This is a genomic window from Streptomyces sp. NPDC048411, from assembly GCF_040704695.1.
Lineage (GTDB): Bacteria > Actinomycetota > Actinomycetes > Streptomycetales > Streptomycetaceae > Streptomyces.
In genome coordinates, this window is the sequence record NZ_JBEZKL010000002.1 from 57,672 (window position 1) to 169,709 (window position 112,038).

Here is a 112,038-nt window from a genome sequence, read left to right on the forward strand (position 1 = left end):
TGCGCAGACGGGCGGGGGCATGCCGCTGACCGCCACCATCAGCTCGTACAACTGGGACGAGCCCTGCGGCCAGCACTACGTGCTGGACCAGAAGCCGGAGGACGTGCCTCCGCCGCCCGCACCGCAGGACACCCGTGGCTGGGCCAGGGCGCTCGGCGGGGTGGACGGCGGCAGCATGCTGCTCGAACTCACCGTGCAGGGGAAGTCGGGGCAGGCCGTCGTGCTGAACGGACTGCACGTGCGGACGCTGTCCCGGAAGGCGCCGCTGGAGTGGTCGGCGTACTCGATGGGGGAGGGCTGCGGGAGCGGCATCACGCCGCAGTCCTTCGACATCGACCTCGACGACAGCCGGCCGACCCTCACCCCGGTGGCGGGGCAGCAGAGGGACGAGCGGGTACCGCCGAAGAACTTCCCGTTCCGGGTGTCCTCCACCGATGTGGAGGTGTTCGACCTCGACGCCCATGTCGAAGGGCACGACGTCAGCTGGTACCTGGAGCTGGAGTGGAGCAGCGGCGGCCGGGAGGGGACGCTGCGCATCGACGACGGCGGGAAGCCGTTCCGTACCAGCAGCGTCAAGGTGCGGCCGAAGTACATGTACCGGTACGACACGGCCCAGTGGGTGACCAAGGAGTGGGAGTAGCGGTCACGGCCACCGGGCCGGTGCGTACGGGCGGACGTCCCGGTCAGAGGCGCTCGGGGGTCCGGATGCCGAGCAGCACCATGCCCCGGTGGAGGGTACGGGCGGTCAGGTCGCAGAGGAAGAGCCGGTTCTCGACCACCTCGGCGGGGTTGTCGTCGCTCAGCACGTGGCACTGGTCGTAGAACGTCGTGTAGAGCGAGGCCAGCTGGTAGAGGTACGCGGCCAGCTTGTGCGGCTCGTACGTCGACGCGACCTCGGCCAGGTTCTCGCCGAACTGGTCCAGGTGCAGCCCCAGCGCCCGCTCGGCCGGGGCCAGCTGCAGCTCCGGGTGCGCGACCGGCCGGGTCTCGCCCGCCTTGCGCAGGATGGACTTGATCCGGGCGTAGGCGTACTGGAGGTACACGGAGGTGTCGCCGTTCAGCGACACCATCTGGTCCAGGTCGAACTTGTAGTCCCGGACGGCGGACGTCGAGAGGTCGGCGTACTTCACCGCGCCGATACCGACGTACTCGCCGTTCTCGACGATCTCCTGCTCGGTCAGGCCGACCTTCTCGGCCTTCTCGCGCACGACGGCCGTCGCCCGCTCGATCGCCTCGTCGAGCAGGTCGACCAGCCGGACCGTCTCGCCCTCACGGGTCTTGAACGGCTTGCCGTCCTTGCCGAGGACCGTGCCGAACGCCAGCTGGTGCGCCTTCACGTCCTCGTTCAGCCAGCCTGCCCGGCGGGCCGTCTCGAAGACCATCTTGAAGTGGAGCGACTGCCGCGCGTCCACGACGTACAGCAGGGTGTTCGCCTTGAGGTTCTGGACCCGGTCACGGATCGCGGAGAGGTCGGTCGCCGCGTAGCCGTAGCCGCCGTTCGTCTTCTTGACGATCAGCGGGACCGGGTTGCCGTCCGGGCCCTTCACGTCGTCGAAGAACACGCACAGCGCACCTTCGGAGCGGACGGCGACGCCCGTCTCCTCCAGGATCCGGCAGGTCTCCTCGAGCATGTCGTTGTAGCCGGACTCACCGACGATGTCGGGGTCGCGGATCTCCATGTCGAGCTTGTTGAAGACCGAGTAGAAGTAGATCTTCGACTCGTCGACGAACCGCTGCCAGAGCGTGACCGTCTCCTCGTCACCGGCCTGGAGCGCCACCACCCGGTCCCGGGAGCGGGCCTTGAACTCCTCGTCGGAGTCGAAGAGCGCCCGCGACGCCTTGTAGAGCCGGTTGAGGGAGGACATGGCGGCCTCGCCGTCCGCCTCGTCGGCGCCCTTGTGGTCCAGCTCGTGCGGGTGCTCGATCAGGTACTGGATGAGCATGCCGAACTGGGTGCCCCAGTCGCCGATGTGGTGGCGCCGGACCACGCTCTCGCCCGTGAACTCCAGGACCTCCACCATCGAGGCACCGATCACCGCGGAGCGGAGGTGCCCGACGTGCATCTCCTTCGCCACGTTCGGCTGGGCGTAGTCGACGACCGTCGTGCCGGCGTTCTGCGCGTACGGCACACCGAGCCGGCCCTCGTCGTCCGCGGCGCGCGCGGCGAGGGTCTCGACGATGGCCTTGTCGCTGAGCGTGATGTTCAGGAAGCCGGGGCCGGAGACCTCGATCTCCTTGATCAGGTCGCCCGCCGGGATCGCGGCCGTCACCTGGGACGCCAGCTCGCGCGGGTTGCCCTTCAGCTTCTTGGCGAGGGCCAGGATCCCGTTGGCCTGGAAGTCGGCCCGGTCGCTTCGGCGCAGCAGCGGGTCCGCGGTGCCGGCATCCGGCAGTGCTGCCGTCAGGGCGTCCGCGAGCTGCTGCTGGAGCGTGGAAGCGAGGGAATTGACCGAGGCCATGGGATGGCTGCCGTTTCCGTAGGGGTACAAGGGATCACGCCCAGTATCCCACGCACTGTAAAGCCGTTTTCGCACTGCCGGGTGGACCTGGGAGAATGGGTAGTGCCCTTACGAGCCCTACCAGAGAGAAGGACGTGCCGACCGTGGCTCAGAGTCAGAGCAGCACCGAGGCCGACTGGGTCTCCCGCTTCGCGGACGATGTCATCGCCGAATCGGAGCGTCGTGCGCCTGGCAAACCGGTCGTCGTCGCGTCCGGTCTTTCCCCGTCGGGCCCGATCCACCTCGGCAACCTCCGCGAGGTCATGACCCCGCACCTGGTCGCGGACGAGATCCGCCGCCGCGGGTACCAGGTCCGCCACCTGATCTCGTGGGACGACTACGACCGGTACCGCAAGGTTCCGGCCGGCGTCCCCGGCGTGGACGAGTCGTGGGCCGAGCACATCGGCAAGCCGCTGACGTCCGTGCCCGCACCGGCCGGGTCCGCGTACCCGAACTGGGCGGAGCACTTCAAGGCCGCGATGACGGCCGCGTTGGACGAGCTGGGTGTCGAGTACGACGGCATCAGCCAGACGGAGCAGTACACGGCGGGGACGTACCGCGCGCAGATCCTGCACGCGATGAGGCACCGCGCCGACATCGACGCGGTCCTCGACCGGTACCGCACGAAGAAGGACCCGGCGGCAGGCGCCAAGGGCGGCAAGAAGCCGCAGCAGCAGAAGAAGGTCGACGAGGCCGAGCTGGAGGCCGAGGCGGGTTCCGGCGCGGCGAGCGAGGACGACGGCAGCGGCGGCTCGGCCGGCTACTTCCCGTACAAGCCCTACTGCGGCAACTGCGAGAAGGACCTGACCACGGTCACGTCGTACGACGACGACACGACCGAGATGAACTACACCTGCAACGCCTGCGGCTTCGCCGAGACCGTCCGGCTCAACGAGTTCAACCGCGGCAAGCTGGTCTGGAAGGTCGACTGGCCGATGCGCTGGGCCTACGAAGGAGTGATCTTCGAGCCCAGCGGCGTGGACCACTCCTCGCCCGGTTCGTCGTTCGTCGTCGGTGGCCAGATCGTTCGTGAGGTCTTCGACGGTGTGCAGCCGATCGGCCCGATGTACGCCTTCGTCGGCATCTCCGGCATGGCGAAGATGTCCTCCAGCAAGGGCGGCGTGCCGACCCCGGCCGACGCGCTGAAGATCATGGAGGCACCGCTGCTGCGCTGGCTGTACGCGCGCCGCAAGCCCAACCAGTCCTTCAAGATCGCCTTCGACCAGGAGATCCAGCGGCTGTACGACGAGTGGGACTCGCTGGCGCGCAAGGTCGCCGACCGCTCCGTGCTGCCCGCCGACGCCGCCGCGTACGCGCGTGCCATCGGCACGGCCGCCGGTGAGCTGCCGAGCACGCCGCGCCCGCTGCCGTACCGCACGCTCGCGTCCGTCGTCGACATCACCGCCGGCCACGACGAGCAGACGCTGCGCATCCTGAGCGAGCTGGACCCGGAGAACCCGATCGGCTCGCTCGACGAGGCGCGGCCGCGCCTCGACCGCGCGGAGAACTGGATCACCAACCAGGTCCCCGCCGACGCCCGCACCATCGTCCGCAGCGAGCCGGACAAGGAACTGCTCGGCTCGCTGGACGACCAGGGGCTCCGGTCGCTGCGGCTGCTCCTGGACGGGCTGGACACGCACTGGTCGCTGGACGGGCTCACGACGCTCGTCTACGGGGTGCCGAAGGTCCTCGCGGGACTGGAGCCGGACGCCAAGCCGACGCCCGAGCTGAAGGCCGCGCAGCGGTCGTTCTTCGTGCTGCTGTACCAGCTCCTGGTCGGCCGTGACACCGGTCCGCGACTGCCCACGCTGCTGCTGGCCGTCGGCGCGGACCGAGTGCGGAAGCTGCTGGGCGCGTAGGAGTCGGTCGTACGGAGGGCCGTCACCCGGTGATGCGGGTGACGGCCCTTTGTTCTGCCGGTCCCGGTCCGTTCTCGTGCGGCGGACGGACTCCGGGCGGTTACGCGATGTGGTCTTCCAGCAGCTCACTGTTGAGACGGGCGGTGAACTGGTCCATGTGCTGGTTCAGCTCGCGAGACTGGAGACGCAGCCCGTACGCGGCCTCGACGTTCGAGGCGAAGGCGCCGGGCGTGGGCATGCCCTCGCCGTCTATCGAGTACCGGAACACCTGGTACAGATCCTCGTCCGACGGCGCCTTCGGTGCGCGTTCGCCCAGCGGCCGCGTGCCGCCCGCGCCGTTCGGCACCTGGACGTGCGGCTCCGGTGCCTGCTCCTGGACCGGCTCAGGCACTGGCTCCGGAGCCGGCTTGGGCTCGGCCGCGCGGGGCTGCGGCACCGGGATCTGTTGGGGCTGTCCGTTGTAGAAGGACTGCAGCTCCTGCGGAGGCGTGTACGTGGGGGGCTCATAGTTCGGGTCGTAACTGCCCTGGTACTGCACGTTCTGGGGGGTGGCAAACCACTGGCTCGGCCCCACCTCGGCCGCCGTGGCGGGCGTCATCGCCTGGACAGCCCTGGGCTCCAGTTCCGGCGGTGCGGGCTGAGGCGGCAGCAGTTGTGGTTCGATGCCCGCTGCGGCCAGCCCGGCCGGGCCGGTGTCGGCCAGCGGGACACCGAACTTCGCCAGCCGCAGCGGCATCAGGGACTCGACCGGCGCCTTGCGGCGCCAGTTGCGGCCGAAGCGGGCCTGGAGGCGTGCCTGGTAGATCAGCCGGTCCTGTTCGAGCTTGATGACCTGCTCGTAGGAACGCAGCTCCCAGAGCTTCATCCGGCGCCACAGCTTGAACGTCGGGACCGGGGAGAGCAGCCAGCGGGTGAGGCGGACACCCTCCATGTGCTTGTCGGCCGTGAGGTCGGCGATCCGGCCGACCGCGTGCCGGGCGGCCTCGACGGCGACCACGAACAGCACCGGGATCACCGCGTGCATGCCGACGCCCAGCGGATCGGGCCAGGCCGCGGCGCCGTTGAAGGCGATCGTCGCGGCGGTCAGCAGCCAGGCCGTCTGGCGCAGCAGCGGGAACGGGATCCGCATCCAGGTCAGCAGCAGGTCCAGCGCCAGCAGTACGCAGATGCCCGCGTCGATGCCGATCGGGAAGACCAGGGCGAAGTTCCCGAAGCCCTTCTGTTCTGCGAGCGCGCGCACCGCGGCGTACGAGCCCGCGAAGCCGATCGCGGCGATGACTGCCGCGCCGGCGACGACGACCCCGATGAGTATCCGGTGCGTGCGTGTCAGCTGCATCGCGGCCACCCGCGATCCCCTCCCTGTGTTCCCGACTTCAACTTCTGGCGGGCACAGCCTGGCACATGCGCGTGGGGTGCGGTGCGCGGGGAGGGGCGAAGCCCGGCTCTCGGGGGAGGGCCGGGCTTCGTAAAACTGCTTCTGCGCAGGGTTGTTGGGGTATCTGCCGTGGGCCTCGCGGGAATGCCCGGCGGGCGGGTGGTGCGCTGCTACGACGTGTGCGCCGCGGACTTCGTCGACTTGGGGGACGTCTTGGACTTCGCGGACGCCGCGGACTTCGTCGCCGTCGGAGACTTCGTTGCTGCCGGGGACTTCGACGTGCTCGCGGACGGGCTCGACTTCTTTTCGTTGGCATGGGTGACTGCCGTGACGGACTCCTTGGCGGCCTTCTCGGCGCCCTTCAGGATGTCGTCGCCGGACGGCGTCTTCGCGCCTGCGTAACCCGCGCCGTTGTAGGTCAGGGTGATGACGACGTTCCCCGTACGGGCCACGACCGTCGCGTACTTGAAGTCCTCTTTTGTCTTGGTGAGGTCGTACGTGACCATGGTGGCCTGGTCGCCGATACCGCTGACGGGGGCTTCGACGACCTTCTTGGCGCCCTCGGCCGCCTTGGACTTGGCGACCTGGTTCGCGAGGTCCTCCTGGGCGCGCTTGGCGCCGCTGCCGAGCGCCTGGTCCGATTCGAAGCGGGTGAAGCCGACGTCGAGCCAGCGGTACTGCGAGCCCTTGACGCCGTTGTCGTCGAGGCCGTTCCAGGAACAGCCGGCGCGCGCCGACGTGTCGCTGGACCGGGCCGGCGAACCGGCCTTGCTCTTGGCCTTGGGCACCAGCGAGGTGATCGTCTTCGCGGAGATCGCGGCGCACGGGTCGGGCAGCTCGGCGAACTTCGCCGGCTCGACCGTCGCCTCCGTCTTCTGTGCGCTCGGATTCTGTGCGCTCGGAGTGGAGGACGAGGACGAGGACGAGCCCGACTTCTCCTTGCTGCCGGAGTCCGACGAGCAGCCGGCGACGACGAGCATCACCGGAACGGCGGCGCAGGCGAGTATGCGGGTGAGTCGCGGGGCTGATCGGTGCATGGTTCCTTCACTCGGGTGGCGCGTCGGGCGGGTGGCATGGTGTTCGGCAGGTGTTCCGGAGGGCCACGGTACGACGGACGGCGTCCGGATGCCGCCTCGGCCGGACGCTCCGCCGACCGGCGCGGTGCGGGTCGGGGGCGCCCGGAGGCGGGCTATTCGCTGAACTTGTCGACCAGCTTCCGGGCCAGTGCCTGGGCCTTCTCCTGCAGTTCCTTGCTGTCCGGGACCTGGCTCGCGAAGGCGGGCTGCTCGGTGTACCGGACGGTCACGATGACGTTCGATGTGCGGAATACCACGCTCACCGTGCGGTGTTGTGCACTGGATCCTGCCCGAGTGAGCAGATCGTCCAGAAATGCGGCATCTCCGAGGTCGTCGAGGGTGCGCGGACGGAGGTCCTCGGAGCCCGCGCCCGCGGCGCCGCCGGTGTCCTGCGCCGAGCCGGAGGGGGAGTCCGACGGTGAGGCCGTCTCCTTCTCCGCGTCGCCGGGGGCGAAGGTGCCGGACGGCAGGTGCGCCGCGGTCTCCTTCTTCCCGTACACCTCGCGGGCGCGATCCTCGTCGCTCACCGAGGTGTCGTACGAGACAACGCGCTCGAAGTCGAGCGCGACGGAACGGGACGACGCCGCGGCCTCCGACTTCCACTGGCAGCCGACCCGGCGGTCGGTGTCATAGGTGACGGCGGCCGTGCCCGCGAACGCCGTCTCCTGCTGGTTCTCCGGCAGTTCGGCGATGCCCGGAAGCAGGTCCTTCAGCGTGGATCGCGTGATGGAGCGACAGGGCTCCGGAAGCGTGCGGTACTTGCCCGCCGGAGCGGCGGCGATGCTCGGGCTGCCGGGTTTGCTGTCGGCGGCGGGGCCTTCGGTACCGGTGCCACCGGTGCAGCCGGCGGTCAGCACTCCGAGGAGTGCGACGCCGGGTACGTACGCCATTCGTCGCACGATCCGGGCTCCCTTCGAGCGAAAAGAAGTTGCCGCTCGATGGCGGCCGATGGACACAATGTGTATCGCACGCGCCGCTGTGATTGCCGGTCGGCCGACTCTTTTGCCGACCTTGGCACCGGTTTTGCGTTTTCAGACTTTTCGGGGGAATCGAGGAACTATGTCGTACGTAGAGGTACCGGGGGCGAAGGTTCCCATCCGCATGTGGGCCGACCCGGCTTCGGTCGAGGACGGTGCGATGCAGCAGTTGCGGAACGTTGCCACCCTGCCCTGGATCAAGGGGCTGGCCGTCATGCCCGACGTGCATTACGGCAAGGGGGCGACCGTCGGTTCGGTGATCGCGATGAGTGGTGCGGTCTGCCCGGCGGCGGTGGGAGTGGACATCGGGTGCGGCATGTCCGCGGTGAAGACCTCCCTGACGGCCAATGACCTTCCGGGCGACCTGTCGCGGCTTCGGTCGAAGATCGAGCAGGCCATTCCGGTGGGCCGGGGCATGCATGACGACGTCGTGGACCCCGGCCGGCTGCACGGCTTCCCGACCGCGGGCTGGGACGACTTCTGGGGGCGGTTCGACGGGATTGCGGATGCGGTCAAATTCCGTCATGAACGTGCCACCAAGCAGATGGGAACGCTTGGATCCGGAAACCACTTCATTGAGTTCTGCCTCGACGAGTCGGGTTCGGTGTGGCTGATGCTGCACTCCGGGTCCCGGAACATCGGCAAGGAGCTCGCCGAGTATCACATCGGGGTGGCACAGAAGCTGACGCACAACCAGGGCCTGATCGACCGTGACCTGGCGGTCTTCATCGCGGACACCCCGCAGATGGCGGCGTACCGGAACGACCTGTTCTGGGCCCAGGAGTACGCGAAGCACAACCGCGCGATCATGATGGGGCTCTTCCAGGACGTCGTCCGCAAGGAGTTCAAGAAGGCCCGGGTCACCTTCGATCCGGTCATCTCCTGCCACCACAACTATGTGTCGGAGGAGCGGTACGAGGGCATGGATCTGCTGGTCACCCGCAAGGGGGCGATCCGTGCCGGTTCGGGTGACTTCGGCATCATCCCGGGATCGATGGGCACCGGCTCGTACATCGTGAAGGGGCTCGGGAACGCGAAGTCGTTCAACTCGGCCTCGCACGGGGCCGGCCGGAAGATGAGCCGCAACGCGGCGAAGCGGCGCTTCTCGACGCGGGACCTGGAGGAGCAGACACGGGGCGTGGAGTGCCGCAAGGACTCCGGCGTCGTGGACGAGATCCCGGGTGCGTACAAGCCGATCGAGCAGGTCATCGAGCGGCAGCGGGACCTGGTGGAGGTCGTCGCGAAGCTGAAGCAGGTGGTGTGCGTGAAGGGCTGAGTGCCCTTGACGCCGCTATGAAGACGAGCCCCGGACCCTGTGGTGGTGGTCCGGGGCTCTTCCGTGCGGGCCGATGGCTTCAGCGCGTGCGGTGGACCTTGGTGTTGGACGCCTGGGCGCGGGGGCGGACCACCAGGAGGTCGATGTTGACGTGGCTGGGGCGGGTGACGGCCCAGGTGATCGTGTCGGCCACGTCGTCGGCGGTGAGGGGGGCGTCGACGCCGGCGTAGACCTTGGCGGCCTTCTCGGTGTCGCCGCGGAAGCGGGTGGTGGCGAACTCCTCCGTCTTGACCATGCCGGGGGCGACCTCGATGACGCGGACCGGGGTGCCGACGATCTCCAGGCGGAGGGTTTCGGCGAGGACGTGTTCGCCGTGCTTGGCGGCCACGTAGCCACCGCCGCCCTCGTACGTGGACAGGCCCGCCGTCGAGGAAAGGATCACGATCGTGCCGTCGCCGCTCGCAGTGAGGGCGGGGAGCAGGGCCTGGGTGACGTTGAGCGTGCCGATGACGTTCGTCTCGTACATCTGGCGCCAGTCGGCCGGGTCGCCGGTGGCGACCGGGTCCGCGCCGAGCGCGCCGCCCGCGTTGTTGACGAGGACGGCCAGAGAGCGGAAGGCGGTGGCGAAAGCGTCGACCGCCTCGCGGTCCGTGACGTCCAGGGCGTACGCCGTGGCCTCGTGCCCCGCCTCGTTGATCTCGGCGGCGAGCGCCTCGATGCGGTCCTTGCGGCGGGCGGTCAGGACGACGCGGTAGCCGGCGGCGGCGAGCTGCCGGGCGGTCGCGGCACCGATGCCGCTGCTCGCTCCGGTGATGACGGCGATGGGGGTGGCGGCCATGCGGACTCGACTCCTCGGACAGCTGATCGGTACGGGGTCAGGATAGGCAGGCGGCGCGAGGTTCCGTTCGGCGGCCGCGCTGTACGGGGCGTCCGGCGGCCGCGTTTCCCGAGGCGGCCGGGGCGATGGGGGGGCGCCGCCGGAGTCCGCCCGTTGTGGGCATGGTCGGCGGGCGGCGGTCGGCGTCCGATCGGTGGGGCTGTCGGTGTGGTCGGCCGCTGGTCGGTGGTGGGTGATATGGCCGGCGGGGAGGGGGCTTCTCAGTGGTTGCGGGGGGCGTACATGATCACGGCCATGCCGGCCAGGCAGATCAGCGCGCCGGTGACGTCCCAGCGGTCGGGGCGGTAGCCGTCGGCGACCATGCCCCAGGCGATCGAGCCCGCGACGAAGACACCGCCGTACGCGGCGAGGATGCGACCGAACTCACCGTCCGGCTGCAGCGTGGCGACGAAGCCGTACACACCCAGGGCGATGACTCCGGCGCCGATCCAGATCCAGCCCCGGTGTTCCCGCGCGCCCTGCCAGACGAGCCAGGCGCCGCCGATCTCGAAGAGCGCGGCAACGGCGAAGAGTGCGACAGAGCGGGCGACGGCCATGGGAGCAGCGTTTCATGCGGGCGGGTGGGTTCGGATGGGTGGGGCAAGCGGGTGGAGTGGAGCACAGAAAAGGTGTGTAAATACGGATAATTCGTGGTGATCGGTATCTTCGGGGCATGGTAGTCACGCGTAAGGCTCGGCTGGCGGTCTCCGCCGCGGCGGCGATGGCGGCAACGGTGTCGACGGCGGCATGGGGAGCGGGACAGGCGCTCGCGACGGGGCCCGTGCCCGCGCCGGTGGACCGGCGGGTGGCGCGGGAAGCGGACGTCTCGCACCACGGGCATGTCTCGCTGTGGGGCAGGGGGCTCGGGATCTGGCTGCACAGCGAGAACCACGGCCCGTCGAATCTGGCGAGCGTGACCGTACGGTTCCGCTTCTCGGTGCCGCTCAGTGGCCGGCAGGAGATGCCGGTCGAGTGTCTGCAGGCGAGTGCCCGATCCGTACTGTGCCGGACGGGCCCGCTGAGGGCGGACGGGTCGGCGGGCCGCCAGCTCGCGCTCGAGCTGCAGCTCGCGAGACGGCCGGACGAGGTGGTCGTACGGATCGACACCGTCTGGAACGGTGGTGCGACCGACCGGAACCCCGGCAACAACCGGCATGAGGTGCTGGCACCCGCCACCGATGACGAGTACGTCTTCTGACCACTGGTGGCGCGAGGGGCCGGCGCGGTGGACGCGTGACGTGCGCGGTGCGCGGGCCGGCCGGTGGTCATCGGGCGAGAGCGGTCTGCAGCGCCGCCGGGTCGGGCCGGTCACTCGCCCAGGCGACATAGCCGTCGGGGCGGACGAGCAGCGTGGTCGCACGGTCGCTCGTCCGGGGGGCGTGCACCAGCGGGGTCCGGGACGTCGGTGTGGGGGTGTCGGCGGGGGTGACGAGGACGAATGCGCCGTCGGGGGTGTCGGGGCCTGTGGGGATCACGCAGGGGCGGTGTCTGCTTCGTACACTCTCTGCATGCCGCAGAAGTCCCCGGTCCGGCGCAGTGCTCTGCTGGCCGAGCTGTCCACCGAGTCGCGCCGCTACCTGGCCGCGTACGCCCTCTTCAATCAGGCCGTCGCCGACCACCTACGGATCCACCCCACCGATCTGCAGTGCCTCAACCTGCTCGGCCTCGAAGCGGAACCCGTCACCATCGGACGTATCGCGGAGCTGACCGGGCTCACCACCGGGTCGGCGACCCGGCTCGTCGACCGGCTGGAACGGGCCGGCTATGTGACACGCGAGCGCGACACGGCGGACCGGCGGCGGGTGCTCGTCGCGACCGTGCCGGAGCGGATGGCGGAGTTCGGCGCGGTCTGGGAGAGGCTGAGTGGGGACTGGGCGGCGATGTTCGAGGCGTACGACGACGACGAGGTGGCACTCCTCATCGCTCATATGCGGCGGACGGTCGAGCTCGGTGCGGGCCAGATCGCGCGGCTGCGGAGCGGGGAGTTCGATGCGGCGCAAGGCGGGTCGTAGGGCGATTCGTCAGGTGTGTCGTGCGGATGGTGTCCGGCCGTGCCCCGCCGGACAGCCCTACCGGACCGGACCGGCCTGATCCGGGGCGCCGAACTCGAGCACCGCGTCGGCGACGATCGTCTCCAGGTGGGAGTGGTGCGCGCCGCGCCAGTACACCCGACCGCACTCCGCACACTGCGCGAAGACGTCGTACGACTGCTGTGTGCCGTGTTCCAGCTGCTCCCGGACGGATTCCTTGTCCGCGTCGGTCAGCGGCCCGTTGCAGGCCGTGCACCGGGTCCACGGGGCCAGCTCCGGTGCGAACCGCTCCAGCACGTCCCGCAGCTGGTCGTCCGGACGATCGCTGTAGATGTACGCCCCCGCCCAGATCTCCCGTCGCCGCAGCAGTCCCCGGTCCCGGGAGAGAAGTACCCGCTGCTCCTTCGCCGACAGGGCGGCCAGCGCCGGGTCGCCGAGGTCCTCGCTCTCGTACGCGGCGTCGACGCCCAGCAGCCGCAGCCGCCGGGCGAGCGTGCCGAGGTGGACATCGAGCAGGAAGCGCAGCGGCGCGCCCTCGACGCGCTGGGGGCGCGTCACCGCGCGCACCTCCACCAGTTCGCCCGCGCCCGGGATGTGCGAGACGGGGACGGGGCGGCCATCCACGAGCAGTTGACCGGCCTCGGTGAGCGGGACGCCGAGCGATTCCACGACATGGCCGAGCGTCGAGGCGCCGTCGGTGGTCACTGACGTGCGTCCGTTGCGGCGTTCATGGGCAACGAAGAGCCGCAGTTCAGGGTCGACTTCGAGGTGGATCTCCGGTCCGTTCACGTCGTCAGCATGCCACCGGGCGGTCTGCGGGAGCCAGGGAATTCATGGGCGAGGGGCAGCCGGAGGCGGGTGGGCCGGCTCAGGCGCGGAACGCGTCGGCGTGCTTCTCGGCCCAGGCGGCGAACGTACGGGCCGGGTGGCCGGTCAGCTTCTCGGTCTCGCCGGTCACCTCGGCCGGTGAACCGTCCGTGGAAGCCCAGTAATCGAGGAGTCCCTCGGCGACCTCCTCGGGGACGTACGGGACCACGGACTTCTTCCAGGCCGACCGGCTCACGGTGTTGACCGTGACGGGGCGCCCCGAAGCCGCCGCCAGCAGGCCGATCTGTTCGGCGGCTGTGAGCGATTCGGGGCCGGTCAGGTGGTACGCCGAGCCCTGCAGCCGCTGCTCGGTGAGGACCGCGAGGGCGGCCTCGGCGATGTCTGCCTCATGGATCGGGCTGGTGTGGCTGCACGGGTAGGGCAGGTCCACGACGCCGTGACTCCGCACGGCCGCGGACCACTGGTACGCGTTGGCCGCGAAGGCGCCCGGGCGCAGGAAGGTCGTGGTGAGCGGTGAGGCGGCGAGCGCCTGCTCGACCGCGTGGTGGGGGCGGGCGATCGGGTTCTCCCGTGCGTCCGGGCCGAGTACCGAGCTGGAGGAGAGCAGCACGATGTGCCGGACTCCGGCTGCCTCCGCTTGGGTGAGGAACGAGTCGATCCCGGCCGGTTCGGCGTACAGGAAGACGGAGCCGACGCCGTCCAGCGCGGGGGCGAAGGTGGCGGGATCGGTGAGATCGCATGCCACGGCCGGCACTCCGGCGGGCGGGTCGAGCCGGGCGGGGTCACGGGAGGCGGCGCGCACGGCGTGGCCGTCGCGGCGCAGGAGTGAAACGAGTGCGGAACCGACGCGGCCGCGGCTTCCGGTGACGAGAGTGAGCATGACGGGGTGAGCTCCTTCAGCCATTTTGTGCGTAACGCATAAGCTGCGTCGCGCAGATAAATATCCATGAGGAGGGCCCGCCCGTCAAACGTTTTGGGCGGGCCCGCGGGTCACACCGGGCTGAGGGCCGGCGGTGACGGCACGACGCGGTAGTGCGTGGTGATGAGGCCACCCGCGCCCGGGTCGCCCTCGTCCAGGACATGGCAGGCGACCCCGGGCGGCGCCTCCGGATCGATCAGCCCCTCGCCGGGGATCGTCGAGGCGCAGAGCGGCAGGGCGTAACCGGCCACGTGGTGCAGTCGGTTGATGGGTGCGGTGCCGTTTACAGTTCCCGTATGAAGATCACCGACCTCGAACCCGGCGACCCCCGACTGATCACGGACCTTCTTCCCGTGCTGCGCGAACTGCGTCCGCATCTGACGGAGGACCTCTTCCGAGAGGTGTACGACAAGGGGTACCCGCAGGGGCTCCGCTTCACCGCCGTCCACGACGGCGACGGCGCATGCGTGGGCGCGGCCGGATGGCGGATCGTCGACAACACCAGCCAGATCCGCAAGCTGTACGTCGACGATCTGGTCACCGCCGAGCACGCCCGGTCCACCGGTGTCGGCCACCGGCTCCTGGGGTATCTGGAGCAGCGTGCCCGGGAGGCCGGCTGCCTGGACCTGAGTCTGGACTCGGGCACGCATCGCACCGATGCCCACCGCTTCTATCTGCGGGAGCGGCTGGACATCGTCGCGTTCAGCTTCAACAAGTCTCTGGCCCGGAACTCGGACTGATCCCGGGGCCGGACCCGGAACCGAGCTCCGGAGTGAGGTCCAGACGCCAGTCGTTCGTCAGCAGCACATGGCCGGGCGGGTACTCGAAGTCGCACTCGCCGATCAGGATGAAACCCGCCCTGCGGCACACCGCGTTCGACGCGCCGTTGTCGACGGACGGGTAGGCGTGCAGATAGCGGTGCTTGTGCTCGGCCCGCGCCTGCTCGACGACGGCCCTGGTCGCGGCCGTGGCAATGCCCTGCCCCTGGTGGCCGGCGAGGACGGCCCACCCCGTCTCGTACACCTCCTGGCCCTGCCAGGTGCGCTCCCAGAAACCGATCGTCCCCACGGCCTCGCCCCCGCTTTCGTCGGCCAGGGTGATCCGGAACATCCTGCCCCGGCCCGTCCGGTCCGCGCTCAGCTCCACATAGCGTCCGTGGCGCACCATGAGCTGCTCCTCCGACTCGGGACCGCCCAGATGATCCATCAGTTCCGGTGCGTTGACCCGGCGCAGGAGCTCCAGGTCGCCGTCCGACCAGGGCTCGATCCGCACGGGAGACGCCGATGACGGGGGAGTGTGCTCCATACGGCAACAGTAGGACGCGGCACTGACGATCAGCGCCCGGTGAGTGCCGTCGGCGGCACTCCGAGCGTCGTCGTGAAGTCCCTGACCAGGTGCGCCTGGTCGCTGTAACCGAGTTCCGCCGCGAGCGTGGCCCAGTCCACCCCGGGGTCGGTCTCGGCGCGTTCCAGCGCCTCGTGGATGCGGTGGCGCAGGATGACCCACTTGGGGCCGACGCCCACATAGGTGGCGAAGAGCCGCTGCAGCGACCGCACCGACAGCCCTGCGGTGCGGGCGAGTTCGTCGACGCGGCGGATCGTGCGGTCGGTGCGGACACGCTCGACCAGCGCCATCACGCGCTCGCCCTGCGGGTCGGGTTCCGGGGCGAGCGCCAGCAGGTACGCGTCCAGCGCCGCGACCCGTGCGTCCTCATCGGCCGGGTCCAGCACGGCCGCCACGGGCGCGGGTACGGCGAGGACCTCGTCCGCCATGAGCCGTCGGCCCGACCAGCGCGACACCGGGTGGTCCGGTGCGAACGGCCGGAAGCCGCCCGGCCGGAACTTCACCCCGCAGACCCGTCCCCGACCCTCCAGCTTCTGGCTGAAGAGCTCGAGCCCGATGCCCGCGACCTCCGCGAAGGCGGGCTCGCCGGTGCTCTCGAAGTGCTGGAAGACCAGGTTCACCGAAGGGTGCGGCACCACGTGCGAGATGTACGGCTCCGGCAGGTCCCAGTCGATCAGCCAGTAGCTCGCCACCTGCGTCCGCAGCCCGGGGGCCGGCTCGCGCCGGCGGAAACGCACATGCGAGAGGAGTTCGCGGGCGTCGACGATGCCCCGGTAGTCGCGTCGAGGACCTGACATGGCGGCGATTCTATGCCGAACAAAAGTTCGAGTCATCCATGTCGCGTTTCTTCAAGACGCGGGCGATTACCGGATGCATGGTTGAAATATGAAGGAGATCAGTGAACTGCTGGACGTGGCCGCGCAGCGGGCGATTCCGGTGGTGCGCGGGATCGGCGATGCCCAACTGGGCGACCCCACCCCGTGCACGGAGTACGACGTGCGGGCCCTGGTCGACCATCTCTTCCAGGTGGTCGTCAACTTCCAGGCCCTGGCGGCCAGGGAGGAGCCGGACTTCGGCGCGAAGCCGACCGCGGTCACCGGCGACTGGCGCAGCCGCTTCGGCGAGGAGACGGCCAAGCTGGTGGCGGCGTGGGGCGCGCCCGGTGCGGACGAGGGAACCGCGGGTTCCATGGGGTTCCCCGCCAGAACCGTCGCGCAGATGGTGCTGGGCGATCTGACCGTGCACGCATGGGACCTGGCGCGCGCCACCGGGCAGGAATTCGTTCCGGACGAGGCCGTGGTGCGCGAACTGGGGCCCGGCGTCGCCGACATGGCGCCGAACGCGCGGAAGGCGAAGGTGTACGGCGAACCCTTCCCCGTACCGGACAGTGCTAGCCCTTTTGAGCGGATGCTGGGGACGACCGGCCGTGACCCGGGCTGGCAGCCGCCCCGGGCGTGACCCCGGGGACGCCCGGGGCGCTTGCGGCGCCGAGGGTTTCCGCCGGCGCCGCCCCCTGCGCGGCCGGTTCCGGTGCTCCCGCGGCGCCGTAGAGCGCACCGAGCGTCGCGTACGCCTCGTCGACGATCTCCCTCGCCGCCTCGGTCATCTCGCGCTCGGCGAGGCGGGCCGCCTGATGGGTGTATGGCGACGGCGGCGCCGGGTGCCGACGCCGCCACCAGCTCTCGCAGCCTGCGTAGATCCCGCCGGCGAAGACCAGCAGGGGGATGGACAGGGCCAGCAGCGTGTCACCCATGGCAGGCCTCCTCGATATCGATGCCCCGTATGCGCCCACGTGGGCTGTAGGGGCATCGGCATGCCCGACAGGCCGGCTGAAGATCATTCTTCGGCCAATGAATGGCCGGATGTGGGCGTCAACCGGACACCCTCCGGTTGTCCGGAGTCCACACGTGCAGGGCATACCCATTCCTGGACACCGTGTACCAGGTGCCGTCGCCGAGCGCCGCGGGCGCGCCGCAGACCGGCCCCGGCTCAGGGCCAGACCAGGCAGTACGCCTGATGCCCCGCGTCATGCAGACGATGGCTGAAATCCTGCCACTCGTGCAGCAGTTGGTAGACGTTGAACGCGTCGCGCGGGCCGCCGCGGTCCGGGACCGTGGACCAGATGAAGGCCGCGGCGCCGACCGACTCCTCGCCGACGCCGCGCAGCGGGTCGACGACCGTCATGGGGAGTTTGACCACGGCGTAGTCGGGGTGCAGGACGACCAGTTCCAGCGGGGGGACCCTGTGCAGGGGTATGCCCTGGATTCCGGTGAGGACCATGGCCGCCACCGTCTCCGGTTTGATCTTGGTGAACATGCCGCCCATGCCCAGCTCGTCGCCGCCGAGCTCCTCGGGACGCATGGAAATGGGCACCCGTGCGGCCGTGGCCCCGTCGGGGGCCCCGAAGTATTTGTACGTCACCCCCACCCGGCCACCACTCCCGCTTCCGGACTGCGCACTGCCGGCCTGTATGCCCTGCCGACGCTCGGCCTCACGCCGGTGCCGACCCCGGCGGGCAGGCTCGGGCCCCAGGTCGCCGGTCCCTTCGCCCACTTCGCCACCGCGATGCATATCTCATCCACCCGACTACTACTTAGGAGACACAGCCCCCGCCGCGCAACCCGATCATCGTGCCAGTGACCTCCCCCGCGGGCTTGGTGTGAAACACCTGTCCGCAAGATCGCCGAAGGCTCTGACACCATGGCTTGTGTGAGCTTTCCCTATGACGCCCCAGTTTCGCAGACGCTTTTCGACCGCGCGTCCCTCGTGACGCCCGGCGGCGTGAACTCTCCCGTACGCGCCTTCCGGGCCGTGGGCGGTACGCCCCGCTTCATGGTGTCCGGTACCGGTCCGTACCTCACCGATGCCGACGGCCGTGAGTACGTCGACCTCGTGTGCTCGTGGGGGCCGATGATCCTCGGCCACTCCCACCCCGAGGTCATCGCCGCAGTCCAGGAGGCTGTCGCCCGCGGCACCTCGTTCGGTACGCCCGGTGAGGGCGAGGTCGCGCTCGCCGAGGAGATCGTGGCCCGGATCGAGCCCGTGGAGCAGGTGCGGCTGGTGTCCTCCGGCACCGAGGCGACCATGTCCGCGATCCGGCTGGCCCGCGGGTTCACCGGCCGGGCGAAGGTCGTGAAGTTCGCCGGCTGCTACCACGGGCACGTCGACGCACTGCTTGCCGCCGCGGGGTCCGGGGTCGCGACCTTCGGTCTGCCGGACACCCCGGGCGTCACCGGCGCGCAGGCCGGCGACACGATCGTGCTGCCGTACAACGACCTGGAGGCCGTGCGGGCCGCGTTCGCCGCGCACCCCGGTGAGATCGCCTGTGTGATCACCGAGGCCTCGCCCGGCAACATGGGCGTGGTGCCCCCGCTGGACGGTTTCAACGCCGGGCTCAAGGAGCTCTGCGCCGAGGGCGGTGCGCTGTACATCTCCGACGAGGTCATGACCGGATTCCGTACCTCGAAGGCCGGCTGGTTCGGCGTCGACGGCGTGCGGCCCGACCTGATGACCTTCGGCAAGGTCATGGGCGGGGGCTTCCCGGCCGCGGCCTTCGGCGGGCGCGCCGACGTGATGGCGCACCTCGCCCCGGTCGGCCCCGTCTACCAGGCGGGCACCCTCTCCGGGAACCCGATCGCCACCGCCGCCGGTCTCGCCCAGCTGCAGCTGCTCGACGACGCGGCGTACGCGAAGGTCGACGCGGTCTCCGCGGAGATCCGGTCTCTGGTGAGCGAGGCGTTCACCAAGGAGGGCGTCGCGCACACGGTGTCCGCGGCGAGCAACATGTTCTCCGTGTTCTTCACGGAGCAGCCGGTGCGCAACTACGAGGACGCCAAGAAGCAGGAAGCTTTCCGCTTCACCGCCTTCTTCCACTCGATGCTGTCGCAGGGCGTCTATCTGCCGCCGTCCGCGTTCGAGTCCTGGTTCGTCTCCACCGCCCACGACACGCAGGCCGTCGAGCGGATCGCCGCCGCCCTGCCCGCCGCCGCCCGCGCCGCCTCGGAGGCCACCTCATGAGCGAGACCAGCAGTACCAGCCGTGCAGACAGCGCGCGTCAGGACATCACTGTCGTTCATCTGATGCGGCACGGAGAGGTGCACAACCCCGAGGGCGTGCTCTACGGACGCCGTCCCGGCTACCACCTCTCCGAGCTCGGCCGGCGGATGGCCGACCGGGTGGCCGAGCACCTGGAGAAGCGCGACATCACCCATGTCGTCGCCTCCCCGCTGGAGCGCGCCCAGGAGACGGCGACGCCGATCGCCAAGTCGCACGGCGTCGACCTGACCACCGACGAGCGGCTGATCGAGGCGGCCAATGTCTTCGAGGGCAAGACCTTCGGGGTCGGCGACGGTGCGCTGCGCAAGCCGGACAACTGGAAGCACCTCACCAACCCCTTCCGCCCGTCCTGGGGGGAGCCGTACATCGAGCAGGTCGTACGGATGATGGGCGCCCTCGACGCCGCACGCGACGCGGCCCGTGGGCACGAGGCGGTCTGCGTCAGCCACCAGCTGCCGATCTGGATCGTCCGGAGCTTCGTCGAGCGGCGACGGCTCTGGCACGACCCGCGCAAGCGGCAATGCACGCTGGCCTCGCTGACCAGCTTCACGTACCAGGGCGACAAGATCGTCTCGGTCGGTTACACCGAGCCGGCCCGCGATCTGGTCCCTGCGCACCTGCTGGCCGGTGCGAAGCCGGTGAAGGGGAAGTCCAAGGCGTTCGGCGCGTAGCCGGGACTTCTCGGCCCGCACGGGCCCCTGCCGATGTGTCGGCCGGGGCCCGTGGTGCGTTCGGGGCAGGAACAAGGCCACGTCAGGAGTGGAGTCCGGTCACGCACAGAATTGTGTGTTATTCAGCGGAACCCCCACGTCGTTTCGCGCATCTAAGCCTTCGTTAGTTTGTATGCAGTTGGGTCGGAACGACCGCAGATGGGGACGCCATGCGCGACATCAGCCGAAGGAGTCTGCTCGGAGCCGGACTGGGGGGCGCGGCTGCCATCGGGATGGCGGGCTGCGGTTCCCGGCACTCTTCCGAACGGGGCCGGCCGGGACCCGGCCCCGGGGAGCGGGCGGACGGCAAGGCCGAGGGGGACGGTGCCGGGGAAGAGGGCGTCCGCGAGATCGGGGACGGTTCCACCGCGGACACCGGGGAACAGCCGAACCAGCCTTCCGCGCCGGTCCCGCTGGAACCCGGCCAGACCCCGCCGCAGTTCGTGATCTTTTCCTGGGACGGGGCGGGTGAGGTCGGCACCGGGCTCTTCCCGCGTTTTCTCGAACTCGCCAAGGCGCACGACGCGGCGATGACCTTCTTCCTCTCCGGGATCTACCTGCTGCCCGAGTCGAAGAAGTCCCTGTACCGGCCGCCGAACAACCGCATCGGCGCCTCCGACATCGGCTATCTCACCGATGCCCACATCAAGGAGACGCTGGGCCACATTCGCAGGGCCTGGCTCGACGGCCATGAGGTCGGCACGCACTTCAACGGGCATTTCTGCGGCGGTTCCGGATCGGTCGCCCACTGGACGTCCGCCCAGTGGGAGAACGAGATCGATCAGGCGGTCTCCTTCGTCACCGAATGGCGCACCCATACCGGCTGGACCGATCTCGACCCGCTGCCCTTCGACTACCGCAAGGAACTCGTCGGCGGCCGCACCCCCTGTCTGCTCGGCCAGAACAATCTGCTGCCCACCGCGCGCCGACTGGGCTGGCGCTACGACGCGAGCTCGCCCGGCGGCACCCAGATCTGGCCCAGGAAGCGCCAGGGCATATGGGATCTTCCACTGCAGGGCATGCCGTTCCCCGGGCACACCTTCGAAGTGCTGTCGATGGACTACAACATCCTCGCGAACCAGTCACGGAACACCACCCGGGGAATGCCGTCGCGCTATCCGGAATGGCGCACCCAGGCCACTCGGTCGTACCTCGCCGCTTTCCACCGTGCGTACGGGTCGAATCGCGCACCCTTCTTCATCGGCAACCACTTCGAGGAGTGGAACGGCGGCATCTATATGGATGCGGTCGAAGAGACCCTCAAAAGGATCGCCGGAAAGCCGGATGTGCGGCTCGTCTCCTTCCGGCAGTTCGTCGACTGGCTCGACGTCCAGGATCCGGCCGTGCTCGCGAAGCTCCGCACGCTGGAGGTCGGCCAGTCGCCCGACGGTGGCTGGAACGCCTTCTTTAAACGGGCCTGACAACGGGCTTTACGGGCACCGAGGGGGGTGAGCAAGATCCCCGAAACAGCCATGCGAAACTTTTCACATGAGCTCTGGCCGCGCACCCCGACGCCGCTTTACCCTGCTCGCCGCCCCCGCAGCGGCCGCCGCACTGGCGCTGACTCTGACTGCCTGCGGCGGTGACGGCAACAAGGCCGGCGGTGGCGGCAATTCGCACTTCGTCACCGGTAGTGGCGGAATCTCCACCGTGGCCAAGGCGGACCGCCAGGACGCGCCGAAGCTCGACGGAACGACACTGGACGGCAAGCCCCTCGACGTCGCCGACTACAAGGGCAAGGTCGTCGTGCTGAACGTATGGGGCTCGTGGTGCGGCCCCTGCCGGCTGGAGGCCAAGCACTTCGCGAAGGTGTCGAAGGAGACCGCGAGCCAGGGCGTCCAGTTCATCGGGATCAACACCCGGGACGCCGAGAAGGGCCCGGCGGTGAACTTCGAGAAGGACAACGACATCACCTACCCGAGCTTCTTCGACCCGATCGGGAAGCTCATCCTGCGCTTCCCCAAGGGCACGCTGAACCCGCAGGCCATTCCGTCGACCGTGGTCATCGACCGGGACGGGAAGATCGCGGCCCGCACCCTGGTCGCCCTCGACGACGTCAAGCTCCACAAGATGATCGACCCGCTGATCGCGGAGAAGTGATTCCGTGCTCACCCTTGCCGCACTTCCGGGGCAGAACGAGACCGTGATGAACGGGGCGCTGATCGCAGCCCTGCCCATCGCCGTACTCGGCGGGCTCGTCTCGTTCTTCTCGCCGTGCGTCCTGCCTCTCGTGCCCGGCTATCTCTCGTACGTCACCGGCGTCAGCGGCACCGATCTGGCGCAGGCCAGGCGGGGGCGCATGGTCGCCGGAGCCTCGCTCTTCGTGCTCGGCTTCACCGCCGTGTTCGTCTCCGGCGGCGCGCTCTTCGGCTTCTTCGGCCAGACGCTCCAGGCTCACAGCACCACGCTCTCCAAGGTCCTCGGTGTGCTGATGATCCTGATGGGGATCTTCTTCATGGGCCTGATGCCGTGGATGACGCAGCGCGAATTCCGTATCCACAAGAGGCCGGTGACCGGGCTGGCGGGCGCACCGCTGCTGGGCGCCCTCTTCGGGATCGGCTGGACCCCGTGCCTCGGTCCGACGCTCAGCTCGGTGAGCATCCTCGCGATGGACCAGGGCACCGCCGGACGCGGGGCGATACTGACCATCGCCTACTGCCTCGGGCTCGGTGTGCCCTTCGTGCTCGCCGCGGTCGCCTTCCGCAAGGCGCTCGGCGCGTTCGGCTGGGTCAAGCGCCACTACGCATGGGTCATGCGGATCGGCGGCGTCATGATGATCGCGACCGGGCTGCTTCTGCTGACCGGTGTGTGGGGCAGCATGATGCAGGAATTGCAGGGCTGGTCCGACGGCTTCACGGTGGGGATCTGAGTTCCAATGAGCGACACCAAGACCAACGCGGCCGAAGAGCGCGCGAACGAGCGCGAGCGCGAGAGCCGGCAGGAGCGGGAGAACGCGGCCGAGCTCGGCGCGGCCGGCTCGCAGCTCTCCACCGCCCCGCGCGAGGAGGCCCTGGCCACGCTGCCCGCCATGGGCGTCATCGGCTGGGCGCGCTGGTTCTGGCGCCAGCTCACCTCGATGCGGGTCGCGCTGATCCTGCTCTTCCTGCTCTCGCTCGGCGCCATCCCCGGCTCGCTGATCCCGCAGAACAGCGTGGACGAGCTGAAGGTGCAGACCTTCAAGGAAGCCCACACCACCGTCACGCCGATCTACGAGAAGCTCCAGTTCTTCGACGTGTACAGCTCGGTGTGGTTCTCCGCGATCTACATCCTGCTGTTCATCTCTCTCATCGGCTGCATCGTGCCGCGCACCGGCCAGTTCATCGGCCAGCTGCGCAGCCGGCCGCCGGGCGCTCCCAAGCGGCTGACCCGGCTGCCCGCCTACACGACGTGGCGCACCGACGCCGACCCCGAGCAGGTCCGCGAGGCCGCGCTCGCGATGATGCGCAAGCGGCGCTTCAGGGCGCACGTCGACGGCGATGCGGTCGCTGCGGAGAAGGGCTATCTGCGCGAGGCCGGGAACCTGATGTTCCACATCGCGCTGATCGTCCTGCTGGTGGCCTTCGCCACCGGGCAGCTCTTCAAGTCCGAGGGCGGCAAGCTGATCGTCCAGGGCGACGGCTTCTCCAACACGCTGACGCAGTACGACGACTTCAAGTCCGGTTCGTTGTACGACACCGACTCGCTCGCCCCGTTCAGCTTCACCCTCGACAAGTTCGTCGGCACGTACGAGCGCAGCGGCCCGCAGATCGGCACGCCCCGCACGTACGAGGCGCACGTCACGTACTCCGAGGGTGCGTACGGCAAGCCGAAGAAGGCGGTCATCAAGGTCAACGAGCCGCTGGTGGTCGACGGTTCCAAGGTCTATCTGATCGGGCACGGCTACGCCCCGGTCGTCTCCGTCAAGGACGGCAGGGGCAAGGAGGTCTACAAGGCCGCCGTGCCGCTGCTGCCGATCGACTCGAATGTCACCTCGACCGGTGCGATCAAGGTGATGGACGGCTACAAGGACGGGACCGGCAAGAGGGACCAGCTGGGCTTCCAGGCGTTCTTCGTGCCGACGTTCGCGGGCAACGGCAAGGGGACGATGTTCTCCCAGTTCCCGGCCGCCGACTTCCCGGTACTGGCCCTCAACGGGTACCACGGCAGCCTCGGTGTCGACTCCGGACTGCCGCAGAACGTGTACCAGCTGAACACCTCGAAGATGAAGCCGTTCGAGGACAGCAAGGGCGACAAGCTGAAGCAGCGGCTGCTGCCCGGCCAGACGATGAAGCTGCCGGACGGCGCCGGATCGATCACCTTCGAAGGCGTCGAGCAGTGGGCCAGCTTCCAGATCTCGCAGCAGCCCGCCAGCGGCTGGGCGCTCACCGGAGCCATCGGGGCCATCGCCGGTCTGGCCGGGTCGCTGTTCATCCAGCGGCGCCGGGTCTGGGTCCGGGCCGTACGGGGAGCGGACGGCGTCACCGTCGTGGAGATGGCGGGGCTGGGCCGCAGCGAGTCCGCGAAGCTTCCCGAGGAGCTGGCCGATCTCGCGGTCACCCTCCATGACGTGGCGCCCACCGCGCCCCACGACGCATCTGCCGAAGCACTTTCCGAAGAACCTGCCGAAGGGGCTGAGAAGTGAATCTCGCCGCCGCAACCAACGAGAATCTGGCACACACCAGCAATGTGCTGATCTATTCGTCGATGGCCGTCTACACCCTGGCCTTCTTCGCGCACATCGCGGAGTGGGTGTTCGGCAGCCGCAGCAAGGTCGGCCGCACCGCCGCCGCGCTGACCGGGGAAGGGGCCGCCGCCTCCCCGGCGAAGATCCAGGTCCAGGTCGCGCAGAAGGGCGGCGCCACCGCCGTACTGGACCGGCCGAAGATCATCACGAGGTCCGCCGCCGGCTCGCGGGACGTCCCGGACGGCCCCGGCGCCGCCGGGGGCACGTTCAAGGGTGACCTGTACGGGCGGATCGCGGTCTCCCTGACCGTCGTCGCCTTCCTCGTCCAGGCCAGTGGTGTCATCGCCCGCGCGATGTCCGTGCAGCGTGCCCCCTGGGGCAACATGTACGAGTTCTCGATCACCTTCTCCACGGTGGCCGTCGCCGCGTACCTGATCCTGATGGCGCTGAAGAAGAACGTCCGCTGGATGGGCCTGCTGCTGGTCACCACCGTCCTGCTGGACCTCGGCATCGCGACCACCGTGCTGTACACCTCCAGCGACCAGCTGGTGCCCGCACTGCACTCGTACTGGCTGTGGATCCACGTCTCCACCGCCATCATCTGCGGCGCCGTCTTCTACATCGGCGCGGTCGCCACGCTGCTCTACCTGTTCCGCGACAGCTACGAGAGCAAGCTGGCGAACGGCACCGAGCCCGGCTCCTTCGCCCGGTCCGTGCTGTCCCGGCTGCCCGCCGCGGCGACCCTCGACAAGTTCTCGTACCGCATCAACGCCGCCGTCTTCCCGCTCTGGACGTTCACGATCATCGCGGGCGCGATCTGGGCGGGCGACGCCTGGGGCCGCTACTGGGGCTGGGACCCCAAGGAGGTCTGGTCCTTCATCACCTGGGTCGCGTACGCCTGCTACCTGCACGCCCGCGCCACCGCGGGCTGGAAGGGCCGCAAGGCCGCCTACCTGGCGCTGATCGCCTTCGGCTGCTGGCTCTTCAACTACTACGGCGTGAACATCTTCGTCACCGGCAAGCACTCCTACGCCGGCGTCTGACCGTTCCCGCGTACGGGTGCGGAACGCGCCCCACCGGGCCACGCTGGAACCATGACCGACGCACTCCCCGTGATCGAACGTGGTACCGCCGAGACCCACGGTGACCACCACCTCCTGCGGTTCGTGCTCCGGCTGCCCCACCCCGTCCCACGGGTGTGGGCAGCCGTTGCCAGTTCCGAGGGGCTGCGGGGCTGGCTCGCCGCCGCCGACCCGTTCGAGCCACGCATCGGCGGGGCGATCACACTGCGCTGGCTCAATACCGACCGGGACGGGAACGCCACGGTCGCCTCCGGCACCGTCACCGCCTGGGACGTCGAGCGCGTCGCCGAGTACACCCTCGGAGGGGTGCACGGCCGGATCCGCTTCCACCTGGAGCCGCCGCGCGGCGACCACGTGCTCCTGCGCTTCAGCAACGAGTTCCACGGCGACGACGCGCTGCGGCTGGACTGCCTCGCGGGCTGGCACAACCACTTCGAGTACCTGGTGGACGCCCTGGACGGGCACCCCGCCGACTGGTCACGGTGGACCCTGCTCCGATGGCGGGAGCTACGCGAGAGCTACGGTGCGGAGGACGGCGGCAAGCAGTTCTGAGCCGGGGGCTTCCCCTCCGGCCAGGCGATCGCCACGAACCGCTGGGAGACGGTCGCCTGCCCGGAGGGGACCAGTTCCACCACCGGCACCGCCTTGTTGTACGGGTTGCCGTGGTTGTCCAGGCAGATCCAGCCGCTGGCCCCCGACACCCGCAGCGACGCCTTCACCCGCGGCCACTGCTCACCCACGTCCGCCGGCTGCGGCAGCTCTTCGCTCTTCGGGGTGGCCTGCCGGATGGCGTGCACGGCCGTCGCCATCGCGTCGTGCGCGATGATCAGCTGGCCGTCGGTCAGATCGGCGTAACCGGTCGGGCCGATCGGACCCACCGGTTTCTTCCCCGCCACCTCCAGCAGATGCAGGAAGCTCCGGTAGTCCGCCGCGGAGCCGCCCGTCCTCACCGCCGCCCCGCCCTTCCCCGCCGCCCAGGCGTCCGGGTGCGCGAGCGACGCGTACCGCACCGTCACCTTGCGAAGCAGCGCACTCCGGTCGAGCTTCTTGTCGCCGCCGAGATACGAACCCTCGTCACCGGTGAGCACGGTGAACGCCCGGTTCTGGCAGCCGCGGTCCCCGAGCGCGTTGATGAACTGCCGCAGCTGGGTGTGGCGCCCGGCGAAGAACACCGTCTCCGCGTCCGTGTCGCAGATCAGATGCGTGATCTGCTGGAACGTGTTGGCCGTGGTCCCCTCGTCGGTCGGGTCCTTCGGCGAGCTGAACAACTGCGGCTCGTACCAGGTGCCCCTCACCAGGGTGGCGAATGCCGCCCTCAGCGTGTCGGTGTAGTTGTCGCCGGTACGGGTGTCCTGCACCAGCAGCGCCTTGTCGGCCTCCACCTTGCCGAACTGGGCCAGCGCGCGCGCCTCGTCCCGGTTGGTGGGGGAGACCCGGACGATGTGCGCCGCGGTCAGCTCCTTGACCGCCGACTTCACCTCCGTGCACCGCGGGCGCGGCCCGCACCCGGGCCGCGAACTGGGCGACGAGATCGGGCAGCGCACCGATGACGGGCGTCCAGGCGGGACCGGGATCCTCGGGCGGGGTGACGGCCTCGCAGTCGGCCAGGGCGACCGGGGTGATCCCCCGGTACACCTGCCGTAACTGCTTGAGCACCGCGGTCTTGCCCATGCCGCGCCCGCCGGTCAGCACGACGACGGGCGGATCGTCGCGGTGCTCGTACGCCGTCCTGGCGGAGCCGTAGGGGGTGAGACCTGTCAGACGCGCCGCAAGCCCGTCGTTGCCGAAGATCGCCTCGCGTCCGTACAGCTCTCTGTCCACAGCACCCCCAGTGCCGACGCCCGCCCGAACTGTCGCATCGTCAACACCAGGATATCGGCGGTGTGTTGGAGAGGGGTGAGGATTTTCGAACGCTATTCGGTACCGATGTCCTCGTTCCAGAGGTCGGGGTGGTCGCGGATGAACTCCCGCATCAGGGCGGTGCATTCGGGGTCGTCGAGCAGGACGACCTGGACACCGTGCTCGGCCAGCCAGTCGTGGCCGCCGTGGAAGGTGGCGGCCTCGCCGATGACCAGCCGGGAGATGCCGAACTGGCGGATCAGGCCGCTGCAGTACCAGCAGGGCGACAGCGTGGTGACCATGGTCGTGCCGCGGTACGAACGCTGCCGGCCGGCCGCGCGGAACGCGGCGGTCTCCGCGTGCGTGGACGGATCGCCGTCCTGGACCCGGCGGTTGTGGCCCCGGCCGAGGAGCGTGCCGTCCGCGGCGTAGAGGGCCGCGCCGATCGGGATGCCGCCCTCGGCGAGACCGGCGCGGGCCTCCGCGAGGGCGGTGGCGAGCATGGTCCTGTCGTTCATGCGCGTCTCTCCTGGTGGTCGGTGCGCGGCGGCGGCGCCCCGGGTGGCCGCTGCCCCCGGACCGCCGCTCAACGCGCGTGGTGTGCACGCGGCCCTCGAAGCGCCCCGCAGGAGCGGATACCGCGGCTGCCCCTGCTCGAACGGCCGGGGCAGCCGCGGTATCCGTGACCCTCCGCGCTACGAGGCGGGCGGAGCAGACCCCTCGGGACCGGCCCCGCTCTCCCGGCGCTTGAGCTCCTCCTCGCGGCGGCGCAGATCCGCCTCCCAGTCCTTGAGGAGCGACTCGTCCTTCTTGTTCTCTTCCTTCAGTGCCTTCAGGAATTCCGGATTGTCGTCCGGCGCCACCCACTCGTGGCGGTGATTGCGGTGCCATTCGGAGGGCGTACGGCCTCCGGCGGGCACCTGACGCAGCTTGCCGGCGGCCAGCCACACGATCGGGCCGACGATCCAGAAGAGCAGGATGATGAAGACCCAGGCGATCTTCGGCAGGTGCTTGGCCTCGTCCTCCGGGGTGTTCAGACAGTCGATGAACGCGTAGATCGTCAGCGCCAGAGGCAGGAGATAGATCAAGGCCCGGAACATGGTGGAAGGTTCCCCCCGCGGAGAGATGGCGGGGCACTGTCCCGCCCCGGTGACGGGCCCAGGGTAGCCGGTGGCCGATACTGGTCAGCATGGCTTACGACGATCTTCGTTCCCTCCTCCGGGCGCTGGAGCGCGAGGGCGAGCTCAAGCGCATCAAGGCCGAGGTCGACCCCTACCTGGAGGTCGGCGAGATCGTCGACCGCGTGAACAAGGCGGGCGGTCCCGCGCTGCTCTTCGAGAACGTCAAGGGCTCGTCGATGCCCCTGGCCATGAATGTCTTCGGGACCGACCGGCGGCTGCTGAAGGCGCTCGGGCTGAAGTCGTACGCCGATATCAGCGACAAGATCGGCGGCCTGCTGAAGCCGGAGCTGCCGCACGGCTTCGTCGGAGTGCGCGAGGCGTTCGGCAAGCTCGGCTCGATGGTGCACGTGCCGCCGAAGAAGGTGAAGTCGGACAGCGCCCCCGTGCAGGAGGTCGTTCTCACCGGCGACGACGTGGACCTGGACCGGCTGCCCGCACTCTTCACCTGGCCCGAGGACGGCGGTTCCTTCTTCAACCTGGGGCTCACCCACACCAAGCACCCGGAGACCGGCGTACGGAACCTGGGGCTCTACCGGCTCCAGCGCCACGACCGGCGCACCATCGGGATGCACTGGCAGATCCACAAGGACAGCCGCAACCACTACCAGGTCGCCGCCAAGCGAGGGGAGCGGCTGCCCGTCGCGATCGCGTTCGGGGCGCCGCCCGCGGTGACGTACGCGTCCACCGCCCCGCTGCCCGGGGACATCGACGAGTATCTGTTCGCCGGGTTCATCCAGGGCAAGCGGATCGAGATGGTCGACTGCAAGACCGTGCCGCTGCAGGTCCCGGCGCAGGCGGAGGTCGTCATCGAAGGGTGGCTGGAGCCCGGGAAGATGCTTCCCGAGGGGCCGTTCGGCGACCACACCGGGTTCTACACGCCGCAGGAACCGTTCCCCGCGCTGACCATCGACTGCGTGACCATGCGGAAGCGTCCGCTGCTCCAGTCGATCGTGGTGGGCCGGCCGCCGACCGAGGACGGGCCGCTGGGGCGGGCCACCGAGCGGTTCTTCCTGCCCCTGCTCAAGATCATCGTGCCGGACATCGTGGACTACCACCTTCCGGAGGCGGGCGGCTTCCACAACTGCGCGATCGTCTCGATCGACAAGAAGTACCCGAAGCACGCCCAGAAGGTGATGAGTGCCATCTGGGGCGCGCACATGATGTCGCTGACCAAACTGATCGTCGTCGTGGACTCCGACTGCGACGTCCACGATCTGCACGAGGTCGCCTGGCGGGCGCTCGGCAACACCGACTACGCCCGGGACCTCACTGTCACCGAAGGCCCGGTCGATCATCTCGACCACGCCTCCTACCAGCAGTTCTGGGGCGGCAAGGCGGGCATCGACGCGACGAAGAAGTGGCCCGAAGAGGGCTACACCCGGGACGGGGGCTGGCCGGACATGGTCGAGTCCGACCCGGAGACGGCGGCGAAGGTCGACCGCCGGTGGAAGGAGTACGGGCTGTGAGTGCGGCCGAAGCGACGCTGGGCCCCGGGCCCGCGCAACCGACCGGCAGGGTCAAGGCGTTCTTGCGGCTCGTGATGATCGAGCACTCGGTCTTCGCGCTGCCCTTCGCCTACATCGCCTCGCTGACCGCGATGTTCCACCTCGACGAGAACATCCACTGGGTGCGCCTGCTGCTCGTCACCATCGCGATGGTCGGGCTGCGCACGTTCGCCATGGCCGCGAACCGGATCATCGACCGCGAGATCGACGCCCGTAATCCGCGTACCGCCGGCCGTGAGCTGGTCACCGGTGCCGTCTCCGTGAGGTCGGCGTGGACGGGCGCGCTCGTCGCGGTCGTCGTCTTCCTCGGCGCCGCCGCGCTGCTGAACCCGCTGTGTCTGGCGCTCGCGCCGATCGCCGTCGTGCCGATGGTCGTCTATCCGTACGGCAAGCGGTTCACCCACTTCCCGCACGCCATCCTCGGCATCGCGCAGGCCATAGGGCCCATCGGTGCCTGGCTGGCGGTCACCGGCAGCTGGTCGTGGGACGCGGTCATACTCGGCCTCGCGGTCGGTGTCTGGATCGGCGGCTTCGACCTGATCTTCGCCTGCCAGGACGTCCAGGCAGACCGCGCGCACGGTGTGTTCTCGGTCCCGGCCCGCTTCGGGATCCCGGCCGCGCTGTGGGGGGCGCGGGTCTGCCATGTGGTGACGACCGGGCTGCTGGTCTGGTTCGGCCTGGCGACGGGTGCGGAGCTGCTCTACTGGATCGGGATGGTGATCGTCGCCGTGGCGTTCGTGTACGAGCACCGCGTGGTGCGGCCGCACGATCTGTCCCGGCTGAATCGGGCGTTCTTCTCCGTCAACGGATTCATCGGGATCGCACTGTTCGCATGTGCCTTGCTGGACCTGCTGGTGCGCGGCCTCACACCGTGAAGGCGGGCGGTACGGGGCGGGTGCTACGGCGCGGGCGGCGGAACGCGAACGCCGCGCCCACCCCTCCGATCAGCCCGAACAGATGCCCCTGCCAGCTGATCCCGGAGTCGGTCGGCAGGACCCCCCACAGCGGTGAGCCGTAGACCGCGGCGATCACGACGCCCACCACGACGTCGAGCGGCCTCCGGTCGACGAAGCCACGGACCAGCAGATAACCGAAGAGGCCGAAGACGACGCCGGACGCGCCGAGCGTGACGGTGTGCGGCGGCGCCGTCAGCCAGACGCCGAAGCCGCTGACGACGATGACGGTGAGGACGACGGCGGCGAACCGGCGTATCCCGCCGAGGGCGGCGATGAAGCCGAGGACCAGCAGCGGGACGGTGTTGGAGGCGACATGCTCCCACCCGCTGTGCAGGAACGCGGCGGGCACGATGTCGAGGAGTTCGGCGGGTTCGCGCGGGGTGATGCCGTAGGTGTCGAGTGCCTGGCCGGTCGCCGTGTCGATGCCTTCGAGCACCCACAGCAGTGCGATCCAGCCCAGCATCAGCGCGCCGGCGGTCATCGCCCGCGCGGAGGTGCCTGTACGGGTACCGGTCACTGCCGCCCCCTGTCCTTGGCCGTCGACGGCCTGTCCTTCATCTGTCGGAACGCGCGGAGCCCCTCGCTCGGTTCCGCAACTCCTGCGCCGGATAGGCTCGGGGGTGTGGAATCCGGGACTTCAGTGAGTCAGCAGCAGCGGCAGCCTTGGATTGTCGGGGTTTCGGGCGCCTCAGGTACACCATTCGCCGCCGCCGTGCTGCGTGGTCTGCTGGCCGCGGGCGAGAGCGTCGACCTGGTGGTGAGCCGGGCCTCGCGGCTGACGCTGCTGGACGAGACCGGGATCGCCTTCCGCGACGCACGCTGGCAGGAGGACCTGCGGAGCTGGCTGGCGCGCGGCGCGGACGGGAAGCCGGACACCTTCGAGGTGGGCGATGCGGAGCTCGACGGCGTACGGCACTGGGCGGCCGGTGATCTCGCGGCCGGGCCGTCCTCGGGGTCGTACCCGGCGAAGGGGATGCTGATCGTTCCCGCCTCGACGGCCTGTGTGGCCGGAGTGGCGCTCGGGCTCTCGAAGGATCTGCTGCAGCGGGCCGCGAGCGTGACGCTCAAGGAGCGGCGGAAGCTGGTCGTCGCGGTGCGCGAGACTCCGCTGAACGGTCAGACGTTGAAGCATCTGGTGGCCCTGGACGAGGCGGGCGCCGTGGTGCTGCCCGCCTCTCCGGCGTTCTATGCGGGCGCGACGCACATCCAGGATCTGGTGGACTTCGTCGCGGGGCGGGTGCTGGACGCGGCAGGGGTGCCGCACCAGCTGTACCGCCGGTGGGAGGGGAAGCTCGGTGGCTCCCGTGACTGAGGCCGGGTTCGTCCCGGCGGGACTCAGCGCTTCTTCGGGGCGCGCGGGGTGCGGGTCTTGTCGATCCGGTGCGCGGCGGCGGGCTGGTGGGCACGCGAGCGGTTGGCCAGGTCCTGCAGCTCGCGCATCCGGGCGTAGGCCATCTCGATCGTGTACACGGTGTTTTCACTCCTGAGGATTCGAAAGCACTTTTTGGAATATCTGGAAGATTTACAGGGCCTGGGCTCTGTATGCCTTAGATTCTACACGTAAACTCGCGGTACTGCTGAACAATGGAAGGTTTCAGTCATATGGACGCGGTGGACAGGCAGCTCATCCAGGCCCTGAGGGAGAACGGCAGGGCCTCGTACGCCGAGCTGGGACGGCTCGTCGGGCTCTCCGGGCCCAGCGTCACCGACCGCATCAACCGGCTGGAAACCGCCGGTGTCATCACCGGTTACCGCGCCACAGTCGACGCCGCCTCGCTCGGGCTCGGGGTCACGGCCCTGATCGGCATCTCGCTCTCCGACGCCGCCGACCACGAGGACGTCGCGCGCCGGCTCAAGGACCTCGCCGAGATCGAGGACTGCTGGTTCATCGCGGGCGACGACTCGTTCATGCTCAAGGTGCGGGTCGGTGACGTCGACGGCCTGGAGAAGACCATCCGCCGGCTCAGCGGCACGAAGGGCGTCTCCCGCACCCGTACGACGATCGTGCTCTCCACCAAGTGGGAGAACCGGGTCGGGGAACTCCCCGAGGAGTCGTAGGCGTAACGTGGTGGAGCCCCCGGGGGACCGGGGGTTTCTGCCGGTGTCACGGCGGAATCCGGTGGAACGCACAGCACGTCAGAGACATCTGGGAGGCAGCCGCATGGACGTTGGGCTCAAGCGCGAGCTGGAGGAGAAGGTCCGTGCGGGGGAGCGGCTGACCCGCGAGGACGGCATCGCCCTCTACGAGTCGGACGACCTGGCCTGGCTCGGCGGCCTCGCCCACGAGGTGCGCACGCGCAAGAACGGTGACGTCGTGCACTTCAACGTCAACCGGCACCTCAACATGACGAACGTGTGCACCGCCTCGTGCGCGTACTGCTCGTTCCAGCGCAAGCCGGGCGAGAAGGACGCGTACACGATGCGCATCGAGGAGGCCGTCCGCCTCGCGAAGGCGATGGAGGGCGAGAACCTCACCGAGCTGCACATCGTCAACGGGCTGCACCCCACCCTCCCGTGGCGCTACTACCCGCGCTCCCTCAGCGCGCTGAAGGAAGCCCTGCCGCAGGTCTCCCTCAAGGCGTTCACCGCCACCGAGATCCACCACTTCGAGACCATCTCCGGGCTCTCCGCCTCCGAGATCCTCGACGAGCTGATCGAGGCCGGCCTGGAGTCGCTGACCGGTGGCGGCGCGGAGATCTTCGACTGGGAGGTCCGCCAGCACATCGTGGACCACAACACCCACTGGGAAGACTGGTCGCGCATCCACCGCCTCGCGCACGAGAAGGGTCTGAAGACCCCGGCGACGATGCTGTACGGGCACATCGAGGAGCCGCGTCACCGCGTCGACCATGTGCTGCGACTGCGCGAGCTGCAGGACGAGACCGGCGGCTTCCAGGTCTTCATCCCGCTCCGCTACCAGCACGACTTCGTGGACATGAAGGACGGCAAGGTCCGCAACAAGCTCCAGGCGCGGACGACGATGGCGACCGGCGCCGAGGCGCTGAAGACCTTCGCGGTCTCGCGTCTGCTCTTCGACAACGTCCCGCACGTCAAGGTCTTCTGGGTGATGCACGGCGTGCAGACCGCCCAGCTCGCGCTGCAGCACGGCGCGGACGACATGGACGGCTCGGTCGTCGAGTACAAGATCACGCACGACGCGGACAACTACGGCACGCCGAACAAGCTCGGCCGCGACGACCTGCTGGACCTGATCCGGGACGCGGGCTTCCGCCCCGTCGAGCGCAACACCCGGTACGAGATCATCCGCGAGTACCCGGGGCCGGACGCGGACCGTCGCGAGGCGCCGCAGCCGATGCGCGTCTGACGTCCGGCACGTCCCTGTGTACCGCTCCGTGCGAAAGCCCCGGCCGCCGTCCCCGGCCGGGGCTTTCTCGCGTACCGGACGGTTCTTGAGCCACCCGTTCGGTAATAGGTAATCTGCCCTTATGGCACTTACTTTCGAGCTCGACCCCAAGTTCGACGGCACGCTGCGGGACGGCATCATCGCGCTCTGGGTCGATGTCTCCAACGCGGGTGGAGCCGTCGGCTTCATACCGCCCGTCACCACCGAGGAGATCCGGCCCGAACTGGTCAGGCATCTCGTCTCGATGGCCGAGGGGCACACCCGACTGCTGGTCGGGTACGACGACGAGGGCGCCGTCGCCGCCACCGCCTTCCTCACCCACAACACGCACCGGCTGATGACCCACTGGCTCTGGATCTACACGGTGATGGTCCATCCCCGACACCAGGGCAAGGGCTACGGCCGCGGCCTGATGTCCGCCGTGGCGGAAGCGGCCCGAGGGTTCGAGGGCATCGAGGCGATCCGGCTGACCTGCCGGGGCGGCACCGGCGCCGACCGTTTCTACACGTCGTGCGGTTACAAGGAGGTCGGGCGGGTGCCGGGCGCGATCCGGGTCGCCGACGGGGACGACCGCGACGACATCATCATGCTGCTCCCGCTGTGCTGACCGCAGGGGTCTTCGGGCTGAACCTGCCCGCCGAAGCGATCGATATCGGGGCATGCTTCACTGGTCGGGCAGGATTGTCGTACGTAGAGAGAAGGCCAGCCGTGTCCGCTGCCAAGCCGAGCGCAACGATCCGGTACACCCTGATGCGCCTCAGCATCTTCGTGGGCTGCCTCGTCGTCGTCGCCGTGGCTGTCACCTACGGTCTGCTGCCCTCCGGGCTCGGCGGGTCCAACGTCATGTGGATCGTCTTGCTGGCCCTGGTTCTCTCCGCGCCCCTCAGCTACGTCCTGCTGCGCAAGCAGCGCGACGAGATGTCCGCGCAGATCGCCCCCAGGATCGACCGCGCCAAGGCGCGACTGGCGGCGAACCAGGGCCAGGAGGACGACGTCGCGTAGCGAGCGCGCGGAGCCCATGAGGGCCGCGTGAGTGCGGGGTTTGGGGATACGTAAGGTTCCTCACACCCGCAGAGATCTTCTTGGGGACCCCAGTACCGAGCTTCCCGCTCATGTACTGGGGTTTCGTCATTTCCGGGGCCGGGCAGGTCATGGTTTCCCAAAGAAGATCTTTGAGGCTCTCAAAGTTCAAGTGTTAACGTGTTCGGCATGAAGACAGCTGTGCGCCCCCGCCGTTCGGCGAGCATTCCGCTCGTGGCGCGCCTGCATGTCGATCTCTGCCGCTGTATGTCCGCGGTCTGTTAGCCGCAACGTCGAACCGGCACCATGCAGCGGCGCCGCCCCCTGACGCGGGCGCCGCACCCCCGTCCCCCCCCGTCTCGTTCCCGTGCGCCCCGATGCGTCACATCAGGAGTGTGTCCGTGTCCGCGAATCCCGCGTCCGCCACCGCCGGCAAGCCGTCCGGCTCCGGTTTCCGTATACCCAAGGTCCCGTTCTGGGCCCAGATCGTCGCCGGTCTCGTCCTCGGCGTGCTGCTCGGGTGGCTCGCCCGCAGCCAGGACATCAGCTGGCTCTACACCACGCTCGACAAGGTCGGCCACATCTTCGTCCAGCTGCTGAAGCTGGCTGTCGCGCCCCTCGTCTTCTTCGCGATCCTGGTGTCGATCACCAACCTGCGCAAGGTCAACAACGCCGCCCGGCTGGCCACCCGCACGCTGCTCTGGTTCATGATCACCTCGCTGATCGCGGTCGCCATCGGCCTCGCGATCGGTCTGATCACCAACCCCGGCTCCGGAACCGGCCTCACGCCGAAGGACGGCAAGCTGCCGGAGCACGCCGGCTCCTGGCTCGACTTCCTCACCGGCATCATCCCGGACAACGTGATCACCCCGTTCACCGAGCTGAACGTTCTCCAGATCGTCTTCATGGCCGCCGTCGCCGGTATCGCCGCGCTTCAGCTCGGTGAGAAGGCCCAGCCGATCCTCACTCTCAGCGAGTCGATCCTGGAGCTTCTCCAGAAGGCCCTGTGGTGGGTCATCCGCCTGGCCCCCATCGGCACCGTCGGCCTCATCGGCTATGCGATCGCCGACTACGGCTGGGACCTGATCGGCAAGTACGCGACGTTCACCGCCGACGTCTACATCGGCTGCGCCCTGGTGCTGTTCGGTGTGTACCCGCTGCTGCTCGCCACCGTCGCCAAGCTCAGCCCGCTGCAGTTCTTCAAGGGCGCCTGGCCGGCGATCCAGCTGGCCTTCGTCTCCCGCTCCTCGGTCGGCACGATGCCGGTCACTCAGAAGGTCACCGAGCGTCTCGGCGTCCCGAAGGAGTACGCGAGCTTCAGCGTCCCGTTCGGGGCGACCACGAAGATGGACGGCTGCGCCGCGATCTACCCGGCGCTGGCGGCGATCTTCATCGCCCAGATCTTCGACGTGCAGCTGGGTGTCGGTGACTACATCCTGATCGCGTTCGTCTCGGTGATCGGCTCGGCGGCCACCGCCGGTCTCACCGGTGCGACGGTCATGCTGACCCTCACGCTGTCGACGCTGGGTCTGCCGCTGGAGGGTGTGGGTCTGCTGATGGCCATCGACCCGATCCTGGACATGATGCGCACGGCCACCAATGTTGCTGGGCAAGTTGTCACGCCGGTGATTGTGGCCTCCCGGGAGAAGATCCTCGACCGCGACCGGTACAACACGGCGACGTCGTCGCCCGTGGACGAGCCGCAGGCTGTGGTTGCCGCCGCCTGACGTCCCCTGGCTCGTCCGGAACGTGCCCTGCACCCTTGATTGGGTGTGGGGCACGTTCCGTTGACGGAGCTACTCAACTGGATGAGACGGTTCACCATGCGGTGGGGAGCCGGTGAACCTCCCCCGGAGTAACCGCGTCTGCTTGCCTGCCAGTGCCGCATCAGGCAACGTTCGCCCTGTTGTCGTCGGGCGGTGTCAGCTTGGGCTGAGTGGCTCGGTTTGCTCAGCGTCGAGCTGGTGATCGGCCCAGACGTAGCTTTCGGGAAGCAGGTCGATGATGGAAAGAGTCCGGAGGCGGTCGTCTGCACCGACGATGACCTTGAGGGCCGGGAAGTAGTCGAGCAGGACCTGTCGGCACCGGCCGCAGGGGGGAACGACGCCCCGGTCACGGTCGCCCACGGCGACGATCGTGTTCAGCTCGTAGGCGCCTTGGGCGGCTGCCGCGCCGATGAGGACCAGCTCAGCACAGGGGCCTCCCGTGAAGTGGTAGGCGTTCACCGCGGTGATGATCCGGCCGTCCTGGGCGCGGGCCGCGGCCGCCATGGTGTGGTTGTCGCCCCGGCAGCGAGTGCGCGCGACGTGGGCCGCGGCCTGGATGAGTTCGTGGTCGACGTGGTGGGTTTGCGTGGTCATCGTCTCTGCCTTCGTAAGGTGTCAGGCGACGTTGACCCGAGTGACGATGGTGCGCAAGCGAATATCGGCGGTGTGTTTGTTTCGCCAGACGATGTAGCGGCGGATCATGCTGCCCTGTTCCTTAACCGTTGGTTTCCGCCCAAGGATTACGACGCCCGTGTCAGCACCATCATCGACGGCTAACTTGCTGATCGTGCTACGTCGGTCAGTCGTCCAAAGAACTCTCATCAGTTGCGCCGGCCGGCGTGACCTCAATTGACGTGATCTCGGGAGGCTTGCGTTGCCCGCGACCCACGCTGAACACGGCAACATGGTCGATCACCGTCGCCACTATGGCCCGACGGCGCTCCAGATTCTCGATGCTGTCGTCCTTCCAGACCGCCAGCGCATCGGATTCGACGCGGGAGCGACGGATGACCGTCGTGGCCTCACGCGTGCGGAGTGTCTGGAGTTCCTCACGTAGGTGGGCCAAGGAGTCGAAGTAGTCCTCATCTTCTATCTGCCCTTCTTTCCAACGGCTCCGAAGCGCATGGATGCGGGCCTCCAGCACGTTGATCCGACCTGTGAGGTTCTCGTCCGGCGCTTCCTCCTGCTGCGGCATGCGTGACGTCAGGGCTGCCTCGACCACCTCGTTGAGCCGCTCCTCGATCCACTCGTACTTGCGGCTGACCTTCCCGCAGCCAAGGCGCCCGTCCCTGCCGCGCTGGCCGGAGTGACATAACGTACGCCGGAACGTCCGGCCCTGAATGGTCGCCCACTGAACGCGCATGACCGCTCCGCAGGCCCCACACCGCAGGAAACCGGAGTACACGTGCTTCCGCTTACCGGAACCTTGGGCTGCCGGTGTGGCTCGGCCGTCGAGCAGGCTCTGGACGTTCTCCCACTGCTCCCGAGTCAGCGGAGCACCGTAGATGCTGTCTCCGATGTCCTGCCCCTTGTAGGTGACGATGCCGCCGGTCCGTTCGGAGCGGTACGCCCGCTTCACGGACTGGATCGTCCAGGCGCCACCATGCGGGGTCGTTGAGCCTTCGGAGTTCCAGTAGCGCGCCACATCACCAGGAGTCTTCGGGTTTCTGTCCATCAGCATCCGATAGCCACCGCGGATGAGCTCGGTCTCCGCCTCGTCCAGCTCCTGAAAGTGCGACCCCTCCTTGAAGCCGAACTGCCGCTTCCCGCCTGCGTGCGGCTTGCCCTGTTCCCTGCGCTGTAGAAGTGAGTTGTTGACCCGCTCCGACATGCGCTCGGTCTCCTGCTGAGCCACGGCACCTTTGATCGTGAGGATCATGCGCCCGTTCGCGGTCGACGTGTCCTCGCCCTCTGTTGTGGCGAACGCGAAGCCATGTTCCTTCTGCTCCTCCAGGAAGCTGGTCAGCTCGCTGATCCGGCGCGTGAGGCGGTCGATGGAGTAGACGACGATGCCGTCGATGAGGCCGTCGCGGGCGTCGCGGAGCATCTCCGTGAACTTGGGGCGGCGACGCTTGCTCGTGGTCGATGCCGAGACGTCGTTCTCCGGGTAGACCTTGAGGACACCCCACCCCATGCGCTCGCACAGCTCCCGGCACGCCTTCTCCTGGCGCTGGATGCCGAGTTCCTGGCCCTTGCGATCCTTGCTGATCCGTACGTAGATCCCTACACGCTTCGGCTTGACTGCCATGTCCCACCCCTGGTCACGGACGACGTACCTGCGCTCTGACCAACGTGCATACACGCAATACGGTTACGAACGTGGCCAGCCAGGCACTGGTCCCGGTGATCGTCTCGGCCCGCGAGAAATTCCTCGCGTAGCACTCGGCCTCGTCCTCCCCGATCGACGACGTCGAGGTGCGCGACGCGGAGCAGCAGGTGAGCGTGTCGGTCGCCGCGTCACGACCACGGCTTCCGCCCAGCGGGCTCGGGCCGGCACCTCAGGGAGCGGTGCCCGCGGCGACGAAGAGGGGGAGGGCGAGGAACAGCCGCCCGGTTCGGGCGCGTGCGCGCTGGTCCGCGGTCCAGGCCGAGGCCTCCGCGACGGTGAGGGCGCCCGTGTCCCTGGCCGCCTGTGCCAGTCCGGTGAGCATCGGCAGCGCTGCGGCGTCGGTGAGGACTGCCGTACGCACCTCCGCCACGACGTCCTCGAAGCCTGCGTCCAGCAGCAGATTCCGGTGGCGGCGGGCGGTCCGGGGGCTCGGCACGGTGTCGGCCCGCGCGTGCACGACGGTGCGGGTGAGTGCGGGGTCGTCGGAGTCGATGACGAAGGTGTCCCAGTCCTGTCCGATGAGGACGGCCCGTCCGCCGGGGATCAGTACGCGCCGCGCCTCGCGCAGTGCGGCAGCGGGGTCGGCGAGGGCGTGGAGCACCTTGTCGGCGCGGTAGCCGTGCAGGGAGTGGTCGGGGAAGGGGAGGGCGTACGCGTCCGCCCTCCGGATGTCCGCGCCGGGGAGCCGCTCCCGGGCGACGGCGACCATCCGCGCGTCGAGGTCCGCGCCGATGACCCGGGCACCGCGCGCGGACAGCTCGGCGACCGCGGTTCCGGTCACGCAGCCGATGTCGACGACGGTGGTGTCCGCTCCTGCCCGGAGCAGTTCGCAGCTGTGGCGCCGGAGCGCGGCGGCGCCCGGGATCCGCTCAGCCGCATCGAGGAGCGCGGCGAAAGGCGTGGCGGATGCGGTGGTGGGAGGCGTGGCCAGGGGCGCGGGCATGGGTGTGGTCCGGGACTTGTCCATGGCCGCCAGGCTGCGACTTAATGTCGGCATGAAGTCAAGCGAGGCGGGGACTCTGCTGAGCATCGGGGACGCGGCGGCGCGATTCGGGCTGCCCACGCATGTGCTGCGGCACTGGGAAGCGGTGGGGCTCGTGACGCCCGCCCGGGACGGTACGGGAAGACGGCGTTACGGTACGGACGACCTCACCCGGGTCGCGGTCGTCGTCCGGGCCAAGCGGGCGGGTCTCGGCCTGGATGCGATCCGGGTTCTGGTCTCCGCCGCGGACCCCGCCGAGCGTCGGGCGGTGCTCGTCGGCGAGGCGGCGAGGCTGCGCACCCGTATCGCCGCCGTGCAGGCCTCGCTGGACCTGGTCGAGTGCGCGCTGGACTGCGAGCACGACGACTTCACCCGATGCCCCCACTACCGCACGCACGTGGCACTCGGGCTCTGACGGCCCCCCGCGGTAGGGGAGGCCGTGAGCGCCACGTGCGTCTGCGACGCGACGTGCCCCATCCCGTCCGGGGCGGGTCAGGGCTGCTGGAACCCGACCTCGGGGTTGTCCGGTGTCGGGCCGTCCAGGAGTGGTTGTGGTGTGCCCCGCAGATGGAGATCGAAGAAGGCCGCGACATAGTCCCGGGTGATCCGCATCGAACGTTCGCCGGAGAGCGGCGCCTCGGGGTCGACCATGCCCAACTGGCCTGCCAGCGCGGGGACATCGGTGAAAGTGAAGTGGCCGGAGTCGGTGACGGTCAGCCAGCGCTTCCAGCCGTCCAGCCGCGCCCAGCCCTCGTCCCAGCTCTCGTCCTCGCCGCCGGGATGGTGGTAGGAGGCGGTGCCGAGCATCAGGAACGGCCTGCCGTCGAGACCGCCGGCGGGGACCGGGTCGAAGAAGGTGCCGTCCATGTCGACCCCCGCGCGCACGCGGTGGTCGGCGGCCATGGTCGAGGCGGTGGCGTTGCCGCCGATGGAATGGCCGGCCATGCCGATCCGGTGCGGGTCGATCATGTGGGCGTGACGCCAGGCCGGGTGACGGCCGGTCAGCCGGTCCAGCACGAAGGAGAGGTCCTTGGCCCGCCCCGTGGCCACGGCTGCCAGGCCCGTCGACGCGGTCTGTTCGCAGGCGGCGCAGGTGAGCAGGCGGCCGCCGGGGAAGGTGGTGCCGGTGGACTCGTAGGCGTGGTCGACCGTCGCGACGACGTATCCGCGGCTGGCCAGGTCCTCGGCCAGGCCGGTGAGCGTTGTCCGCGGAGCGCCGAAGCCGGGGGAGAGCACCACGAGCGGGAACCGGCCATGTGCCGGGCGGGCGGCCAGGCGGGCGTGGGTGAGGGTGGCGCTGACCGTGGTCGCGGGGATCACGTCCTCCAGACCCCGGGACGCCAGCATCAGCCGGGCTTCGTCCGTGGTCATGTACGGCGCGGTCGCCGTGCCGCCGCCGGGACGGGCCGGGTAGTGGACCGACACCATCAACTGCCGGGCGCCCGCGGTCGGGACCCAGGGGTCTGGGCGGCTCCAGTCGGTCAGATGCAGGGTGTCCCGGCCTGTCGCGTAGGGTCCCGTCGGCCGGGGAACCTCCAGCGACGATCCGGTGGCGGCGTGTGCCGCAGGGGTCGCATCGGGTCGGGTTCCGGGACCCGGGGCGGCTAAGGCGGTCGAGGGTGCGGTGAGCAGGACGGCCAGGGCGATCGCCGTGGCCGTGGCCCGGCTGCGAAGACTGATCATGATGAAGACGTTACGGTTCCGGCCGTGCGGGAACATCGCGCGCAGGGGGGAACCGCTCTCCCACCACAGAGTGATTCCGGGCTCCGGAAGACCTGACTTTCGTCGGGCGTACAACCGGCCAGTCGGAGCCTCGGAAGGGGCTGTGCCGCCTGCCGTTGGAGCGGCAGTGGTTGTGCGGTCGACTCCGCGATCGCGCGCTGCACCGAACGCAGGCCGCCGCGCACACCCGTTCGCGACTTTGGGCCCTACGCATACGTCCTCTGGGCCCGGTGGGTCTATGGAGACGGCTGAAACTCCGGCACTCTTGAGCCCGTTCAACCCGGATTGATGCTCCGCACCGCACTCCACGCCCGGATTTCGACTCGGAGGACGTATGCGATCCCTACGTATCGCCCTGCTGGCCCTCGTGGCTCTGCTCGCAGGACTGCTCACCGCAACTCCCGCCGCGGCGGCGCCGAACTTCAAGGCACCGTTCCCCTGCGGCCAGACCTGGACCTACAGCCACCATTCGGCGGAGGTCAGATCGGCGCTCGACTTCGTTCGCACGGACGGCGGGGCCACCGCCGGGACCCCGGTCCTCGCCTCGTCCGGCGGGACCGCACACCGCTACTCCCAGCCCAGCGGCGCGGGCAACTACATCGTGATCGACCACGGCGGCGGCTGGCAGACCTACTACTTCCACCTCGCCTCCTACTTTGTCGCCGACGGTGCCTCGGTCAACCAGGGCCAGCAGATCGGCGTGACGGGCACGACCGGCAACAGCTCCGGCGCCCACATCCACTACGAGCAGCTGTACAACGGTGTCGGCCAGACCATCGCGATCAACGGCCAGTCGCTGGCCCCGTACCCCGGCTCGTACTACAGCAAGTACCTGACCAGCGACACCGGTTGTGGTGGCGGAAAGTACTGGGTGGACACGTTCGCCAATGCGACGGGTTACGCCGCAGCCAACACCGCTGACGCACAGGGCGTACTGAACGCGGGCACGAACTACGTGTACTGCAAGGTGTGGGGCGCCCAGGTCGGCTCGGGCAGCGCCTACAACCACTGGTGGCTGAAGACCGACCTGGACACGGTCTACGCGGGCAAGAACGGCCGCGGCGCGTACGTCTCCGCGTACTACCTCTCGCGCTGGGGCAACGACGAGGCGCGCGACAACAACGGCGCGGTCATTCCGAACTGCTGACGGCCCGGTGGACGGTCCCGTCCGTTCCCCAGGAGGGGGCGGGCGGGACCGCCGGAGTCAGAGCACGCAGAACTCGTTGCCTTCCGGGTCGGCCATCTCCACGTGATCGGGCCTGCCGTCCATGTCGTGCTCGCGCACCACCGTCGCACCCGCTGAGGTCAGGCGCCCGACCGCCTCGACGACGCGCGGCCACCGCTCCTCCCACGGCGTGCCCCGGCCGCCGCCGGCCTGTACGTCCAGATGAACCCGGTTCTTCGCCACCTTCGGCTCCGGCACCTTGAGGAAGGACAGCGTCGGCCCCACGCCGTCCGGGTCGCACAGGTACGCGCCGTCGTCCCACTCCTCCTCCGGGACGCCGTGGTGGGCGAACCACTCCTTCCAGCTGCTGAAACCGGCTGGCGGAGGCTTCGGTACATAGCCGAGGGCGAGGGCCCAGAACTCCGAGAGCCTAGTCGGCTGCGCGCAGTCGAGCGTCACGGTCCATCTGGTCGACATGGCTCCTCCTCGGTCCGGGGCGAGTGGTGGGGACCGTACCGCGCACCTCTGACACTCACGGACCGCGGTCCGGCGGCCGGTCGGGGTGAGGGATCCGCCGTTCTTCACCCCGTCTCTTGTCTGATGCAGCGTCAGGTACGACGATGGCAACCGCCTCGAAAATGACGACGCGTCAGATCCGGATCCGGTCGGGGCGGAAGCCCAGGAAGGGAGGCGACCCGGTGCCGATACTGCCCGCCGGGCGGCTGTCGTACGGGATGCAGCTCCCGGTCCAGTCGCAGAGCACCATCTACACGGAAGCGTGGGAGGCCTCGGCCGGGCCGGGCGATCTCGCCGAGATCGCCCGCACCGCCGACCGCACCGGCTTCGCCTATCTGGCGAGCTGCGACCACGTCGCGATTCCGCGGCGGCTCGCCGATGTCATGAGCACCGTCTGGTACGACCCGGTGGCCACCCTCGGCTTTCTCGCCGGGATCACCGAGCGCGTCCTGCTGATGAGTCATGTCGCCGTCGTCGGGCTGCGTCATCCGCTCGCCACCGCCAAGCAGTACGCCACGCTCGACCATCTGTCCGGCGGCCGGCTGATCCTCGGGGTCGGGGCCGGGCACGTGCGGGAGGAGTTCGAGGCGCTCGGGGCGGACTTCGACGGGCGCGGCGCCGTGCTCGACGAGACCATCGACGCGCTGAAGGCGGCGCTCGGGCCGGAGGAGTATCCGGAGTTCGCCGGGGAGCGGTTCTCGTTCAGCGGGCTCGGGCAGCGGCCGCGGCCCGCGCAGGAGCGGGTTCCGGTCTGGGTGGGCGGTTCCTCGCCCGCCGCGGTGCGCCGGGCCGCGCTGCGGGGTGACGGGTGGCTGCCGCAGGGGGATCCCAGGGACCGGTTGCCGCAGCAGATCGCCAGGGTGCGGGCGTTGCGGGAGGAGGCCGGTATCGAGGCGCCGTTGGTCGTCGGTGCCATCACCGAGCCGCTGTACGTCGGGGAGCCGGGCTGGGCCGTGGGGCGGCGCACGCTCAGTGGGAAGCCCGAGGCGCTCGCCGAGTCCTTGCGTGCGTATGGGGCGATGGGGGTGCATCAGGTCCAGGTGCGGTTCCGCACCCGGAGCCGCAGCGAACTGACCGATCAGATGGCGGCGTTCGCCGCCGATGTCGCTCCCTACCTCGACCAGCAGTGAGGAGTACGGACATGGGCAAACTGGAAGGGCGTGTCGTCCTCATCAGCGGCGCCGCGCGCGGGCAGGGCGAGCAGGAGGCGCGGCTCTTCGTCGCGGAGGGCGCCCGGGTGGTGATCGCCGATGTGCTCGACGACCAGGGGGAGGCGCTGGCGAAGGAGCTGGGGGAGAGGGTCGCCCGGTTCGTGCATCTCGATGTGAGCCGGGAGGAGGAGTGGCAGGGCGCCGTCGCCGCCGCCAGGGACGCCTTCGGGAAGATCGATGGGCTGGTCAACAACGCGGGGATTCTCCGGTTCAACGAGCTGGTGACCACCCCTCTGGAGGAGTTCCAGCAGGTGGTGCAGGTCAATCAGGTGGGCGCCTTCCTGGGGATCAAGAACGTCGCGCCGGAGATCGAGGCCGCGGGCGGCGGGACGATCGTCAACACCGCCTCGTACACCGGGCTCACCGGCATGGCCTTCGTCGGCGCGTACGCCGCGACGAAGCATGCCGTGCTCGGGCTGACCAGGGTCGCGGCGGTGGAGCTCGCGGGCAGGGGGATACGGGTCAACGCGGTGTGCCCGGGGGCCGTGGACACGGCGATGACGAACCCGGTCGCACTCGATCCGGCCGCGGACCCGGAGGAGTCCCGGGCGGCGGTGGCGGAGCTCTACCGGAAGCTCGTGCCGCTGGGGCGGATCGGGCAGCCGGAGGAGGTCGCGGCCCTGGCGCTCTTTCTGACCTCGGAGGACTCCTCGTACATCACCGGGCAGCCGTTCGTCATCGACGGCGGCTGGCTGGCCGGGGTCAGTCTGTTCTGAGGACGCCATGAGCTGACGATGTGTCAGGTATTGACGGGTCCGGCGGCCGGTGGAACAGTCGGTCGCATCACAATCTGATGGTGTGTCAGAAATGATTGAGGACGGTGAACCTCCTTGGAATTCGGGCTGTTTGTACAGGGTTATGTGCCCGCCGCGCGCGCCGAGGTCGACCCCGAGGCAGAGCACAAGGCGCTGATCGAGGAGACCGAGTACGTCATCCAGGCGGACAGGTCCGGTTTCAAGTACGCCTGGGCCTCCGAGCACCACTTCCTGGAGGAGTACTCGCATCTCTCGGCCAACGACGTGTACCTGGGGTACCTCGCGCACGCCACGGAACGGATCCACCTCGGATCCGGCATCTTCAACCCCCTCGCCCCCGTCAACCACCCCGTGAAGGTGGCCGAGAAGGTTGCCATGCTCGACCATCTGTCGGAAGGCCGCTTCGAGTTCGGCTCGGGGCGCGGGGCCGGCAGCCACGAGATCCTCGGGTTCATGCCGGGCATCACCGACATGAACCACACCAAGGAACTCTGGGAAGAGACCATCGCAGAGTTCCCCAAGATGTGGCTGCAGGACGAGTACGTCGGCTTCCAGGGCAAGCACTGGTCGCTGCCGCCCCGCAAGATCCTGCCGAAGCCGTACGGGACGTCCCACCCGGCGATGTGGTACGCGGCGGGGTCGCCGTCCTCGTATGCCATGGCGGGCCGGAAGGGCCTCGGCGTGCTGGGCTTCAGCGTGCAGAAGGTCTCCGACATGGAGTGGGTCGTCGAGTCGTACAAGACGGCCGTCAAGGACGCGGAGCCGGTCGGTGGCTTCGTCAACGACAACGTGATGGTGACGTCCACGGCCATCTGTGCCGAGACGCACGCCAAAGCGGTCGAGATCGCGGTCGGCGGCGGGCTGAACTACCTTCAGTCGCTGCTGTTCCGCTACCACGACACGTTCCCGCGGCCCGAGGGCATTCCGGAGTGGCCGGAACTGCTGCCCGAGTACAGCGAGGAGATCATCGAGCTGCTGATCGCCGAGGAGCTGATGATCTGCGGGGATCCTGACGAGGTGCTGCGGCAGTGCAAGCGGTGGGAGCAGGCGGGGGCGGATCAGCTGAGCTTCGGGCTGCCGATCGGAATCAGCCCCGAGGACACGATGAACTCGATCCGGCTGATCGGTGAGCACGTGATCCCGAAGATCGACACGGATCCGGTGCACCGCACGACGCGGTTCCGCGAGGCGGCGTAGCCGGGGGCGCCCGGCACGGGCCCGTTCGCCCACCCGTCCCTTGCCGGAGCCGGGCCTCCTCCCCCGGTTGCGGGAAGGGGCAGGCGGGGGGGCAGCCCCGCAGGATCACCCCTGCCCCCACACGAGCGGCGTCTTCCCGGACCGTCGCTCCGCGAGCCGGGGTGCGTACCGCGGTCGTACGCACCCCGGCTGCACACCCACCGCAGAAGGGAACCCGTCATGCTCGACCACCTCATCCGCGGAGCGACCGTCGTGGACGGCACCGGCGCTCCCCCATACACCGCCGACCTCGGCATCCGCGACGGCCGCATCGCCGTCATCGCCGAGCCCGGGACCCTCACCGAGGAGGCCGTGACCTCGGAGGACGCCACCGGACTCGTGCTCGTCCCCGGCTTCGTCGACCCCCACACCCACTACGACGCCCAGCTCTTCTGGGACCCGTACGCCACCCCGTCCATGAACCACGGCGTCACCACCGTCGTCGGCGGCAACTGCGGCTTCACCCTCGCCCCGCTCCACCCCGACCGGCCCGAGGACGCCGACTACACGCGCCGCATGATGTCCAAGGTCGAGGGCATGGCGCTCAAAGCGCTGGAGGAAGGCGTCGACTGGTCCTGGTCCAGCTTCCGCGAGTACCTCGACGCCCTCGAAGGACGCATAGCGGTCAACGCCGGGTTCATGGTGGGTCACTGCGCCCTGCGACGGCACGTCATGGGTGCCGACGCGGTCGGCGGACAGCCCACCCCCGCCCAGCTCGACGCGATGTTGCGCCTCTTCCACGACGCCATGGACGCCGGGGCGTGGGGGCTCTCCACCACCCGGTCCGCCACCCACTCCGACGGCGACGGCAGGCCCGTCGCCTCCCGGCACGCCCTCCCCGAGGAACTCCTCGCGCTCTCCCGCGCCGTCGGCGAACACGAAGGCACCCAGCTCGAAGCGATCGTCGCGGGCTGCCTCGATCAGTTCTCCGACGACGAGATCGACCTCCTCGTCGACATGACCGCGACCGCCGGACGCCCCCTGAACTGGAACGTCCTCACCATCGATGCCGCCGTCCCCGAACGGGTACCGCGCCAGCTCGCTCCCAGCGAACGGGCCCGCCGCGCGGGTGGCCGGATCGTCGCCCTCACCATGCCGATCCTCACCCCCATGAACATGTCGCTCGGCACTTTCTGCGCCCTCAACCTCATCCCCGGCTGGGGTGAGATCCTCTCCCTCCCGGTCCCCGAACGGATCGAAAAGCTCCGCGACGCCGGCACCCGCGCCGAGATGCTCCGCCGCGCGGACAGCAAGGAGGCAGGGGTCTTCCGCCGCCTCGCCGACTTCGGCCGGTACGTCATCGGCGACACCTACAGCGCGGCGAACGAGGGGCTCAGCGGGCGCGTCGTCCGCGACATCGCCGCCGAGCGCGGCCAGGACCCCTTCCACTGCCTCGTCGAGATCTGCGCCGCCGACGAGCTCCGTACGATGCTGTGGCCCATGCCCACCGACAACGATCCGGACTCCTGGGCGCTGCGGCAGCGGACCTGGGAACACGAGGACGTCATGCTCGGCGGCTCCGACGCGGGCGCCCATCTGGACCGGATGTGCGGAGCCCCGTACACCACCCGTTTTCTCGGAGACTGTCTGCGCGGCCGGAAACTCGTCTCCCTGCCCGCCGCCGTCAACATGCTCACCGACGACCCCGCCCGGCTCTTCGGGCTGCGCGACCGCGGCCGGATCCAGGAGGGTTTCCACGCCGACCTCGTCCTCTTCGACCCCGAGCGCATCGACGCCGGGCCCGCCACCCTCGTCCACGATCTGCCCGGCGACAGCCCGCGCCTCGACTCCAAGGCCATCGGCATCGTGTCGGTCCGCGTCAACGGTGTGGAGACGCTGCGCGACGACAAGGTGACCGGCGCGGTCCCCGGCACGGTGCTCCGCTCCGGCCGCGACACCCGGACGGTGAGCACCCAGTGACCACACCCCAGCGCCTCTTCATCGGCGGCGAGTGGACCGAACCCGACGACGGTCACTACGAGGTGATCAACCCGGCCACGGAGGACGTCGTCGGTCTCGCGCCCGAGGCGAGCCGCGCACAGGTGTACGCGGCGGCCGCCGCGGCCCGCGAAGCCTTCCCCGCCTGGTCCCGCACCCGCCCCGAGGAGCGCGCGGCGATCCTCGACCGCGCCGCCGATCTGATCCAGCGCGACTTCGCCGCCCACGCCGCGCTCGCCCGGGCGGAGAGCGGCGCGACGACGGGAACGGCCCGGTCCATGCAGGTCGCGGTCGGTGCGGCCCGCTTCCGGCGGTACGCGAGGGGCGCCCTGGAGCCGGTCGAGGAGGCGATCCCCCCGCAGATCAACGAGGCCGGACCGATGGGCAGGGCAGGTGTCTTCGGCGCACTCGCCGTACGCCAGCCGGTCGGCGTCGTCACCTGCATCACCTCGTACAACAACCCCTGGGCCAACCCGGCCGGCAAAGTCGCCCCCGCGCTCGCCATGGGCAACACGGTCGTCGTGAAGCCCGCCCCGCAGGACCCGCTCTCCGTCTACCGGATGGCCGAGGCGCTCGCGGAGGCGGGCGCACCGGCGGGCGTCGTCAACGTCGTCACCGGTTCGGGCCCCGCGGCGGGCGAGGCGGCCGTCGACTCCCCGGACGTCGACATGGTCAGCTTCACCGGCTCCACGGCCGTCGGGCAGCGCATCGCCGAGGTGTGCGGGCGCGGGATGAAGCGGCAGCTGATGGAGCTGGGCGGCAAGGGTGCCGCGGTGGTCCTCGACGACGCCGACCTGGACGCGGCGGTGGCGGGCATCGGTACGACGTTCTCCTTCTACAGCGGCCAGATCTGTACGGCTCCGACGCGCGTCCTCGTTCAGCGGGGCGTCCACGACGCGCTGATCGAGAGGCTCACCGCGTACGCGGGCCATCTGCCGGTCGGCGACCCGGCGGCGAAAGGGACGGTCGTCGGACCGGTCATCTCCGCGGCCCACCGCGACCGCATCGAGTCGTACGTCGAACTGGGCCGGAAGGAGGGCGCCCGGGTCGTCACGGGCGGCGAGCGGCCGGCAGGACACGACCGCGGCTTCTATGTCGCACCGACGCTCCTCGCCGACTGCACCAACGACATGCGGGTCGTCCGGGAGGAGATCTTCGGACCGGTCGTCGTGGTCGTCCCCTTCGACGACGAGGAGGAGGGCATCGCACGCGCCAACGACAGCGACTACGGACTGATCGACTACGTCTGGTCCGCAGACGTGGCGCGGGCCTTCCGGGTGGCGCGGCGGCTGCGCGCGGGCGGGGTCGGGGTGAACACGATCGGCCGGAACATGGAGGCCCCGTTCGGCGGTTTCAAGAGGAGCGGGGTGGGGCGTGACGTGGGTTCGTACGCGCTGCACGCGTACAGCGAACTCCAGGCGATCGTCTGGCCTGGCTGAGCATCAGGGCGGGGCGGCCGTTCGGATATCGGACAATCGCGGGAAATTTTCGAATCATCATAAATCGGACGGCGCTGCGGTTCCCGTACGATGATCCAATCGGGCAGAGGCCGTCAATTGAGTGGTGATCTGCGAAGTTCACATTCAATTCACCTCCGTTCGGTGGCAATTGGCCAGTCAATCCAAGGGTGAGACACCGGAGTCTCACACTCCGGATGTGGATATCGCAGCGCATACCGTCCTCTTTATGACTCAGTTGGACGTGCGGCCGCAGGCCGGAGACACGGGCCGGGGCGCCACCCCGGCTGACGGCGGTGTTCGCAGCAAGGGCCTGGGCGGCAACTCCGTCGGTCTGATGGGCAGTGCGGTCATCGGCATCTCGACCGTTGCCCCCGTCTACTGCCTCACGTCCACCCTCGGCTCCACCGCGGGCGAGGTCGGCGTCCAGATGCCTGCGGTCTTCCTGGCCGGCTTCCTGCCGATGCTCCTGGTCGCCTTCGCGTACCGCGAGCTCAACAAGGTCATGCCGGACGCCGGCACCTCCTTCACCTGGACCGTGAAGGCCTTCGGCCCGAAGATCGGCTGGATGTGCGGCTGGGGCCTGGTCATTGCGACGATCATCGTGCTGTCGAACCTCGCCGGGGTCGCGACCTCGTTCTTCTGGCTGCTGGCCGGTGAGATCACGGGCAGCGACCAGATCGCCGCCCTGGACGGCAACAAGGCCGTCCACATCGTCACCTGTCTCGCTTTCATCGCCGTCGCGACCGCGATCAGCTACCGCGGCATAACCGCGACCAAGGGCGTCCAGTACGCCCTGGTGGGCCTCCAACTCACGGTCCTCGCGATCTTCGTGGTCATGGCCATCCAGAAGGCGGGCAGCATCGACTTCCCGACCGGCGCCGACTTCTCCTTGTCCTGGCTGAACCCCTTCGCCGTCGACTCCTTCGCCACCTTCACCGCCGGCCTCTCCCTGTCGATCTTCATGTACTGGGGCTGGGACGCCTGCCTGACCATCAATGAGGAGACCGTCGGCAGCGAGAAGACCCCCGGGCGCGCCGCACTCATCGCGATGGTCGTCCTGGTCGGCTCCTACCTGGCGACCGGCGTCGCCGCCCAGATGGCCGTCGGCTCCGGCACCACCGGTCTCGGCCTGGCCAACCCGGACACCTCCGACAACGTCTTCGCCGCACTGGCCGGCCCGATCATGGGCCCGGGCCTCGGCATCCTGCTGTTCGTCGCCGTCCTCGCCTCGGCCGCGGCCAGCCTGCAGACCACCTTCCTCCCCGTTGCCCGTACGGTCCTGGCGATGTCCACGTACGAGGCCCTGCCGGCCTCCTTCGCCCGGGTCAACCCCCGCTTCAAGACCCCCGGCAAGGCCACGGTCATCGCGGGTGTCTCCACCGGCGTCTTCTACACGGTCATGTCCCTGGTCAGCGAGCACGTCCTGGTCGACACGATCTACGCGCTCGGCCTGATGATCTGCTTCTACTACGCGCTGACGGCGTTCGCCTGCGCCTGGTACTTCCGCAACGAGATCTTCCGCTCCGCCCGTGACTTCGCCTTCAAGGGCCTCTTCCCGGTCCTCGGCGGCATCCTGCTCACCGCGGTCTTCGGCAAGACCCTCTACGACATGTGGAACCCGGCGTACGGCTCCGGCTCGGCGGTCTTCGGGGTCGGTTCGGTGTTCGTGATCGGTGTGGGGCTGCTGCTGCTCGGTGTGGTGCTGATGATGGCGATGCAGCGCAGGAGCCCCTCGTTCTTCCGTGGCGAGGTGCTGACGAAGGACACCCCGGCGCTCGTCGTCGAGGACTGACGGCCTGCCCCGAGCGGTCACCCCGCCACCCGCTCCTCCAGCCGTCCCAGCACCCGTCGCCCCGCCCGCCCCACGGCCACGGGAAGCAGGGCGGCGTGGCCCGGGACGCGGACGCCGCCGGTGAACGCCACCAGGGTGTGATCCGGAGCGGTGGCGGACGCAGTGGCCGCCATACCGATCAGGAGGAAGCGGCTCTGCAGCCATACCCAGCCGGGGCGGCGGATGCCGTCGAAGCGGGCCCGCAGGCCGAGGCGGCCCACGGCCACGGCCTCGATGCGGTCGCCGTCGGCGCGGGTCAGGCGCAGGCCGCGCATGTCCGGGACCAGGCAGGCCAGTTCGCCGTCCAGGTCCGCGAGGAGCGGGGCGATCGTGTCGTACGGGGCGGCGATCTCGCGGGTGGTGACACGGGCCCCGCGGACGCCCGCCGCGAGGGTGTGCAGGCGGCGGACCGGGTCGAGGCCGGCTGCGACGGGCTGCGGCACGGAGCCCGGGGCGGGGTGGTTGTCGGTCATGACGACCAAGCCTTCCTGAAGGAGTCCCGGGCCCGGTGCAGCCGTGACTTCACGGTGCCTACGCGCAGGCCGAGCAGTGCGGCGGCGGACTGTTCGTCGAAGCCCTCGATGTCGCGCAGGACCAGGACCGCGCGGTGTTCGGGGGAGAGTCGGGCGAGGGTGTCGTCGATGTCGGCGGCCAGCTGCGGGTCGCCGCGGCCGGGCAGCGAGGTGAGGTCGGCGGGGACGGCGCGGGCGGTGCGGCGGGCGACACGGACCGCTTCGCGGCAGGCGATCGCGCGCACCCAGCCGTAGAGTGCGGCCGGTTCCTTCAGCGTCCGCAGACCGCGGAAGACGGCGACCAGGGTCTCCTGCACGGCGTCCGGTCCGTCGGCGAGCGCGATGGGCGTGCAGATGCGGCCCGCGTACGGGATGAGGAGGTCGAGGAGTTCGTTCATGGCGATCGTGTCGCCGCGCTGGGCGGCGCGTACCAGCAGCACCGCGCGGTCGTGGTCATCGGACACGGGCGGGGGCTTCCTCCGTCGCGGTCTCGTTCTTCGTGGAGTCGTCCGTTGCCGCCAGGCGGAACGCGGCCATGGACATGGCCAGGCACAAGGGCGTGTACAGGGTCAGGTTGAGCCAGTAGAACGTGTCTCCCGCCCCGTCGTCGAGACCCGCCCGTACGCCGAACGCCCAGGCGACGCCCGCCAGTCCGCGGACCGCCGTACCGCAGCCGACCGCCAGTGTCGCTGCCTGCAGGAGTCGGCCGAGGCGGTGGCGGCGGCCGAGCCGGGCGCGCGCCACGACCAGTGCGGATCCGGCCAGCAGCACGGTGGCCAGGGGGAGCAGGACCGGCGGGGTGAACGGCACGTCGGCGCCCAGTACCGCGTACGAGAGCGTCGTGACGTCCTGCGCGGGCCAGGTGGAGCCGGTGGACCAGAAGAGGTGCAGCAGGGCGTCCGTGGTCAGGACCGCGGCGATGGCGGCGGCGAGCGCGGTGGGGGTGGCGAGGGGGCGGGTCGGGCGCATGACGGCTCCTCTGCGAAGAACGGGTGACGGGTTGCGTCACCCCACAGAGGAGCCGGACCGGGGATTCGTTCCCTGGTCATCGCGACGTGTGGCGATTCATGGCGCGGGGGCCGGTGACAGCGGCACCCGACCGTTGAACCACAGCTTGTGGACGGCCACTTCGAGCACCGCCTCGGTGTCCAGGACCCCTTCCAGCGGGCGCACCTGGTTCTGCAGGAACCTCCACAGTTCGTTGTCGTCCTGGACGAGAACCTGGGCGAAGACGTCCGCCCTGCCCAGTGTCGTGGAGACGTAGCTGATCTCCGGGTGACGGCTGAGTGCGGCCACCACCGCGTCGTGGTGGGCGGGGGCGACCCGGAGGAAGAGCAGCGCCAGTCGGCCGGTGCGCAGATGGCCCGGGTCGGCGAAGGCGGCGATCTTGAGTACGCCGGTCTCCTCCAGCCGCCGGTAGCGGGCCCGCACGGTCCCCTCGGAGACATTGAGCGAGCGGGCGATTTCGCGGAAGGCGCGGCGGCCGTCCTCTTCCAGGGCCGCGATGATCGCGTGATCGAGGTCGTCCAGGTCGGTCATGGTGTCGATCCTAGGCATTCTGCGGGCGACAGTCTGCCGCGCATTGCGCAGCAGTGGGGCGAGCGGCAGCGGGCAATGCGTAGAAACGGCTGATTCTCCTCTGGATTACGTGGCGTCCATCCTCTTGTAAGGGTGGATTGCGCATCGTACGCTGACACGCATGTGGCAACGCGTAGCCATTCCCTTGAAGTGCTGCGCAATGCGTAGTTGCCCGTAGTTGTCCCTGGTGGTCGCGTACGGAAGAGAGTCGTGACGATGCATCTGGCAGAGCCGCTCAAAGAGCTCTCCGAACCCGTTGATTTCGCCTGGCCCGGTGGTACCGACGCGGCGGTGTCCCTCACCTTCGACGTCGATGCCGAGGCCGGCTGGCTCGGCGAGGGCCCCTCGTACGCCCGCCGGCTGACCACCCTCTCGGAGGGGCGGTACGGGGTGGTCCGAGGGGTGCCCAGGATTCTGCGGCTGCTCGCCGCCCACTCCGTCCGGGCCACGTTCTTCGTGCCCGGTCACACCGCCGAGCTTCATCCCGACACCGTCCGCGCGATCCTCGACGGTGGGCACGAGGTCGCCCACCACGGGCATCTGCATCTGCGCAGCGACAAGGCGGGCGCGAAGAAGCAGCGCGAGGAGATCGAGCGCGGGCTCGAAGCGCTCGACCGGGTGGGAGCCCCGGTCCCGGCCGGATACCGCTCGACCTCCTGGGAGCTGACCCCGGAGACGTTCGACCTGCTGGTGGAGCACGGGTTCGCGTACGACTCCTCCTGCATGGGCGACGACCGCCCGTACTGGGAGACCTGGCAGGGGCGTTCGCTGCTGGAGCTGCCGGTGCACTGGTCCCTGGACGACTGGCCCCGGTACGGCTGGAACATCGACACCGGCGGAAACACCGCGGCCCCCGGCGAGCTCTACAGCTCCTGGCTGACGGAGTTCGCATCGGCGCACGCAGAGCGGCGGCACGTCACGTACACCATGCATCCGGAGGTCATCGGCCGCCCGCAGCGGTTCGCCGAACTGGTGCGGCTGGTCGAGGAGATGGGGCGCCGCGGCGGAACCTGGCAGGCGCCGCTCGCCGAGGTCGCCGCCCATGTGCGACCGCTGCTGGAGGCGTCATGACGGGCGCCGGCGCAGGACCGCACGGACACCACCGGTTCACCTCGGCGGTCCTCGGACCGCACGCGCGGGGCCGGGAGTTCGGCGAGCACTGGCGGGACCGGGTGCGGGCGACGTCCGACGCGTATCTGGCGCTCTTCGCACGCGCCGGTGTCGCGGATCCGGACGCCGCCGGTGCGCAGGCCCTGACCCGCATCCACGCCTGGGCGCCGGAGCTGGCACAGGAGATCCGGGGCATCGCCGAGGGAGCGGGACTGCCGGTGGACCGGGTGGCCGCACTCAACGCCCGCACGGAGATACTGGCCTCGGGGCGGCGCGGGCCCGGACGGGGCGAGTGCACGACCGTGGTGGCGCTCGGCAGGCCCGGTCAGGAACCGGTCGCCGGGCAGAACTGGGACTGGTACGAGTCCCTCGCGGACAGCTGGGTCGAGTGGGAGATCCCGCACCCGGACGGCCGCCGCACCCGCACCCTCACCGAGTTCGGCGTGGTCGGCAAGATCGGCATCAACGACCGAGGCGTGGGCTGCCTGTTCAACATCCTGCACCACGGCGAAGACGGCGCAGGGATGGGTGTACCCGTCCATGTCGTGGCGCGACGGCTGCTCGACGAGTCGGGCACCGTCACCGACGCCCTGCGGATCGCCGGGAGCGCGGCGACCGCCGGTGCCACCGGATCCACCACCCTCACCGTGGTCGGCGGGCAAGCGGCCGGAAAGACGGCGATCGCGGCGGAGCTGCGGCCCGGCGGCATCGGGCATGTACTGCCCGACCCGGACGGCCTGCTGATCCACACCAACCACTTCCTGACCCGGCCCGGCGCGGACGGCGACACCGAACCCGTCACCGACCCGGACACGCTCGTCCGGTACGAGGTGCTGCGCCGCCGGCTCCACGGCAGGGGCGCCGACCTCACCGCGGACGAGGCACTGGCCGCGCTCGGCGACCACACCGGCGGGGTGTGCGTCCATCCCGCGACGCCCGGCCCAAACGAGTTCCGGACCCTGGCGACCGTCTTCCTCGACACGGGAGCCCGCGCCCTGCGGGTGATCCCCGGGCCCCCGTGCACCCACCACACAGCGAACGACAAGGAGTGATCGGCGTGTTGCAGCTCAAGCGCATCGACAACATGGACATCCTCAGCCGCGACGTCCCGCGGCTCGCGGACTTCTACCACGGGGTCCTCGGGCTTCCGTTCCACCTGCCGTACGAGCCGGAGGAGGGCTGGGCCGCCATCGACCTGGGCAACGTCACTCTCTACCTCTTCACCTCCGAGGCCGGCGAGCACGCCCCCCGCCGCACCGAGGTCAACGCCGAGAACGCGCCCGGCCTCGACTCCTTCGCCTTCGAGGTCGACGATCTCGACGCGGCCGTCGCCGAACTGGACGGCAAGGTCGAATGGGTCACCGACCAGCAGATCGTCTGGAAGCACCCGAGCGGCGTCTGGTACCGCTACCGGCCGTTCTATGACCCCGACGGCAACATGCTGTACGTCACCGAGCCGCACCCCGAGGCCGCCGCATGAGCACCGCCGCCGTGCACGGGGAGGTCCGCGCCCCCGGCTCCGTACACGATCTGACCGGGCGGACCGCACTGATCACCGGTGCGGCACGGGGCATGGGCCGCGCCCACGCGCTGACCCTCGCCGGCCGCGGGGCCACGGTCGCGCTCGCCGACCTGGACGCGGCGGAGCTGGCGGAGACCGCCGCCGCCGTCGAGCAGGCGGGCGGCCGGGCACATACCTTCACCACCGACATCACCTCCCGCGAAGGCGCCGACGCCCTGATCGAGTCCGCTGCGGCGGCGCTCGGAGGGCTGGACATCCTGGTCCACAACGCGGGCCTGATGTTCTCCATGACCGGGCTCGCCGACACCGACGACGCCGACTTCGACCGGCTTCTCGCTGTCAACGTACGCGCCCCGCTGTACCTGACTCGGGCCGCTCTGCCGCATCTGCGCCGCAGCGCTGCCGCCCGCGTGGTGTTCGTCTCCTCCCAGTGGGGCCAGGTCCCCGACGGGCACTCCTACGGCTACATGGTTTCCAAGGCCGGGCAGTTGGGCCTGATGAAGACCCTCGCGAAGGAGTTCGCGGCCGAGCGGATCACCGTCAACGCGGTCACCCCGGGCGCGGTCGCCACCCGGATGGTGCCGCCGGAGAACTACGCGGACGAGGTCGCCGCCGTCCCCGTCGGCCGACTCGCCCAGCCGTACGAGATCGCCGAGACGGTCGCCTTCCTGGCCGCCGACACCGGTGCGTTCGTCACCGGCCAGACCATCCCCGTCAACGGCGGCGCTCTGCTCGTCGGCATCTGAGCCGCCCCCAACCCCACCTGTCCGGGCCGTAGTTCGTTCGGCTCCCTCGCGAATCAGGACGATCCCTCATGTCCACTCCCCTCACCACCACCGCCCCGCTGACCAAACGGGAGCAGGCCGAGCGCGCCATGCGCCACTCCTGGTTCCCGGTGGCCCGCTCCGTCGACCTGGCCACGCCGGAACCCGCCGTGCTGCTCGGCGAGCAGCTCGTGGTCTTCCGTGACGCCGGCGGGACCGCCCGGGTCACCGCCCGCCGATGTCCGCACCGGGGCGCCGATCTGTCGCTCGGCAAGGTCACCGGCGGGTCGATCGGCTGCCCGTACCACGGCTGGCGGTTCGACGGCGCCGAAGGCGGCTGCACGTATGTGCCCTCGCTGCCCGACCAGTCGAAGATCCCGCCGAAGGCGGCGATCCGCAGCTACCCGGCCGTGGAGCGGTTCGGGCACGTGTGGACGGCGCTGGAGGAGCCAGTCGTGGAGCTGTATGACCCCGAGGAGTGGCACGGCCACGACCTGGTCTGGCTGGCCGCCGACCCGCTGAACTCGCCGACCGGTGTCGCGGCCGCGATTGAGAACTTCCGCGACGTCGCCCACTTCCCGTTCGTCCACCAGGTGTCGATGGGACCGACCCCGGAGGTCGTCGAACCGCTCCAGGTGCGGCGCGACGGCATCGACGTCCACATGGAGCGCCCGCTGGACGCCGGTGACGGCGACTGGGCGAACCAGGGCGACTGCATGATGGCGTACCACTGCACGGCCCCCGGCTTCGCCGGCATCAGCTACCACTACGAGCAGGCCGGGCTCCGGGTCGTCGCCGGCTTTCCGTCCCCGGTGTCGTACGAGCAGGTCAAGATCTTCTGGGGAGTCGCCAACGACCGCGACTTCAAGGGCGACTCCCTGGAGGAGTGCCTGCGGGTCGAGGAAATGGTCTACCTGGAGGACATGCCCGTCGTCGAGAACCTCTCGCCGCGCGAGGTGCCCTGGGACGCGGAGGTGCCGGAGTTCTCCGTCCCTGCTGATCTGTTCACCCTCAACTATCGTCGTGCGTTCGCCGAGTTGATGAACCGCACGGCGCGGCACGTCGAGGCGGCGGACGGCGTGGCCCCATGAGCCGCGTGTGTGATGTGGCGGCCCCGGCCGGTACCCGGCTGCTGGAGGTACGGGAAGCGGTGGCCGCCGCCGACGGGGTGCTGTCCCTGACGCTCGCCGACCCCTCCGGCGCCCCGCTCCCGCACTGGACACCCGGCGCTCATGTGGATCTCCACGTGGAGCCGGGGATCGTCCGGCAGTACTCGCTGTGCTCGGACCCGGACGACACCGGCCACTACCGGATCGCCGTGCTGCGCGTGCCGGACGGGCGCGGCGGTTCGGCGGCCGTGCACGAGAGGATCCGGGCGGGGGCCACGGTCGCGGTCTCGGAGCCCCGTAACCACTTCGAACTGGTCGATGCCCCCGAATACCTCCTGGTGGCGGGCGGCATCGGGATCACCCCACTGCTGGCCATGGCCCGTCGCCTGACCGCTCTCGGCAAGCCCTGGCGCATGCTGTACGGCGGCCGGTCCCGCGCCACGATGGCGTTCCTGGACGAGCTCCCGCCGGACCGGGTCACCGTCGTCCCGCAGGACGAGGCGGGCCGACCCGACCTGGCCGGATACCTGGCCACGGCGCCGGACGCGACGGTGTACGCGTGCGGCCCCGGCGGCCTGCTCGACGCCGTGCATGCACTGCACCCGGGCCCGGTCCACACCGAACGCTTCACCGCCCCGGATCCGGCCGGATCCCCGGACGGCGACCACGCCTTCGAGGTGCGGCTGGCCCGCACCGGTCTCGATCTGCACGTGCCTGCCGGCACCAGCGTCCTGGACGCGATCCGGGCCGCGGGCGGCGAGGTGCCGTCCTCCTGCGAGGCGGGCATCTGCGGCACGTGCGAGACCGCGGTGATCGACGGGGTCCTCGACCACCGCGACGCACTGCTCACGCCGGAGGAACAGGAAGCCGGCACCACGATGCTGATCTGCGTATCCCGCTGCCGCGGGGCACAACTCGTCCTCGACCTCTGAGCCGGACGGACACGCCTCCCCGCACCTGCCGGACGGTTCCGGTGCGTTCACCGGAACCGTCGGCCCCCTTCTCCTCCCTGCACTCCGTGCGCTCTCCCAAGGGGTCATCCATGTCCCACCTCGCCACGTCGTCCGAGGACACCGCAGGCACCGGGCAGGAACAGCCCGCCCTCGCCAAACGCATGCGCTGGTACGACGGTTTCGCCATGTCGCTGACGATGCCCGCCGCCCTCGTCGCCTCGCTCGGCGCGTCGATCGGAGGTCTAGGTGCCTGGGGCGCCATCGTCCTGTGGGCGGTCTCCATGGTGCTGGCCACGGCCACCAACTGGATCTACACCGAGCTCGCCGCGATGTTCCCCGAATCGTCCGGAGGCATCGCCCATTACGCCACCGAGGGCTGGAAGTCGCGTGCCCCGGTCGTCGGCCCGCTGGCCAGCGTCGGCTACTGGTTCCCGTGGACGACGTCGCTCGCCATCTACGCGGGCATCATCGGCTCGTTCGTCCAGGCCCAGTGGTTCCCCGACCAGACCTGGACCGTTGAACTCGGACCCGCGCAGCTCAGCTTCCCCATCGTCGTCGGCCTGGCCGTCATCGTGCTGCTGTTCTGCGCCGCCATGATCGGGCTGCATGTCGCGATGTGGGTGATCTACCTGACCGGCGGCATGCTGATGGTGCCGCTCGCGGTCTTCCTCGTGGTGCCGTTCTTCAGCGGTGAATGGTCCACGGCCGGACTCCACTGGGACCTGCACGGGCTGAGCGGTGTCCGCGAGGCGCTCGTCTGGCTGTACGTCATGGCATGGACCTCGTTCGGCGTGGAGGTCTGCGCGACCTTCGCTCCGGAGTACAAGGACACCGTCCGCGACACCTCCCGGGCCCTGCGCGCCGGAGTGCTGTTCTCCCTTGGTGTGTTCGTCCTGCTGCCGCTCGCGCTCTCCGGATACCTGGGGGAGCAGACGATCGGTGAGGAGCCGACGACCTTCTACATCGGCGCGTTCCGTCAACTGGTCGGCGGGGCAGGCGGTCTGATGACCGTCTTCCTCATCGCCTCGCTGCTGCTCATCATGATCACGGGGCTGGCAGACGGCTCACGGGTGCTGTTCAACATGGGCAAGGAAGGCACCACGATCCGGCAGATGGGTGTCCTCGACCGGCGTGGTGTCCCTGCCCGTGCCCTGGTGGTCGCCCTCGTCATCAATGTGCTGGTGCTGGTGGTCCTGAAAACCCCGCTGGCCATCCTGGTCACCGGGAACCTCGGCTACATCCTCACGCACATCCTGGCCATCTCCGGGTTCGCGCTGCTGCGCAGGGACCGGCCGGACCTGCCCCGGCCGATCCGGCTGCACCGGCTCTTCGTCCCCCTGGCCTGGCTGCTGGCCGCGTCGATGTCGGTCGTGCTGGTCGTCGGCGCGACCGGCTTCTCGGTCACCGGGTACGGCGGCTACAAAGAGCTCGGCATCGCCCTTGCGGTGCTGACGACCGGGGTGCTGCTCTGGCTGTACCGGACCAAGGTGCAGGACCGGAACCGACGGCCGCAGCGGCGTGACGATCAGGCCGTGCGTCAGTAACCCGGTGCGTTCACCCGCTCCTTGGCGACGTCCAGTTCCTTGCGTACGAACGCGGCCGGGGAGCGGGTCGTCGCCGTGGACCAGCTCGAGATCGACATCGCGGACTTCACCTCGTCGGCCAGGTGGGTGCCCGCGTCGCGGCGCGGGACCCGGTGCAGGGTGTGGTGGTCGGGGTCCAGGCGTAACGGCAGCTTCTCGTCGGAGGCGTGCGTCGTCTCGAACCAGAGGGTGGCCAGGCATGAGGAGATATCCAGAAACACCGGATTGGTGAGCGCCGCCGGTGCCCCTGGCAGCCCCGGCACCGTCGCCGGGTGGCGGACCTCGGCACGGACATAGGCGGCGTACATCGGGGTCGTACGCCACTCCACCGTGCCCGAGCCCGACTCCGGCAGGGTGGAGGTGAACAGCGTGCCCTGGTCCGTGACGAAGTGGGCAGTGCAGCCGGGCACCCCGGTGACCTCCAGCCGTACGGTGACCGGACCGTCCGCGCCGGCCCGCAGCCGCTCACCGATCCCCGCGTGCCCGCCGCGCCCGTCCGATACGCCGAAGGAGAGGGCGACCGCGGACGACTCGGCGATGTACGAGCGCCCGGCCCGGATGCCCGCGAGGATCGCGTCGCGCGAGAGCTCCTCGGCGAGGACGACGGTCTGCGGCAGCCCCACGGTGTCCGGCTCGCGGTGTGCGTCGCTGTTGCCCATCGCCGGGATCCACGGCTTCGACGCGCGGACGGCCGCGACGAGGGAGTTGTCCCACTCGGCGAGCGCGATCTCGTCCTCCGGGGTGTACGGCCCGTTCCATACCTCCACCGCGTCCGCCTCGCCGAAGCCGAACTTCCAGTGGCAGCCGATGCAGGTGGCGTGCGGATGGGCGGGGACGACCAGGCCGCCCGCCCGGCGGACGGCCTTCGCGTAGTGCCCGAAGCGGTTGTCGCGGGCCCGGTAGCGCCAGTCGACGAAGGTGCCGGGGTCGGTGGAGAGCGCGATCACATGACCGTTGCGCGTGGTGATCTCCTCGCCCGTCAGGATGAGCAGATCGTCGCCCCACAGCCCCTGCCAGGCGCTGTGCGCGGTGTGGGTGTTGTGCTCGCTGCTGTTGATGAAGTCGAGCCCGGCGGCGCGCGCGGCGGTGGCGATCTCGGCGGGGGTGCGCTTGCCGTCCGAGTGGACGGAGTGCAGATGGCAGTCCCCGCGGTACCAGGCGCGGCCGCGTCCTCCGGCGTGCTCGGGCGGGTACACGGGCGTCGGAGTGGTGCCGGCCTCGCCGAAACGGAGGGTGATCGTCACCTCGTACGGGAGACCCTCGGGCGCGACGGTGTACGGGCCCAGCGCGATGTGCCAGGTCCCGGCCCGCACCGGACCCGCGACATAGCCGGGTGTCGCCTCGTCCGCCCGGATGAAGAAGCCGTCACGCGCCCCGCCGGACCAGCCCCGGAACCCGGGCCCGCCCGGTTCCGTGCCGCGCTCGTCGAAGATGCCGATGTCGAGGGCGTTGCCCTGGGCGCCGGCCGGGACGGGCGTCTTCACGTACGTGTACGAGACGGCGATCTCCCGTACGCCGCGGGGCACGTCGACCGGCAGATAGACGAAGTCGGGCGACCCGGTCGGCAGGGTGCCGCGCACGGTCTTCGTCAGGTCGGCCCGGTCCGTGCCGCCCTCCTTGCCGGGTGCGGCGTTCGCGAAACTCACAGTGGGCAACGTTACGGGCTCCCCCTGATCGGCACCGATAAGACCGACCGGCACATGGGAGGTGGCGTCGCGGGGCTGGGTGCGCACATCTGCGGCGTTGTCGTCAGTCAACAACTCCCCCATAGCCCTGCAGCTGCACGCACCCAGCCCCGCTCCTTCTCCCACCCCCCACGTGCCGGTCGGTCTAAGTTGGGGCCAGACGACGACGGAGGTGTTCTCGCATGCGGATCGCCACAACGATCTTCCTCACCGACGAGACGATCACGCCGGTACGGCTCGCGCGCGAGCTCGAACAGCGGGGATTCGCCGGGCTCTATCTGCCGGAGCACACGCACATCCCGGTGAGCAGGGACACCCCGTATCCGGCGGGCGGCGATCTCCCGCCCGAGTACGGCCGCACGCTCGACCCGTTCGTCGCCCTCGGCCAGGCGGCCGCGGTGACGGAGCGGCTGACGCTCGGCACCGGCATCACCCTGATCGCCCAGCACGACCCGATCGACCTGGCGAAGCGGATCGCCACGCTCGACCACCTCTCCGGCGGCAGGTTCACGCTCGGACTCGGCTTCGGCTGGAATGTCGAGGAGGCCGCGGACCACGGAGTGACCTGGCGGACCCGGCGGGAGCTGGGCCGCGACCGTATGGCGCTGATGCGCGCCCTGTGGGCGGACGAACCCACGGGTTACGAGGGCGAGTTCGGGTCCGTCCGGGCCAGCCATGCGTACCCGAAGCCGGTCCAGGAGGCGCGCGGCCCAGTGACCGGCCCGCGCACCCTGATCGGCGGCGCGGCCGGCCCGAAGCTGTTCGCTCATATCGCGGAGTACGCGGACGGCTGGCTCCCGATCGGCGGCCGGGGACTGACGGAATCGGTGCCCGTTCTGCGCGAGGCCTGGGAGTCTGCAGGCCGGGACCCGAAGCAGCTCCACGTGGTGCCGTACGCGGTGCTGCCGAGCGCGGGGAAGCTGGCGCACTACGCGGACCTGGGCGTCGAGGAGGTCGTCCTGCAGCTTCCCCCGGCGGGGGGAGCAGAGGTCCTGCGCACCCTCGACGATTACGCACAGTATCTGTGACCGAGGCAGGGCCGGGACAGCATCGCGGGCGGGGACCGCTCGGGTGATGTCCGCTGCGCACCTCCGGGAGGACGGGCGCGCCATGTCTCTCGGGGGCCGGGGATCGGGAATGATCGACAACCCCGGCCGGGCGGGCCCGCGCCCCCTTCCGCGGGCCCGCCCGCCGGTGCAACCGTTCGCCCGGCATGCGCATCTTCCACTGTTGAAGATCGAAACGGTTCCGGGGAACGGGGGGACGATGAACAGGCCGTTGCGGCACATAGCCATCTTCTGCGGGCTGCTGGTGATGGCCCTGCTGCTGCGGACGAACTGGCTCCAGTACTTCCAGCGCGAGGCGCTCTCCACCGACACACACAATCGCCGGGTGCAGATCGCCCAGTTCGCCACTCCGCGCGGCGACATCATTGTCCGCGGCAAGGCGATCACCGGCTCCAAAGCGGTCGACGGCACGGACTTCACGTACCAGCGGAGCTTCAAGCAGGGCGCGATGTACGCCCCCGTCACCGGCTACGCCTCCCAGGCGCAGGGCATGTCCCTCCTGGAGAAGACGTACGACACCGTCCTCAGCGGCCAGGACGACCGGTTCGCCTTCCGGCACGCCAAGGACATCCTCACCGGTGAGCAGCGCCGCGGCGGCGATGTGATCACCACCATCGACCCCAAGGCGCAGGAAGCCGGCTACAAGGGACTGACCGACCTCGGCGCCCGGGGCGCGGTCGTCGCGCTCGATCCGCGCACGGGCAAGGTCCTGGCGCTCGTCTCCACCCCTTCGTACGACCCGTCCGTCTTCGCCGGGAACACGTTCAAGGAGAGCGACCGGTTCCAGGCGCTCGTCAAGGACAAGAGCAAGCCGCTGGCCAACCGCCCACTGCGCGAGACCTTCCCGCCCGGCTCCACCTTCAAGATCCTCACAGCGGCCGCGGCCCTGGAGAACGGCGTGGTCACGGATGTCGACGCCGCGTCCGACGCGGTCTCCCCGTACCCCCTGCCGCTCTCCTCGAACAAGATCAGCAGTGAGGCGGGTGACGCCGTCTGCAACAAGGCGTCGATGAAGACCGCCATGCAGCACTCCTGCAACAACGTCTTCCTCGATGCGGCGTCCAAGGTCGGCGCGGACAAGATGCGCGAGACGGCGGAGAAGTTCGGTTTCAACTCCGATGTCTACTCGGACGAGTTCGGCGACATGCTCGCCACCAAGAGCCTCTACCCGACCGGCCTGGACAAGCCCGGAACCGCTCTGACCGGCATGGGCCAGGGCAGCCTGACCAGCACACCGATGCAGATGGCCATGGTGACCGCCGCTCTCGCCAACGACGGCAAGCTGATGCAGCCCTACCTCGTCGAAGAGCTGCGCGGCCCCGATGTGTCGACCCTGGAGAAGCACGAGCCGAAGCTCAAGAGCCAGGCCGTGTCCGAGGGGACGGCGAAGAAGGTCCAGGAAATGATGGAGTTCACCGCGAGGGAAGGCAGTGCGCAGCGGGCCCTGATCGACGGGGTCACGGTCGGCGGCAAGACCGGAACGGCGCAGCGCGGAGTGAACGTGAAGGACAAGGTGCCGTACGGCTGGTTCGTCTCCTACGGCAAGAAGCCCGACGGGCAGTCGGTGGCCGTCGCGGTGTTCATCGACCCGACGGACATGGACATCTCCCGCACCGACATCTCCGGCGGCCGCCTCGGCGGCCCGATCGCGAAGAGCGTGATGCGGGCGGTGCTGGGCAAGTAGTCCCGCCTCCAACCTCCGACGGGGCCGTCGTGCTCCACCCCAAGGATTTCCGGGGCGCCTCGCGGAGTGGGCCCGCCGGCACCCCGGCGGGAAGGGGCATCTGTTCGGTGGAGTATCTGTGCGATCATCGCGTGCATCCTTCACGCACCACACACATGTGGTGTGCGCCTGGGACCGCAGCGCGTTCGCGTGTCGTCCGTGAAGTCCCGGCGCGCACCCTTCACTTCATCTGTCCGGGGGGAACGGAATGCCCAGCCACCCACGTACGGCCGCGAGATCCGCGGCGTACGCCTCCTTGCTGCTCGCCCTGTCGGTCCTGCTCTCCTTGCTGATCCCCGCGACCGCCGCCCAGGCGTACGCCCCCGCAGTGGCGGCGGCCGACGCCACGGCCGACGAGGCCTGCGCCGCCCTGCCGCTCTCCGGCTTCGGAGAGGCCGCCCCGGCGGAGGGCAGGCCGACGATCCCGGGCGACGGCACGGCCTGCTTCACGTTCACGGCCGGGGCCGCGGGGCTGCACAGGGTCGTGGTCGCCGGTGGTGCCAACGCCAGTACGCACGCTTATGTCTACGACGGCGGGACGGAGATCGACTGCTACGACCCCCGGTGGGGTGCCGGCTGGTGCCCGCTGCCCCGCTCGGGCGAGTTCACGCTCCGGCTGTACAACTACTGGTCGGAGCCGAGCAGGCCCACCGTGGCCGTCGTCCCCCTCGGCACCACCGAGGGCTGCGCGCCCGAGACCGGCACGTCCTGGGACACCGCCCCCGTCGTCGGCTCGGCCGCCGGGCCGACCGCCATCCAGTGCCAGCCGTTCACCGGCAAGCCGGGCGAGCGGATCACCAACGAGATCAGGACGACCGCGTCCGGCCTGAGCCTGTCGTGGATCACCGACAAGACCGGCGCCGTGATCTGCCCGTACCCCAACGAGGACGGCAACAAGGGCTGCGTACTGCCCGGCGACGGCCCCTATCGGGTCCTCTCGCAGGTCAGCCAGGCCGAGTACGGCTTCCCCGCCGAGTACACCCTCGCCGTCCGCCGCATCTCCGACCCGGCCGGCTGCGCCCACCCGGCGCTGAACGGATACAACTCCGGCCCCACCGCCGCCGACCCGGCCCACGGATGCCGGACCTTCACCGCCCCCGCCGCCGGACGCTACGACGCGTACGCGGTCCACGACGGCGTACGCTCCGCGCTCGCCGTGTACGACCGGGACGGCAGGACCGCCTGCGTCACCTGGGACGTCTGCACCCTCCCCGCCGCCGGTGACTACACCGTCTTCACCGCCGCCCCCACACTCGTTATCGACCACTCCGCCACCACCGGCTGCGAGCCGGTCGAACTCGGCGTGCACAAGTCGCAGCTCACCGTCGGCGGCGAGATCGACTGCCTGTCGCTGCCGCTCCCCGAGGGCGCCCGGCTGGCGGCGCTGGAGGCTCTCTACGGGCCCGCGCCCCACCCCGACGTGACCGTCGTCGACGCCGACGGCATCCAGCGCTGCGACCCGTCCCGCCTCACCGACGGGACCTGCGGACTCACCGGCAAGGCACCGTTCCGGGCCCTGGTCTCCACCACCAGCGAGTCGAAGCCGACCGGCCCGTACACCCTGGCCCTGCACCGCACCGACGCGGCGGGCGACTGCCCGGCCGTCCCGGCAGGCGACTTCACCGCGACCGGGCCCACCGCCCGCGTCGCGACCGGCGGCGGCGTCTTCTCGCGCTGCCTGAGTATTCCGGCGAACGACCACAGCACCCGGGAGAACATCCAGCTCCAGGCGGCACCCGGCACCACGTCCCTCGCCCGGTTCACCGTCCTGGACGTCCAGGGCAAGCAGATCTGCTCGATCGGCCCCTCCGTCTCCGGCTGGACGACCTGCGCGCTGACCCCGGGCGTCGCCCACACCGTGCTGGTCACCGGCCGCGACACCCCCGCCAAGTACATCCTGACCCGCCGCGACGTCACCGCGACCGCCAAGGGCTGCACCGCGAACCCGGCGACGAAGCCCGGCGGCCCGTCCACCGGCGGCACCATGGGCGCCCCCGGCGAGCTGCGCTGCCGCCAGGTCACCACCGCCGACGCCAAGGACACCCTGCACATCGACGTCCGCGACCCGCTCGGCACCGCCGACGTGGTGGTGCACGGCGACGACGGCACCCTCCTCTGCAACAAGAACCAGGCGTGCGCCGTCACCGGCTCCACCCACTACCAGGTCCTGGTCACCGTCCCCGCGACGCTGAAGGCCCCCGACTCGTACCGCTTCGACGCCCTGCGCATCGCCGGTGCCCAGGGACCGGCCGCCGAGTGCGAGAAGGTCGCGAGCATCGCGTACGGCTACGGCCCGGTCACCGGCACCCTCGACGAGGAGCACACCGCCGTCTGCGCCGCGCTGCCCACCGCGTACAGCGACCGCTTCACGATGGAGATCAGCGACACGACGGGCGCCACCGATACGGCGGTGCCCGCGCTGTACGACCCGAGCCTCGACAACGGCTGCACGTACTCCACCTCCAGCGGCTACTCGTGCAAGGTGATCGAGAGGTACTCCAGGGAGCTCACCCCGAGCATCCTGGTTCTCTCCCTGCCGGAGAAGCCCTCGCGGACCTCGTACAAGGCCGAGGCGGTCTGCCCGGGGCTCTGCGGCATGGAGCGGGTGACCGTCACGAAGCTCACCCCGGCCACCGGCGTCTCCGGTACGAGGACGACGGTCACGGTCACCGGCACGGCCCTGCACAAGGACCACCGCCTCGTGCTGCGGAACTCCGGCCGGGAGATCACCGGGACCACGGTCTCCGTCTCGCCCGACCGCCGCACCCTGACCGCCGAGCTGGACCTGGCGGGGGCGGCCGAGGGCGCCTGGAGCGCGAGCGTCATCACCCACAACGGCGGGGAGTACTCGCGGGGCGACTTCACCGTCACCTCGGCCCCGCTCCGCAACAGCGCACCGCCGACCATCGGCACCACCGCCCGCGTCGGCGACCGCCTCACCGCGGCCCCCGGCACCTGGGCCCCCGCCCCGACCTCGTACACCTACCAGTGGAACGCCGACGGGCAGCCGATCACCGGGGCCACCGCCGCCGCGTACATCGTCCCGGTCTCGCTGCTCGGCAAGAAGATCGGCGTCACTGTCACGGCGCACCGCACCGGCACGGCGGACGTCCCGGCCACCTCGGCGGCGCTCACGGTCGCCAAGGGCGCGGCGCTCAGGGTGACGACCACCCCGAACATCACCGGCACCGTGAAGGTCGGCGCCAAGCTGACCACCACGAACGGCAGTTGGACGCCCGTCGCCACCTCCTACGGCTATCAGTGGAAGGCCGACGGCAAGGCCATCAAGGGCGCGACGGCGTCGACGTACACCGTCCCGGCGTCGCTGCTCGGCAAGTACCTCACCATCACCGTCACGGCCCACCGCACCGGTCACGCCGACGGTTCCGCGACGCCCGCCTCGGTGAAGATCGCCGCCGGCAGCGCACCGAAGGCCATCAAGGCGCCCACGATCTCCGGCACGGCGAAGGTCGGCCGCACCCTCAAGGCCGCCCACGGCACCTGGACGCCCGCCCCCACCTCGTACGCCTACCAGTGGTACGCGAACGGCAAGGCGATCACGGGAGCCACCAAGTCCTCGTTGACGCTCAAGTCCGCCCAGCGCGGCAAGAAGATCACCGTGAAGGTCACCGCCCGCCGCACGGGTCACACCAGCGGCTCGGCCACCAGCAAGGCGACGAAGGCGGTCGCCCGCTGACATCGGCGGTGCGATCGGAAGGGCCGGGCGCCTCACCTGTGGAGGTGCGCCCGGCCCTTTCGCGTACGGGTATGGTCCGCCTGCTGCTCCGCGATTGCCTCATGCAGGCGTGACGCTCAGATTTCGGACAGGAGCATCGGCAGCTCGCGCATGTCATCGAAGACCACCGTGTCCGGGCCCTCCAGCCAGTGTGCCGGGGTGAGTCCGCCCGCGAAGCCCAGCGACCGCATTCCGGCCGAACGGGCGGCCTGGACGCCGTACTTGCTGTCCTCGACGACGACGCAGGCGGACGGCTCGACCCCCATCCGCCGGGCCGCGTGGAGAAAGAGATCGGGGGCGGGCTTGCCGCGTGCGACCTCACTGGCGCTGAAGATCCGGCCCTCGAAGTGGGAGTGGAGCCCGGTGTGGCCGAGGGTGTGACGCATCTTCTCGTGGCTGCCGCTCGACGCCACGCAGCTGGGGAGCGTGAGGGCGGCCAGCGCTTCGTGGATGCCGTCGACCGCGACGAGTTCGGTGTCCACCGCATCGCGGTGGAGTTGCTCGAACCGCACTTGCCAGGCCGGGGCCCGGCCCGGCAGGCGGGCGTCGACCAGTTCGCCGATGGACGCGTTCGACCGGCCCACGAACTTCTCGACGACCTCGTCCTCCGTCAGCGCCCACCCCAGCTCGGCGCCCACTTGGACCTGGATGCGCACGGCGATTTTTTCGCTGTCGACGAGCACGCCGTCGCAGTCGAATATGACGAGTTCAAGGGGAGGCGCAGCCATCGTGGTCATCCGGACAGGATAGGGACGCCGACGGTCAGCGAATGCGCGAGGAGTCGGCGGTCGCCGGCCGGTCGCCGGCGTAACGGGCCCGGCGGCAAGTGGGTGCCGCCGGGCCCGGTCACGCCGGTGAGTGCGTCAGGAGGCGAGCGTCTCCGCATGCGCCTTGATGCCCTTGAGGTAATCGGACTCGGGATAACTGCTCGCGGCGTGTTCGTACGCCGGATTGCCGTCGCTCCACTGGTCGACGGTCAGTTCGAGTTCCGTCGAGTCCCCGCGGGGTGTCAGCCGGTGGGCCATCCGGCAACTGGTCTCGGCGTGCTTCTCGTTGTGCGCCGGTCCCGGATGCTGGATGTAGGTGAACTCCCTGAGCGGATCGAACACGTCGATGTCGCCGTAGACCTGCACGATCCGTTCCCCGTCGGGGCCGTAGCCGACGAAGTCCACGCGGCTGCCGACCGCGAAGGACGACTCGATCAGGCAGCCGAAGAGCGTGGCCTTCGTTCCCTCCGGCGTGGTCAGGGTGTCCCACACCTGCTGGGGACTCGCGGCGATCGTGACCGTGTAGCGCAGAGGCTGTGTCATGGGGGGAAGGCTAGGACACGGCTCTGACAACGGGGTGCATGCGGTTCACCGACGCCCATGGGACATTCCGAACTCGTCGCGGACGTCAGGGAGATGTGCGGCCAGGCCCCCTGCTCGTCGTGCGCGTTGACGTGTGTTCAGACGGGTTGACCACTGACGCGGTTGCTCTTATCGTTCTTCGATAGCATCGATATTCGATAAGAGGGGGCGGTTGCTGGTGTCTGCTGAGGTACAGAGCTCCACGTCACATGAAGACCGTGCCGAGGCCAGGCTGCTGGAGCCGGTCGCCACTGTGGTCCGGGGCGTCTATCGGCTGGCTCTCGTGGGCCTCGTCGTCGGCGCCGTGGGATCCCTGGCCGGCGCCAAGCTGCGCCTGATGTGGGGCAGTCCGCACGTATGTGCCGAGTCCCGCTCGGACTTCAGCACGGACGGGTTCACCGACAGGTTCCTGCCCCATGCGGGGGTCGATGTCATGACCCGCCCGTCGTACTGCACCGATCACGCCGACAGCGCCCAGCGGCTGTTCGACTTCCTCGGCAGCTTCCCGTCGTTGCTGCTGGTCCTGGGCATCCTTTTCCTGCTCAACCGCTTGATACAGGGCGCGTCCCGCGAGGGAGTCTTCACCGCACGGACCGTGAAGCACCTGCGGGTCGCAGGCTGGTGGCTGCTGCTCGGCTCCCTGGTCGCAGAGGTGGTGGAAGCCGGCGCGCACGCGGCGCTACTGGCGACCCTGGCCCAGGACTACACCTTCGATGCGGGAACCTGGCAGCCGCCCTACGCACTCGTTTTCACAGCTCTGGGCATCCTCACGTTCGCCCGCATCATGCGCGCCGGGGTGGCCATGCGGGAGGATCTGGAAGGGACGGTGTGATGACGACGGACGACAACGACAGCCACGCGATCGAGGTCCATCTCGACCGCATGCTGAGTGAGCGCGGCATGACCCTCGCGGAGCTCGCCTCCCGGGTCGGCGTGACCAACGTGAACCTGTCCATCCTGAAGAACGGCCGGGCCCGCGCGATCCGCTTCACCACGCTGACCCGCATCTGCGAGGTCCTCGACTGTCAGCCGGGTGACCTGCTCACGTACCGGAGCACCGAAGACGAGCGCGCGAGCCCACCGACAGCCCGCTGAGGCGGGCCGGGCCGACGCCGTGGGGCGATTTCCCATGAGCCATATGGCTGCCCACTACTTCACACCGCTCGGTCGCTGACCCGTGCGATCACCTACCCCTTGGAATGGATCGTCTGGGCGACAGGTGGGTGGGGATCGTCGGTCCGGCAGTCCCGGCAGTGGCCGGGAGCTGGTGAGCGGAAGGCGCGTTCGCAGCCGTCGCAGGTCTGGAAGGGCGTCACCTCCCGGCGTACCGCGGCGAGGGGGAGCGGCGGTGGGAGGAACGCGACGAGGCGGTGTCTGAGGAGATTCGCGGGGTGTTTGAGGGGCATGGGGAGGTCGGCGGTCAGAGCGCGCCTGATGGTCTCGGGGGTGGCTTCGCGTTCGAGCCAGGCGGCGACGGCCGGGCTGAGACGGTCGACGTCGCGCTCGGAGAGGACCAGCTGTGGGGTGTCCCGACGCAGGCCGGCGAGGAGATCAGCGGCGGTGCGGAGCAGCTCGGCGCCGGCGGCACGGGGCGCGGGGAGCGGCGGGGGCGGCGCTGCGGGCCGGTGGGGAGCCAGGGGTGCAGGCGGCTGCGATGCGGGTGCGGGGGACGCGACCGGTGTGAGCGCCGCACACGGCTCGGGTGCGGGAACAGGGCGTCCGGGTCGCGGCCTCGGTCGGGGCTGTGGCTTGGGTGCCGTGGGTGCGTGCGGGGTGGCGCCCGGCTGGTTGTACGAGCAGGTGCGGGTGACGACGCGGCCGTCGGGGAGGCGTTCCCGGGTGCGTCGCAGGTAGCCGTGGGCTTCCAGCTCGCGCAACGCGGCGGCGATACGGGCTTCGCTCTCCGGGAAGCGTTCGGCGAGGGTCTTGATGCCGACCTTCGCTCCGGCGGGCAGCGACTGGATGTGCAGGCCGAGCCCGATCGCGAGGAGCGAGAGCTTGCGGTGCTGGGCGAGGTGGTTGCCGACCACGGTGAAGCGGCTGGTGTGCCGGGAGTTGATGTGCACGACGCCGGACGACGGCGCGGCGCTCCCGGGTACGCGGGACGGGGCGTGCGAGGGCACGCTAATCTGCTGGGTATCCATCGGGAAGGGCCTAACTTCCTCGGTGGTCAGGCCCTCGATCGGGATTGCAGTCCCGGCCGGGGGCCGACGCATGTCTGTGGTTGTCGCGGCGAGCATATGCCAGCCAACCGGTTCGACATCCAGCTCAGTTGGCGAACCTCACCCGTGTGAGTGACAGACCCCTACGTGAGGCTGGGGTGGGGTTGGGGTGGGAAGTTTCTTCTCCCAAAGCCTTGAAAGCCTTTTACGTCGGGGCCCGCCACGACGCGGTCGGCCGGGTCGTGGCGGACCGGGTCGCGGCTGTCGCGACCCGGTGCCGCTCGGGTGGCTCAGCCCTGCCGCGCGTACGTGACGAAGGCGGACCAGGTGGCGGGGGCGACGTCGAGGTGGGGGCCCTGGATGTTCTTCGAGTCGCGGATGTGGATGGTGGTGGGGCAGGACGCGACCTCGATGCACGCGCCGCCTTCGCCGCTGCTGTAAGTGGACTTGCGCCAGTCGTAGGCGACCTCGATGCAGGCGCCGCCTTCGCCGTCGCTGTAGCTGCTCTTGAACCAGCGCAGTCGCTCGGTGTTCATCGCTCTCCCAGCATCTTCTCGATCAGCGTCAGGGACTCCCGATTGGTGAGAGCCTGCGATCGGATATTCCCATATCGCTCGCTGAAGACCCGGACCTCCTCCGGGTTGTTGATCAGGCGGGGATACCCGTAGGTCTCCGTGTATGCCACCTCTTGACGACCCTTGGGGGTGAGCATGATGAAGGAACTGCCCAGGCTGGGATGCTCCTCGGTGTCTGTCGGCATGATTTGAAGTGACACTGTGCGCATGCGCCCGATGTGCAACAGGCGTGCCAACTGCTGCCTGTGGGCTGCACGTCCGCCGAGCGGCCGTTGCAGAACGACCTCCTCCAACACGTACGTCATCGTCGGGGCGGGCCAGCGCTCGAAAATCCTTTGGCGGTCCAGTCGGTCTGCCACCCGCTTTTCGATCGTCTCCTCGTCCAGCAGCGGTCGCCGTTGGGTGAAGAGTGCGCGCGCGTACTCCTCGGTCTGGAGCAGCCCCGGAACCGCCTGGTTGCTGTAATCGTGCACCGCAACCGCCTCCGCCTCCACCCGCGCATAGTCCCGGAACCAGTCCGGGTGCCGCGTCCGCGACCTCGACAGTGCCTCCCGTACCTCCTCGACCGCCGCCGCCAGCACCCCACCTGCGTTCAACAACGTGTCGGCGCGGTCCAGGAAGTCCGGCTGGGGCGTCCGTACACCCCGTTCCATCGCGGAGATGAGGTCCTCCCCGCAATGCGCTGCCGTGCCCAGTTCTTTCTGACTCAGTCCGGCGCGCTCCCGCAGCACCTTGAGCTGTCTGCCCAGCGCTCTGAACAGGTGCGCCGTCCCGTCCGACTCGGCCGGTCGCTCCGGTCGCTCCGGTCGTTCCTCACGTTCCGCGTTTGCCATCTGCCCCGCACCACTCTCTGTCCGCTCGGTCACGGCCGACGCCTCGTACAGCCGACCGGGCGTGCCCGTACAGCTACTCGGTGTCGTGGTGTCACTCCTGGTCAGCGTAAGAGGGACCGGACACGCTGAGTCACATGAACGCCGAAATCACCCATGTGAGCGCCGAGTTCGTCCAGCGGTTCAGCGCCACCCGCCGCGGGGCACGGCTCGCCCGCCGGCTCGCTGTCCATCAACTCGACGAGTGGGGTGTGCGGTACGGGAGCGAGCTCTCCGACAATGCCGCCCTGGTCGTGGCCGAACTGGCGGCGAACGCGGTGCTGCACGGGCACGTGAAGGGGCGGGACTTCGAGCTGAGGCTTCTCGACCTGGCGGACAAGCTCCGTATCGAGGTGTCGGACGCACTGGGTGAGCAGGGGCCGCAGCGGTGTGCGCCGACGAGTGGCGCAGAGTCGGGGTACGGCCTGCATCTGGTCGAGGCGCTGGCCACGTCCTGGGGAGCCACCGACCGGGTCGTGGGCAAGACGGTCTGGGCCGAGTTATGTGCCGGTCGTCACTGAGACGGACACGAGACAGGGGCGACGCCCACCGCCCGGGGTCCTCCCGGTGGCAAGCCACTGCTGGTAAGCATGGACCCATGTCCGTCGACGATCAGGGAGAAGCCGTGTCCATCGCGGTACTCGGAGCGACCGGCGGCCAGGGCGGTGCGGTGGCCGCCGCCCTGCTGGAGGCGGGGCGCGCCGTCCGCGCCGTGGTGCGTGATCCCCGCAGCGGGCGGGCCAGGGCGCTGGCGGTGGCCGGAGCGGAGGTCGTCGCCGGGGATCTGTTCGATGCGGACTCGCTCGCCGAGGCGTTCAGGGGCACGACGGCCGCGTTCGCCGTGACCACGCCGTTCCAGGACGGTCTGGACGCTGAGATGGCCCAGGGCGCGGCGATCGTACGGGCCGCCGAGGCCGTCGCGCTGCCGCATCTGGTGATGGCCTCCGTCGCCAGTGCGGACCGCAGCACCGGCGTCCCGCACTTCGAGACCAAGGCCAGGACCGAGGAGCTGCTGGCCGGCTCCGGACTTCCGGCGACGGTGGTGGCACCGACCTACTTCTACGACAACGCGCTGGGCGCGATGGACGAGGTCGCCGCAGGCGTCCTCACCATGCCGCTTTCCGGCGACACCCCTCTCCAGCAGGTGGCGCGGCAGGATCTGGGCCGGGTCGTGGCCGCGGTCGTGGCCGATCCGGACCGCTGGATCGGGCAGCGGATCGAGGTGGCGGGCGACGACCCCACGCCCGTCCGGATGGCCGAGGCGATCGGACGGGCCGCGGGCGGCACGGTCGCGTTCCGGCAGACGCCGCTGGAGGATCTGCGCACCGTCAACCCCGACATGTTCGCCATGTACAGCTTCCTGGAGAACACCGGTTACCAGGTGGACCTGAAGGCGCTGCGCGCGCAGTTCCCCACTGTCCCCTGGACCTCGTACGCCGCATGGGCGGACACCCAGGACTGGCCGAAGCCCTGCGGGTGAGACCCGCTTATCCGAGCCTGAAATGCACCATTGCCGCCGCCCGACGCACCTTGCGTGACCTTGACCCCGCGTCCACCATCGGAAAGGATCTGCTGTTTGGGAGTGATTCTCGGTGCAGACCAAGGTGATTCGGCGACCCGCGTACGTGTGGTTTCCCGTCGCTGCGGGGATCGCGTTCTACGTGTGTGCGGTTTTGATCGTAGGTCCGCTGGACGAGGAGCCAGCGGCGGGGTTCGCGGTCGCCGGTGTGACCGTCTTCATGTGGGCGCTTGGATGGGACTCTGCCATCCGCAGCACTGACGACCATGTGTCGATCACGAACTTTCTGGTGACCTCGACCGTCGCCTGGACCGATGTCGAGGAAGTGACCGTGCACGACGGCCTGACCATCAAGTTGAGAGACGGCCGCCCGATTGGTTCGGTTGCGTTCGGTAGTTCACTGCTGGGAGCCTTCACTGGCTATTCGACCCACCAAAGGGCGTTTCGGCTGCTCCGAGAAGCCCACCTCGAAGCGCTCCAGGCGCAGGGCAGCACCAGCGAGGGGCAGGCCCTGCTCAAATGGTCCTTCGAGTGGAAGCGGCTCCTCTGCGCGCTTGCGGTTGCCTACGGTCCGCTCGCAGCCATCTTCGTTCTTGTGAAGTGAGCGGGAGCGACGGTGGTCCAGAACCTGGTGTCCTTGCCGAATCGGCTAGGACAACGTGGATGCTTCATCGACCCGACGGACAGGGACATCTCCCGCTCGGACATCTCCGGCGGACGCCTCGGCGGGCCGATCGTGAAGCGCGTGATGCAGCCGGTGCTGGGAGACTAGGGCCGCCTCCACCCTCCGACGGGGCCGTCGTGCTCCGCCCAAGAACTTCCGGGGCGCCTCGCGGAGTGGGCCCGCCGGCACCCCGCGGGAATGGGTATCTGTTTGTCCTGTCCCAGATAACTGTGGGCAGGGCGAGCTTCTGACCTGCGATGCCTACGGTCGAGGGGGACGGGGTGAGTGATCGGTGTCCCGCTCAACCGTAGGCAGCCGCCTCTAGAGTGCATCAAGGAAGTCCACTGATCGTCCCGGAGGTGTCATGCCCCTGCAGATGAAGTTGAGCGCGATAACACTCGACTGCCCTGATCCGTTGGCTCTGGCGGCGTTCTATCAGCAGGCCACCGGCCTCGAACCCCACCCGAAGTCGGACGCCGACTTCGCCAGTCTCAACCGTGAGGACGGACTCTTCATCGGTTTTCAACGGGTCGACGGCTACCGGGCTCCGAGCTGGCCTGACCAAACCGTTCCCCAGCAGCTTCACATCTGCTTCAAGGTCGAGGAGAACTTGGCCGAGGCCGAGGCCCGGTTGCTAGAGCTGGGCGCAGGCAAGCCGGATCACCAGCCTCATGAGGCTGGTAGGGCGCGGGTTCTCACCGACCCGGCCGGCCATCCCTTCTGCATCGTCAGAGGCTGACCGGGACTTAGCCGTACCTGCCTACAGAAGAGCGGGACTGCCTACACATCGCAGAGACAGGACACTGTTCGGTGGTGTATCTGTGCGATCATCGCGTGCATTCTTTACACACCACACACATGTGGTGTGCGCCTGGGACCGCAGCGCGTTCGTGCGTCGTCCGTGAAGTCCCGGCGCGCACCCTTCACTTCACCGATCCGGGGGGAACGGAATGCCCAGCCACCCAGGTACGGCCGCGAGATCCGCGGCGTACACCGCCCTGCTGCTCACGTTGTCGGTCCTGCTCTCGTTGCTGTTCCCCGCGACCGCCGCCCAGGCGTACGCCGGTGCGGCCCCCGCGGCAGCGGCAGCCGCTCCGGCCGACGAGGACTGTTCCGTTCTGCCGCTCTCGGCCTTCGGTGAAGCCGCCCCGGCTGAAGGTGTCGTGACCATCCCCGCTGACGCGACGGCCTGCCTCACCGTCACGGCCGAAGCGCCCGGCCTGCACAAGGTCGTGCTCGTCGGTGGCAACAGCGGGAACACGTACGCCCATGTCTACGACGGCGATACGGAGATCGACTGCTACGACCCCGAGTGGGGTGCCGGCTGGTGCCGTCTGCCCCGCGCGGGCGCCTTCACGCTCCGGCTGACGAACAACTGGCCCGAGCCGAGCAAGCCCACCGTCGCCGTCGTGCCCCTCGGCACCACCAAGGGCTGCGCTCCGGAGATCGGAACCGCCTGGGACACCGCCCCCGTCATCGGCTCGGCGGCCGGGGCGACCGCTATCCAGTGCCAGCCGTTCGCGGGCAAGCCGGGTGAGCGGATCACCAACAAGGTCAAGACGACCGTGTACGGCGAGAGCCTGTCCTGGATCACCGACGAGTCCGGTGCCCGGATCTGCCCGCACTTCAACGAGGACGACAGCGAGGGCTGCGTACTGCCCGGTGACGGCCCGTACCGGGTCCTCTCCCAGGTCAGCTACGCGGAGCGGGGCTACCCGGCCGAGTACACCCTCACCGTTCGCCGCATCTCCGACCCGGCCGGCTGCACCCACGTCCCCCTGAGCGCCTACAACTCCGCACCCACGACCGCGGCCCCGGCCAGCGGCTGCAAGACGTTCACCGCCCCGGCCGCCGGACGCTACAACGTGTACTCCGTCCGCGACGGCGCCCGTTCGGTGCTCGCCGTGTACGACCGGGACGGCAAGACCGTCTGCACCACCTGGAACGGCTGCAGCCTTCCCGCCGCCGGTGACTACATCGTCTTCACCGATGACCCGACCCTCATCTTCGACGGCTCCGCCACCACCGGCTGCGAGCCCGTCGAACTCGGTCTGTACCGCGGCACGTTCACTTCGGCCGGTGAGATCGACTGTCTGGCCCTGCCGCTCCCCGCGGACGCCCGCCTGGCCGTGCTGAAGTCCCTCAACGGGACCGGGCCGCGCCCCGAAGTGATCGTCGTCGACGCCGACGGCGTCCAGCGCTGCGACTGGAGCGACCTCTCGGCAGGTACGTGCGCGCTCACCGGCAAGGCCCCGTTCCGTGCTCTGGTCTCCACCGATGACTCGTCGGAGCCGACCGGTTCGTACGCCCTCGCCCTGCACCGCACCGACGCGGCGAGCAACTGTCCCGCCATTCCGGCGGGGGACTTCACCGCGACGAGTCCGGCGGCCCGGCTCTCCACCGGTGACGGTGTCTTCTCGCACTGCCTGAGCATTCCGGCCGACGACCACAGCGCCCGGGAGAACCTCCAGCTCCAGGCGGCCCCCGGCACCACGGCCACTGCCGCCTTCACCGTCCTGGACCCCCACGGCAAGCAGGTCTGCTCGATCTACTCGTCCCTTTCCACCTGGACGACCTGCGAACTGGCGCCCGGCGTGGCCCACACCGTGCTCGTGACCGGCCGTGACACCGCCGGCGACTACACCCTGACCCGCCGCGACGTCACCGCGACCGCGAAGGGCTGTACCCCGAACCCGGCGACGAAGGTCGGTGGTCCGTCCACCGGCGGTGCGATGGGCGCCCCCGGCGAGCTGCGCTGCCGCCAGGTGACCACCGCCGACGCCAAGGACAGCCTGCACATCAATGTCCGTGATTCGCTCGGCACCGCGAATGTGGTGGTGTACGACGCCGACGGCACCGCCCTGTGCAACAAGAACCAGGCGTGCGCCGTCACCGGCTCCACCCACTACCAGGTCCTGGTCACCGTCCGGTCGGGGCTGAAGGCCGCCGACTCCTACCGCTTCGACGCCCTGCGCATCGCCGGCGCGGAGGGTCCGGCCGCCGAGTGCGAGAAGGTCCCCAGCATCGCCTACGGATACGGACCGGTCACCGGCACCCTCGACGAGCAGCACACCGCCGTCTGCGCCGCACTGCCCACCGCGTACCGCGACCGCTTCGACATGAAGATCAGCGACACGACAGGCGCCACCGAGACGGCGGTGCCCGCGCTGTACGACTCGAGCCTCGACAACGGCTGCATGCGCTTCATCCCCACCGGCTACGAATGCGCCGTGAACGAGCCGTACACCAAGGAGACCACCCCGAGCATCCTCGTCCTCTCGCTGCCGGAGACGGCATCCAAGACCTCGTACGAGGCCCAGGCAGTCTGCACGTCCGTCCTCTGCGGTACCGAGCAGGTGACCATCGGGCAGATCACCCCGGCCACCGGGATCACCGGCACCAAGGTGACGGTCCAACTGACCGGCACGTCCCTGCACAAGGGCGACGAGGTCGTGCTGTCGCTCGACGGCAAGAAGATCACTTCGACCACCACCGCGGTTTCGGCGGACCGGCGGACCTTGACAGCCGTCCTCGACCTGACCGGGGCCGCCGTCGGCACCTGGAACGTCGGCGTCGACACCCACAACGGGTGGGGGTACCAGCGCGGCAGTTTCGTCGTCACCGGGGCCCCGCTCAAGAACAGCACACCCCCAGCCATCACCGGCATCGCGAAGGTGGGTGAGCGGCTCACCGCCTCCACCGGCACCTGGACCCCCGCCCCGGCCTCGTACACCTACCAGTGGAACGCCGACGGCAAGGCGGTGTCCGGCGCGACCGCGTCCACGTACACCGTGCCCGCGACCCTGCTGGGCAAGAAGCTCACTGTGACCGTGACGGCCCACCGCACTGGTACCCCCGACGTCCAGGCCACCTCGGCGGCGGTCACGGCCGCCCAGGGGGCGGCGCCCAAGGCGACGACCGCCCCGAAGATCACGGGCACCGCGAAGGTGGGCGCCAAGCTGACCGCCGCGCCGGGCAGTTGGACACCGTCCGCCACCTCGTACGCGTACCAGTGGAAGGTGGACGCCAAGGCGATCAAGGGTGCGACCGCGTCCACGTACACCGTGCCCGCGACGCTGCTCGGCAAGAAGGTCACGGTCACCGTCACGGCTCGCCGCGCCGGCCACGCCGACGGCTCCGCGACGACCGCCGCGGTGAAGATCGCCGTAGGCAGCGCACCGAAGGCCACCAAGGCGCCCACGATCTCCGGCACGGCGAAGGTCGGCCGCATCCTCAAGGCCGCCCACGGCACCTGGACGCCCGCCCCCACCTCGTACGCCTACCAGTGGTACGCGAACGGCAAGGCGATCACCGGAGCCACCAAGTCCTCGTTGACGCTCAAGTCCGCCCAGCGCGGCAAGAAGATCACCGTGAAGGTCACCGCCCGCCGCACGGGTCACGCCAGCGGCTCGGCCACCAGCAAGGCGACGAAGGCGGTCGCCCGCTGACATCGGCGGTGCGATCGGAAGGGCCAGGCGCCTCACCTGTGGAGGTGCGCCTGGCCCTTTCGCGTACGGGCGCGCAGTTCCCCACGGTCCCCTGGACCTCGTACGCCGCATGGGCGGACACCCAGGACCGGCCGAAGCCCCGCTACCGCGGTCGCATCAGCTCCAGGTCCTCGCCCCATGCGTCCGGCACCGCGCCGTGGCCGCGCCTGTACCCAGTGGGAGGAACGTGATTGGTCAGCGCTCGCTCTCCGCGGTCGGGGTTCGAGCACCGCCCTCCCACGCCCACGGCCGCAGCTTCTCCGGGTTGCGGACCGCCCAGATCCGGGTGACGCGCCCGTCGGAGACGTCGAACGAGGCTACGGTCATGACGACGCCGGCACGCTGGGCCACCAGGCCCGGCACACCGTTGACCGACCGCTCCAGGAGTTCGAGCCCCGGAGCCTTATCGGCAATGGCGACCATGTACTGGGCGATGTGCGCGCCGCCCTCGACCGGGCGCAGGACGGTGCCGACCAGGCCGCCGCCGTCGGCGGTCATCACGGCGGCCGGGTCCAGGAGGCCGACGAGGGCTGCGATGTCCTTGGCCTCCCATGCCTCTTTGACGTGCCTCACCACGTCGGCCTGGCCGGCCGCCGTCACCGGAGCGCGCGCGACGCTCACCCGCCGCCGGGCGGAGGCCGCCAACTGCTTGCAGGCCGCAGGGGTCCGGGCGAGAACGTTGGCGATCTCGGCGAACGGGTACCGGAAGACGTCGTGCAGGACGAACGCCACCCGCTCGGCGGGCGTCATCGACTCCAGGACGACGAGGAAGGCCATGGTCACCGACTCGTCCAGGACGATCTGGTCGGCGGGGTCTGCGGGGCCGGTGGGGTCGGCGCCGCCCGCGTGGTCCCACTCGGTGCGGTCGGGCAGCGGCTCGGGCAGCCACGCGCCGACATAACGTTCACGGCGGGCCCGCGCCGAGCCGAGCAGGTCCAGGCAGACGCGGCTGGTCACCGTCGTCAGCCAGGCGCCAGGGGACAGGATCTCCTCCTGCCGGCTTCGTGGCAGTCCGTACCAGCGTGTGTAGGCATCCTGTACGGCGTCCTCGGCCTCGGTCACCGAACCGAGCAGCCGGTAAGCGACATTGATCAGTTGACGTCGCTCGTCAGCTACCTCATCTGTGCTGGTCCTGGCAGTCCTCATGCTTCCGGCCGCCCCTCGCCTTACCTTTCGCAGGCCCGCGTCGTCGGGTTGGTGAGACCTTATCGATCTACTGCCCGAGGGCGGAAAAGGGGACGGCGACATGGCCACTCAGGTGACGGCGACGGCGAGCGCACAGCGCGGCTCCTCGTTCCTGCAGATCGCGATCGCCCTGCAGACCCTGACCATCTTCCTCCAGGCGGTCTCCGCCGGACTGCTGCTGACCTTGTCCTACGGAGAGACGCTGCACAGCGTCGGAGCCCGTGTGATGTACGGGGCGTCGATGCTGTACGTGCTCGCGGCGGTGCTGGCGTGGAAGCCGGGCGGCGGCTCACCCCGGCCTGTCTGGCACGCGTCAGGTTTCCTCGTACTCGCCTCGGTCCAGGTCGTGCTCGGCATCGCGCACGTCCCGTCGGTCCATCTCCCCCTGGGTGTCTTGATGTTCGGTCTGAGTGTGCTGGCGCTGGCCCGGCGCTGAGGCCCGATACAGGGGCTGCCGGAGTCAACCGGGCCGCTTTGGCGAATCATCCGATCCGCGCTCGATCTCCTTGATCTTGGGCATCCGCGTGATGACCTTGTCGAGCTCGTCGTGGGTGGGCGCCCTCCCACGCCGGTTGGGCACCAGCACCCGGGGCGGATGACCCGGTGGAGGCCCGGGCCCGGGGCAGGGGCCTCGCTCGTATGCTCGGTTCATGACCGATCCTCAGCGCGGACGCCCCACCACCAACTCCATGCGGCGCGCACTCAAGCGGGCCCGTGACGGTGTCGCCCTCGATGTGACCGAGGCCGCCGTCCTGCTCCAGGCACGCGGCGACGATCTGACGGACCTTGCCGCGTCCGCCGCCCGGGTGCGCGACGCCGGCCTCGAAGCCGCGGGCCGGCCGGGCGTCATCACGTACTCGCGCAAGGTCTTCATCCCGCTGACCCGGCTCTGCCGCGACAAGTGCCACTACTGCACCTTCGTCACTGTCCCCGGCAAGCTCCGCAAGGCCGGGCACGGGATGTTCCTGTCGCCCGACGAGGTTCTCGACATCGCCCGCAAGGGCGCGGCCATGGGCTGCAAGGAAGCGCTGTTCACCCTCGGGGACCGGCCCGAGGACCGCTGGCCCGAGGCGCGGGAGTGGCTGGAGGCCGAGGGGTACGACGACACCCTCGCGTACGTACGCGCCATGGCGATCCGGGTACTCGAAGAGACCGGCCTCCTCCCGCATCTCAACCCGGGCGTGCTGACCTGGACCGACCTCCAGCGGCTCAAGCCCGTCGCCCCCTCCATGGGCATGATGCTGGAGACGACGGCCACCCGCCTGTGGTCCGAGCCGGGCGGCCCGCACCACGGCTCCCCGGACAAGGAACCGGCCGTCCGCCTCCGCGTCCTCGAAGACACGGGCCGGTCCAACGTCCCGTTCACGACCGGCATCCTGATCGGGATCGGCGAGTCGTACGAGGAGCGCGCCGACTCCCTCTTCGAGCTGCGCAAGACCGCCCGCGCCTACCACGGCATCCAGGAGGTCATCGTCCAGAACTTCCGCGCCAAGCCGGACACGGCGATGCGCGGGATGCCGGACGCCGAACTGGAGGAGCTGGCCGCCGCCATTGCCGTGGCGCGGCACATCCTCGGCCCCTCCGCCCGCATCCAGGCCCCGCCGAACCTCGTCGACGCGGAGTACGCACTGCTCATCGGCGCCGGGATCGACGACTGGGGCGGCGTCTCACCGCTCACCCCGGACCATGTGAACCCCGAGCGTCCATGGCCGCACATCGACGAACTCGCCGCGAAGACCGCCGAGTCTGGCTTCGAGCTCCGTGAACGCCTCACCATCTACCCGGAGTTCATCCAGCGCGGCGAGCCCTGGCTCGACCCCCGCCTCCTCCCGCACGTCCGGGCACTCGCCGACCCGGAGACGGGCCTCGCGAAGGAGGGCGCGATCCCCGCCGGCCTGCCCTGGCAGGAGCCGGACGAGGAGTTCGGCGCCTCCGGCCGCACCGATCTGCACCGCACCATCGACACGGAGGGCCGCACCGGCGACCGCCGCGACGACTTCGACGAGGTGTACGGGGACTGGGAGGCCCTGCGCGAGGCGGCGGCCCCCGGCATGGTCCCGTCCCGCATCGACGCCGACGTACGCCAGGCGCTCGGCCAGGCCGCCGACGACCCGACGAAGCTCACCGACGACCAGGCGCTCGCCCTGCTCCACGCGGAAGGACCGGCGCTCGACGAACTGTGCCGGATCGCGGACACGCTGCGCCGGGACGTGGTCGGCGACGACGTCACGTACATCGTCACCAGGAACATCAACTTCACCAACGTCTGCTACACCGGCTGCCGCTTCTGCGCATTCGCCCAGCGACGCACCGACGCCGACGCGTACACCCTCTCCCTGGACCAGGTCGCCGACCGGGCCGCGCAGGCGTGGGACGTCGGCGCCGTCGAGGTCTGCATGCAGGGCGGCATCCACCCGGACCTGCCCGGCACCGCGTACTTCGACATCGCGCAGGCGGTGAAGGAACGCGTCCCCGACATGCACGTCCATGCCTTCTCGCCCATGGAGGTCGTCAACGGCGCGACCCGCACCGGCATGTCCATCCGCGACTGGCTGATCGCCGCGAAGGAGGCCGGGCTCGGCTCGATCCCGGGCACGGCGGCGGAGATCCTGGACGACGAGGTCCGTTGGGTCCTCACCAAGGGGAAGCTGCCGACGGCGACCTGGCTGGAGGTCATCAGGACGGCCCACGAGGTGGGTCTGCGCTCCTCCTCCACCATGATGTACGGCCATGTCGACCAGCCCCGCCACTGGCTGGGCCATCTGCGCACGCTTGCCCGCCTCCAGCAGGAGACCGGCGGTTTCACCGAGTTCGTGACGCTGCCGTTCATTCACACCAACGCTCCGGTCTACCTGGCAGGTATCGCCCGCCCCGGTCCGACCGACCGCGACAACCGCGCCGTCACCGCCATGGCCCGGCTGCTGCTCCACCCGCACATCATCAACATCCAGACCAGCTGGGTGAAGCTCGGCACGGAGGGTGCGGCCGAGATGCTGCGCTCGGGTGCCAACGACCTGGGCGGCACGCTGATGGAGGAGACCATCTCCCGGATGGCGGGATCGAGTTACGGCTCGTACCGGTCCATCCAGGACCTGGTCGCGATCGCGGAACTCGCGGGCCGCCCGGCGAAGCCGCGTACGACGCTTTACGGGGAGGTGCCGCAGGAGCGGGTGGCGGCGGCTGCCGCGTCCGACGGACACCTTCCGGAGCTGCTGCCCGTACTGCCGACCTGAGCCGTCGGAGTGGTCCCGTCACCGACGAAGTCCTCCGCGAGGTCGCCGCTGACGGCTGGCTGACCCGCTACCCGCGCGGCTGACCGACGTACGGAGGCAAGGGGCGGGGTACGGACGCCGCAACGTCCGTACCCCGCCCCCTGCACCTGGCTGAGGGGATCAGTCCTTCACACCTTCCGCGACCCCGGCGTCGCCGGAACCGGCCTGCGCGGAACCGTCGCGCCCGCGGTGTCCCCGTCACCGTCCGCGTTGATCTTCGGCGCCTCAGCGCATCAGTTCGCCGGCGTTGACCAGCAGGGACTGCCCGGTGATCGCCCGGGCCCGGTCGGAGGCCAGGAACACCGCCGCCTCCGCCACATCGCCGTCCGTGGCCAGCTCCGGCAGCGCCATCCGTTCGGTGAGCCGGCCCAGCACCTCGGCCTCCGGCACGCCCTCGGTGTGTGCGGTGAACTGCAGGTACGCCTGTACCGGTGGACCCCACATCCAGCCGGGCAGCACGGTGTTCACCCGGATCCGATGGGGGCCGAACTCCCGCGCCATGGAGTACATCGCCGAGGTGAGCGCGCCCTTCGACGCCGCGTACGCCGCCTGCTGCACCTGGGAGGGCGCGGCGACCGACGACTGCGTGCCGATGACGACGACGGAGCCTCCGCGCTCCTTGAGCCCGGGCAGACAGGCGCGCGTCATCCGCAGCGTGCCGAGCAGATTGACATCGATCACCGACTGCCAGGTGGCGAAGTCAGCGTCCTCGACCCCGCCGAAGTAGCTGTCCCAGGCCGCGACATGGACCACCGCGTCGATCCGCCCGAACCGCTCTAGTGCCAGCGCGGCGAGCCGCTCGCACTGCGCCTCGTCGGTGATGTCGGTGGCCAGACGGGCGGTGTGCTGTCCCTCGGGATCGATTTCGGTGGCCGACTTGGCGAGCCGCTCCGCAGTGCGCGCCCCGAGTACCGCACTGCCGCCGTCCCGTACCACCGTCTCCGCGATCCGGTGCCCCAGCCCGGACCCGACTCCGGACACCACGACGGTCTTCCCCGTGAGCAACATCGGTGCCTCCCGGCCGCTGGCAGTGGGTCTGACGATGCGTCAGGATATGGTCGGATGTCGATGGAGGGAAGTCACTCGGCCCACTCGGGACGGATGTGCGCAGGGTTGAAGGGTGCACGGCCCTTTCCGGAAGGCATGACATATACGGCCGTGAATGCCTCACCCGCGATGGCGCGTCGTTGTTCGAAACTGCCGTTCTTCCACTCTGCCTCGTAGTTGCGGGTCGGCACTCCAGCCGATTGTTCCGTGGCATCCGCCAACTGCTGCTCCAGAATGTTCAGTTCGGCATTCATCGAGGAAAGCAACTGATAGTAGTCGTCTGGATGCATGCCGCGGATGCTGGGGGTGCCCTTGGCCCAGGCGGCGATGAGCTCCTGTTTGCGGGTGCTGATCGCCGAGATGCGGGAGTGGACGTCGGCCACCGGTTCGGCGGGCACTCCGGTCCGGGGAGGGGCCGATGCTCGAGTGCGCGCCCAATCGCTGATCAGTTCTTCCAGGCGGGCATCGACGGGTGCGGCGCGTCGACTCACCTTGCCGCAGGCATTGCGGACTTTGCCGGGGCAGTAGTAGATGACATGACCGCGGCGAGACACCCACTTGGTGCTCATGGGTGCTTTGCAGATGCCGCATCGGAGATATCCGGTGAAGACGTACTTGCGTTGGTTGGCCCCCTCAAGGTTCCGTGAGATGCCTCTCTCCCGGTCCAGCAGCCGCCGGTGGTCGAGTTCAAGCTGAGTATCGGCCCACAGCTTTCGCGAGATGACCGGCTCCCACCTGCCTGTGACGGGCAGACCGTCCTCTCCCAGCAGGACGCGCCCCCAACCGTCTCTCTGGCGGGGATTTCCTGCGCGGTGCTTCCCCTGATAAGAGACGAACCCGCAGTAGCGCGGATTGGTGATGATCGCCTTCACAGTGGCCGGCGCCCACTTGACCCCCTGCGGTGACGGGATTTTGTCGCGGTTGAGTTCGCGGGCGATCCCCGCGATCGATGTGCCGGCTGCGAACCGTTCGTAGATGCGCTGGGCGATCCGTGCGCGATCCCGGCGGAGCGTTCCGTCAGGGTTCCATGCGTAGGGCGTGCGGCCGGTCAATTCGCCTGCCGAGGCGTCCGCCAGATGGTTTCGAGCGACCCTCCGGGATGTGTCTTCCGAAGCTTTGAGAGCCATGATGCACAGCATCCGGGCCATGTGACGGTCGGAGTCGTGGATCAGGTTGAGGTCACCTGTTACGCCCGTCGCGGGACGCTTGGTGTGCTCCACCACGTCGATCAGGTCTTCGAGATCGCGGGGCTGACGTGCAAGGCGATCGGTGTCGTAGAAGATAACGCCGTCAATCCGGCCTGAGAGCAGGTCGCCGAGCATGCGCCGGAACTCGGGGCGTACCACTATCCAGTCGACTGACCCGTCCGCCTGTACGATCCGCTTTTTCTTGAAGGCCCCGGTGTCGTTCTCCCGGTAGGTCTCTGCGAACGGGCCCCAGCCGAGTCTGATCCGTTTCAGTCCTGCGTCATGGAGCTGCAGTTCGAGGCTCCGCTCGTCGCCGCGCCTGTCGTACGAGGTGCGCAGGTAGCACCCGGGGCGGCGGGGGACGAAGTCGTAGAGCGAGTCGCCAATGGTGAGCGCGACTGAGGTGCGGTTTCTTACACGCTCCGGGATCAGGACACCTTCCAGCAGGAGGTCGGCGTGCGAGGGAGCCGGGTTGCGACGCGGGTTCATGGTGCCTCCTGGCAGGACGTTCATAGCACCCCTGAACGTAGCCATTGCTTGCAACTGCACCGGCGCATTGCATGCTGTTCACGCAAACGAACGACCGATCGCACGAGCATTCCCATTGGCCTTGCGCTGACGTACCGTCAGAAAAGGTGTGCTGGGCAGGATGAGGAGGAAGCGCGATGGGTGACGGCAGCGAGGAGACTTACTCGGACCTGTACGCGAAGTTGGCCTCGGTTGGTCCGTACCGGGTTGAGGTGGGACACGCATTGATCACCATGGTCGAGCCCCACGCCGGCCATGAGCACGCCTACCACAGATGGTACGAAGACGATCACTACTACGCAGGCGCGATGGCGATGCCGTGGATGTTCGCCGGGCGGCGCTGGGTGGCCACCCGGGAGCTCCAGGAGCTGCGCTATCCGGAGAAGTCCGCGGTCGCGCAGCCGGTCGGCGCCGGGTGCTATCTGTCCACGTACTGGGTGACGGACGGGCGCTACGACGACCACATGAGGTGGACCGTCGGGATCAACAAGCGGCTGAACCGGGACGGCCGGGTCTATCAGGACCGCACGCATGTGTTTACCGCGTTCCAGGACCACGAGGCGACGGTCTACCGGGACGGCGCCGCCGGCCCCCGGGACCATCACGCCCTCGACCACCCGTACCGCGGGCTCGTGCTGCAGGTGATCGACGCCGAAGGGGCCGGGCAGCGGTCGGAGCTGCTGGAATGGCTGCGCTCCCGGCATCTGCCGAAGCGGCTCGGCGGCTCACCGGCGGCGATGGTGACCGTCTTCCGTCCCACGCCGCTGCCGGGTGACCGGATGACCTACGTGAAGCAGGTCGAGGGTGTCGACACCCGGCTCACCCTGCTCTGGTTCCTCCAGGAGGACCCGCGGGAGTGCTGGACGGAGCACTTCACCGGGCTCGACGCGGCGGTTGCGGAATCCGGCCTGGGGCGGGTGGAGCTGGTGGCGCCGTTCATCCCGACCGTGCCCGGAACGGACAGGTACGTGGATCAGCTGCGCTGACCGGGCCGTCCGGCGGCGGGCCCCCTCGGCCAGGACGGCGGACCGGTCGAGGGGGCTTCCTGCGGCACCGTTTCGGTGCCGCACCGCATTCCGTGGGTGGGCATGGGTCAGACGTCGACGGAGCCCTTTGCGATGTCGGACACGAAGGCGTTCCACGCGCCGGGCACGAAGGTGATCGAAGGGCCCTCGGGGGCCTTCGAGTCGCGCACCGCGATCGACTGGACGAGGGGGGACTTGACCTCGACGCAAGCGCCGTTGCCCCCGGAATACGACGACTTCGTCCAATTATCCGTGGCGCCCTGACGAATAGCCATGTTCACTCCGGTTCGGATTCAGAGAGTTGTGTGAGTCGCACCAACTGCGTATCTGTTGGCGTGATCGACGCTACTCGCCAACATCGCTGGGTGAGAGGGCCGTTCACTCGACCGGATGGCATATTCCATGCGGGCCTTCCGCTTTGATGTGGCGACGGTGTACCGTGCCGTCGCCTCACCCGTAACATCGTGTCTTTTCCCGCATACCGGACTTTGCGGAATGTCTGGTTCAGCAGGTCAGTCGGTGCTGAGCTGGGCGTACGACTTCGCGATGTCGGCGATGTAGTGCCGTGTCTGCTCCACGTTCAGTGCCTGTGCCCGCAAGTGCTCGTACATAACGCTGTACCGCTGCACATCATTGGCTTTCTCCAGATAGAGGTCGCTGGTGACGCCCTCGATGTAGACGACGCTGGAGTCCGCAGTATCCGGGAATTCCAGAATGGCGTACTGCCCGTTGATGCCCGGGTGGGCGCCCATGTCGAACGGCAGCACCTGAACCGTCACATGGGGCAGGTGCGACAGCTCGACGAGCTGTTCCAACTGCTCGATCATGACCTGCCTGCCACCGACCATCCGGCGCAGCGCTGCCTCGTCGATGACCGCCCAGAGCCGCAGCGGACCTTCCTGAGTGGTGATCCGGTCCTGGCGGCGCGCACGGACGCTGACGCGCTTGTCGATGTCGGTCGGCGGTGCCTCCGGCAGCGCGCCGCTGATCAGCGCCTCGGCGTAACTCCGGGTCTGCAACAGGCCGGGGACCACCTGCGGTTCGTACACCCGCAGTGACTCGGCATCGGTCTCCAGGCCGATGTAGACGCTGTACGGGATGTCGCCGAAGGCATGCCACCAGCCCTGCTGGCGGGAGTCCTTGGCCATCTGCATGAGCGAGTCGACGATCCGGTGGTCCTCGACCTCGTACACCCCGCAGAGATCGCGGACATCACGCTGGCTGATCGAACGGCGGCCGTTCTCCAGGCGGCTGATCTTCGACTGCGAGACCAGCAGTCGCTCCGCCACCTCCTCGGCCGTCATGCCCTTGTGCTCGCGCAGTCGGCGCAATTCCTGGCCCAACCGGCGTCGCCTGACGGTGGGATTGACGTTGGACGGCACGGAAACGGCACCTCCGGCTGTGTAGCTGTGCGTATCTACTGCTCAGCAGATTGCCACCCGTGGGGTCGGTTGCGCTGGGAAATGACCACACGCAGGCGCGCGGGGCAGCCGGTGGGCCGGCTGCCCCGCGCGTGGTGCGGCTCCCGAACCGGGTCTTGGGGACGTCGGTGCGGCGGTATTCGGATCGGTGGTGCGGTGGTGCGGGCTGCCTCAGCGGGCGGCGGTGTGCACCATGCTGTCGCGACGGGACTGCGACTGCACTTGCGGTTGCAACGGCCCTCCCGCCGCCTGGTTGCGGCGCGGCTGGGCGATCGCCCCGTTCTGGACGTCCATCACGGCGTGCGCCACGAGACCGCCCATCGGGTCGTGCCTGATCAGGTCCCGGAGCCGGGAGCGCGATGAGCGCCCCTCGTTCCCGGGGTAGAGGTGCTTGCCGAGTCCGACCGCGTGGGCCAGTGCGGCGAGCGCCGCGGTCCGCGGGTCCGGCGGTACACCGGTGCGGATCGCACTGTCCAGCCGGGATCTGATCTCCCGGCTGATCGCCGTGTCCGTCGCCTGGTAGCGAGTCGTCGGCAGCACCCCGCACATCTGGCCCGCCACGGCATGCACCATGCCGCACCGCTCCAGATGCGAGAGATAGGTCTGGCGCAACCCCAGTCGGGGCCCGCCGATCCAGTGGACGGCCCGAACCGGGCTGCCGCGTCGGCGCAGCAGTTCCAGTGCGGAGTCCAGTGTCGGATCTCCTGTCGGCCGTGGCATCACCACGGCGATACGATCCCCGTCAGGGGCTATCCGTCCTGCCAGAGCCAGCTCCACTAGCTGAGCTCCGGCGAGGCCGAGGTCGAGCGACTGCGGCTGCGCTGTGGTACCCGTGGTCGGGTCCAGAGCGAGCAGCAGAAGCTCCTCCGGAATTGTTCTGCGGCTCCTGCCCATCCATGCCTCCCCGCGTGGATGAATGACAGGGTGACCCCTCTCACATTGGTCTGTCGAGAGTGCCTGGGTGCTTCGTACGGGAACCGGCAGGTATGTCGTTCTCGTCTGGCAGCGCAGCCGAGGGTTCACACAGGACACTGGTAGATGGTTCGGACAGCGCGGGGGCGGCCCCGCAGCGCAGGAGGAGGCATCGGTGGCGGGCGAGTCCCCCGACAAGTCGGAGCAGCAGAAGTCGTCGGGAACGGTTCGGAGTGAACGCGATCCGCGGCTTGCCGTCTTGCGTGAATCGGCCTCCCCGGCGGAGTCCGGCGGCAAGAAGGACACGGCGACGGCGGTCTTCCGTACGAAGCCGGTCGAGAGCGGCGAGGACGCGGAGCGCGCCGAGGGTGCGGAGAGCCCCTCTGAGGGCCCCGAGGCGACCTCCACGCCATCCGGGCCTGCCGAGCCCGAGGAGGGCGACGCGCGGCTGCGTGCGGCGGTAGCTGCGTGGGTGGTGAAGGGTGACGGCGACGCCGCAGACGCTGCCGCCGAGGAACCCGAGACCGCCGACGACGGCGCGAAGCCCGAGGCGGTGGCGGAGAGCGACACGCCCGCGCCGGCGGAAGAGGCGGGCAAGAGTGGGACGGACTCCGCCGACGCGACCGCAGACGAACCGGCTGCATCGAGCGCGGACGCGGCAGATGTGGCTGAAATGGCGGACAACGCCGCAGACGCAGACGCAGACGCAGACGCAGACACCGATCACGATGCGGATGACGAGGCCGGCGGCAAGCCCGTGGCGTCCGATGACGCCGCAGCCGCAACCACTGACGCGGACGAGGGCGAGGGCGAGCCTGCGGTCTCCGGCGACGCCTCCGACGACACCCGGGTCTCCGAGGGGCGCGAGGAGAGCCACGCCGCGGACGCCACGGGCAACAAGAGCGGCGGTGACAGCGAACCCGCGGCGGCTGCCGACGCCGACGCCGCCGCCGTGGCCAAGGGTGCCGAGACCACTCGCGCCGACGTCGCGGACCCCGCCGAGGACGCCGGCGATACCGGTGACAGCGAACCCGCGGCGGCTGACGACGCCGCCGCCGTGGCCAAGGGTGCCGAGACCACTGGCGCCGACGTCGCGGAACCCGCCGAGGACGCCGGCGACACCAGTGACGCCGACGGCACCGAGCCCACTGCGGACAAGCGCGGAATCGATCAGCCCACGGCCGTCTTCAAGACGGTCCGGCGCGACCGGATCGACCAGCCGACGACCGCGCTGAAGATCACCCGTCCCTCGGCGAAGGCCGAGGAGAAGCCGGAGCCCGAGAGCGCCGCCGAGCGCACCAGCCAGTTCGTACCGCTCCGCCGCGACGACGCACGCCCCGCCCCGGCACCCCGCAAGCCCGGGACAACTGGATCCGCCGCCGCCCCGGCCGCCCGGCCGAGCCCTGCGCCGGCCCCCGCTCCCTCGCTCAGCGGAGCCGAGCGCACCCGGCAGCAGCCGATGCCGCCCCGGCCTCCGCTCGACCTGCTGGCCGAGCTAACGAACACGCCTCCGCCCCCGGAGACGCCGGTCCGTACCGCCGTTCGCCGGGTCAAGATCTGGACCCCGCTGGCCCTGCTCCTCCTGATCGTCTTTGCGATCGTGCAGGCTGTGCGCCCGCTGCCGACGCCCGAGCTGCAGCTGACGGCGAAGCCGACGTACACCTTCAAGGGCGGCAAGCCGTCGCTGCCGTGGCCCAGCGAGGGCCAGGGCTACATGGCGGCGACCGGTCTCGGCACGGTGGACTCGTTCGGCGAGCAGAAGGCCGTGCCGATCGGCAGTGTGGCCAAGGCGATGACCGCGTACATCGTGCTCAAGGATCACCCGCTGAAGAAGGGCGAGAAGGGCCCTTCCATCACCATCGACGCCAAGGCGGAGTCCGAGGGCAACCTGGACTCGGAGGGCGAGTCGACGCTGAGCACCGTCAAGGAAGGTGACAAGCTCACGGAGCAGGAGGCGCTCTCCGCGATCATGATCCCCTCCGCGAACAACATCGCGAGGCTGCTGGCGCGCTGGGACGCGGGTTCCGAGGAGGCGTTCGTCAAGAAGATGAACGACACCGCCAAGTCGCTCGGCATGACCAACACCACCTACACGGATCCGTCCGGTCTCCACGCGACCACGGTCAGCTCGGCCGAGGACCAGGTGAAGCTCGGCCAGAAGCTGGTGGAGATCCCGGCGCTGATGGCCATCACCAAGCTGCCGTCGTGGACCGACCCGTCGGGCAAGGTCCATCGGAACTACAACACCCTGGTCCCGTACAACGGCGCGCTCGGCATCAAGACCGGCTCCACCACCAAGGCCGGTGGCAACCTGCTCTTCGCCGCGCACAAGATGGTCGGCGACACCGACCAGCTGATCGTGGGCGCCGTGCTGGGCCAGCACAAGCCCTCGATCATCGACACCGTCAACGCGGTGAGCAAGAAAGCCATGATCGCCACCCAGGATCTGCTGACGAGCGCCAAGGTCGTCAAGAAGGGCGACGTCGTCGGCACCGTCTCCGACGGCCTGGGCGGCAGCACCCCGGTGGTCGCGACCGAGGACGTGTCGGCGGTCGGCTGGCCCGGTCTGACGGTCCGGATCGAACTGACCGACGACGGGAGGACGATCCCGCACTCGGCGGTCGCCGGGACCCATGTGGGCACGCTCACCGTCGGTGAGGGAGCCAGCCAGGTGAAGGTCGCGGTGGCGCTGCAGAGTGATCTGGCGGAGCCCGGGTTCGGCAAGAAGCTGACCCGCATCGGCTGACGCGCAGCAGGGAAGGGGGTGCCGGTCCCGGCACCCCCTTCCCTGCTGCGCACGTGTTAGCGTCCCCGGACAACCGGGGAGCGCCGGACCGCGTCCTCACACGTGTACCGAATGGGGGCACGGGCACGAAGTACGGGGACAGGGATACGGGGCCGGCGGAGACGGGGAGAGACCGTAGTGACCACCGCGGAGCCGAGATCCGGCCGTGCAGCGGCCGGGAGCAGCGATGTGCGAGGCGACGTGACGAGCGGCAGCGGTGGCGGGAACACAGGCGTCCGGCTGCCGGCCCCGCGTACCCCCGAACCCCGGGCCGAGGTGCCGCGGCGGATCCGCGCCCGGCGGCTGCTGCGTCACCCCGTCACCATCGCGACGGCGGCCGCCGCGGTCACCCACATCCTCTGGTTCCTCTTCTTCGCGAACAGCGGCGGCGACCTCGCGGCGCAGGATGCCTGGGCCGAGTTCGTCGGCCGGCATCCGGGTACCGCGTACAACCTCGCCTGGTACGGGGGCATGCACCCCGTCTCGTACAGCGTTGTGTCGCCGTATGTGATGTCGGTGCTCGGCGTGCGGACGACGATGATGGTCGCCGGGACCGTGTCGGCGGCGCTGACCGCGCTGATCCTGGTCCGGGTGCGGGCCGTCCGCAATCCGCTCGCCTGCTCGCTCGCCGGGGTGTTCGCGTATCTGTGCAACGCGCTGTCCGGACGCGTGACGTTCGGGCTCGGCCTGATGTTCGCAGTGGGTGCGGTGGCCGCGGTGTTCTGCTGGCCCTCCCTCCGGTGCGAGCACCGGCTCCACCGGAGCAGCTGTCGCTGCGCCCCCCGTAGGCGGTGGGCGAAGGCAGCCGTCGCCGCCCCGCTGGCCGGGCTCGCGACAGCGAGCAGCCCCGTGGCCGGACTCTTCCTGGGTGTGGTCGCCGCGGCGCTGTTCCTGAACAAGCGGCGTCCCGGGGCATACGCGCTGGGCCTGGCCCCGGTCGCGGTCGTGGCGCTGTCCGCGTGGCTGTTCCCCTTCTCCGGTACGCAGCCGATGTCGATCGGGACCCTGTCGTTGCCGTTCCTCTTCGCGGTCCTCGTCTTTGTCCTCGTACCGCGGGACTGGAAGACGGTCCGTACCGCAGCCGGCGTGTACGGCGTCGGGACGCTGCTGACCTATGTGGTCGACTCGCAGATCGGCTCGAACGTCACCCGGATGGCGATGCTGTTCGCCGGTGTGGTGCTGCTTGCCGCGCTGCCGTACGCAGTGCCGCGCTCCCGACGCTGGTACGTGCTGGTCCTCGCGTTCGTCGGGATGAACTTCTGGATCGGCTTCAAGGGCGTCGACGACATCGTCCGAACCGCCCCCACCGCTTCCTGGACGCGCGAGCTGGCCCCGCTCGTCCATGAGCTGCAGCAGGCCGACGCCGAGCGCGGCAGGGTCGAGGTCGTACCCGCGAGCAGCCACCGGGAGGCGTCCGCACTCGCGCCGTACGTCAATCTGGCCCGCGGCTGGAACCGGCAGGCCGACATGGAGCGCAACCCGCTCTTCTACGACGACACCCTGAACTCCGGGAACTACCGCCAGTGGCTCGACCGCTGGGCCGTGCATTACGTGGTACTGCCCAAGGGGCGACCGGACGCCACCGGCGCGGTGCAGGAGGCGGAGCTCGTCCAGAAGGGGCAGCCGTATCTGCGCAGGATCTGGTCCGACTCCAACTGGCAGCTCTTCGAGGTCGACAGCCCGGTGCCGCTGGCCGATCCGCCGGCGACCGTGGACCGGGCCGGTGAGGGCGAGCTGACCATTCATGTGAAGCGGGCGGGCCGGGTGCTGATCCGGATTCCGTACTCGCGCTGGCTCGCCCTGGTCGACGACGAGGGCAAGAGCATGGAGCGGCCGCAGGAGACCGAGGCGTCCAAGCAGCGCGCCGACCAGGACAGCCCGCGGACCTTCGTCAACACCAACGGCTGCTTGATCAAGGCGGACGAGAACGCCGACGGCGACGAGTGGACGGAACTGCTCGCGCCGCGCGCCGGGGTGTACCGGCTGGCAGCGCCGTACCAGCTCTCGCCGGGCACACCGTGCCCGGAGGAACTTCGCTGAGAGGTGCAGACGGTTTTGACCGGGTGCCCTGCGAACGGTGTGCGGACTGGAAGCGTTCGCAGCTGACGGGTCATACCCAGGTCTGATCCCGTAATCCAGCCCCTGATCCGACGCCTCTGCAGGGGAGACGAAGGCATCGTCGCACCCATGACGAACCCAACGGCCCCCACGGCCACTCCGGTTACATCCGTCGGCGCCTGGCTGCGCGCCGCGCTGCCTGTCGAGCGATTGGGGACCGCCGGCTTCCCTGGACGCTGGGTGGGGGGCGCCGCCATGGTGCTCGGTCCGCTCCTGATGCTGGCGGGTGCGTTGCTGCGAGCCCGCTTCCACTTCTTCTACCCGGACCAGCTCGCCGCGTACGCGCAGCATCCCACCTTGATGGCGGCCGCGTACGGCCTCTTCGCTGCCGGGAGTGTGCTGCTCTGGCCTGCCGTAGTCGTGGTCGCCACCCGGATCGGCGCGCGCAGCGCGGGCTGGGGGCTGTGGGGCGGATTGTTGGTCATCTCAGGGCTGTTCGCCCGCGCCTTCCACGCCGGGGTGGACCATCTGGCCTTCCAGCTGGTGCGTTCTCAGGGGGTGGAGTCCGCCGGCCAGGTGGTCTCGGCCGGCTACGGAGCCTTCCATGTGTTCTCCGTGCTGAACCTCGCCATCGTCGCGGGGTGGGTCGTCCTCGCCCTCGGGGCGTGGCGCACCCGTGTGCTCGGCCCGGTTCGAGCCATTGCCCTCGGTCTGGCCGCGGCGCTGCCGCTTGGAGTCCTCAAGGGGACGACGCCCCTGTCGCTGGTCGCACTGGCGGGACTGTGTGTCGGCCTGGTGCCGTTGGGCTGCGGCTTGCTGCGCCAGGGGCCCCGCCCCAGCCGAACGGCGGTGCTGCGCTGGGTGCCCCTGTCCCTGGTGACGCTCGGTCTGATGGTGCTCCTTGGGCAGGCCGGCTGAGTGGGCGCGTACGGATACGGTCGGGGCATGAAGCCCCGGGGCCGCCGTCATCTCTACGCTCTCGACCTCACCGCGGCGCTGGCCCTGACTGCCGTATACGTCAGCTTCGTCCGGCTGACCGCTGATGACGGTCAGCCCGCCTATTCAGGCCCGTTCTGGCTGGGCTGCCTGGTTGCCGCCGCGGTCGGCCTGCCGGTCGCGGTACGGCGCCGGTGGCCGCTCGCCGTTCTGGGTATTGTGCTCGCCGCGCTGGCCGCGGCGTCGCTGCTCGACATCACCCGGGAGCCGTACGCCGCCGCGGGCCTGGCGGCCTATCCGGTAGCTCTGTCCGAACCCACCCGCCGATCCGTGCGCGCGCTTGCACTGGCATTGCTGGTTGCGGGCGGCGCCGTCTACGTCGGCGAAGCGGTGGTCACCCCGGCTGAGGACTGGCGGGGTGCCGTGGGGGTGGCCGGTCTCGTGCTGCTGGTGATCGGTGGGGCCTGGTGCGCGGGGTTCATCGTTCGCGGACGTCGCGCGGAGACCAGGCGAGAGGAACGGCGTCGGTCGGAGCGGGCGCTGGACGAGGAACGCCTGCGGATCGCCCGTGAATTGCACGACATCGTGTCGCACAATCTCAGCCTCATCGCGGTGAAGGCGGGCGTCGCCGGTCATGTCGCCGAGGCCGCGCCGCAGGAGGCACGGGCCGCACTCAAGGTCATCGAGGAGACCAGCCGTTCCGCGCTGATCGAGATGCGGCGCACCCTCGGCGTACTGCGCACCTCGGGTGCGCCCCTGGGGCCGGCTCCGGACCTCGGCCGCCTGGACACGCTTGCCGCGGAGGCGGACCGGGCCGGGGTGGAGGTCCACCTGACGGTCAACGGCACACAGGGCCTGGCCGAGGGGACTCAGTTGACCGTCTACCGGATCGTCCAGGAGGCCCTCACCAACTGCGTGCGGCACGCGGCACCGACCCGCTGCCACGTCACGGTCGAAGCGGATGCGCGTGAGATCCGTATCGAGATCACCGACGCGGGCCCACCGGCCGGCCGTCGACCGGCGGGGGGTGAACTGCCGGGCGGGTACGGCCTGCTGGGGATGCGAGAGCGGGCGATGATGTACGGCGGCAGCTTCGCGGCGGGGCCCCGACCGGATGGCGGATTCGCCGTGTCCGTCCGGCTGCCTGTTGAAGGAGAGCGACAAGGGTGAGTGACGAGACCTTGGTCCGGGTACTGATCGCCGACGACCAGGCGATGGTGCGCGGGAGCTTTCGTGTGCTCGTCGACCACACGTCCGGCATGATCGCCGTGGGCGAGGCCGCGAACGGCCGGGAAGCAGTCGACCTCGCGCGCCACGAACGGCCGGACGTCGTGCTGATGGACGTACGCATGCCGGAACTGGACGGCATCGAGGCGACCCGCCAGATCTGCTCGGCCCCGTCCATGTCCGCCGTCCGCGTCCTCATCCTCACCACCTTCGACCTGGACGAGTACGTCTACGGCGCCCTGCGCGCCGGCGCTGCGGGGTTTCTGCTGAAGGACACCCCGCCCGCCGATGTCCTCACAGCTATCGGCGTCGTCGCCGCGGGTGAGTCACTGCTCGCCCCCTCGGTGACGCGCCGCCTCATCGCGGAGTTCGCCCGCCGCCCGGAACCGGGGCGGCCACCGCATCGCTCGTTGGACGGGGTCACGGGCCGGGAACTGGAGGTGCTCGGCCTGATCGCCCGAGGGCTGTCCAACACGGAGATCGCTGAGCATCTCCATCTGAGCCTGGCCACGGTCAAAACCCATATCGGGCGCCTGCTCGCCAAGCTGCGCGCGCGTGACCGGGCCCAGCTCGTGATCGTCGCCTACGAGACCGGGCTCGTAGGCGACCGGCGGCATGGAGCGTGAGGTTCCCGCATCGCGCCCCATCAACGTGCGGCCTGTCACGCCCATTTCGGCGGGGACTCGCCGTCTCTCCTGCTGGCCCCCGTAGTTCCCCGTGAGTTCCCGCATGATCTGGCGCGGTTGTGGCACAGGAAGCCCTTGGCTAAGTCCGTGTGGCGGTCCCGCACCCCGCTTCGGCGGCCTCCTGCATGCGCGCGTCCATCGACGTGCTCCGGTCGTACGGGTCGACCTCGGGGCCGTCTCCCGAGTCCGTGACTGCGCGCTCGGCGCTGAACTCGGGGGTGAAGTAGCCGGTGAAGGTGTCACAGCCTCCGTTGGTGGTGTCCACCTTGTAGGAGACGAGGGAGAACGTCCCCGGCTCGATGACCACCTTCGCCGGGTCGTCCCAGCTCATCACGACCTCGCGGCGCACGATGGTGCGCGCGACTTCGTCGCTTCCCGATGCGGCACGTACGACCGGATAGACGTACGTGACATCGGTGGTCACCTCGACCGCACCGCGCTTACCTTCCCGGTACGTGATCCGTCCTCGTGTCTTGACCACGTTCCCGATGAGCCGCACCTTCGATTTCGCGAATCGGCTGAACAGCAGCAGAGGATCGTTCTCCCGGCTGGGCGCGCGGAACGTGGTCGCCAGGTAGTCCTGGACATCCTGCTGATGCGGATTGATCAACGCGATCGCCTTCGTAGGCCGCTCCCCGCGCAGCACATCAGGATCCAGGCTGGACGCGACAAGGAAGTCCCGGGTCCCATCGAGCGCCTGCGCGACCTGCTCCTTGCTCATCCAGCCGGCCGCCCGTGCCGCAGGAAGGCTGATCCCCGCCGCCCCGTCGGCCCACCGTGCCGCCGGCGACCCGCTGAACGGCTGTTTCACTGTGGGCAGTTGAGCTGCCGCCGCCGTTGCCGGCGGGTGATCCGGGGGCTCCGACTCCGCGGCGAGTGGGGCACTCCCGCCGCCTCCGTCTCCGCCTCCGAACCATCCAGCCACCCGCCCCGGATCCAGCGCCACGACCAGCAAGCCGACCGCGACCAGCAGACCGACCACGTACCAGCCCTTGCCCTGTCGCCGCCGGGCCGGTTGGTGAGTCCGCCACCCCTCCGGCGGGTCGGTCTCCTCCCGCATCCGCCGCGCCACCATCCGGGCCCGCGCCGACGGCTCCTCGGGCGCGCCTTGCGTCCCGGCCTCGGCCTCCCGCAGGAAGCGCTCCCATTCCTCGTCCGGTATGGACGCCCCGTCCTTGCCCACGACGCGTTCCCGTCCCTTCTGGCACACCTGGTCCCGCCCAGGGCCGGTCGTTGTCCGTGCATCATCACACAGCTCAACCGCATCCTCACGAACCCAAGTCCCGTGTAGCCAAAGCTTGAACACCGTCGGCTCGAATCAAGCTCAGAGGATCGGCGGGCGCCCCAACCAGGTCATCCGCCACACCGTGCGCCACTTCATCGGCTTGCGCGGGCCGCACGACGTCCGCATGCCCTCGATGAACCCGGCCCACCAAGCCTTCAGGCCGCTCAAGGACCGGATGCGAGCCATGGTGAGGAGGGTCCACACGCCGAGATGGACCGGAACCAGGGCAATCGGAAGTCGTCGCCGGCCGGCCACACCCGGTTCCGGGCGGTGAACCGGTAGTAGACCGCGTGCCGGGCCGGGGACCCTTGTGGCGCCGGATACTGTTGCCAGTCCGGAGGATTGGCAGGACCGAGGGGGACATCGTGGCGCAGCACCTGGGGCCGCTGGAGCTGGTCGGGGACCGGTGGATAATCGGGGATCCGAAGCGGAAGGACGGTTTGTGCGTGGTGCTCACGCCCGAGGGCATCGAGCACTACAGGCGCGCGGAACCCGCGCCTCAGTCCGTTGTCCAGTGGTCCCAGTTCGTGCAACTGGGAGTACATGCGACCTCCTGGAAGTGGGAGGCCACCCGTACCGGAGGTCACGTCGGAGCGTTCAGCAGCACTCCTTATAGGACCGGGCGTGACGGCTGCTCCCTGCAGGGGCTGCTCCGCCACCCGCACGAGACGTGGTCGGTGCGGTACACGCACCACAAGCGCCACTACACGGGCAGCCATGTGTTCCTGCTGAAGGCCCTGGTTCGCAAGCTTTCCGAGGCGAAGGCACTGGATCGCCTCGGTGATCCACAGTGGCTGGGCGCGGCCGTCGCCAAGTTGTCGCCGGTGACCGCATGGCTCTACAGCTCGGGCAACCGCCTGGTGCAGGAAACCATCGAGAACCTCGGCGCCTGAGAGGTCGTCACGTCTCGCACACTCCACGTCTATACGCACGCTTGATCCGACTCATGCCACCCTGTATCGGGCCGTCCGCTCACGCATCGCTCACGCACTGCGGGCTGCTGAGCAGCGCGTGGGTCAGATCTGGCCGAGGTCGATCTCCACTGGGAAGGGGGCCGCTACCTTGAGGACGTCGGTGAATACGTCGCCGTCCCGGTAGGTCTTCGTCGCGGGGTCGAGGACGTAGGTGTACACGAGAGGCACGCCCGTCGCGGCCTGCTCGATCCGCCAGTAGAAGCCGATGCCTGCCTTGGCGTACTGGTCGGCCTTCACGATCCGGTCGGTGGTCTCCGAGCCTGGCGACACCACCTCCGCGACCAGCAGCACGTGCTCAGGGCGGGTGGGGGTGATGTCGATCGTGTCCGCGTGGTACACGACGACGTCCGGGCGGCGATTGGTGAGCGGGACGTCCTGAAGCCGGACGTCGAAGTCCGTGTCGGCGTTCCAGTCCGGGCCCGCGGCGGCATCCAGGGCGTTCGCCAGAATCCGGGCCAGCCGGTTGTGCCCCTTGGACGCACTCGGCCTGACTACGACCATCCCGTCCACGATCTCGATACCGGCGCACTGCTCCTCGGACCAGGACTCGTACTCCTCCACCGTGATCTGCTCATGCATCCACGCCGGGGCCACCATCTCGGCCGTCATGAAGCACCTCCGGGCATTGCGCTGCGGGCCCGATCCCGCTTGCTTCAGCGTACTGTCTGCCGCCCGTCCGGCATGCTGACCTCGCTCACGCCCCATTCTCCGGGGCGTCGGCGGGCAGTTCGGCCTTGGACTTCTCAACCGTCAGGTTCCCGCGGTTGAACAGTCCGACGGGCTGAAGGCAGGAGCACGGGCGCAGCCAGAGTCGGGTGCCTTGAACCCGTAGAGAAGGTTGTAACTCACCGACGGAGAGCCTTGTGTCCGGTACCGGGAGATGCTTGACATTTCGGTCCCAGCTGATGGTTGTCAGTGGCCCCGCTCACCTGACCGAAGAGGCACCGGATCCCGGGCAACCGAATCCGCCGAAACTGTGGTCTGGAGGGCGAGGGAGGGTGCTTGATGCAGGCCGAACAAGAGGCCGAGTTCCAAGAATTCGTCAGAGCGCGGTGGTCCCAGCTCGTACGGACCGCGTATCTGCTCACGGGCGACGTGCACTACGCCGAAGACCTGACTCAGACGGCGCTGGCCAAGGCGTACCGCTCATGGCGGCGCGTCTCGCGCAGCGACAGACCGGATGCGTACGTCCGGCGGATACTGGTCAGCTGCAACAGCGACCGGTTCCGCAAGCGGCGGGTTACGGAGGCTCTCACCGCGGCGCCGCCGGAGGTGGCCGGGCGCGACGAGGCCGTCTCGTGGGCCGACGAGCGCAGCGCCCTGCTCGCGGCGCTGGCCGGACTACCGCCAAAGCAGCGGGCGGTGATCGTCATGCGCTACTGGGAGGACCTGTCCGAGGCCGAGGTCGCCGAGGTGCTCGGCTGCTCGCCCGGCACGGTCAAGAGTCAGGCGTCCAAGGCGCTGGCGAAGTTGCGTACGTATCCGGGGCTCGCGCAGGTCGTGGACGAACCTGTCCGCAGCCGAGTGTCGTCCGGGCAGGAAGGCAGCAGGTGAACGAGGAACAGAAGCAGCAGGGGACTGGAACCAGCGGGGACTTCGAGGAGCAGCTGCGCGAGCTGCTCGCCGAGGACGCGAACACAATCCGGCCCGCGCCGGTGCCGTATCCGGTGATCCGCCGCCGGGGCACGATCGAGCGGCGACGGCGGGTGGTGGCGACCGGGGCGGCCCTGGTGACGCTGGCGGCGATGCCCGTGGGGGCGTACGCGTTGGCCGACGGGGATGCAGGTGGGAACACGGTGGCATCGACACCGTCGGTCAGCGCCACACCGCGGACATCAGCGAAGCCGACACCGACGCCGTCCGCGTCGCCGGCGAGGCCCGCGCGGCCGGCCACGAAGGACCAGCTCCTTGACGGGATCACCTTCGGGCAGGCCGTCAACGGGCTGAAGAAGTGCCTCGCATACGACCAGTCGCACACACGCGGCTCGTCCGGCTTCCGCACGGACTTGGGCGCGGCCCAGGAGTACCGGATCATCCTGGCGATGAACAGCATCGGCGACTCCAACGCGCCCGGCGATGGCATGTACGTCGTCGCGGTGAAGGAGCAACCGAAGCAGACCCGACTGATCTGCAACGTGAAGGACGGCAAGGCAACCGGCATCAACGCCAGCGTAGGCTCCGACGATGTGCCGGGAGCCGGCCCCGTGATGGCCGACATCAACGGCGGCAAGCTCTATCAGCAGTCGGTCCTCGACCGCGGCAACTGGAAGCTGCCGTTCCGGTGGGGTGTCATCGGCACCGTCGAGCCGTCAGTGGCCCGGGTGACCGTCTCCTACGGCGGCGCCACCAGCCAGGCCGCCCTGGACCACGGCTGGTTCGTCGCCGCTGGTGTCCTGAACCGGCAGGTCACCATGGCCCCGCGCATCAAGGGTTATGACGCCGACAGCAAGCTGGTCTACGACTCCGACGAGGACAAGAACCACGAGAAGCGGCTGCCCTAGCGCCACCCGGTCAGGGCGCCACACAGGGGGCGGCGCCCCCGGATTTCGGTCAGCGTGCGGCACGAGGGCCTTTCTGGTCGCCGGTGCAGATGTGGCAATCCACACCGGGCCAGAAGGCCCTCGCCCACCTTGAGATCCCTGAGCCAAGAGCCCCGCCACCAACCTCTGTGGACAGAACAGGCCCCAGTGCTCAGTCCCGCTCGTTGACACCTCGTGCCGGACTGTTCGCTCACGCATCGCTCACGCGCCCGGGTGCTCTTTGCCTACGGTGGAGCGGGCACCGGCGCACGCGAGCCCAGCAAGATCTACAAGGAGCGGGCTGGCTGCGCTGGCGCAGCTGTTGGACTACCGGCACCGCGGCCAAGCAGAGCAGCGCGGTTCCTCCAACCGATTGAAGAGGGTATTGGGGATCAGGCTGCTCGCTCGCGCGCATGGCGCCTGTCGGGGCCTTGTCGCTGGACGCACCACCTCCCGGCGGGCGCGGCGCGTACCAGCCTGTCGGGCAAGGCGCTGCCTCATCTATGCCAGATGACCATGGACGCGTCACGCTGACACGAGGGGGCATTCGTTACCGGAACCGAAGGGTCACCAGGGAGGCGTCGTCCTCCTGAACGAACACTGTCACTGCGTCGTTCTCGGTACGGCGGGCGGCGGCAAGACGACGACGGCGGCCCACTGGGCTCACCACCTGGCCACGGCTCCAAGAATCGGAGGACGCATCCTGCTCGGCACCTTCAACAAGGCGCTCGTTACCTACCTTGGGCATGGGCGCGGCGCCGCCGAACCTGCAGATCGAGACGTACCACACCCTCGCACCACGCATTCGGCGGCCGTGGGGCCTCCAGTGGCGGACCATGCTGTGGCGCCGAAGGCTGATTTTCCCCCGTGGGTGTCCGGAGTAAGTAGGCTCCTTCGAGCTAGCTGTCACTAACATTAATGTTACTAACTGTAATGTTAGTAACCATAGGATGTTGGGTAACACTCGGGAAGGCGGCGACATGGCAGATTTCGTGGGCAGGCGGCACGAGCTCGAGACGCTGGATCGCGAGCTGGGCAAGGTGACGGCCGGGGTCGGCGGGGAGAGGCCCGGGCGGTGCGTGATGCTTCGGGGGCGCCGCCGGGTGGGTAAGTCGCGGTTGGTGGAGCGGTTCGCCGAGAGGTCTGGTGCGCCGTTCCTCTTCTATGCCGCCACAGGGGCGTCGCCGGGGGCGGACCTGGAGCGGCTCAGCCAGGATGCGCAGTCATCCAGCCTTCCGCTGGCGAATCTGCTGTCCGCGGCCCGCCCGGCGAGTTGGGACGCCGCCTTCGATGTACTGGCGGCGGCACTGCCGCACGACCGGGCGAGTGTGGTGGTCATGGACGAGGTGCCCTATTTGATGGATGCGGAGGGCGCCTTCGAGGGCATGCTTCAGCGGGCCTGGGACCGAGTGCTGGAGAAGAAGCCGGTTCTGTTGGTTCTCATCGGCTCCGACCTGTCGATGATGGAAGCGCTGAACAGCTATGGACGCCCGTTCCACCAGCGCGGACGGGAGATGGTGCTGGGTCCGCTCAACCCGGCGGAGGTGGGCGAGATGCTCGGCCTCGATCCCGCCTCGGCCTTCGATGCGGCCTTGATCACTGGTGGACTGCCTCTGATCTGTGCAGAGTGGACGCACGGCGCCGGGATGTGGGAGTTCCTGCAGACGGCACTCAGTGATCCGGTCTCGGCCTTGCTGGTGTCGGCGGAGCGCTCGCTCGCTGCAGAGTTCCCCCAGCAGGTCCAAGCCCGCACCGTCCTCTCGGCGATCGGCAGCGGTGAGCGGACGTTCTCCAATATTGCCCGCGCCGCCGGCGGCATTGGGGCGACCCCGCTACAGCGGTCGCTGGGGATCCTTGCGGACAAGCGGGTGATCGCGGCGGAGCTTCCCGTGTCCACGCGGCCTTCGAAGGATCGTCGCTACCGGGTCGCGGATCCCTACCTCCGTTTCTGGCTGAAGCTCCTGGGGCCGGCGATGGAGGAGATCGAGCGGGGCCGGGGTGACCTGACGCTGCAGCGCATCCGTGACAACTGGACCAGCTGGCGTGGCAGGGCCGTTGAACCTCTGGTGCGTGAGGCGCTGGCACGGCTGCTGCCCGACGCGAACCTCCCTGCCGCCCCCGCCATCGGCGGTTACTGGACCCGTACCAACGATGTGGAGATCGACATCGTGGGAGCGGACCGCGCGCCGATCGCCAAGGAGCTGTTGTTCGTCGGCTCGGTGAAGTGGCTGGAGAAATCCCCGTTCGACCGGCATGATCTTGCGGCGCTGCACCAACACCGCGCCGCGCTCACGCCTGCTCCCGTGCCTGTGATCGCTGTCTCGCGCAGCGGGACCGACTGTGCGGGGCTCGACGCTGCGTACGGCCCGGCGGAACTCCTCTCGGGGTGGTCCTCCTGAGCAGCCGGGATACGTGTTGGGCCGGAGGCGTACGGCCTGCTGGCCGAACTTGGGCCGGCCGAGCCTCTGGCCCCGATACTCGATCCTGCCGCTCAACTCCACGAACCCGCCCATAGCCGGTCCGCCGGCGCATGCGGTCGCGCCCGTCCTCAACTCGCTTCTTGTCTTCGACCGATGCCGCATGAGCGACGTTGTCTGCCAGTTCTGAGGAGGAGCGGACCTGCACGTGCGAGGGGGTACTTAGTTCGTCCAGTACTTCGGCAGTGTGCTTGGGTGCGTCCTCGTCCACTGGGTTCCCTTCGCGAGACATCATGTGACTGAACCGGAGCGGACTGTAGGTCCCGCTCACGGAGCGCACGCAAGTGCGCAGGGGCGCGCGCAAACGCGAGTGCGGCCAGGTCGAGTTGTGACGTCTCTACTGAGATTCGTCGCGCGATGTCGCTCGCCACAACTCCTGAGCTGCGGCGATGCCTGAGTCACAGGCGGCTTCACTCGAAGATCACCTCTCATCGGGCTTCCGCCGGTGGAGGTGGCTAAGACGCGGTACAGGCTGCGACCACGGCTCAACGGGCTGCGACATGGCAGTAGTTGGTTCCCTATACCGTTGCCTCGTTAACTGTCGTTCGAGGAGGACACCTGTGTCGGATGAGTCAGAAGAGACCATGCTCACCCACATCCCGCCCGACGGGGTCGCCCCGGGAAACGGCTACAGCCATGTGGTTGTGGGCGAAGGGCGACTGGTTGTCATCTCCGGGCAGGTCGCACTGGACGAAAAGGGAAATGTGGTCGGGGAGAACGACGCCGCCGCCCAGGCCCGTCAGGTCTTCGAGAACCTGCGGCGCTGTCTGGCAGCAGGCGGCGCTACGTTCGCGGAGGTCGCGAAATTCACCTTCTACGTAACCGACGTCGCCATACTGCCGGAGGTGCGGGCCGCCCGCGACGCGTACATCGACACCGCGCGTGCGCCGGCCAGTACCGCAGTACAGGTGGCCGCCCTGTACCGGCCGGAGCTCATGCTGGAGGTGGAAGCCTTGGCCGTGATCCCCTGGTGACTCAGTAACCTTCTGACCGGGTGGTTGAACGGATACATCTTCGCGACGAGAAACGGCCGGCCGGTAGAGCCGCGCAACGTCTACCGGTCCTTCACGCGGGTCGCCGCTGACGCCCGTCTGCGGGTGGTCCGGCTGCACGACGCCCGGCACGGCTGCGCCACGCTACTGACCGCCGCAGGCGTCGCACCGAGGGTCATCATGGAAATCCTCGGCCACAGCCAAATCAGCATCACGATGGACGTGTACACGCACGTCGTGCACGACACTCAGCGGGAAAACGATTGGCCACATGGATCGGCTGCTCAAGCGCCGTCTACCGGCGGCCTGAGGGGCGACTGCCGTCAAATTCCGCCGTCAAAAGGCCCCGGACCATGATCGGTCCGGGGCCTTTTGCCCGGTGCCCCCGGCAGGATTCGAACCTGCGACACCCGCTTTAGGAGTTCGAGCCAGGGGGCCCGATAGTGCCGGAAGACCAGAGGCGTGAGGCTGTCTAGAAGTGGTGGCGGTTACTGCTGTCCGCCGTCGTTGATGTCACGTGTAGATGTCATGATCGGGGGTTCGACGCCTTCTGAGATCTGTCGGGCGACCTCGTCGATGAGCTGTGGCATCATCCGTCCAGCGTCTTCGCTCTCCAGGGCCTCCAGGAGTGCCGGGCGGACCTGCCCGTACGGCTGCCGGGCATGGGCGGTCCAGGTTCGACTGACGGCCCGCCCCACCCGAGCCAGGTGTGCCCTGATGTGCGGCACTACCTCGTCGTACTCGCTCGGGTCCGTGGCCATGGAGACAGTCGATCAAGGCTGACTGATGAGGTCAAGGCCACGGTGCGCTCTGAGCTTGGGAGTCACCGGCCCGAATCGGTTAGCTGTGGCCGCGACCTGCGGAAACAGTCGTGCTCCCGGCCACGCGTAGCGCGAATGACTGACCGCTGTTGACCGGTGTGCCTCGGTCGTTCTGGCATGCATCTGGCACGGCCCGCCGGGATTCAGTCCCTGGTGCCCGTCTCGCTCGACGGCACTTCACGGTGGCATCAACGCCTCCTATGCGCCGTCTTGCTCTTTGACCTCAACGATTTCCTGAACTCCCGTACAACCTTTGGCGCCCACTGCAGGTCGCTCTGTTGCAGGAACTACGGAATCGCCGGCGGCTCCCCCGCCGACATCACGGTCAATGACAGCCCCCCACGCCATCCTCACTCCCACCCGTCCGCGAAGCCTGTCCCCCTGTGCAGTCGTCTTCGCGGGTCCTCAAGTCAGAAGGCACATGAAAACCAGACGCCCCCTGCGCATTACCCTGGCAACCGCGACGGCGTTGGCCCTCACCGGCGGCTTCCTCACCCTGGCGGCCACACAGGTGACCGCAGCCCCGGCGAAGTACGCGGACGACTTCAACGGCGACGGGTATCGGGACCTCGTCACCGCTGCCCCCAGCACCACTGTCAGCGGTGCGAAGCTAGCCGGAGCCGTCGTTGTCAACTACGGTTCGGCATCCGGCATCAGCGCTTCCAAACGCAAGGTGATCACGCAGAACTCCAGCGGGATCCCTGGCTCCGCCGAATACAACGACTCATTCGGTTCTGCCGTTGCCTCCGGCGACCTCAACAACGACGGCTACGCCGATCTCGTCGTTGGCGCACCAGGAGAAGACGTGGGAGACGACACCAACGGCGGAACCGCCGTAGTGATATGGGGAAGCGCTTCGGGCCTCTCCGGAGCCCGAACCATCGGCGACCCCAACGCGTCCGGACACGACTGGTTCGGGCAGTCGCTGGCCATCGGTGACTTCAGCGGCGACGGCAAGGCCGACCTCGCCGTCGGCAGCTCGGGTAAGGACATCTGGATCAACAAGGGCGGTTTCACCAAGTCGTCTGGCGCCGCCTCCCGGTACAAGCTCACCACCCCCCTGCAGGCCGGTGCCGACCACGGCGCGCGCTCGCTCCTCTCCGGCGACGTGAACCGTGACGGTGCCGACGATCTGTTGGTCAACGGCGTATACCACCCCGACTCGTCGCACATGTACCGCTCCACCATGGTGTACCTGGGCTCAGCTTCGGGCCTGGCCTTCCAGACCGTGCTCGAAAGCGACGAGCAGGCGGCCATCGGCGACATCAACGGGGACGGCTACGACGACGTGGTCACCAGCGCCTGGGTCGGTGTCGACGGCGGAGAGCACCTCGGCGGTTCCATCACGACCTACTTCGGCGGTGCCAAGGGCATCCGCACTGACGCGGTGCAGACCATCGAGCAGGACACGCCCGGCGTGCCCGGTGCCGACGAGGGGGGTGACAGCTTCGGCTGGGCCCTGTCGCTGGGCGACATCGACGGAGACGGCCTCGACGACGCCGCGGTGACCGCGGAAGACGAGAGCATCGGCTCCGCCGCCAGTGCCGGCAGCGTCACGGTGTTCCGCGGCACGCCGGCCGGATTGTCGGCCTACGGCGCCAAGCTGTTCCACCAGGACACCGCCGGGGTGCCCGGCGCCAACGAGGACGGCGACCGTTTCGGTTCGTCCGTACGACTTGCCGACCTCAACGGGGACAGATACGCGGACCTGTCCGTCGGTGCCTCCGGGGAGAACAGCGGCGACGGCGCCGTGTGGAGTCTGCGTGGCTCGTCATCGGGTGTGACCGCCAAGAACGCCGTCAGCTTCGGAGCCGCGTCCGTAGGCCTTCCGACCTCCGGCTTCCCGCTGTTCGGTTACTGGATGCTTCGCTGACCCCGAAAGCGGGTCACACGCCTGCGCTGGCCGTCCATGAGCACCCTCCCCCGGCCCACGTGGCTCTGAGAGGGGGCTTGCTGTGCGGGTGACATCGGGCCAGGCGTGGACGGCACCGGTGAACCCTCGTCGCCCGTGGTCACCTGTCGTCACCGGCCACCTTCGGCGACTCTCGCACGGCTCGGTGACGGCCCGAGCGGCTTGGGCGGGAGTTGCCACCAAGTAAGTGGTCTTGAAAACCGTCGTGGCAGCGATGTCACCGTGGGTTCAAATCCCACACCCACCGCAGATGAACGGCCCCTGACCAGGTGAATCGGTCAGGGGCCGTTGTCGTGCGTTCTGCCCGCCAGCATCCGGGGTTCCCCGCCAGTTCCCGGCCGATCGGGCACGACAGGGGCACGGACACCTTCTGATCCGTAGCTCTAGCCGGATCGGTCAGTGATGGCCATTCTGGTCGCTACCAGGCCCCGGAGGGGCGCTACCGGACGAGGGCGGTTACTGGGGTTGCGGTACCTGGCTGTTGTACCGCAGCATCCCGGTGGGGGTGACCATGGAACGGCATTTGCTGGAGAAGCTGTTGGCCGGTGACGACGAGGCGTCCGCGGCTGCTCTGGCCGCCCTCCGCAGCGGCGACACCTACAGCGTGTCGGATACGACGTATCCCGCAGAGCAGCATGCCGGGGTCTTTGCACGCCGACTTCGGCGCATGCGGCAGCACGGAGTCGAACCCCTTGGGCTGGAACGAATGGTGCAGCTCCTCCGCGAGCATGGCCGGCCGGTGTGCGTAGGGCTGATCGATTCTGCCGATCAGAAATGGACCTTCCTGTGCTACTTCACCGAGGACGGCAGTGCACTGGTGGCCTGCGCTGGCTGGCCACGGATTGCCAAAGAAACACCGCTTTAGGAGCGAGGTTGGGCGATCACGGGCCCGAGCTGCGGGTTCTCTGGCTTGGCGCAGTGCGGCCATACTGCCCGCTTCGCGCCCAGATTCCCCGTGAGTCCCCGCCCGTTCTGGCACGGCCCGAGAGCTGCGCCGTGTCTCCTCGATGCGAACTACGGGCGCCAAGGTCGCTGAGGCCTACGGAGCTGGTTAACCAGTCGCCTGGGATGGGCAACGGTCGTCCGTGGTCGCAGTGGTTGCTGTACTTCGCTGCTGTACAGCCGGGCTCGGTCGGTACCACCCAGGACGCCGATTGCACGTCACGCTGTCGCCCGCTGCTCCTCGCCCAGCGGGGCACGGCGCACATCCGAGAGGACGTGGCGCTTCGCCTATCAGTGGGAACCACGCCGTGGTGGACGCAACAAAGCCCACATGGCGAGCGTGCCGAGATGCCATTTGAGTCGTTCAGTGAGCCGTTGGACAGTGGAGCGGCGCAAGGTACATAGCCACACGTAACTGCTCAAGGAAACGCAGAGACAACCCCAGCTCTGCCACCACAAGGCCAACATCGACGGATCTCGGTCGGCGTACCAGTAGAGCGCCCAGGTAACTGAGGTGGCCAATCCCAACGCGAC

The 112,038-nt window shown here is 69.3% G+C and carries 106 protein-coding genes, 1 tRNA gene and 5 pseudogenes (2 of these 112 running past the window's edge); 66 read left to right on the forward strand and 46 right to left on the reverse strand.

The window, feature by feature from the left end:
* A protein-coding gene (locus AB0915_RS01030) for a helix-turn-helix transcriptional regulator (RefSeq protein ID WP_366689056.1) crosses the window boundary here: on the forward strand, positions 1-640 show its 3' end. The gene continues 722 nt to the left of window position 1, outside the view; the window shows 640 of its 1,362 coding nt (coding positions 723-1,362); the start codon falls outside the window, past its left edge; its stop codon occupies positions 638-640.
* 43 nt (positions 641-683) lie between these two features.
* Here AB0915_RS01030 and argS read toward each other — a convergent pair whose 3' ends face one another.
* On the reverse strand, positions 684-2,459 hold the full coding sequence (argS, locus tag AB0915_RS01035; RefSeq protein WP_366689057.1) for an arginine--tRNA ligase: 1,776 nt from the start codon (positions 2,457-2,459) through the stop codon (positions 684-686).
* Positions 2,460-2,593: 134 nt separating this feature from the next.
* On the opposite strand from argS, the gene lysS reads away from it, so the two are divergent.
* A complete protein-coding gene (lysS, locus tag AB0915_RS01040; RefSeq protein ID WP_366689058.1) occupies positions 2,594-4,357 on the forward strand; it encodes a lysine--tRNA ligase in 1,764 nt (587 codons plus the stop codon).
* Between the two features lie 100 nt (positions 4,358-4,457).
* On the opposite strand, the gene AB0915_RS01045 is transcribed toward lysS, so the two are convergent.
* The 3 genes from AB0915_RS01045 to AB0915_RS01055 all read right to left on the reverse strand — a co-directional run bounded on the left by AB0915_RS01045 (position 4,458) and on the right by AB0915_RS01055 (position 7,698).
* Positions 4,458-5,693, reverse strand: a complete 1,236-nt coding sequence (locus AB0915_RS01045) for a DUF2637 domain-containing protein (protein ID WP_366689059.1) — start codon at positions 5,691-5,693, stop codon at positions 4,458-4,460.
* Between the two features lie 209 nt (positions 5,694-5,902).
* Positions 5,903-6,769 carry a DUF3558 family protein gene (locus AB0915_RS01050; protein WP_366689060.1) on the reverse strand — a complete coding sequence of 289 codons (867 nt, stop codon included), beginning with the start codon at positions 6,767-6,769 and terminating at the stop codon, positions 5,903-5,905.
* Between the two features lie 152 nt (positions 6,770-6,921).
* Positions 6,922-7,698, reverse strand: a complete 777-nt coding sequence (locus AB0915_RS01055; RefSeq protein WP_366689061.1) for a DUF3558 domain-containing protein — start codon at positions 7,696-7,698, stop codon at positions 6,922-6,924.
* Between the two features lie 169 nt (positions 7,699-7,867).
* Here AB0915_RS01055 and AB0915_RS01060 point away from each other — a divergent pair, with 169 nt between their 5' ends.
* Positions 7,868-9,061, forward strand: a complete 1,194-nt coding sequence (locus tag AB0915_RS01060; protein ID WP_366689062.1) for an RtcB family protein — start codon at positions 7,868-7,870, stop codon at positions 9,059-9,061.
* A 79-nt stretch (positions 9,062-9,140) separates the two neighbouring features.
* On the opposite strand, the gene AB0915_RS01065 is transcribed toward AB0915_RS01060, so the two are convergent.
* Together AB0915_RS01065 and AB0915_RS01070 are read right to left on the reverse strand one after the other, a co-directional pair.
* A complete protein-coding gene (locus AB0915_RS01065) occupies positions 9,141-9,899 on the reverse strand; it encodes an SDR family NAD(P)-dependent oxidoreductase (protein ID WP_366689063.1) in 759 nt (252 codons plus the stop codon).
* Between the two features lie 260 nt (positions 9,900-10,159).
* Positions 10,160-10,495: a YnfA family protein gene (locus AB0915_RS01070; RefSeq protein ID WP_366689064.1), complete on the reverse strand. Its 336-nt coding sequence runs from the start codon at positions 10,493-10,495 to the stop codon at positions 10,160-10,162.
* Positions 10,496-10,611: 116 nt separating this feature from the next.
* Between AB0915_RS01070 and AB0915_RS01075 the strand changes: the two genes are divergently transcribed.
* On the forward strand, positions 10,612-11,136 hold the full coding sequence (locus AB0915_RS01075) for a hypothetical protein (protein WP_366689065.1): 525 nt from the start codon (positions 10,612-10,614) through the stop codon (positions 11,134-11,136).
* A gap of 67 nt (positions 11,137-11,203) precedes the next feature.
* On the opposite strand, the gene AB0915_RS01080 is transcribed toward AB0915_RS01075, so the two are convergent.
* On the reverse strand, positions 11,204-11,413 hold the full coding sequence (locus tag AB0915_RS01080; protein WP_366689066.1) for a hypothetical protein: 210 nt from the start codon (positions 11,411-11,413) through the stop codon (positions 11,204-11,206).
* A gap of 33 nt (positions 11,414-11,446) precedes the next feature.
* On the opposite strand from AB0915_RS01080, the gene AB0915_RS01085 reads away from it, so the two are divergent.
* Complete coding sequence (locus tag AB0915_RS01085; RefSeq protein ID WP_366689067.1) at positions 11,447-11,950, forward strand: MarR family transcriptional regulator; 504 nt, start codon at positions 11,447-11,449, stop codon at positions 11,948-11,950.
* A gap of 57 nt (positions 11,951-12,007) precedes the next feature.
* Here the strand turns inward: AB0915_RS01085 and AB0915_RS01090 are convergent, their stop codons facing one another.
* The 3 genes from AB0915_RS01090 to AB0915_RS01100 form a co-directional block, all read right to left on the reverse strand.
* The gene (locus tag AB0915_RS01090) at positions 12,008-12,757 is read right to left on the reverse strand and encodes a Mut7-C RNAse domain-containing protein (RefSeq protein ID WP_366689068.1); all 750 of its coding nucleotides are present in this window, start codon (positions 12,755-12,757) and stop codon (positions 12,008-12,010) included.
* Between the two features lie 79 nt (positions 12,758-12,836).
* Positions 12,837-13,676: an NAD(P)H-binding protein gene (locus AB0915_RS01095; RefSeq protein ID WP_366689069.1), complete on the reverse strand. Its 840-nt coding sequence runs from the start codon at positions 13,674-13,676 to the stop codon at positions 12,837-12,839.
* Between the two features lie 110 nt (positions 13,677-13,786).
* The gene (locus AB0915_RS01100) at positions 13,787-13,966 is read right to left on the reverse strand and encodes a hypothetical protein (RefSeq protein WP_366689070.1); all 180 of its coding nucleotides are present in this window, start codon (positions 13,964-13,966) and stop codon (positions 13,787-13,789) included.
* A gap of 45 nt (positions 13,967-14,011) precedes the next feature.
* Here AB0915_RS01100 and AB0915_RS01105 point away from each other — a divergent pair, with 45 nt between their 5' ends.
* Complete coding sequence (locus AB0915_RS01105; RefSeq protein ID WP_366689071.1) at positions 14,012-14,455, forward strand: GNAT family N-acetyltransferase; 444 nt, start codon at positions 14,012-14,014, stop codon at positions 14,453-14,455.
* Here AB0915_RS01105 and AB0915_RS01110 read toward each other — a convergent pair.
* Both AB0915_RS01110 and AB0915_RS01115 read right to left on the reverse strand, forming a co-directional pair.
* The gene (locus AB0915_RS01110) at positions 14,424-15,020 is read right to left on the reverse strand and encodes a GNAT family N-acetyltransferase (protein ID WP_366689072.1); all 597 of its coding nucleotides are present in this window, start codon (positions 15,018-15,020) and stop codon (positions 14,424-14,426) included. The genes AB0915_RS01105 and AB0915_RS01110 overlap by 32 nt on opposite strands.
* 29 nt (positions 15,021-15,049) lie before the next feature.
* Positions 15,050-15,856: a helix-turn-helix domain-containing protein gene (locus tag AB0915_RS01115; RefSeq protein WP_366689073.1), complete on the reverse strand. Its 807-nt coding sequence runs from the start codon at positions 15,854-15,856 to the stop codon at positions 15,050-15,052.
* 88 nt (positions 15,857-15,944) lie between these two features.
* Here AB0915_RS01115 and AB0915_RS01120 point away from each other — a divergent pair, with 88 nt between their 5' ends.
* Positions 15,945-16,517, forward strand: a complete 573-nt coding sequence (locus tag AB0915_RS01120) for a TIGR03086 family metal-binding protein (protein WP_366689074.1) — start codon at positions 15,945-15,947, stop codon at positions 16,515-16,517.
* Here the strand turns inward: AB0915_RS01120 and AB0915_RS01125 are convergent.
* Together AB0915_RS01125 and AB0915_RS01130 are read right to left on the reverse strand one after the other, a co-directional pair.
* On the reverse strand, positions 16,450-16,812 hold the full coding sequence (locus AB0915_RS01125) for a hypothetical protein (protein WP_366689075.1): 363 nt from the start codon (positions 16,810-16,812) through the stop codon (positions 16,450-16,452). The genes AB0915_RS01120 and AB0915_RS01125 overlap by 68 nt on opposite strands.
* A gap of 236 nt (positions 16,813-17,048) precedes the next feature.
* A complete protein-coding gene (locus AB0915_RS01130) occupies positions 17,049-17,630 on the reverse strand; it encodes a hypothetical protein (protein WP_358858371.1) in 582 nt (193 codons plus the stop codon).
* A gap of 138 nt (positions 17,631-17,768) precedes the next feature.
* Here AB0915_RS01130 and hemL point away from each other — a divergent pair, with 138 nt between their 5' ends.
* The 8 genes from hemL (at position 17,769) to AB0915_RS01170 (ending at position 26,122) form a co-directional block, all read left to right on the forward strand.
* Positions 17,769-19,076 (forward strand): glutamate-1-semialdehyde 2,1-aminomutase, encoded by a 1,308-nt coding sequence (gene hemL, locus AB0915_RS01135; protein ID WP_366689076.1) that lies wholly within the window; start codon positions 17,769-17,771, stop codon positions 19,074-19,076.
* A complete protein-coding gene (locus AB0915_RS01140) occupies positions 19,073-19,786 on the forward strand; it encodes a histidine phosphatase family protein (RefSeq protein ID WP_366689077.1) in 714 nt (237 codons plus the stop codon). Before hemL ends, AB0915_RS01140 begins: the two co-directional genes overlap by 4 nt.
* Before the next feature lie 209 nt (positions 19,787-19,995).
* On the forward strand, positions 19,996-21,246 hold the full coding sequence (locus tag AB0915_RS01145) for a hypothetical protein (RefSeq protein WP_366689078.1): 1,251 nt from the start codon (positions 19,996-19,998) through the stop codon (positions 21,244-21,246).
* 67 nt (positions 21,247-21,313) lie between these two features.
* Complete coding sequence (locus AB0915_RS01150) at positions 21,314-21,925, forward strand: TlpA disulfide reductase family protein (protein WP_366689079.1); 612 nt, start codon at positions 21,314-21,316, stop codon at positions 21,923-21,925.
* 46 nt (positions 21,926-21,971) lie between these two features.
* Complete coding sequence (locus AB0915_RS01155; protein ID WP_366689164.1) at positions 21,972-22,694, forward strand: cytochrome c biogenesis protein CcdA; 723 nt, start codon at positions 21,972-21,974, stop codon at positions 22,692-22,694.
* A gap of 6 nt (positions 22,695-22,700) precedes the next feature.
* Entirely contained in the window at positions 22,701-24,446 is a 1,746-nt protein-coding gene (locus AB0915_RS01160) for a cytochrome c biogenesis protein ResB (protein WP_366689080.1), read from the forward strand.
* The gene (ccsB, locus tag AB0915_RS01165; protein ID WP_366689081.1) at positions 24,443-25,531 is read left to right on the forward strand and encodes a c-type cytochrome biogenesis protein CcsB; all 1,089 of its coding nucleotides are present in this window, start codon (positions 24,443-24,445) and stop codon (positions 25,529-25,531) included. The genes AB0915_RS01160 and ccsB overlap by 4 nt, the downstream gene beginning before the upstream one ends.
* 51 nt (positions 25,532-25,582) lie before the next feature.
* Positions 25,583-26,122 (forward strand): SRPBCC domain-containing protein, encoded by a 540-nt coding sequence (locus AB0915_RS01170; protein WP_366689082.1) that lies wholly within the window; start codon positions 25,583-25,585, stop codon positions 26,120-26,122.
* On the opposite strand, the pseudogene AB0915_RS01175 reads toward AB0915_RS01170, so the two are convergent.
* The 3 genes and pseudogenes from AB0915_RS01175 to AB0915_RS01185 all read right to left on the reverse strand — a co-directional run.
* Positions 26,089-27,006 (reverse strand): annotated as a pseudogene (locus tag AB0915_RS01175) (hypothetical protein); the annotation flags it as partial. The gene AB0915_RS01170 and the pseudogene AB0915_RS01175 sit on opposite strands and share 34 nt — an antisense overlap.
* 477 nt (positions 27,007-27,483) lie before the next feature.
* The gene (locus tag AB0915_RS01180) at positions 27,484-27,927 is read right to left on the reverse strand and encodes a nucleoside deaminase (RefSeq protein ID WP_366689083.1); all 444 of its coding nucleotides are present in this window, start codon (positions 27,925-27,927) and stop codon (positions 27,484-27,486) included.
* Positions 27,928-28,104: 177 nt separating this feature from the next.
* Positions 28,105-28,509, reverse strand: a complete 405-nt coding sequence (locus tag AB0915_RS01185; RefSeq protein ID WP_366689084.1) for a PLD nuclease N-terminal domain-containing protein — start codon at positions 28,507-28,509, stop codon at positions 28,105-28,107.
* 89 nt (positions 28,510-28,598) lie between these two features.
* Here AB0915_RS01185 and AB0915_RS01190 point away from each other — a divergent pair, with 89 nt between their 5' ends.
* A complete protein-coding gene (locus AB0915_RS01190; RefSeq protein WP_327245798.1) occupies positions 28,599-30,056 on the forward strand; it encodes a menaquinone biosynthesis decarboxylase in 1,458 nt (485 codons plus the stop codon).
* Positions 30,053-30,970: a menaquinone biosynthesis prenyltransferase MqnP gene (gene mqnP / locus AB0915_RS01195; protein ID WP_366689085.1), complete on the forward strand. Its 918-nt coding sequence runs from the start codon at positions 30,053-30,055 to the stop codon at positions 30,968-30,970. Before AB0915_RS01190 ends, mqnP begins: the two co-directional genes overlap by 4 nt.
* Here the strand turns inward: mqnP and AB0915_RS01200 are convergent.
* The gene (locus AB0915_RS01200; RefSeq protein WP_366689165.1) at positions 30,960-31,532 is read right to left on the reverse strand and encodes a rhomboid family intramembrane serine protease; all 573 of its coding nucleotides are present in this window, start codon (positions 31,530-31,532) and stop codon (positions 30,960-30,962) included. The genes mqnP and AB0915_RS01200 overlap by 11 nt on opposite strands.
* Before the next feature lie 159 nt (positions 31,533-31,691).
* Between AB0915_RS01200 and AB0915_RS01205 the strand changes: the two genes are divergently transcribed.
* Positions 31,692-32,363, forward strand: a complete 672-nt coding sequence (locus tag AB0915_RS01205) for a UbiX family flavin prenyltransferase (protein ID WP_366689166.1) — start codon at positions 31,692-31,694, stop codon at positions 32,361-32,363.
* A 23-nt stretch (positions 32,364-32,386) separates the two neighbouring features.
* Here the strand turns inward: AB0915_RS01205 and AB0915_RS01210 are convergent, their stop codons facing one another.
* Complete coding sequence (locus AB0915_RS01210) at positions 32,387-32,521, reverse strand: hypothetical protein (protein ID WP_266984549.1); 135 nt, start codon at positions 32,519-32,521, stop codon at positions 32,387-32,389.
* A gap of 132 nt (positions 32,522-32,653) precedes the next feature.
* On the opposite strand from AB0915_RS01210, the gene AB0915_RS01215 reads away from it, so the two are divergent.
* The 5 genes from AB0915_RS01215 (at position 32,654) to AB0915_RS01235 (ending at position 37,162) form a co-directional block, all read left to right on the forward strand.
* Positions 32,654-33,109 carry an Lrp/AsnC family transcriptional regulator gene (locus AB0915_RS01215; protein ID WP_266984550.1) on the forward strand — a complete coding sequence of 152 codons (456 nt, stop codon included), beginning with the start codon at positions 32,654-32,656 and terminating at the stop codon, positions 33,107-33,109.
* Positions 33,110-33,212: 103 nt separating this feature from the next.
* On the forward strand, positions 33,213-34,376 hold the full coding sequence (mqnE, locus tag AB0915_RS01220) for an aminofutalosine synthase MqnE (protein ID WP_366689086.1): 1,164 nt from the start codon (positions 33,213-33,215) through the stop codon (positions 34,374-34,376).
* 121 nt (positions 34,377-34,497) lie between these two features.
* Positions 34,498-35,022 (forward strand): GNAT family N-acetyltransferase, encoded by a 525-nt coding sequence (locus AB0915_RS01225; protein WP_366689087.1) that lies wholly within the window; start codon positions 34,498-34,500, stop codon positions 35,020-35,022.
* Positions 35,023-35,123: 101 nt separating this feature from the next.
* A complete protein-coding gene (locus AB0915_RS01230) occupies positions 35,124-35,417 on the forward strand; it encodes a DUF4229 domain-containing protein (RefSeq protein WP_366689088.1) in 294 nt (97 codons plus the stop codon).
* A 419-nt stretch (positions 35,418-35,836) separates the two neighbouring features.
* Positions 35,837-37,162 carry a dicarboxylate/amino acid:cation symporter gene (locus AB0915_RS01235; protein WP_366689089.1) on the forward strand — a complete coding sequence of 442 codons (1,326 nt, stop codon included), beginning with the start codon at positions 35,837-35,839 and terminating at the stop codon, positions 37,160-37,162.
* 195 nt (positions 37,163-37,357) lie between these two features.
* Here AB0915_RS01235 and AB0915_RS01240 read toward each other — a convergent pair whose 3' ends face one another.
* The 3 genes and pseudogenes from AB0915_RS01240 to AB0915_RS01250 form a co-directional block, all read right to left on the reverse strand.
* Complete coding sequence (locus AB0915_RS01240) at positions 37,358-37,795, reverse strand: cytidine deaminase (RefSeq protein WP_366689090.1); 438 nt, start codon at positions 37,793-37,795, stop codon at positions 37,358-37,360.
* Between the two features lie 21 nt (positions 37,796-37,816).
* Positions 37,817-37,918, reverse strand: a pseudogene (locus tag AB0915_RS01245) (transposase); the annotation flags it as partial.
* An 82-nt stretch (positions 37,919-38,000) separates the two neighbouring features.
* Positions 38,001-39,449, reverse strand: a complete 1,449-nt coding sequence (locus AB0915_RS01250; RefSeq protein WP_366689091.1) for a recombinase family protein — start codon at positions 39,447-39,449, stop codon at positions 38,001-38,003.
* A 59-nt stretch (positions 39,450-39,508) separates the two neighbouring features.
* Here AB0915_RS01250 and AB0915_RS01255 point away from each other — a divergent pair.
* Positions 39,509-39,658: pseudogene (locus AB0915_RS01255) on the forward strand (dicarboxylate/amino acid:cation symporter); the annotation flags it as partial.
* Positions 39,659-39,699: 41 nt separating this feature from the next.
* Here the strand turns inward: AB0915_RS01255 and AB0915_RS01260 are convergent.
* Positions 39,700-40,497 carry a methyltransferase domain-containing protein gene (locus AB0915_RS01260; protein WP_366689092.1) on the reverse strand — a complete coding sequence of 266 codons (798 nt, stop codon included), beginning with the start codon at positions 40,495-40,497 and terminating at the stop codon, positions 39,700-39,702.
* A gap of 28 nt (positions 40,498-40,525) precedes the next feature.
* Here AB0915_RS01260 and AB0915_RS01265 point away from each other — a divergent pair, with 28 nt between their 5' ends.
* Positions 40,526-40,927, forward strand: coding sequence for a MerR family transcriptional regulator (locus AB0915_RS01265; RefSeq protein ID WP_366689093.1), 402 nt, complete (start codon positions 40,526-40,528; stop codon positions 40,925-40,927).
* Positions 40,928-41,004: 77 nt separating this feature from the next.
* On the opposite strand, the gene AB0915_RS01270 is transcribed toward AB0915_RS01265, so the two are convergent.
* Positions 41,005-42,195, reverse strand: a complete 1,191-nt coding sequence (locus AB0915_RS01270) for an alpha/beta hydrolase (RefSeq protein ID WP_366689094.1) — start codon at positions 42,193-42,195, stop codon at positions 41,005-41,007.
* Between the two features lie 373 nt (positions 42,196-42,568).
* Here AB0915_RS01270 and AB0915_RS01275 point away from each other — a divergent pair, with 373 nt between their 5' ends.
* Entirely contained in the window at positions 42,569-43,381 is an 813-nt protein-coding gene (locus AB0915_RS01275; RefSeq protein ID WP_366689095.1) for a M23 family metallopeptidase, read from the forward strand.
* 57 nt (positions 43,382-43,438) lie between these two features.
* On the opposite strand, the gene AB0915_RS01280 is transcribed toward AB0915_RS01275, so the two are convergent.
* Positions 43,439-43,876 (reverse strand): VOC family protein, encoded by a 438-nt coding sequence (locus AB0915_RS01280; RefSeq protein WP_366689096.1) that lies wholly within the window; start codon positions 43,874-43,876, stop codon positions 43,439-43,441.
* Between the two features lie 221 nt (positions 43,877-44,097).
* Between AB0915_RS01280 and AB0915_RS01285 the strand changes: the two genes are divergently transcribed.
* From AB0915_RS01285 to AB0915_RS01310, 6 genes are all read left to right on the forward strand, one after another.
* Complete coding sequence (locus AB0915_RS01285) at positions 44,098-45,045, forward strand: LLM class F420-dependent oxidoreductase (protein ID WP_366689097.1); 948 nt, start codon at positions 44,098-44,100, stop codon at positions 45,043-45,045.
* 11 nt (positions 45,046-45,056) lie between these two features.
* The gene (locus tag AB0915_RS01290) at positions 45,057-45,842 is read left to right on the forward strand and encodes a glucose 1-dehydrogenase (RefSeq protein ID WP_366689098.1); all 786 of its coding nucleotides are present in this window, start codon (positions 45,057-45,059) and stop codon (positions 45,840-45,842) included.
* A 114-nt stretch (positions 45,843-45,956) separates the two neighbouring features.
* Positions 45,957-47,078 (forward strand): LLM class flavin-dependent oxidoreductase, encoded by a 1,122-nt coding sequence (locus AB0915_RS01295; protein WP_366689099.1) that lies wholly within the window; start codon positions 45,957-45,959, stop codon positions 47,076-47,078.
* Between the two features lie 219 nt (positions 47,079-47,297).
* Positions 47,298-49,037: a D-aminoacylase gene (locus tag AB0915_RS01300; protein ID WP_366689100.1), complete on the forward strand. Its 1,740-nt coding sequence runs from the start codon at positions 47,298-47,300 to the stop codon at positions 49,035-49,037.
* Positions 49,034-50,494 (forward strand): aldehyde dehydrogenase family protein, encoded by a 1,461-nt coding sequence (locus AB0915_RS01305; RefSeq protein WP_366689101.1) that lies wholly within the window; start codon positions 49,034-49,036, stop codon positions 50,492-50,494. The genes AB0915_RS01300 and AB0915_RS01305 overlap by 4 nt, the downstream gene beginning before the upstream one ends.
* 247 nt (positions 50,495-50,741) lie before the next feature.
* Positions 50,742-52,307 carry an APC family permease gene (locus AB0915_RS01310; RefSeq protein ID WP_366689102.1) on the forward strand — a complete coding sequence of 522 codons (1,566 nt, stop codon included), beginning with the start codon at positions 50,742-50,744 and terminating at the stop codon, positions 52,305-52,307.
* Positions 52,308-52,324: 17 nt separating this feature from the next.
* Here AB0915_RS01310 and AB0915_RS01315 read toward each other — a convergent pair whose 3' ends face one another.
* The 4 genes from AB0915_RS01315 to AB0915_RS01330 form a co-directional block, all read right to left on the reverse strand.
* The gene (locus AB0915_RS01315; protein ID WP_366689103.1) at positions 52,325-52,819 is read right to left on the reverse strand and encodes a hypothetical protein; all 495 of its coding nucleotides are present in this window, start codon (positions 52,817-52,819) and stop codon (positions 52,325-52,327) included.
* The gene (locus AB0915_RS01320) at positions 52,816-53,322 is read right to left on the reverse strand and encodes an RNA polymerase sigma factor (protein WP_266984581.1); all 507 of its coding nucleotides are present in this window, start codon (positions 53,320-53,322) and stop codon (positions 52,816-52,818) included. Before AB0915_RS01320 ends, AB0915_RS01315 begins: the two co-directional genes overlap by 4 nt.
* Complete coding sequence (locus AB0915_RS01325; RefSeq protein ID WP_366689104.1) at positions 53,312-53,827, reverse strand: DUF3995 domain-containing protein; 516 nt, start codon at positions 53,825-53,827, stop codon at positions 53,312-53,314. The genes AB0915_RS01320 and AB0915_RS01325 overlap by 11 nt, the downstream gene beginning before the upstream one ends.
* Before the next feature lie 96 nt (positions 53,828-53,923).
* Positions 53,924-54,397 (reverse strand): Lrp/AsnC family transcriptional regulator, encoded by a 474-nt coding sequence (locus tag AB0915_RS01330; protein ID WP_366689105.1) that lies wholly within the window; start codon positions 54,395-54,397, stop codon positions 53,924-53,926.
* 255 nt (positions 54,398-54,652) lie between these two features.
* Between AB0915_RS01330 and AB0915_RS01335 the strand changes: the two genes are divergently transcribed.
* The 7 genes from AB0915_RS01335 to AB0915_RS01365 all read left to right on the forward strand — a co-directional run bounded on the left by AB0915_RS01335 (position 54,653) and on the right by AB0915_RS01365 (position 61,438).
* Positions 54,653-55,507 (forward strand): polysaccharide deacetylase, encoded by an 855-nt coding sequence (locus AB0915_RS01335; protein ID WP_366689167.1) that lies wholly within the window; start codon positions 54,653-54,655, stop codon positions 55,505-55,507.
* Entirely contained in the window at positions 55,504-56,598 is a 1,095-nt protein-coding gene (locus AB0915_RS01340) for a C45 family peptidase (protein ID WP_366689106.1), read from the forward strand. Before AB0915_RS01335 ends, AB0915_RS01340 begins: the two co-directional genes overlap by 4 nt.
* Positions 56,599-56,603: 5 nt before the next feature.
* A complete protein-coding gene (locus tag AB0915_RS01345; protein ID WP_366689107.1) occupies positions 56,604-57,026 on the forward strand; it encodes a VOC family protein in 423 nt (140 codons plus the stop codon).
* The gene (locus tag AB0915_RS01350) at positions 57,023-57,814 is read left to right on the forward strand and encodes an SDR family NAD(P)-dependent oxidoreductase (RefSeq protein ID WP_366689108.1); all 792 of its coding nucleotides are present in this window, start codon (positions 57,023-57,025) and stop codon (positions 57,812-57,814) included. Before AB0915_RS01345 ends, AB0915_RS01350 begins: the two co-directional genes overlap by 4 nt.
* A gap of 68 nt (positions 57,815-57,882) precedes the next feature.
* A complete protein-coding gene (locus AB0915_RS01355; RefSeq protein ID WP_366689109.1) occupies positions 57,883-58,923 on the forward strand; it encodes a Rieske 2Fe-2S domain-containing protein in 1,041 nt (346 codons plus the stop codon).
* Between the two features lie 5 nt (positions 58,924-58,928).
* Positions 58,929-59,873, forward strand: coding sequence for a PDR/VanB family oxidoreductase (locus AB0915_RS01360; RefSeq protein ID WP_366689110.1), 945 nt, complete (start codon positions 58,929-58,931; stop codon positions 59,871-59,873).
* A gap of 110 nt (positions 59,874-59,983) precedes the next feature.
* Complete coding sequence (locus AB0915_RS01365; RefSeq protein WP_366689111.1) at positions 59,984-61,438, forward strand: APC family permease; 1,455 nt, start codon at positions 59,984-59,986, stop codon at positions 61,436-61,438.
* On the opposite strand, the gene AB0915_RS01370 is transcribed toward AB0915_RS01365, so the two are convergent.
* Positions 61,432-63,177 (reverse strand): CehA/McbA family metallohydrolase, encoded by a 1,746-nt coding sequence (locus AB0915_RS01370; RefSeq protein ID WP_366689168.1) that lies wholly within the window; start codon positions 63,175-63,177, stop codon positions 61,432-61,434. The genes AB0915_RS01365 and AB0915_RS01370 overlap by 7 nt on opposite strands.
* Before the next feature lie 167 nt (positions 63,178-63,344).
* Here AB0915_RS01370 and AB0915_RS01375 point away from each other — a divergent pair, with 167 nt between their 5' ends.
* From AB0915_RS01375 to AB0915_RS01385, 3 genes are all read left to right on the forward strand, one after another.
* Entirely contained in the window at positions 63,345-64,190 is an 846-nt protein-coding gene (locus AB0915_RS01375; RefSeq protein WP_366689112.1) for an LLM class F420-dependent oxidoreductase, read from the forward strand.
* A 238-nt stretch (positions 64,191-64,428) separates the two neighbouring features.
* Positions 64,429-65,913 carry a penicillin-binding protein 2 gene (locus AB0915_RS01380; protein WP_366689113.1) on the forward strand — a complete coding sequence of 495 codons (1,485 nt, stop codon included), beginning with the start codon at positions 64,429-64,431 and terminating at the stop codon, positions 65,911-65,913.
* Between the two features lie 247 nt (positions 65,914-66,160).
* Positions 66,161-69,649 (forward strand): hypothetical protein, encoded by a 3,489-nt coding sequence (locus AB0915_RS01385; protein WP_366689114.1) that lies wholly within the window; start codon positions 66,161-66,163, stop codon positions 69,647-69,649.
* A 116-nt stretch (positions 69,650-69,765) separates the two neighbouring features.
* Here AB0915_RS01385 and AB0915_RS01390 read toward each other — a convergent pair whose 3' ends face one another.
* Together AB0915_RS01390 and AB0915_RS01395 are read right to left on the reverse strand one after the other, a co-directional pair.
* Positions 69,766-70,416, reverse strand: a complete 651-nt coding sequence (locus AB0915_RS01390; RefSeq protein WP_366689169.1) for an HAD family hydrolase — start codon at positions 70,414-70,416, stop codon at positions 69,766-69,768.
* 135 nt (positions 70,417-70,551) lie between these two features.
* Positions 70,552-70,998, reverse strand: a complete 447-nt coding sequence (locus AB0915_RS01395; protein WP_366689115.1) for an SRPBCC domain-containing protein — start codon at positions 70,996-70,998, stop codon at positions 70,552-70,554.
* Positions 70,999-71,215: 217 nt separating this feature from the next.
* Between AB0915_RS01395 and AB0915_RS01400 the strand changes: the two genes are divergently transcribed.
* Both AB0915_RS01400 and AB0915_RS01405 read left to right on the forward strand, forming a co-directional pair.
* Positions 71,216-71,869 carry a DUF2975 domain-containing protein gene (locus AB0915_RS01400; RefSeq protein ID WP_366689116.1) on the forward strand — a complete coding sequence of 218 codons (654 nt, stop codon included), beginning with the start codon at positions 71,216-71,218 and terminating at the stop codon, positions 71,867-71,869.
* Complete coding sequence (locus tag AB0915_RS01405) at positions 71,869-72,132, forward strand: helix-turn-helix transcriptional regulator (RefSeq protein ID WP_366689117.1); 264 nt, start codon at positions 71,869-71,871, stop codon at positions 72,130-72,132. Before AB0915_RS01400 ends, AB0915_RS01405 begins: the two co-directional genes overlap by 1 nt.
* 92 nt (positions 72,133-72,224) lie before the next feature.
* On the opposite strand, the gene AB0915_RS01410 is transcribed toward AB0915_RS01405, so the two are convergent.
* The 3 genes from AB0915_RS01410 to AB0915_RS01420 form a co-directional block, all read right to left on the reverse strand.
* Complete coding sequence (locus tag AB0915_RS01410; RefSeq protein ID WP_366689118.1) at positions 72,225-73,181, reverse strand: helix-turn-helix domain-containing protein; 957 nt, start codon at positions 73,179-73,181, stop codon at positions 72,225-72,227.
* A 308-nt stretch (positions 73,182-73,489) separates the two neighbouring features.
* Positions 73,490-73,735 (reverse strand): DUF397 domain-containing protein, encoded by a 246-nt coding sequence (locus AB0915_RS01415; protein WP_366689119.1) that lies wholly within the window; start codon positions 73,733-73,735, stop codon positions 73,490-73,492.
* The gene (locus tag AB0915_RS01420; RefSeq protein WP_366689120.1) at positions 73,732-74,607 is read right to left on the reverse strand and encodes a helix-turn-helix transcriptional regulator; all 876 of its coding nucleotides are present in this window, start codon (positions 74,605-74,607) and stop codon (positions 73,732-73,734) included. Before AB0915_RS01420 ends, AB0915_RS01415 begins: the two co-directional genes overlap by 4 nt.
* 134 nt (positions 74,608-74,741) lie before the next feature.
* On the opposite strand from AB0915_RS01420, the gene AB0915_RS01425 reads away from it, so the two are divergent.
* The 5 genes from AB0915_RS01425 to AB0915_RS01445 all read left to right on the forward strand — a co-directional run bounded on the left by AB0915_RS01425 (position 74,742) and on the right by AB0915_RS01445 (position 81,274).
* Complete coding sequence (locus tag AB0915_RS01425) at positions 74,742-75,164, forward strand: ATP-binding protein (RefSeq protein WP_366689121.1); 423 nt, start codon at positions 74,742-74,744, stop codon at positions 75,162-75,164.
* Positions 75,165-75,241: 77 nt separating this feature from the next.
* Positions 75,242-76,123 carry an NmrA family NAD(P)-binding protein gene (locus AB0915_RS01430; RefSeq protein WP_366689122.1) on the forward strand — a complete coding sequence of 294 codons (882 nt, stop codon included), beginning with the start codon at positions 75,242-75,244 and terminating at the stop codon, positions 76,121-76,123.
* Positions 76,124-76,235: 112 nt separating this feature from the next.
* Entirely contained in the window at positions 76,236-76,766 is a 531-nt protein-coding gene (locus tag AB0915_RS01435; RefSeq protein ID WP_366689123.1) for a hypothetical protein, read from the forward strand.
* A gap of 424 nt (positions 76,767-77,190) precedes the next feature.
* Positions 77,191-77,565, forward strand: coding sequence for a VOC family protein (locus tag AB0915_RS01440; RefSeq protein ID WP_366689124.1), 375 nt, complete (start codon positions 77,191-77,193; stop codon positions 77,563-77,565).
* Between the two features lie 211 nt (positions 77,566-77,776).
* Positions 77,777-81,274 carry a hypothetical protein gene (locus AB0915_RS01445; RefSeq protein WP_366689125.1) on the forward strand — a complete coding sequence of 1,166 codons (3,498 nt, stop codon included), beginning with the start codon at positions 77,777-77,779 and terminating at the stop codon, positions 81,272-81,274.
* 234 nt (positions 81,275-81,508) lie between these two features.
* Here the strand turns inward: AB0915_RS01445 and sigJ are convergent, their stop codons facing one another.
* A complete protein-coding gene (sigJ, locus tag AB0915_RS01450; protein WP_366689126.1) occupies positions 81,509-82,459 on the reverse strand; it encodes an RNA polymerase sigma factor SigJ in 951 nt (316 codons plus the stop codon).
* 100 nt (positions 82,460-82,559) lie between these two features.
* Between sigJ and AB0915_RS01455 the strand changes: the two genes are divergently transcribed.
* Positions 82,560-82,934 (forward strand): hypothetical protein, encoded by a 375-nt coding sequence (locus AB0915_RS01455; protein ID WP_366689127.1) that lies wholly within the window; start codon positions 82,560-82,562, stop codon positions 82,932-82,934.
* Positions 82,935-83,148: 214 nt separating this feature from the next.
* Positions 83,149-85,731: a bifunctional FO biosynthesis protein CofGH gene (locus AB0915_RS01460; RefSeq protein ID WP_366689128.1), complete on the forward strand. Its 2,583-nt coding sequence runs from the start codon at positions 83,149-83,151 to the stop codon at positions 85,729-85,731.
* A gap of 264 nt (positions 85,732-85,995) precedes the next feature.
* Here AB0915_RS01460 and AB0915_RS01465 read toward each other — a convergent pair whose 3' ends face one another.
* Both AB0915_RS01465 and AB0915_RS01470 read right to left on the reverse strand, forming a co-directional pair.
* Complete coding sequence (locus AB0915_RS01465) at positions 85,996-86,778, reverse strand: SDR family oxidoreductase (RefSeq protein WP_366689129.1); 783 nt, start codon at positions 86,776-86,778, stop codon at positions 85,996-85,998.
* A gap of 71 nt (positions 86,779-86,849) precedes the next feature.
* The gene (locus tag AB0915_RS01470; RefSeq protein ID WP_366689130.1) at positions 86,850-88,493 is read right to left on the reverse strand and encodes a recombinase family protein; all 1,644 of its coding nucleotides are present in this window, start codon (positions 88,491-88,493) and stop codon (positions 86,850-86,852) included.
* A 176-nt stretch (positions 88,494-88,669) separates the two neighbouring features.
* Between AB0915_RS01470 and AB0915_RS01475 the strand changes: the two genes are divergently transcribed.
* Complete coding sequence (locus tag AB0915_RS01475) at positions 88,670-89,518, forward strand: hypothetical protein (RefSeq protein WP_366689131.1); 849 nt, start codon at positions 88,670-88,672, stop codon at positions 89,516-89,518.
* Positions 89,519-89,625: 107 nt separating this feature from the next.
* Here the strand turns inward: AB0915_RS01475 and AB0915_RS01480 are convergent, their stop codons facing one another.
* The 3 genes from AB0915_RS01480 to AB0915_RS01490 form a co-directional block, all read right to left on the reverse strand.
* Positions 89,626-89,832, reverse strand: a complete 207-nt coding sequence (locus tag AB0915_RS01480) for a DUF397 domain-containing protein (protein ID WP_266984619.1) — start codon at positions 89,830-89,832, stop codon at positions 89,626-89,628.
* Positions 89,833-90,069: 237 nt separating this feature from the next.
* Positions 90,070-90,939, reverse strand: coding sequence for a helix-turn-helix transcriptional regulator (locus AB0915_RS01485; RefSeq protein ID WP_366689132.1), 870 nt, complete (start codon positions 90,937-90,939; stop codon positions 90,070-90,072).
* Positions 90,940-91,149: 210 nt separating this feature from the next.
* Positions 91,150-91,872, reverse strand: a complete 723-nt coding sequence (locus AB0915_RS01490) for a GPP34 family phosphoprotein (RefSeq protein WP_358858310.1) — start codon at positions 91,870-91,872, stop codon at positions 91,150-91,152.
* A gap of 193 nt (positions 91,873-92,065) precedes the next feature.
* Here AB0915_RS01490 and AB0915_RS01495 point away from each other — a divergent pair, with 193 nt between their 5' ends.
* From AB0915_RS01495 to AB0915_RS01515, 5 genes are all read left to right on the forward strand, one after another.
* Positions 92,066-94,636: a D-alanyl-D-alanine carboxypeptidase gene (locus tag AB0915_RS01495; protein WP_366689133.1), complete on the forward strand. Its 2,571-nt coding sequence runs from the start codon at positions 92,066-92,068 to the stop codon at positions 94,634-94,636.
* 177 nt (positions 94,637-94,813) lie between these two features.
* Positions 94,814-96,715, forward strand: coding sequence for an MFS transporter (locus tag AB0915_RS01500; protein ID WP_366689134.1), 1,902 nt, complete (start codon positions 94,814-94,816; stop codon positions 96,713-96,715).
* Positions 96,716-96,862: 147 nt separating this feature from the next.
* Positions 96,863-97,651, forward strand: coding sequence for a hypothetical protein (locus tag AB0915_RS01505; protein ID WP_366689135.1), 789 nt, complete (start codon positions 96,863-96,865; stop codon positions 97,649-97,651).
* A 27-nt stretch (positions 97,652-97,678) separates the two neighbouring features.
* The gene (locus tag AB0915_RS01510) at positions 97,679-98,839 is read left to right on the forward strand and encodes a sensor histidine kinase (protein ID WP_366689136.1); all 1,161 of its coding nucleotides are present in this window, start codon (positions 97,679-97,681) and stop codon (positions 98,837-98,839) included.
* Positions 98,836-99,522 (forward strand): response regulator transcription factor, encoded by a 687-nt coding sequence (locus AB0915_RS01515; protein WP_366689137.1) that lies wholly within the window; start codon positions 98,836-98,838, stop codon positions 99,520-99,522. The genes AB0915_RS01510 and AB0915_RS01515 overlap by 4 nt, the downstream gene beginning before the upstream one ends.
* A gap of 139 nt (positions 99,523-99,661) precedes the next feature.
* Here AB0915_RS01515 and AB0915_RS01520 read toward each other — a convergent pair whose 3' ends face one another.
* Positions 99,662-100,765, reverse strand: coding sequence for a hypothetical protein (locus tag AB0915_RS01520; RefSeq protein ID WP_366689138.1), 1,104 nt, complete (start codon positions 100,763-100,765; stop codon positions 99,662-99,664).
* A gap of 141 nt (positions 100,766-100,906) precedes the next feature.
* A pseudogene (locus AB0915_RS01525) lies at positions 100,907-101,181 on the reverse strand (glycosyltransferase family 2 protein); the annotation flags it as partial.
* Between the two features lie 51 nt (positions 101,182-101,232).
* Between AB0915_RS01525 and AB0915_RS01530 the strand changes: the two are divergent.
* Positions 101,233-101,760, forward strand: coding sequence for a hypothetical protein (locus AB0915_RS01530; RefSeq protein WP_366689139.1), 528 nt, complete (start codon positions 101,233-101,235; stop codon positions 101,758-101,760).
* 123 nt (positions 101,761-101,883) lie between these two features.
* Here the strand turns inward: AB0915_RS01530 and AB0915_RS01535 are convergent, their stop codons facing one another.
* A complete protein-coding gene (locus AB0915_RS01535; protein WP_366689140.1) occupies positions 101,884-102,450 on the reverse strand; it encodes a Uma2 family endonuclease in 567 nt (188 codons plus the stop codon).
* 396 nt (positions 102,451-102,846) lie between these two features.
* Here AB0915_RS01535 and AB0915_RS01540 point away from each other — a divergent pair, with 396 nt between their 5' ends.
* The 5 genes and pseudogenes from AB0915_RS01540 to AB0915_RS01560 form a co-directional block, all read left to right on the forward strand.
* Positions 102,847-103,395 carry a SigE family RNA polymerase sigma factor gene (locus AB0915_RS01540; protein ID WP_366689141.1) on the forward strand — a complete coding sequence of 183 codons (549 nt, stop codon included), beginning with the start codon at positions 102,847-102,849 and terminating at the stop codon, positions 103,393-103,395.
* Positions 103,392-104,342 carry a hypothetical protein gene (locus AB0915_RS01545; RefSeq protein ID WP_366689142.1) on the forward strand — a complete coding sequence of 317 codons (951 nt, stop codon included), beginning with the start codon at positions 103,392-103,394 and terminating at the stop codon, positions 104,340-104,342. The genes AB0915_RS01540 and AB0915_RS01545 overlap by 4 nt, the downstream gene beginning before the upstream one ends.
* 998 nt (positions 104,343-105,340) lie before the next feature.
* Positions 105,341-106,759, forward strand: coding sequence for an ATP-binding protein (locus AB0915_RS01550; RefSeq protein WP_366689143.1), 1,419 nt, complete (start codon positions 105,341-105,343; stop codon positions 106,757-106,759).
* 662 nt (positions 106,760-107,421) lie between these two features.
* A complete protein-coding gene (locus AB0915_RS01555; protein WP_366689170.1) occupies positions 107,422-107,811 on the forward strand; it encodes a RidA family protein in 390 nt (129 codons plus the stop codon).
* A gap of 30 nt (positions 107,812-107,841) precedes the next feature.
* Positions 107,842-108,139: pseudogene (locus tag AB0915_RS01560) on the forward strand (tyrosine-type recombinase/integrase); the annotation flags it as partial.
* A 178-nt stretch (positions 108,140-108,317) separates the two neighbouring features.
* Here AB0915_RS01560 and AB0915_RS01565 read toward each other — a convergent pair.
* Complete coding sequence (locus AB0915_RS01565; protein ID WP_366689144.1) at positions 108,318-108,590, reverse strand: hypothetical protein; 273 nt, start codon at positions 108,588-108,590, stop codon at positions 108,318-108,320.
* Positions 108,591-109,071: 481 nt separating this feature from the next.
* On the opposite strand from AB0915_RS01565, the gene AB0915_RS01570 reads away from it, so the two are divergent.
* The 3 genes from AB0915_RS01570 (at position 109,072) to AB0915_RS01580 (ending at position 111,427) form a co-directional block, all read left to right on the forward strand.
* Positions 109,072-110,523: an FG-GAP-like repeat-containing protein gene (locus AB0915_RS01570; RefSeq protein WP_366689145.1), complete on the forward strand. Its 1,452-nt coding sequence runs from the start codon at positions 109,072-109,074 to the stop codon at positions 110,521-110,523.
* A gap of 196 nt (positions 110,524-110,719) precedes the next feature.
* Positions 110,720-110,811, forward strand: a tRNA-OTHER gene (locus AB0915_RS01575).
* Positions 110,812-111,073: 262 nt separating this feature from the next.
* Positions 111,074-111,427 (forward strand): hypothetical protein, encoded by a 354-nt coding sequence (locus AB0915_RS01580; protein WP_366689171.1) that lies wholly within the window; start codon positions 111,074-111,076, stop codon positions 111,425-111,427.
* Positions 111,428-111,795: 368 nt separating this feature from the next.
* Here AB0915_RS01580 and AB0915_RS01585 read toward each other — a convergent pair whose 3' ends face one another.
* Positions 111,796-112,038 carry the 3' end of a hypothetical protein gene (locus tag AB0915_RS01585; RefSeq protein ID WP_366689146.1) on the reverse strand. Its footprint extends 255 nt past the window's final position, so 243 of the gene's 498 nt are visible here — the last part of the coding sequence; the start codon falls outside the window, past its right edge; the stop codon is at positions 111,796-111,798.

Bases quoted from the DNA above. Each gene is read 5' to 3' on its own strand.
- AB0915_RS01310 (WP_366689102.1), top strand. From the start codon at position 50,742: ATGACTCAGTTGGACGTGCGGCCGCAGGCCGGAGACACGGGCCGGGGC.
- AB0915_RS01340 (WP_366689106.1), top strand. From the start codon at position 55,504: ATGACGGGCGCCGGCGCAGGACCGCACGGACACCACCGGTTCACCTCG.
- AB0915_RS01075 (WP_366689065.1), top strand. From the start codon at position 10,612: ATGGTAGTCACGCGTAAGGCTCGGCTGGCGGTCTCCGCCGCGGCGGCG.
- AB0915_RS01465 (WP_366689129.1), bottom strand. From the start codon at position 86,778: ATGTTGCTCACGGGGAAGACCGTCGTGGTGTCCGGAGTCGGGTCCGGG.
- AB0915_RS01110 (WP_366689072.1), bottom strand. From the start codon at position 15,020: ATGGAGCACACTCCCCCGTCATCGGCGTCTCCCGTGCGGATCGAGCCC.
- AB0915_RS01390 (WP_366689169.1), bottom strand. From the start codon at position 70,416: ATGGCTGCGCCTCCCCTTGAACTCGTCATATTCGACTGCGACGGCGTG.
- AB0915_RS01430 (WP_366689122.1), top strand. From the start codon at position 75,242: ATGTCCGTCGACGATCAGGGAGAAGCCGTGTCCATCGCGGTACTCGGA.
- AB0915_RS01415 (WP_366689119.1), bottom strand. From the start codon at position 73,735: ATGAACACCGAGCGACTGCGCTGGTTCAAGAGCAGCTACAGCGACGGC.
- AB0915_RS01200 (WP_366689165.1), bottom strand. From the start codon at position 31,532: ATGACCGCCGGCGCGCTGATGCTGGGCTGGATCGCACTGCTGTGGGTG.
- AB0915_RS01120 (WP_366689074.1), top strand. From the start codon at position 15,945: ATGAAGGAGATCAGTGAACTGCTGGACGTGGCCGCGCAGCGGGCGATT.
- AB0915_RS01215 (WP_266984550.1), top strand. From the start codon at position 32,654: ATGGACGCGGTGGACAGGCAGCTCATCCAGGCCCTGAGGGAGAACGGC.
- AB0915_RS01365 (WP_366689111.1), top strand. From the start codon at position 59,984: ATGTCCCACCTCGCCACGTCGTCCGAGGACACCGCAGGCACCGGGCAG.
- AB0915_RS01470 (WP_366689130.1), bottom strand. From the start codon at position 88,493: ATGAACCCGCGTCGCAACCCGGCTCCCTCGCACGCCGACCTCCTGCTG.
- AB0915_RS01260 (WP_366689092.1), bottom strand. From the start codon at position 40,497: ATGGACAAGTCCCGGACCACACCCATGCCCGCGCCCCTGGCCACGCCT.
- AB0915_RS01150 (WP_366689079.1), top strand. From the start codon at position 21,314: ATGAGCTCTGGCCGCGCACCCCGACGCCGCTTTACCCTGCTCGCCGCC.
- AB0915_RS01180 (WP_366689083.1), bottom strand. From the start codon at position 27,927: ATGAACGACAGGACCATGCTCGCCACCGCCCTCGCGGAGGCCCGCGCC.
- AB0915_RS01275 (WP_366689095.1), top strand. From the start codon at position 42,569: ATGCGATCCCTACGTATCGCCCTGCTGGCCCTCGTGGCTCTGCTCGCA.
- AB0915_RS01385 (WP_366689114.1), top strand. From the start codon at position 66,161: ATGCCCAGCCACCCACGTACGGCCGCGAGATCCGCGGCGTACGCCTCC.
- AB0915_RS01125 (WP_366689075.1), bottom strand. From the start codon at position 16,812: ATGGGTGACACGCTGCTGGCCCTGTCCATCCCCCTGCTGGTCTTCGCC.
- AB0915_RS01540 (WP_366689141.1), top strand. From the start codon at position 102,847: ATGCAGGCCGAACAAGAGGCCGAGTTCCAAGAATTCGTCAGAGCGCGG.
- AB0915_RS01455 (WP_366689127.1), top strand. From the start codon at position 82,560: ATGGCCACTCAGGTGACGGCGACGGCGAGCGCACAGCGCGGCTCCTCG.
- mqnE (WP_366689086.1), top strand. From the start codon at position 33,213: ATGGACGTTGGGCTCAAGCGCGAGCTGGAGGAGAAGGTCCGTGCGGGG.
- AB0915_RS01535 (WP_366689140.1), bottom strand. From the start codon at position 102,450: ATGACGGCCGAGATGGTGGCCCCGGCGTGGATGCATGAGCAGATCACG.
- AB0915_RS01555 (WP_366689170.1), top strand. From the start codon at position 107,422: ATGCTCACCCACATCCCGCCCGACGGGGTCGCCCCGGGAAACGGCTAC.
- AB0915_RS01380 (WP_366689113.1), top strand. From the start codon at position 64,429: ATGAACAGGCCGTTGCGGCACATAGCCATCTTCTGCGGGCTGCTGGTG.
- AB0915_RS01105 (WP_366689071.1), top strand. From the start codon at position 14,012: ATGAAGATCACCGACCTCGAACCCGGCGACCCCCGACTGATCACGGAC.
- argS (WP_366689057.1), bottom strand. From the start codon at position 2,459: ATGGCCTCGGTCAATTCCCTCGCTTCCACGCTCCAGCAGCAGCTCGCG.
- AB0915_RS01565 (WP_366689144.1), bottom strand. From the start codon at position 108,590: ATGGCCACGGACCCGAGCGAGTACGACGAGGTAGTGCCGCACATCAGG.
- AB0915_RS01070 (WP_366689064.1), bottom strand. From the start codon at position 10,495: ATGGCCGTCGCCCGCTCTGTCGCACTCTTCGCCGTTGCCGCGCTCTTC.
- AB0915_RS01440 (WP_366689124.1), top strand. From the start codon at position 77,191: ATGCCCCTGCAGATGAAGTTGAGCGCGATAACACTCGACTGCCCTGAT.
- AB0915_RS01315 (WP_366689103.1), bottom strand. From the start codon at position 52,819: ATGACCGACAACCACCCCGCCCCGGGCTCCGTGCCGCAGCCCGTCGCA.
- AB0915_RS01280 (WP_366689096.1), bottom strand. From the start codon at position 43,876: ATGTCGACCAGATGGACCGTGACGCTCGACTGCGCGCAGCCGACTAGG.
- AB0915_RS01410 (WP_366689118.1), bottom strand. From the start codon at position 73,181: ATGGATACCCAGCAGATTAGCGTGCCCTCGCACGCCCCGTCCCGCGTA.
- AB0915_RS01155 (WP_366689164.1), top strand. From the start codon at position 21,972: ATGAACGGGGCGCTGATCGCAGCCCTGCCCATCGCCGTACTCGGCGGG.
- AB0915_RS01160 (WP_366689080.1), top strand. From the start codon at position 22,701: ATGAGCGACACCAAGACCAACGCGGCCGAAGAGCGCGCGAACGAGCGC.
- AB0915_RS01425 (WP_366689121.1), top strand. From the start codon at position 74,742: ATGAACGCCGAAATCACCCATGTGAGCGCCGAGTTCGTCCAGCGGTTC.
- AB0915_RS01420 (WP_366689120.1), bottom strand. From the start codon at position 74,607: ATGGCAAACGCGGAACGTGAGGAACGACCGGAGCGACCGGAGCGACCG.
- AB0915_RS01480 (WP_266984619.1), bottom strand. From the start codon at position 89,832: ATGGCTATTCGTCAGGGCGCCACGGATAATTGGACGAAGTCGTCGTAT.
- AB0915_RS01085 (WP_366689067.1), top strand. From the start codon at position 11,447: ATGCCGCAGAAGTCCCCGGTCCGGCGCAGTGCTCTGCTGGCCGAGCTG.
- AB0915_RS01505 (WP_366689135.1), top strand. From the start codon at position 96,863: ATGACGAACCCAACGGCCCCCACGGCCACTCCGGTTACATCCGTCGGC.
- AB0915_RS01550 (WP_366689143.1), top strand. From the start codon at position 105,341: ATGGCAGATTTCGTGGGCAGGCGGCACGAGCTCGAGACGCTGGATCGC.
- AB0915_RS01060 (WP_366689062.1), top strand. From the start codon at position 7,868: ATGTCGTACGTAGAGGTACCGGGGGCGAAGGTTCCCATCCGCATGTGG.
- AB0915_RS01355 (WP_366689109.1), top strand. From the start codon at position 57,883: ATGTCCACTCCCCTCACCACCACCGCCCCGCTGACCAAACGGGAGCAG.
- AB0915_RS01250 (WP_366689091.1), bottom strand. From the start codon at position 39,449: ATGGCAGTCAAGCCGAAGCGTGTAGGGATCTACGTACGGATCAGCAAG.
- AB0915_RS01240 (WP_366689090.1), bottom strand. From the start codon at position 37,795: ATGACCACGCAAACCCACCACGTCGACCACGAACTCATCCAGGCCGCG.
- AB0915_RS01395 (WP_366689115.1), bottom strand. From the start codon at position 70,998: ATGACACAGCCTCTGCGCTACACGGTCACGATCGCCGCGAGTCCCCAG.
- AB0915_RS01045 (WP_366689059.1), bottom strand. From the start codon at position 5,693: ATGCAGCTGACACGCACGCACCGGATACTCATCGGGGTCGTCGTCGCC.
- AB0915_RS01405 (WP_366689117.1), top strand. From the start codon at position 71,869: ATGACGACGGACGACAACGACAGCCACGCGATCGAGGTCCATCTCGAC.
- AB0915_RS01270 (WP_366689094.1), bottom strand. From the start codon at position 42,195: ATGATCAGTCTTCGCAGCCGGGCCACGGCCACGGCGATCGCCCTGGCC.
- AB0915_RS01265 (WP_366689093.1), top strand. From the start codon at position 40,526: ATGAAGTCAAGCGAGGCGGGGACTCTGCTGAGCATCGGGGACGCGGCG.
- AB0915_RS01375 (WP_366689112.1), top strand. From the start codon at position 63,345: ATGCGGATCGCCACAACGATCTTCCTCACCGACGAGACGATCACGCCG.
- AB0915_RS01475 (WP_366689131.1), top strand. From the start codon at position 88,670: ATGGGTGACGGCAGCGAGGAGACTTACTCGGACCTGTACGCGAAGTTG.
- AB0915_RS01140 (WP_366689077.1), top strand. From the start codon at position 19,073: ATGAGCGAGACCAGCAGTACCAGCCGTGCAGACAGCGCGCGTCAGGAC.
- AB0915_RS01335 (WP_366689167.1), top strand. From the start codon at position 54,653: ATGCATCTGGCAGAGCCGCTCAAAGAGCTCTCCGAACCCGTTGATTTC.
- sigJ (WP_366689126.1), bottom strand. From the start codon at position 82,459: ATGAGGACTGCCAGGACCAGCACAGATGAGGTAGCTGACGAGCGACGT.
- AB0915_RS01570 (WP_366689145.1), top strand. From the start codon at position 109,072: ATGAAAACCAGACGCCCCCTGCGCATTACCCTGGCAACCGCGACGGCG.
- AB0915_RS01445 (WP_366689125.1), top strand. From the start codon at position 77,777: ATGCCCAGCCACCCAGGTACGGCCGCGAGATCCGCGGCGTACACCGCC.
- AB0915_RS01330 (WP_366689105.1), bottom strand. From the start codon at position 54,397: ATGACCGACCTGGACGACCTCGATCACGCGATCATCGCGGCCCTGGAA.
- AB0915_RS01510 (WP_366689136.1), top strand. From the start codon at position 97,679: ATGAAGCCCCGGGGCCGCCGTCATCTCTACGCTCTCGACCTCACCGCG.
- AB0915_RS01325 (WP_366689104.1), bottom strand. From the start codon at position 53,827: ATGCGCCCGACCCGCCCCCTCGCCACCCCCACCGCGCTCGCCGCCGCC.
- AB0915_RS01225 (WP_366689087.1), top strand. From the start codon at position 34,498: ATGGCACTTACTTTCGAGCTCGACCCCAAGTTCGACGGCACGCTGCGG.
- AB0915_RS01580 (WP_366689171.1), top strand. From the start codon at position 111,074: ATGGAACGGCATTTGCTGGAGAAGCTGTTGGCCGGTGACGACGAGGCG.
- AB0915_RS01170 (WP_366689082.1), top strand. From the start codon at position 25,583: ATGACCGACGCACTCCCCGTGATCGAACGTGGTACCGCCGAGACCCAC.
- AB0915_RS01460 (WP_366689128.1), top strand. From the start codon at position 83,149: ATGACCGATCCTCAGCGCGGACGCCCCACCACCAACTCCATGCGGCGC.
- AB0915_RS01300 (WP_366689100.1), top strand. From the start codon at position 47,298: ATGCTCGACCACCTCATCCGCGGAGCGACCGTCGTGGACGGCACCGGC.
- AB0915_RS01065 (WP_366689063.1), bottom strand. From the start codon at position 9,899: ATGGCCGCCACCCCCATCGCCGTCATCACCGGAGCGAGCAGCGGCATC.
- AB0915_RS01095 (WP_366689069.1), bottom strand. From the start codon at position 13,676: ATGCTCACTCTCGTCACCGGAAGCCGCGGCCGCGTCGGTTCCGCACTC.
- AB0915_RS01350 (WP_366689108.1), top strand. From the start codon at position 57,023: ATGAGCACCGCCGCCGTGCACGGGGAGGTCCGCGCCCCCGGCTCCGTA.
- AB0915_RS01055 (WP_366689061.1), bottom strand. From the start codon at position 7,698: ATGGCGTACGTACCCGGCGTCGCACTCCTCGGAGTGCTGACCGCCGGC.
- AB0915_RS01490 (WP_358858310.1), bottom strand. From the start codon at position 91,872: ATGGGCAGGAGCCGCAGAACAATTCCGGAGGAGCTTCTGCTGCTCGCT.
- AB0915_RS01050 (WP_366689060.1), bottom strand. From the start codon at position 6,769: ATGCACCGATCAGCCCCGCGACTCACCCGCATACTCGCCTGCGCCGCC.
- AB0915_RS01115 (WP_366689073.1), bottom strand. From the start codon at position 15,856: ATGTCAGGTCCTCGACGCGACTACCGGGGCATCGTCGACGCCCGCGAA.
- AB0915_RS01190 (WP_327245798.1), top strand. From the start codon at position 28,599: ATGGCTTACGACGATCTTCGTTCCCTCCTCCGGGCGCTGGAGCGCGAG.
- AB0915_RS01145 (WP_366689078.1), top strand. From the start codon at position 19,996: ATGCGCGACATCAGCCGAAGGAGTCTGCTCGGAGCCGGACTGGGGGGC.
- AB0915_RS01130 (WP_358858371.1), bottom strand. From the start codon at position 17,630: ATGCATCGCGGTGGCGAAGTGGGCGAAGGGACCGGCGACCTGGGGCCC.
- AB0915_RS01290 (WP_366689098.1), top strand. From the start codon at position 45,057: ATGGGCAAACTGGAAGGGCGTGTCGTCCTCATCAGCGGCGCCGCGCGC.
- AB0915_RS01185 (WP_366689084.1), bottom strand. From the start codon at position 28,509: ATGTTCCGGGCCTTGATCTATCTCCTGCCTCTGGCGCTGACGATCTAC.